We start from the raw sequence: 95,129 nt of genomic DNA, 5'->3' as shown, positions 1-95,129 counted from the left end.
CCCCGGAAGCTAACCCTCCCAGCGCCTATGTTACTGCACGAGAGGGGGTGGGGGAGGGTAGGACGCCCCAAACCGCAGCGTGCGGGAGGGGGGGGGGGTTTGGGACCGGGGGTGGTCCGGACCCCCGCTTCTTGCTGTCTGAGGCCGTTGAGCGACCGCGCCGACGAGGTGCCGGAACCGGCCAGATACAGTTGCGTGCTGGCCCCCGTGTGGGCCTATCCCACTTTCGAGGTCTCTGCTAGGAGGACAGGTGTCCGAGTTCGGTCGGCGCGATTCTGAGGACGACCGCGAGGGCGGTCGCCCGCGGCGGCGCGACTCGAGTCCCCGAGGCAAGCAACAGGGCGGCGGGCAAGCCGCCCGCGGCAACCGAACCGGCGGCTACCGCGCCGGCGGTACTGGCGGCCAGAAGAGCTTCAAGCCCCGCGAAGGCGGCAACAACTACAAACCCCGCGACGACCGCGGCGGCTTCAAGCCCCGTGAAGACCGCGGCGGTTTCAAACCCCGCGACGACCGCGGTGGTTACAAGCCGCGCGACGACCGCAGTGGCTTCAAGCCCCGCGATGACCGGGGTGGCTTCAAGCCCCGCGAGGACAGCGGTGGTTACAAGTCCCGAGAGGGCAGCAGCTACAAACCCCGCGACGACCGTGGCGGCTTCAAGTCGAGCGGTGACCGCGGTGGTTACAAGCCGCGCGAGGACCGCGGCGGTTTCAAACCCCGCGACGACCGCGGTGGTTACCAGTCTCGCGATGATCGCGGCGGCTTCAAGCCCCGTGACGACCGCAGTGGCTTCAAGCCTCGAGACGACCGCGGGAACTTCAAGTCCGGTGGCGACCGTGGCGGTTACCAGTCCCGGGACGATCGCGGCGGCTACAAGTCCGGTGGCGACCGTGGTGGCTACCAGTCCAGGGATGACCGGGGCGGGTTCAAGTCGCGGGACGATCGGGGTGGCTACAAGCCCCGTGAGGATCGCGGCGGCTTCAAGCCGCGTGATGACCGTGGCGGCTACCAGTCCCGCGATGACCGTGGTGGCTCGCGGGACTTCAAGCCCCGCCAAGGCAGCAGCGGCTACAAATCCCGCGAGGACCGCGGTGGTTACCAGTCCCGCGATGACCGCGGGGACTACAAGTCTCGCGACGACCGTGGTGGCTTCAAGCCTCGTGAGGACTCCAAGTCCCGTGAGGATCGCGGGGACTTCAAGCCCGGCGGCGACCGTGGCGGTCACCAGTCCCGGGACGATCGCGGCGGTTACAAGTCCGGCGACGACCGTGGTGGCTACAAGTCGGGCGGCGACCGTGGCGATTACAAGCCTCGTGAGGACCGGGGTGGCTTCAAGCCCCAGGACAAGTCCGACGACGACCGCGGGAGCTTCAAGTCGCGCGACGATCGCGAAGGGGATCGTGGTGGCTTCAAGCCGCGTAAGACGGGTGGGTTCAAGCCCCGTCAGGACCGGGCGCCCCGCGAGGTGGGCGACGCCGAGTTGGCCAAGGAACTGCTCGAAGCCCCCGAACTCCCCGAGGACATCGACTTCGCCGACCTCGACGAGGAAGCGCGTCGCGAGCTGAGGACCCTGCCGAAGGGGCTGGCCGAGACCGTCGGCAAGCACCTCGTCGCGGCGGGCGGGCTGATCGACACCGATCCCGACGCCGCCTTCGAGCACGCCAAGTACGCCAAGGCCAAGGCCGCGCGCGTGCCGATCGTGCGCGAGGCGCTCGGGCTGGTCGCCTACCACTCCGGCAAGTGGGCCGAGGCGCTCACCGAACTGCGTGCCGTCCGCCGGATGACGCGGACCGACACGCACATCGCGATCATCGCCGACTCCGAGCGGGCGCTGGGCCGCCCCGAGCGCGCGCTCGACCTGGCCAAGGAGGCCGACACCAGCCGGCTGCCGCGGGACGTGCAGGTCGAACTGAAGATCGTCGCCGCCGGGGCGCGCCGGGACCTCGGGCAGCTCGACGCCGCGGTCGTCTCCCTCCAGGGCGACGACCTCGACGCCCGCAAGCGCGAACCGTGGAGCGCGCGCCTGTTCTACGCCTACGCCGACAACCTCGCCGCCGCCGGACGGCGTGACGAGGCGGTCAGCTGGTTCCTCCACGCCGCCGAGGCCGACGAGGACGAGCAGACCGACGCCGCCGAGCGCGCGGCCGAACTGGGCCAGGCCGACGGTGAGTGACTCCCTGCTGGCGGCCTACGACTCCCTGCTGTTCGACCTCGACGGCACGGTCTACCACGGCGCACGGGTCATCCCCGGTGCGCCGGAGGTGGTCGGTGAGGCGCGGGCCGCCGGCACGGCGGTGCGGTTCGTCACGAACAACGCGTCCAAGGCCCCCGCCGCGGTCGCCGAGCACCTCAGCGGCATGGGCATCGACGCCCAGCCCGACGAGGTGCACACCAGCTCCCAGGCCGCCGCGAAGGTGCTCGCCGAGCGCCTGCCCGGCGGCGCCCACGTGCTCGTCGTCGGCGCGCAGGCGCTGTGCGACGAGGTCGAAGCGGTCGGGCTGCGGCCCGTTCGGGAGAACTCCGACGAGGTCGAAGCCGTCGTCCAGGGGCATTCGCCGGACACCGGGTGGGCCAACCTCGCCGAGGCGTGCCTGGCGATCCGCGGCGGGGCGCTGTGGGTGGCGAGCAACGTCGACAAGACCCTGCCCGCCGAGCGCGGGCTGCTGCCGGGCAACGGATCGATGGTCGCCGCGCTGCGCAGTGCCACCGGCAGCGAGCCGGTCGTCGCGGGCAAGCCGGAGGCGCCGCTGATGCGCACGGCCGCCGTGGGCCGGGCGCTCGTCGTCGGTGACCGCCTCGACACCGACATCGCCGGTGCGGTGGCGGCCGGACTGGACGCGCTGGTGGTGCTCACCGGCGTGGACACCCCCGCCACCCTCATCGCCGCCGTCCCCGCCGAGCGCGCGCGGTTCCTCGCCGCCGACATCACCGGCCTGCGCGACACCGCCGAACAGACGCTGATCGCCCCGAAGCCGGGCTGGGAAGTCACCGCCGACCAGGGCGAACTCACCGTTCGCAGCACCGGCGGCAGCGACTCCGCCGACTCCACCGACCTGCTGCGCGCACTGTGCGCCACCGCCTGGGACACCGGTGTGACCGGCGTCAAACCGCTCGACGACACCGCGAAGGCCGCGCTGAACGAACTGCGCCTCATCGGTTAGCGTTGTGGGGTGCAGCAGAACCACCCCGTTCCACGTCCGGTGCCAGGGCCGCCGGGACAGCAGTCGCAGCCGCCGGAGCTCGATCCGCGCGCCGGGATCGAAGAGGCGGTGTCGGGACTGGCCGGGCTGGACCGCGTCCCGCTCGCCGAGCACGTGGAGCGCTTCGACACCGTGCACACCGAGCTGACCGCCGCGCTCTCCAGCATCGACAAGGTCTGACGCCGATGGCCCGCAGGGCACGGCTCGACGCGGAACTGGTGCGCCGCGGCCTGGCCCGCTCCCGTGAGCAGGCGAGCTCGCTGATCGCGCAGGGCAAGGTGAGCGTCGGCGGCATGGTGGCGACCAAGCCGGCCACCGGGGTGGAGGCCGCCGCCGCGATCGTGGTGCGTGACGAGGACGACCCCGGCTGGGCGTCCCGCGGTGCGCACAAACTGCTCGGCGCACTGGAGGCGTTCGAATCGGCTGGTCTCACCGTCGAGGGCAAGCGCTGCCTGGACGCCGGTGCCTCCACCGGCGGGTTCACCGACGTGCTGCTGCGTGGTGGTGCGGCTCAGGTCGTCGCCGCCGACGTGGGCCGCGGGCTGCTCGACTGGCGCCTGCGCACCGACGAACGCGTGGTCGTGCTGGACAAGACGAACGTGCGCACCCTGACCCCCGAACTGATCGGCGGGCCGGTCGACCTGGTGGTGGCCGACCTCTCGTTCATCTCCCTGCGCCTGGTGCTGCCCGCGCTCGCGGACTGCGTGCACCCCGGCGCGGACCTGCTGCCGATGGTCAAACCGCAGTTCGAGGTGGGCAAGGACCGGCTCGGCAGCGGCGGGGTGGTGCGCGATCCCGAACTGCGCACCGAGGCGGTGCTCGCGGTGGCCGCCGAAGCGGACGCGCTCGGCCTGCGCCCCCACGGCGTGGTCGCCAGCCCGTTGCCCGGCCCGTCCGGCAACGTCGAGTACTTCATCTGGTTGCGGCGTGAAGCCGCCGAGTCGGCTGCGGAGGTGGACCAGCTGGTCCGCACCGCGGTTCAGGAGGGTCCTTCGTGACGCTTCGGCGTGAGGTTCTGCTTGTCGTGCACCCGGATCGCGACGCGACCGCCGGGGCGGCGCGCGAGGTGGCCGCGCAACTGGCCGCGGCCGGTGTCCGGTTGCGGGTGGCCGACGAGGAGGTCCGGCAGCTCATCCAGGCCAACGGCCACGACCCGCACTGCACGGTGATCGCGCCGGAGGACGATCCGGCGGCCGGTACCGAGCTGGTTTTTGTGCTGGGCGGTGACGGCACCCTGCTGCGGGCCGCCGAGCTGGCGCGGCCGGCCGGTGTGCCGGTGCTCGGGGTGAACCTGGGCCGGGTGGGCTTCCTCACCGAAGCCGATTCCGACGCGATCGCGGAGACCGTGCGCCGGGTGGTGGAGGGCCACTACCGCGTCGAGGAGCGGATGACCGTGGACGTCACGGTCGCCGTGGACGGCGAGATCGTGGCACGCACCTGGGCCCTCAACGAAGCCAGCGTGGAGCGCAGTTCGCGGGTGCGGATCCTGGACGCGCTGATCGAGGTCGACGGCCGCCCGGTGTCGTCCTTCGGCTGCGACGGTGTGCTGTGCGCGACACCGACCGGGTCCACCGCCTACGCCTTCTCCGCGGGCGGCCCGATCATGTGGCCGGACGTGGAGGCGCTGCTGGTGGTGCCGAGCAACGCGCACGCGATGTTCTCGCGCCCGCTGGTGGTCTCGCGGAACTCGGTGATCACCGTCGGCATCGATCCCGGCGGCTCGACCGCGGTGCTGACCTGCGACGGGCTGCGGCACATCGAACTGCCGCGCGGGGCCAGGGTGCGGGTGGTGGCCGGCCGGGTGCCGGTGCGGCTGGCGCGGTTGTGGGACGGCCCGTTCACCGACCGGCTGGTGCACAAGTTCGAACTGCCGGTCAAGGGCTGGCGCGAGCGCGACTCCTCCCGAGACCAACCACGCTGACGGCCCGTTCGCACCGGTTTTCACCGGCAACTTCGCCGTTGTTGCGAGTGCCGGGCGCGCGACGCCCGGAGGGGGCACTACGGTTGGAGGCGTGCTGGCCGAGATGCGCATCCAGGGCCTCGGGGTCATCGAGGACGCCCTGCTCGAGTTGCACCCGGGATTCACCGTGGTCACCGGGGAGACCGGTGCGGGCAAGACCATGGTGGTCACCGGGCTGCACCTGCTCTCCGGAGGACGTGCCGAGGTCTCGAAGGTCCGCGTCGGCGCCGGGAAGGCACTGGTCGAGGGCCGGTTCGAGGGGGTGACCGGCAAGGTCGCGCTGGACATCGTCGGTGACGCCGGGGCCGAGGTCGAGGACGGCGGCGGGGTGATCGCGCTGCGCTCGGTGGCCAGCGACGGCCGCTCGCGCGCCCACCTCGGCGGGCGGTCGGTGCCGGTCGGTGTGCTGGCCGACCTGTCCGAGCAGCTGCTGGCCGTGCACGGCCAGAACGACCAGCTCCGCCTGCTGCGCCCGGCCGAGCAGCGGGCGGTGATCGACCGGTTCGCCGGGGAGGCGGTGGCCGGGCCGCTGGAGCAGTACCGCGCCGTCCGCGAGGAGTGGCAGGCCGTGGTCACCGAGCTGACCGACCGCACCACCCGGTCGCGCGAGCTGGCCCAGCAGGCCGACATGCTGCGCCTCGGGCTCACCGAGATCACCGCGGTCGAGCCGACGCCGGGTGAGGACACCGAGCTGACCGAGCAGATCAAGCGGCTGTCCGCGATCGACGAGCTGCGGGCCGCGGCCACCGAAGCGCACCACGCGGTCTCCGGCGCGCAGGACGGCGACGTGGAGGCCCCCGGCGCGCTCGGCCTGGTCGGGGAGGCGCAGCGGCGGCTGGCCGGAGTCGAGGACCAGGTGCTGCGGGACATGGAACCGCGGCTGGCCGAAGCCGCCGTGCTGCTCGCCGACGTGGGCGCCGAGCTGGGCAGCTACCTCGAGTCGCTGGAGGCCGACCCGGCGCGCCTGGAGCAGGCGCTGGCCCGGCAGGCCGAGCTGAAGAAGCTGATCCGCAAGTACGCCGCCGACATCGACGGGGTGCTCGCCTGGGCCGAGGACGCCCGCAGCCGGTTGTCCACGATGGACACCTCCGAGGAGGCGCTGGCCGAACTGGCCGCGCGCCGCGACGAACTGGCCGGGCAGCTCGGCGAGCACGCCGCGCGGTTGTCCGCCGCCCGGCAGGTGGCCGCGGCGGAACTGGCCAGGGAGATCACCGCCGAACTGGCCGGGCTGGCGATGGGCCAGGCGCAGATCGAGGTGACCGTCGGGGTGCGCGAGGTCGACGAGTCCGATCCGCACGCGCTGGTGGTCGGCGGCCGCACGGTCCACGCCGGGCCGGACGGGGTGGACGAGGTCGAACTGCTGCTGCGCGCGCACAAGGGCGCGCCGCCGCTGCCGGTGCACAAGGCCGCGTCCGGCGGTGAGCTGTCCCGCGTGATGCTGGCCATCGAGGTGGTGCTGGCGCACGCCGACACCGTGCAGACGCTGGTCTTCGACGAGGTCGACGCCGGGGTCGGCGGCCGGGCCGCGGTGGAGATCGGGCGGCGGCTGGCACGGCTGGCGACCAGTCACCAGGTGCTGGTGGTGACCCACCTGCCGCAGGTGGCCGCGTTCGCCGACCGGCACCTGGTGGTGGACAAGGGCATGTCCGACGGCATCACCCGCAGCGGGGTGAAGGTGCTGCAGCAGTCCGAGCGGGTGCTCGAACTCGCCCGGATGCTCGCGGGCATGGACGACACCGAGACCGGCCGCGCGCACGCCGAGGAATTGCTCGCCGCCGCCGACGCCGACAAGTATTCGTTCACCCGGCTGCCACGCGACGGCCGCAAAGGTACGAAGAAAAAGCGCACGAAATAGTGATCGACCCCCGCAGTGGGGGATACGCAGCGTGAATCGTGCACCGATCGTCGGAATCTCGAATTACGGACCGGCGTGGCGGGCCGCTTCTGCCCTGGCCGTTTGTCACCATCGGTCGCATGAAGCTCACCGGCTTGCTCTCGCGGAACGACGAAACCCGTCCCGGCGTGACCGGGGTGGCACGGGTCGACCGGCGCACCAGGGAGTTGCTCCGCCGGATCTCCCCCGGTGACATCGCCGTGCTCGACCAGCTCGACCTGGACCGGGCCACCGCGGACGCGCTGGTGCGCGCCGAGGTCGCCGGTGTGGTCAACGCCTCGCCGTCGATTTCCGGCCGCTTCCCGAACCTCGGGCCGGAAATCCTGGTCGCCGCCGGCATTCCGCTGATCGACGCGGCCGGTGGCTCGGTGCTGCGCACCATCAAGGACGGCAGCAGGCTGCGCCTGCACGAGGACACCGTCTACCTCGGCGATCGCAAGGTCGCTTCCGGGGCCCGGCAGACGCGGGAAAGCGTGGCCGACCAGATGATCGAGGCCAAGGCCGGGATGTCCACCCAGCTCGAAGCCTTTTCGGCGAACACGATCGAATTCCTGCGCCGCGAGCGCACGCTGATCCTGGACGGGGTCGGCGTGCCGGAACTGCGGATGCCGCTGCGCGACCGGCACGTGCTGGTGGTCGCCGCGGGCAACGGGCACGCCGAGGACCTGAAGAAGCTGAAGAAGTACATCGCCGAGCACCGGCCGGTGCTGATCGGGGTGGACGGCGGCGCGGACACCCTGCTCGCGCAGGGGCACACGCCGGACGTGATCGTCGGCGACCCGCTGGGCATCGAGGCCGAGACGCTCAAGAGCGGCGGCGAGGTGGTGGTGCCCGCGCAGCCGGACGGGCACGCGCCCGGTGTCGCGCGCATCCAGGACCTCGGCATCGGCGCGGTCACCTTCCCGGCGTCGGGCAATGCCGAGGACCTGGCGCTGCTGCTGGCCGACGCGCACGAAGCGAGCCTGGTGGTCACCGTCGGGTTCCAGGCCACCCTGCGCGAATTCCTCGACCACGGGCGGTCGGGCTCGAACCCGTCGACCTTCCTGACCCGGCTCAAGCTGGGCACGAAGCTGGTCGACGGCAAGGCGGTGGCCGCGTTGCACCGCGGCCGGGTGTCCGGCGGCATGCTCGTCTTCCTGCTGCTGGCCGCGCTCGCGGTGGTGGCCGCCGCGCTGCTGGTCTCCGACGCCGGTGAGGTCTACCTCGATTGGATCGCCGACACCTGGCGGTCCCTGACGAACTGGGTCAAGGGGCTCTTCACGTGATCTCTCTGCGTTATCACATCGTTTCGCTGGCCGCGGCGTTCCTGGCGCTGGCCGTCGGCGTGGTGCTGGGTTCGACGGCGCTCAACGGGCCGTTGCTGTCCGGGCTGTCCGACGACAAGGCGGAGCTGGGGCGCAAGGTCGCCGATCTGGAGGCCGAGCGGAACGCGCTGACCGCGCGGCTCGGCGATTCGGACGCGTTCGCCGGTGCGGTCGGGCCGAAGGTCGTCGGCGGGCAGCTGGACCAGCGTTCGGTGGTGCTGGTCACCACCGAGGGCGCGAAACCGGCCGATCGGGACGCGTTGAAGGAGCTGATCGGGCAGTCGGGGGCGGTGGTGACCGGCGAGGTGCAGCTGACCGAGTCGTTCGCCGATCCGGCCAAGGCCGATCAGCTGCGGCAGGTGGTCACGCGCCTGCAACCGGCCGGGGCGAGCTTCCCGACCGCGGGTGATCCCGGCACCCTGGCCGGTGCGCTGCTGGGCTCGACCCTGTTGCTGAACAAGGATTCGGCGCAACCGCAGTCCACTCCGGACGAACTGGCGGCGGCGCTGGGCGGGCTGTCCGACGGTGGGTTCGTCAAGGCCGCGGGTGAGGTGAAGCCCGCGCAGGAGGCCGTCGTGCTGGTCGGTGGCAAGGCCACCGGGGACGGCGCCGGCGACCGGGCGGCGACGCTGGCCCGCTTCGCCACGCAGCTCGATCGCTCGGGCGCGGGCACCGTGCTCGCCGGGGACCTGGCTTCGGCCGAGGGCACCGGTGCGCTGGGCGTGGCGCGGGCGGACACCTCCGCCACGTCCATCCTGTCTACTGTGGACAATGTTGATACGGCGGCCGGGCGGGTGGTCACCGTGCTGGCGCTGCGGGAGCAGCTGGACGGCGTGGCGGGGCGGTACGGCATCGCGGGGAACGCGCAGGGGGCGGCGCCCGGGGTTGACGGGGAGGGTAGTTGAGGGTTGGTGGCCTTCCCGGTTTTTTAGTGTGACATCGCCACCCTCGCCGTGTTTTTGGCTGTGGACCGGGAAGGGGTGGGGCTGGGCGGCCTGGGTCCTTTGGGCGGTTGAGTTGCGGGAGTGGGGATGTGGGTTGGGCGCGAATTTGGGTGGCTATTGGAGGTGGGGTTCGGCCGTGCGAGTTTGTGACGCGTGGCTGTTGGAGTGTGAGATTCGGTTGCGCGAGTGTGAGTGGGCGCGCTAGTGGGGGCTGCTCGAGTGTGTGATTTCGCTGCGCGAGTGTGTGTGGGGGTTTGGTTGGGCGAGTGTGTGAGCTTGGGTGCGGCAGGTTGCGGCTGCTGGGTCGTGGGGTTCGGGTGCGCGAGCGTTGAGTGGATCTGCGCGAGTGTGGGGACTGGGCGTGGGTGAGCTTGGGTGCGCCAGTGGGATGTGGCTGCTGGGCGTGTGGGGGTTGGGGCGCGAGTGTTGAGTTGGCCTGCGCGAGCGTGAGGCTTGGCTGCGTAGCTGTGGGGTCGGCTGCCCGAGTGTGATCGGGGGCGTGGGGTGTGGGGACCGAGGCGAGGTGGGGTAGGAGCCGGTTGGGCGCGAACCGGGGGTGGGTTGGGCGCGTAACTGGGGCCGGTTGGGCGCGAACTGAGGCGCGGGCTGGCGGGGTCGGCTGCCCCGTGGGGAGGGGGCGCCGTGGGCGCCCCCTCCTGGGTGGGTCAGGGGGTGAGGAGGGTGGTCCAGGCCTCGACGAAGCCGGGGAAGGTTTTGCCGACGGTGGCTGGGTTTTCCACCTGGGTGCCCGGGACTCGCAGGGCGGCGACGGCGCCGGCCATGACCAGGCGGTGGTCGTCGTAGGTGTGGAAGACAGCGGGGTGCATGGCGGCCGGGGTGATCCGCAGGCCGTCGTCGGTTTCGGTGACGTCGGCGCCGAGGGCGGACAGCTCGGTGGCCAGTGCGGCCAGTCGGTCGGTCTCGTGGCCGCGCAGGTGGGCCACGCCGCTGATCACGGACGGGCCCTCGGCGAAGCAGAGCAGGGTGGCGACGACCGGGGTCAGCTCGCCGACCTCGTGCAGGTCGAACTGGCCGCCGCTGAAGGCGCCGCCGCTGGTCACGGTCAGGCCGGTCTGGTCGAGGGTGACCTCGGCGCCGAGCTCGCCGACCAGGCTGCGCAGCCAGTCGCCGGGCTGGGTGGTGTATTCGGGCCAGCCTTCGACCCGGACCGAGCCGCCGGTGAGCAGGGGGGCCACCACGAACGGGGCCGCGGTGGACAGGTCCGGCTCGACGGTGAAGTCCGGGCAGGACAGTGGCCCGTGCGGCACGAAGAACTCGGTGCCCGAGCGTTCCGGGGCGGCCCCGAATCGGCGCAGGATGTCCAGCGTCATCTCGATGTGCGGCTCGCTCGGCGGCGTGCCGGTCAGCCGGACGCGGACACCGTCGCCGAAGGCCGGGCCCGCCAGCAGCAGGGCGGACAGGAACTGGCTCGACGCCGACGAGTCCAGCTCGACCTCGCCGCCGGCCAGCCCGCCGCGGCCGGTGACGGTGAACGGCGGTGCACCGCGGCCGTCGTCGTCGATCTGGGCGCCGAGGGCGGACAGCGCGCCCAGCAGCGGCGCCAGCGGGCGGCGCCGGAGGGCCTCGTCGCCGTCGAAGTGCACGGTGCGCCCGCCGAGGGCGGCCAGTGCCGGGGTGAACCGCGCCACCGTGCCCGCGTTACCCATGGTGACCACGGCGTCGCCGGAACCCGGTTCGATCGGGCGGACCAGCGTGCCCTCGCCGGTTTCGGCGCAACCGCCGCCCAGCGCGGAAACCGCGCCCAGCATCAGCCGGGTGTCGCGGGACACCAGCGGCTCGCGCACCAGCGTCGGCCCGGTGGCGAGCGCGGCGAGCACGTAGGCCCGGTTGGTCAGCGACTTCGAACCCGGTACCCGGACGGTCGCGTCCAGTGGTCCCGAACTCCCCGGTGCGGTCCAGGTCTCGGCCTCGGCCATGTGTTCTACCCCTCGGCTTCCGTGCGCGGGTGTGGCAGCGGTGGCGCTCGCCGCCGCTCGTGTTAGCGTAAAAGCCCGTGGACGACACTCCCGCGCCGGGCGCGCCGCGCCGGTGGTCGAGTGGGCGTCCTGACCGGCAGACGGTGAGGACTTAGTTGAACACGGGAGTTCCCTTGGTGCACCAAGCACGCACGACCAAGCACGTATTCGTGACCGGAGGCGTCGCCTCCTCACTGGGCAAGGGACTCACCGCCTCGAGCCTCGGCCAGCTGCTCACCTCGCGCGGGTTGCGGGTGACCATGCAGAAGCTGGACCCGTACCTCAACGTCGACCCGGGCACGATGAACCCGTTCCAGCACGGCGAGGTCTTCGTCACCGAGGACGGCGCCGAGACCGATCTGGACATCGGCCACTACGAGCGCTTCCTCGACCGCGACCTCAACGGCTCGGCGAACGTGACCACCGGCCAGGTGTACTCGCAGGTGATCGCCAAGGAGCGGCGCGGTGAGTACCTCGGCGACACGGTCCAGGTGATCCCGCACATCACCGACGAGATCAAGTCGCGCATCCTGGCGATGGCCGAGCCGGACGCCGAGCAGCGCCGTCCCGACGTGGTGATCACCGAGGTCGGCGGCACGGTCGGTGACATCGAGTCGCTGCCGTTCCTGGAGGCGTGCCGCCAGGTCCGCCACGACGTCGGCCGCGACAACTGCTTCTTCCTGCACGTTTCGCTGGTGCCGTACCTGGCGCCGTCTGGCGAGCTGAAGACCAAGCCGACGCAGCACTCGGTGGCCGCGCTGCGCAACATCGGCATCCAGCCCGACGCGCTGGTGTGCCGGGCCGACCGGGACCTGCCGGAGGACCTCAAGCGCAAGATCGGCCTGATGTGCGATGTGGACACCGAGGCCGTCGTCGCCTGCCCGGACGCGCCGTCCATCTACGACATCCCGAAGGTGCTGCACCGCGAAGCGCTCGACGCGTACGTGGTGCGGCGGCTGGGCCTGCCGTTCCGCGACGTCGACTGGACGGTCTGGGGTGACCTGCTCGACCGCGTGCACAACCCCGCCGAAACCGTCCGCGTCGCGGTGGTGGGCAAGTACATCGACCTGCCGGACGCGTACCTCTCGGTGACCGAGGCGCTGCGCGCGGGCGGGTTCGCCAACCGCGCCAAGGTGGAGATCGTCTGGGTCGCCTCCGACGAGCTGACCACGCCGGCCGGTGCGGCCGCCTTGTTGTCTGATGTGGACGGTGTGCTGGTGCCGGGTGGCTTCGGCGTGCGCGGCATCGAGGGCAAGGTGGGCGCGATCACCTACGCCCGCACCCACGGGCTGCCGGTGCTCGGGCTGTGCCTCGGCCTGCAGTGCATGGTGATCGACGCCGCCCGCAACCTGGCGGGCATCACCGACGCGAACTCCGCGGAGTTCGACGAGCAGACCCGGCACCCGGTGATCTCCACCATGGCCGACCAGCGCGACGTGGTGGCCGGTGAGCGCGACATGGGCGGCACCATGCGCCTCGGCGCCTACCCGGCGAAGCTGAAGCCCGGTTCGCAGGTGGCCAAGGCCTACGGCAAGACGGAGGTCTCCGAGCGGCACCGGCACCGCTACGAGGTCAACAACAGCTACCGCAAGCAGCTCGGCGAAGCCGGGCTGGTGTTCTCCGGCACCTCGCCGGACGACCGGCTGGTGGAATTCGTCGAGCTGCCCGCCGACGTGCACCCGTTCTTCGTCGGCACGCAGGCGCACCCGGAGCTGAAGAGCCGCCCGACCCGCCCGCACCCGCTGTTCGACTCCTTCATCCGCGCCGTGGTCGCCTACCGCACCGCGGACCGGCTGCCGGTGAGCCTGCCCGAGTCGGCCGTCGGGGCGTCCTCGTGACCGCACCGGGCAGCCACGAGTTCACCGTCGAGTCCACTGAGGACATCCACATCGGACGGGTGGTCGGGCTGCGGGTGGACCGGGTGGTCATGCCGGGCGGCGAGAGCGCCCGGCGCGAGGTGGCCGAGCACCTCGGGGCGGTGGCGGTGGCCGCACTGGACGAGCACGGCGCGCTCACCCTGATCCACCAGTACCGGCACCCGCTGGGCCGCCGCCTCTGGGAACTGCCCGCCGGGCTGGTCGACAAGCCCGGCGAGGAGCCGGTGGCCGCGGCCGCGCGGGAGCTGGTCGAGGAGGCCGGGCTGCGGGCCGGGCGCTGGGAGACGCTGGTCGACGTGGCCGCTTCGCCGGGGTTCACCGACGAGGTGGTCCGGGTGTTCCTCGCCCGCGAACTGTCCGAAGTGGACCGTGAGGTGCTCGGCGAGGAGGAGGCGGACCTGGTGATCCGCAAGGTGCCGCTGGCCGAAGCGGTGCGGATGGCGCTGGGCGGGGAGCTGGTCAACGGGGCGACCGTGGCCGGGGTGCTGGCCGCGCACGCGGTGCTCACGGGCGCGGCCGAAGCCCGCGAACCGGACGCGCCGTGGCGGGACCGCCCGTACCGGTTCGCCGAGCGCCTCAGTCGATGAGGCGGCGGCCCTGCCCGTCGTAACCGCCGTTGGCCAGGATGATCACGCCGTCGACGATGGACCACAGGGCGCCGGCCCCGCAGGTGACCAGCACCACCAGCAGCTGGGCCAGGCCGATGCCCACGTGCCCGGCGTAGAGCCTGCCGATGCCGAACGGCAGCAGGATCTGCAGCAGGCCGGTGGTCAGCTTCGACTTGTCGGACGCGCCGCGGGCTGCCGGGGTGTAGCCGTAGACCGGCTGCGGGTACTGCCCGTGGGCGGGCACCGGCGGCACCACCGGCGGCCGCAGCACCGGCGGGTGCGGAGCGGGCAGGTCGGCGAACAACGGGACCAGGTCGGCCTTCGTCTGCGCGCCCAGCGCCGTGGTCACCCGCTCCTCGTATTCGGTGGTCTCGAGGCGTCCTTCGGCGAAGTGCACACCGAGGGCCTCGACGCACTGCTCACGCTCGAAGGTGCCGATGCGCACGGCGTCCGGATCTGGCGATGTGGTCACTTCACCGACGGTAATGGAAGCCGGTGGTGGTTGTGGCGGGTTTCGGCGGTGTCGAGTCGCGTTCGTTGCTCTAGAGTGGCGCGGTGCCCAGTGCGGTAGCCGGTGTGATCAAGGCGTACCTCAACCACCTCACCGTGGAACGGGGCACCGCCAAGAACACCCTGGACAGCTACGCCCGCGACCTGCGCCGGTACGCCGCGCACCTGGCGGCCGCGGGGGTCACCGACTTCACCGCGGTCAGCCCGGAGCACATCGCCGCGTTCGGCGTGGCGCTGCGCGAGGGTGACGAGGAGCACCAGCCGCTGGCGCCCTCGTCCGCGGCCAGGGCGCTGGTCGCGGTGCGCGGACTGCACCGGTTCGCGCACGCCGACGGCCTCACCGAGCAGGACCCGGCTCGGGAGGTGCGCCCGCCGGCCGCGGCGAAACGCCTGCCCAAGGCGTTGCCGGTGGAGCAGGTGCTCCGGCTGCTGGACACCCCGCCTGCCGAGGGCGACCGCCCGTTGCGCGACCGCGCGCTGCTGGAACTGCTCTACTCCACCGGCGCCCGCATCTCCGAGGCGGTCGGCCTCGACCTCGACGACATCGACGAGGCCGAGCGCACCGTCCGGCTCGACGGCAAGGGCGGCAAGCAGCGCCTGGTGCCGATCGGCCGCCCGGCGGTCGAGGCGCTCGACGCCTACCTCGTGCGCGCGCGGCCCGCGCTCGCCGCCCGCGGGCGGGGCAGCCCCGCGATCTTCCTCAACGCGCGGGGCGGGCGGCTGACGCGGCAGAGCGCGTGGCAGGTGCTGAAGACCAGTGCCGAGCGCGCGGGCATCCAGGCCGTGGTCTCGCCGCACACGCTGCGTCACTCCTTCGCCACGCACCTCCTCGAGGGTGGCGCGGACGTGCGCGTGGTGCAGGAACTGCTCGGCCACGCCTCGGTCACCACGACGCAGGTCTACACCCTGGTCACGGTCAACACGCTGCGGGAGATCTATGCCACCGCGCACCCCCGCGCCCTCGGCTGAGCGCCCGGCTACGCCGAATGGGCCTGGCACCCGGTCGGCTGACGGCGGTCAACTAGTGCGAACCCGTCCGGCGAGCCGCGTTGGCACGCCCGTGCTCCGCGCATAGGCTCCCGGCAGACCGCTGAGCAAGGAGCTTTCGAGGTATGTCGACATCGGAGCCGCCGGAGCGCGCGACGGAGTCCGCAGGTTCTGCCGCCGCGAGCCTCAGCAAGATGACCATCGCGATCGAAGGGGACACGCTCTCCGACGACGAACTGGACTCGGAGGCTCTCGTTCCACCGCTCAACGGCAAGAAGCGGGACCGCATCGGCCCCACCGGGCGGCCGTACCGCGAGATCGCGGAGCCGCCCCTGCTGGACAAGCACGGCCCCGCCACGATCCTGGCCATGTGCAACCAGAAGGGCGGGGTCGGCAAGACGACCTCGACCATCAACCTGGGTGCCGCGCTGGCCGAGTACGGCCGCCGGGTGCTGCTGGTCGACTTCGACCCGCAGGGCGCGCTGTCGGTCGGCCTCGGCATCCAGCCGCACGACCTCGAGTACACCGTCTACAACGTGATCATGGAACGGTCGGTGAACATCCTCGACGTGATCCGCCCGACCGGGGTGGAGAACGTCGACCTGCTGCCGAGCAACATCGACCTGTCCGCGGCCGAGGTGCAGCTGGTCGCCGAGGTCGGCCGCGAGCACACGCTGCTGAGGGTGCTGAGACCGGTCATGGACACCTACGACTATGTTCTGGTCGACTGCCAGCCCTCGCTCGGCCTGCTCACGGTGAACGCGCTGACCGCCGCGGACGGCGTGGTGATCCCGCTGGAGTGCGAGTTCTTCAGTCTGCGTGGCGTGGCGCTCCTGATCGACACCATCGAGAAGGTGCGTGAACGCCTCAACCCCAAGCTGGACATCACCGGGATTCTCGCGACCATGTTCGACCCGAGGACCCTGCATTCGAAGGAGGTCATGGCGCGAGTGGTGGAGGCATTCGGCGAGACCGTGTTCGACACGGTCATCAACCGCACCGTGCGGTTCCCGGAAACCACCGTGGCCGGGGAACCGATCACCACGTGGGCGCCCAAGTCGGCGGGCGCGATGGCCTACCGCGCGCTGGCCCGCGAGGTGATCGCCCGGTGAGCAGGAGAGCCCCCCTGCCCGGTGCGTCCGAACTGTTCCGCCTGACCAGCAACAACAACGCACTCGAACTGGCCGTGCCCGACGCCGAGCCCGAGCCGGAACCCGCCCCGCAGGCACCGCGGCGGCTGGTGCGCGGGGCCAAGGCCGCCCGGTCCAGCACGCCGCGGCAGAAGCACGACGCCAAGATCACCGTGTACGTCTCCGGTGACGAACTGCTCGCGATGGAGCACGCCCGGCTCACCCTGCGCGGCTCGCACGGCCTGGTGGTCGACCGCGGCAGGCTGGTCCGCGAGGCCGTCGCCGTGCTGCTGGCCGACTTCGACGAGTTCGGTGAGGATTCGGTGCTGGTGCGCCGCCTGCGTGCCGCCGGTTCGGACGACGCCGCCGAGAGCGGGGCCGGCGGCTGATGACCGGAACCGAACCGGCCGGCAGCCCCGAGCTCCGGCCGGAGTCGGTGGACGAGGGCGCGACCGGGCGGTTCAAGGTCCGGCTGGCCAACTTCGAGGGCCCGTTCGACCTGCTGCTCCAGCTGATCTCCCAGCACCAGCTGGACGTCACCGAGGTGGCGCTGCACCGGGTCACCGACGACTTCATCGCCTACACGCGGGCGCTGGGCGCGCAGTGGGACCTCGACGAGACCACCGAGTTCCTGGTGATCGCGGCGACCCTGCTCGACCTGAAGGCGGCCCGCCTGCTGCCCTCGGCCGAGGTCGAGGACGAGGACGACCTGGCCCTGCTGGAGGCCCGTGACCTGCTCTTCGCCAGGGTGCTGCAGTACCGGGCGTACAAGCAGGTGGCCGCGTTGTTCGCCGAGCTGGAGGCCGGGGCGCTGCGCCGGTACCCGCGCTCGGTGGCGCTGGAGGAGCGCTACCTCGGGCTGCTGCCGGAGGTGATGCTGGGCGTCGACCCGGCGAAGTTCGCCGAGATCGCGCTGGCGGTGTTCCGGCCGAAGCCGCCGCCCACGGTGTCGCTGGACCACCTGCACATGGGCAAGGTGTCGGTGCGCGAGCACGCCGCGCTGCTGCGGTTGCGGCTGGCCGAGAAGGGCACGGCCACCTTCACCGACCTGGTCGCCGACTGCGAGCACACCATCGAGGTGGTGGCCAGGTTCCTGGCGCTGCTGGAGCTGTACCGCGAGTCGACCGTGCAGTTCGAACAGCTCGAAGCGCTCGACGAACTGCACGTGCGCTGGACCGGCGGTTCGGTGGAGCAGGCGAGCGCGGCGGCCGAGCTGGATCGCGCCAGGAGTGAGGACGAGGAGTACGGGTGAACCCCGAAGAGATGCTGGACGTGGACGCGCCGGACCCGGAGGAGGAACTGGTCGCGGTCCGCGGCGGGTCGGCTTCGCCAGACCTGGCCGACGACGCGGTGCTGGAGGCGGCGCTCGAATCGCTGCTGCTGGTGGTCGACTCGCCGGTGAGCGAGGAGGCGCTGGCGGGGGCGCTGGAGCAGCCGGTCGAGCGGGTCACCGAAAAGCTCGGCGCGATGTCCACCGCGCTGACCGAACGCGGCAGCGGCATCGACCTGCGGCGCGTCGGCGAGGGGTGGCGGTACTTCACCAGGGACACCTACGCGCCGTACGTGGAGAAGCTGCTGCTGGACGGGCAGCGCGCGAAGCTGACCCGTGCCGCGTTGGAGACGCTCGCGGTCATCGCCTATCGTCAGCCGGTCACCCGGGCCCGGGTCGCCGCGGTCCGCGGCGTGAACGTGGACGGGGTGATCCGGACGCTGCTCGCCCGCGGCCTGGTCGAGGAGACCGGCACCGACGCGGAGACGGGTGGCAACCTGTACGTGACGACGGAGCTGTTCCTGGAGCGGCTGGGGCTCTCGTCGTTGACCGACCTCCCGCCCATCGCTCCGTTGCTGCCTGAAGTGGATTCCATCGATGACATCGGCTGACGAAGGTGTGCGCCTGCAGAAGGTGCTGGCGAAGGCCGGGGTCGCCTCCCGGCGGGCCGCCGAGGACCTGATCGCCCAGGGGCGGGTCAGCGTGAACGGCGAGACCGTGCGCGAGTTCGGCCGCCGGGTCGACCCGGACAGCGCGGTGATCCGGGTGGACGGCACCCGGGTGGTGCTCGACGAAACGCTGGTCTACCTGGCGCTGAACAAGCCGCGCGGCATGCACACCACGATGACCGACGACCAGGGCCGCCCGTGCGTGGGCGACCTGGTGCGCGACCGGGCCGAGCGGCTGTTCCACGTGGGCAGGCTGGACGCGGACACCGAGGGCCTGCTGCTGCTGACCAACGACGGCGACCTCGCGCACCGGCTGATGCACCCGTCGTTCCTGGTGCTCAAGACCTACCTGGCCGAGGTCGACGGCGCGGTGGCCCGCGGGCTGGGCAAGCGCTTGCGCGCCGGTATCGAACTGGAGGACGGCCCGGCCCGTGCCGACGAGTTCCGGGTCAAGGACACGCAGGCCGGGCGCACGCTGGTGGAGATCGTGCTGCACGAGGGCCGCAAGCACATCGTCCGGCGGATGCTCGCCGAAGTGGGGCACCCGGTGCGGAAACTGGTGCGCACCTCGATCGGTGACATCCACCTGGGCAACCTGCGCTCGGGGCACCTGCGGGCGCTGAACCGCAAGGAAGTCGGCTCCCTGCACACCTCGGTGGGGATGTGACCCCTCAGCCGGTGCTGACGGCGGTTTCCGTGCCGGTCTTCCGCTGCAGGGCCCGGGCGATCGGCTCGACGACGCGGGCGGCCGTCGGGCCGAGCACGGCCATCAGCAGCACGTAGGCGGTGGCCAGGGCGGCCAGTTCCCCGGTGACCGCGCCCGCCGAGACGGCGAGGCCGGCGATCACGATGGAGAACTCCCCGCGTGCCACCAGCGCGGCCCCGGCTCGGGCGCGGCCCATCCGGCCGACGCCCTGGCGCCTGGCCGCCCACCAGCCGGTGGCCACCTTGGTCAGCGTGGTCACCACGGCCAGCGCGACCGCCCAGCCCAGCACCGGCGGGATCGACGCCGGATTGGTGTTCAGGCCGAACACCACGAAGAACACCGCGGCGAACAGGTCGCGCAGCGGCTCGAGCAGGCGCGTGGCGTTCTCCGCGGTGGACCCCGAGATCGCGATGCCGAGCAGGAACGCGCCGACCGCCGCCGAGACCTGCATCGCCGAGGCGATCCCGGCCACCAGCAGCGCCGCGCCGAGCACCTTGAGCAGGAACACCTCGCGGTCCGGGCTGTCCACCACGGCCGAGACGTACCGGCCGAACTTCAGCGCGATCAGCAGCACCACGGTGATCACCAGCAGCGAGATGCCCACCGCCTTGGCCCCGCCGAGCAGGCTCACCCCGCCCAGCACCGCGGTCAGGATCGGCAGGTACAGCGCCATCACCAGGTCCTCGAAGACCAGGATGGACAGCACCACCGGGGTTTCGCGGTTGCCGAGGCGGCCGAGGTCGCCGAGCACCTTCGCCACGATGCCGGAGGAGGAGATGTAGGTGACCCCGGCCATCACCAGCGCGCCGACCGGCCCCCAGCCGAGCAGCAGCGCCACCGCCGCACCGGGCGCGGCGTTCAGCACGATGTCCAGCAGCCCGGCCATCCACGAGCGCTTGAGCCCGGTGAACAGTTCCGCCGCCGAGTACTCCAGGCCCAGCAGCAACAGCAGCAGGACCACACCGATCTCACTGGCCAGGTGGGTGAACTCGTCGATGTCCCCGAGCGGGATGAGCCCGCCCTGGCCGAAGCAGAGGCCGCCGATCAGGTACAGGGGGATGGGCGACATGCCGATCCTGCCGGCCAGCCTGCCGAGCGCGCCGAGGACGAAGAACACGCCGCCGAGCTCGATCAGGGCCAGTGCGGTGTGGTCCACGTTCTCCAGCCTCTGTAATTCACGTACAACGTCAGGTGGGTGACCCTCAGCCGTTCTTGAGGATCTTGTAGGCCGCCTGCAGCCCTTCGGAGGTGCCGACGGTGACCATCAGGTCGCCGCCGGTCAGGGTGAAGTCCGGGGTGGGGGAGGGGTGCACCTGCCCGGCCCGCATCACCGCGACCACCGACACGCCGGTGCGCGAGCGCAGCGCGGTGTCGCCGAGGGTGCGGCCGTCGAACGGCGACCCGGTGGCCACCGGCAGCTGCTTGGTGTTGATGCCGGGCAGATCGGCGTGCTCTTCCTTGAGCTGGGCGACCAGCTGCGGAGCGCCGAGCAGGTTCGACAGCGCGGCGGCTTCGTCGATGGTCAGCGGCAGCGCGGCGAGACAGGCGTCGGGGTCGTCGGACTTGGACACGATGAGCTCGATCTGCCCGTCCCGGTGGTTCACCACACCCACCCGTCGCCCGCTGCGGAGCGCGAAGTCCTTGCGCACTCCGATTCCGGGGAGGGGAGTCACTTCCACGTTCACCCTCCCACGGTAACCCATGGTGCCGGTGACCAGGCGCTAGCCGTCCCGGCGGTGATCACCCGGGTGCGACCGGGCAGAATGGTCGCCGGGAAGTGACGGGCCGACGAACGGGGAGCGGTAGTGGCAGGCGTGCTGCGGGGCGTGATCGCGCTGGACGGCCCGTCCGGGACCGGCAAGACCACGGCCGCCCGCGGACTGGCGAACCGGCTGGGTTCCGGTTACCTGGACACCGGGGCGATGTACCGGGTGGTCGCGCTGGCCGTGCTGCGCGCGGGTGCCGATCCGGCCGACCCGGCCGCGGTGCTCGAGGTGGCCCGGCGCACCGAGCTGACCGTCGGCACCGATCCGGTGGGGGTGCGGGTGCTGCTGGACGGCGAGGACGTGGCCGTGGCCATCCGCGGTGGTGACGTCGACCACGCGGTGTCCCCGGTCTCCGCGGTGCCCGAGGTGCGCGAACTGCTGGTGGCCGAGCAGCGGCGGATCATCGCCGCGGTGCTCGCCGAGCACGGCGGCGTCGTGGTGGACGGCCGCGACATCGGCACCGTGGTGGTGCCCGACGCCCCGCTCAAGGTGTTCCTCACCGCCTCGGCCGAGGCCCGCGCCGCCCGGCGCAGCGCCGAGCACAGCGCCACCGGGGTCGAATCCACGGTGGAATCGGTGCGCGCCGCGGTGGACCGCCGCGACCGGCTCGACTCCACCCGCGCCGCGTCGCCGCTGCGGGCCGCCGAGGACGCGGTCGCGCTGGACACCAGCGACCTGGACCGCGAGCAGGTCATCACCACCCTGACCGGACTGGCCCGCGAGCGCGGCCTGCTGGACCAGGTGGGTGCCGAGGCGCTGAGGTGAGTTCGGGGGCGCTGCCGGGGGGCGCGGTCCCCTGGCTGCACGACTTCGGCAAGCTGATCGGCCGCTACGGCTTCACCCCGGCGTTCCGGGTGCACGCGCACGGTGTGGACCGGGTGCCGAGGACCGGGCCGCTGGTGGTGATCGCCAACCACAGCTCGATGCTGGAACCGCAGCTGATCTACGGAATGCTGCCGCGCCGGTGCGCGTTCCTGGTCAAGCAGGAGCTGTTCACCGGGGCCGCGGGCTGGGGTCTGCGCCGGCTCGGCCAGATCCCGGTCCGCCGCGGGGAACCCGACCGCGCACCGCTGCTGACCGCGGTGTCGGTGCTGCGCGACGGCGGGGCGATCGGGGTGTTCCCCGAGGGCACCCGTGGCGCGGGGGACGTGGACAATGCCGAGCGGGGGGCCGCCTGGCTGGTCCGCGCCACCGGGGCGACGGTGATCAGCGTGGCGACCAGGGGGACCCGCAAGCCGGACCACGGCGGGCGCCGGTTCCGGCCGCGGGTGGACGTGCTGGTGGGGCAGCCGTTCACGGTGGCGGTCGGCAAGGGCCGCGCCGGCCTGGAAACGGCGACGGAACAGCTTCGCGGCGACCTCGCCGCGGTGGTACGAGCGCTGGACGACTGGCGCGAAGCGCACGGAATCGGTGCGCAGGGACGGAAAGAGCAGTGATGACCGGGGTTAACGGGGTAGACGGCACGTGGTCCGACGAGTCGGAGTTCACGCTGATCGACGAAGACGTCGACGGCGGCGACTCCGGTGAGGGAGCGGGTCAGGCGCAGCCGGTGCTCGCCGTGGTCGGCAGGCCGAACGTGGGCAAGTCCACCCTGGTCAACCGCATCCTCGGCCGCCGCGAAGCGGTGGTGCAGGACACGCCGGGCGTGACCAGGGACCGGATCGCCTACGACGCGATGTGGGCCGGGCGCCGGTTCACCGTGGTGGACACCGGCGGCTGGGAACCCAAGGCCAGCGGGTTGCAGGCTTCGGTGGCCGCGCAGGCCGAGATCGCGATGAACACCGCCGACGCCGTGCTGGTCGTGGTGGACGCCTCGGTCGGGGCCACCGCCACCGACGAGGCGGTGGCCAAGGTGCTGCGCCGCTCGGAGCGGCCGGTGCTGCTGGCCGCGAACAAGGTCGACGACGAGCGGCTGCTCGCCGAGACGGCGTCGCTGTGGTCGCTCGGCCTCGGGGAACCGCACCCGGTCAGCGCGCTGCACGGCCGCAGCTCCGGCGACCTGCTCGACGCGATCGTCGAGGCGCTGCCGGAGGCCCCGCGGGACGCCGACCGCCCGGCCGGGCCGCGCCGCGTGGCGCTGGTCGGCAAGCCGAACGTGGGCAAGTCCAGCCTGCTGAACAAGCTCACCGGCGAGGAGCGCTCGGTGGTCGACTCGGTGGCGGGCACCACCGTCGACCCGGTCGACTCGCTGGTCGAGCTGGACGGGGAGCCGTGGCGGTTCGTCGACACGGCCGGTCTCCGCAAGCGGGTGCAGACCGCCAGCGGCACCGAGTACTACGCCTCGCTGCGCACCAAGACCGCGATCGACGCGGCCGAGGTGGTCATCGTGCTGCTGGACGCCAGCGAGCCGATCAGCGAGCAGGACCTGCGGGTGCTGACCATGGTGGTCGAGGCGGGCCGCGCCTGCGTGCTGGCGATGAACAAGTGGGACCTGGTCGACGAGGACCGCAGGCACCAGCTCGAACGCGAGCTGGAACGCGGCCTGGTGCGGGTGCCGTGGGCGGAGCGGGTCAACATCTCCGCGCTGACCGGGCGCTCGGTGCGCAAGCTGGCCCCGGCCCTGCGCACCGCGCTGGCCTCGTGGGACCAGCGGGTCTCCACCGGGCAGCTCAACGGCTGGCTCTCCGACCTCATCGCGGCCACCCCGCCGCCGGTGCGCGGGGGAAAGCAGCCGAAGGTGCTTTTCGCCACCCAGGCCGGAATTCGCCCGCCCACGCTGGTGCTGTTCACCACCGGTTTCCTGGAGGCCGGTTATCGCCGGTTCATCGAGCGGAAATTCCGGGAGCGCTTCGGTTTCACCGGCAGTCCGGTGCGCATCAACGTGCGAGTTCGGGAGAAAAAACCCAAGACGGGTGGCAAGAAGCCGGTGAAGCGTTCCTGACCGGGTGATCTCCGACATAATCCCGAGACCCAGCGGATACCTGGCGTTCACCTGACGTATTCTGGTCGGCCTGGACAACGGGCGCCTCATTCGGGAGAGCTTGCCCGAATGACACTCGTCGGAAAGGTGAGTGACGGGCTTCAGTGACCCTGACCGCTGACCACCGCCCCTTTGCCTGTGTTGCCGAGGTGACCGTGCCGCCCTCGGCCGCGCCCGCCATCGACCGCGCGCTGTACTGGTCCGGCCTGGCCGCCGGTGAGCGCACCCTGACCGACGTCTTCGGCGCCACCGTCGCGCGCCACGGTGGCGCGCCCGCGCTCGACGACGGCCGCACGGTGCTGACCTATCGACGGCTCGCGGAGGAGATCGACGCCCTCCGCGCCAAGCTGGCGGCTCTCGGCGTCGGCGCGGGTGACCGGGTCGGCGTGCGGATCTCCTCGGGTACCGCCGAGCTGTACATCGCGGTGCTGGCGGTGCTGTTCTCGGGGGCCGCCTACGTGCCGGTCGACGCCGACGACCCGGACGAGCGCGCCGAGCTGGTGTTCGGCGAGGCCGGGGTGTGCGTGGTGCTCGGCGACGGCGGCTCGATCACCGAACTGGGCCGCCCGGTGGGCCGCCCCGGTGCGCCGTCCCCGTCCGACGACGCGTGGATCATCTTCACCTCCGGTTCGACCGGGAAGCCCAAGGGCGTGGCGGTCAGCCACTCCTCCGCCGCGGCCTTCGTCGACGCCGAAGCCGGGCTGTTCCTCACCGACGAACCGCTCGGTCCCGGCGACCGCGTGCTCGCCGGGTTGTCGGTGGCCTTCGACGCCTCGTGCGAGGAGATGTGGCTGGCCTGGCGCCACGGCGCCTGCCTGGTGCCCGCGCCGCGTTCGCTGGTGCGCACCGGGGTCGACCTCGGCCCGTGGCTGGTGGCGCAGCGCATCACCGTGGTGTCCACCGTGCCGACGCTGGCCGCGCTGTGGCCTGCCGACGCGCTGGAGGACGTCCGGCTGCTCATCTTCGGCGGCGAGGCGTGCCCGCCGGAACTGGCCGAGCGGGTGGCCGTCGAAGGCCGCGAGGTGTGGAACACCTACGGCCCCACCGAGGCCACCGTGGTCGCCTGCGCCGCGCAGCTGACCGGCGAGGGCCCGGTCCGGATCGGCCTGCCGCTGGCCGGCTGGCAGCTCGCCGTGGTCGACGAGCGCGGTGAGCTGGTCGGCATGGGGCAGACCGGGGAGCTGGTGATCGGCGGGGCGGGCCTGGCCCGCTACCTCGACGAGGCCAAGGACGCGGAGAAGTTCGCGCCGCTGCCCGCGCTCGGCTGGCGCCGCGCCTACCGCAGCGGTGACGTGGTGCGCGCCGAGCCGGAGGGCCTGCTCTTCCTCGGCCGCGCCGACGAGCAGATCAAGCTCGGTGGCCGCCGCATCGAACTCGGCGAGGTCGACGCGGCGCTGCAGGCGCTGCCGGACGTGGCCGGGGCCGCCGCGGCCATCCGCAAGACCAAGGCGGGCAACCAGGTCCTGGTCGGTTACGTGGTGCCCCGCGAGGGTGCCGAGTTCGACGCCGACGCCGCCTCGGCCAAGCTGCGCGGGAGCCTGCCCGCCGCGCTGGTGCCGTTGCTGGCGCTGGTCACCGAACTGCCCACGCGCACGTCGGGCAAGGTCGACCGCGACGCGCTGCCCTGGCCGCTGCCGTCCGTGCCCGGCCAGTCCGCTCCGGGCAGCGGCGGGCTCACCCCGACCGAGGCGTGGCTGGCCGAGGGCTGGGCGGAGATCCTCGGGGTCACCGTGCGCAGCGGCAAGGCCGACTTCTTCAGCAACGGCGGCGGCAGCCTGACCGCCGCGCAGCTGATCGCCCGCATCCGGACCCGGCACCCGTCGGTTTCGGTCAACGACATCTACCAGCACCCGAAGCTGGGCTCGCTGGCCGCGATGCTGGACGAGCTGAGCACCGCCGAGACCAAGCGGCGGGAGATCGCGCCGACCCCGCGTCGCGCGGGCGTCGTCCAGAGCCTGCTGATGCTGCCGCTGATGGCGTTGCCCGGCCTGCGCTGGACCACCGTCGCCGCGGCGTTGTCCACCGCGCTGGCCGAGTTCGGCGGGCTGGGCTGGGCGCCCGCGGTGTCCTGGTGGCTGCTCGGCGCGGCCTGGCTGCTGCTGTTCACCCCGGCCGGGCGCATCGCCATCTCCGCCGGTGGCGCGCGGTTGCTGCTGCGCGGGGTCCGCCCCGGCAGCTACCCGCGTGGCGGGGGTGTCCACCTGCGACTGTGGACCGCGGAGAAGCTGGCCGAGTACAGCGGGGCCGCCGAGGTGGCGGGCGCGTCCTGGATGACCCACTACGCGCGGGCGCTGGGCGCCAGGGTGGGCAAGGACGCCGACCTGCACTCGCCGCCGCCGGTGACCGGCCTGCTCAAGCTCGGCCGCGGTGCCGCCGTCGAGCCGGAGACCGATCTCTCGGGTTACTGGGTCGACGGCGACCTGGTGCACATCGGCAAGATCCGGATCGGCGCGGACGCGCGGATCGGTGCCCGCAGCACGCTGTTCCCCGGCACGCGGATCGGCAAGGGCGCGGAGATCGCCGCGGGTTCCACCGTGCGCGGCGCCGTTCCGGCCGGGCAGCGCTGGGCCGGTTCCCCGGCCGGGCGCAGCGGCAAGGACGCGCTCAAGTGGCCGTCGAGCCGCCCGCCGCGGTCGCGCCGCTGGTCGGCGGTCTACGGCCTGACCTCGCTGCTGCTGGGCCTGCTGCCCGCGGTCGCCGCGGTGCCCGCGCTGGCGCTGCTGGCCGGTGGCGTGCTCGGCGCGCCTAGCCCGGGCGCGGCCCTCGGCGGTGCGCTGACCTGGGTGCCGCTGGCCACCGTGGCCTACTTCGCCGCGTACGCGCTGCTGGTGCTCGTCGGCGTGCGGGCGCTGGGCATCGGCATGGTCGAGGGTTACCACCCGGTGCACGGCCGGGTCGCCTGGCGGGTGTGGACCACCGAGCGGCTGATGGGCATGGCGCGGACCGGGCTGTTCCCGTTGTACGCCAGCCTGTTCACCCCGGTGTGGCTGCGGCTGCTCGGGGCGAAGGTGGGCCGCGGTGCCGAGGTGTCCACCGTGCTCGCGCTGCCGAAGATGACCCAGGTCGACGACGGCGCCTTCCTCGCCGACGACACCATGGTCGCCACCTACGAACTCGGCCACGGCTGGCTGCACGTCGCACCCGCCCGGATCGGCAAGCAGGCCTTCCTCGGCAACTCCGGGATCACCGCCCCCGGGCACTCGGTGCCCAAGCGCGGACTGGTCGGTGTGCTGTCGTCGGCCCCGCTGAAGGCGAAGAAGGGCTCGTCGTACCTGGGCATGCCGCCGATGCCGCTGCGGCGTTCGGTGGAGAGCGGCGACGCCGGCCGGACCTACGCCCCGCCGCTGCGGCTGAAGGTGGCACGCGGGCTGATCGAACTGTGCCGGATCGTGCCGGTGATGTGCGCGGCGGCGCTGTCGGTGCTGACGCTGGCCGCGTTGCTGGCCCTGACCACCGCCGTCGGCCTCGGCTGGACGCTGCTGCTGGCCGGGCCGGTGCTCTTCGCCGCCGGCGTGGCCGCCGCTGCCACCGCCACGGTGGTGAAGTGGGCGCTGGTCGGCCGGTTCCGCGCGGTCGAGCACCCGCTGTGGAGCTCGTTCGTCTGGCGCAACGAACTCGCCGACACCTTCGTCGAGGTGCTCGCCGTGCCGTGGTTCGTCGGCGGGGTCAGCGGCACGCCGCTGCTGCCGCTGTGGCTGCGCACCATGGGCGCGAAGATCGGCCGCGGGGTGTGGCTGGAGTCGTACTGGCTGCCCGAGGCCGATCTGGTCACCCTCGGCGACGGCGCCACGGTGAACCGGGGGTGCGTGGTCCAGACGCACCTGTTCCACGATCGAATCATGCGCATGGACGGGGTGAGCCTGCACGAGGGTGCCACGCTCGGGCCGCACGGCATCGTGCTGCCGGGCGCGAGCATCGGCGCCCGCACCACGGTCGGCCCCGGTTCGCTGGTCACCCGCGGCGACGAGGTGCCCGCCGACACCCGCTGGCTGGGCAACCCGATCGCCGCGTGGTCGAAAGGGGCGCGCCGCGGGTGAGTGCGAAGTCGATGCAGCCCGCGCCCGGCGCGGACACCTCACCGGATTCGTACCTCCCCGCGCACGGCAACGGCGGTTACCGGGTCACCCGCTACACCCTGGACCTGGACTACAAGGTCGGCCCGAACCGGCTGGCCGGGCACGCGGTGATCGAGGGCGTGGCCACCCAGCCGCTGTCGCGGTTCAGCCTGGACCTGGCGGGGTTCCGGATCGGCCGGGTCCAGGTCAACGGGCAGAGCGCCAAGTACAGCCAGCGCGCGGGCAAGCTGCACGTCAAACCGCAGCGCGCGCTGCCGGCGGGCGCGCCGTTCATGGCCGAGGTCCGCTACACCGGCAATCCGCGCCCGATCGCCTCGGCGGCCTGGGGCGACATCGGCTGGGACGAGCTGACCGACGGCTCGCTGGTGGCCAGCCAGCCGGTCGGCGCACCGTCCTGGTTCCCCTGCAACGACCACCCGTCGGACAAGGCCGCCTACCGGGTCTCGGTGACCACTTCGTCGGCGTACACCGTGCTGGTCACCGGGAACCTGCTGGCCAAGCGGTCGGGGGCGAGCACGACGACCTGGGTGTTCGAGCGGCCGGAGCCGACCGCCACCTATCTGATGGGTGTCCAAATAGGACGGTATGAGCAGCTGGCGCTGGCCGCCGCGCCGGTGCCGCAGGTCGCGGCCGTGCCACCGCGCCTGCGCGGGCTGTTCGACCGGGACTTCCGCCGCCAGCCCGACATGGTGGCCGCGCTGGAGGGCTTCTTCGGGCCCTACCCGTTCGGCGAGTACGCCGTGGTGGTGACCGACGACGCGCTGGACGAGCCGATCGAGGCGCAGGGCATGTCGGTGTTCGGCGCCAACCTGCTCGACGGCCGCGGCACGCACGAACGGCTGATCGTGCACGAGCTGGCCCACCAGTGGTTCGGCAACAGCCTGACCGTGGCGCGGTGGCAGCACATCTGGCTGAACGAGGGCTTCGCCACCTACGCGGAATGGCTGTGGTCGGCCGAATCCGGTGGCCTGTCCGCGGACGTGCACGCCCGCCGGTGGCACGCGGCGCTGGCCGGGCGCCCGGCGGAGCTGCGCATCGGCGACCCCGGCGTGGACAACCTGTTCGACGAGCGCGTCTACAAGCGGGGTGCGCTGACCCTGCACGCCCTGCGGAAACTGCTGGGCGACCCGGTTTTCTTCGCGTTGCTCAGGGACTGGGCGCAGCGCTACCGGCACGCCACGGTGACCACCGCGCAGTTCACCGCGCTGGCCGAGGAGCACGCCGGCCGCTCGCTCGCGGAGTTCTTCCACGCGTGGCTGTTCACTCCGGAGCTGCCGCCGTTCCCGGGGTGATGATCACGGCCTTGGCCATCCGGATGATCTCGGCGATCACGTCGTCGAGCGGGGTGTGGTAGCCGTCGGTGGACCAGTGGAAGACCAGTTCGTTGACCGCGCCGATCAACGCCACCGCACCGAGGCCGAACTCGCGCTCCTCGGCCTCGCCCCTGGCCACCGCGCGCTTGGCCTCGGCCACCAGCATCTGCACCCAGCGGGTGCGCCAGGCCAGCCGGTGCGCCTCCACCGCCGGGCTCACCCCGATGACCTCCACATAGGACAGTTTGGCCCGGCGGGGGTCCTCGGCGGTCCGGGTGATGTAGGCCCGCACCGCCCGCTCGATCCGCACGGTCACCGGCTGGTCGTCGGTTTCGGCGAAGGCGGTGGCGACTGCCGCCACCGCCGATTCGATCACCTGGTTGTGGATGGCCATCAGCAGCGCTTCGCGGCTGCTGAACTCCTCGTAGAAGTTGCGCGTGGACACCGATGCCGCGGCGCACAGCTTCTCGATCGAGCTGGCCGCGTAGCCCTCGGTGCCGAACAGCTCGAGACCGGCTTCGAGCAGCCGGCCACGTCGTTCGGCACGGCGATCGGCCGCCGTTCGGCCGCCGTAGACCCGGCGGGGTGACGGTTCTTTCGCAGGCACCCTTGTCACCCTAGGGCACGGGCACGCTCCTGTGACCAGTTCTGACCGGAAGGCGTAGCAGGCCGCGGATGCCCACGCTCGGCCGCCGCCGCTGGGTGCCGTCGAGCGTCAGCCCGGGCAGCCGTTCGGCCAGTGCGCGCAGGGCGATTCCGGCTTGGTCGCCACCCAGAAACCGAGTTTGCTGCGGTACAACGTGTTCCGCTCACGCAGCCGGGCGTCCCCGGCGGCACGCAGCAGCCGGGCGCCGGTCCGTTCGACGGCGATGCGGGCGGACAACCGGGCGCCGGACGGGATGATCACGGGCGGGCTCCTCGTTCGGTGCGGGGCCCGGGAACGCCCAGGCCGGTGCGTGCGGTTCCCAGTGCGAGCTTCGGGGCGTCGCGCGGCGCGCGCCTGCCCTGCACGACGCCCTCCCACGCGGCGGAGGCGACGGAGTTGAGCGAGGCGGCGACCCACCAGGCGGGCAGGTCGGCTCGCAGCAACCCGTCCCGCTGGGCGCGGCCGATGAACTCGCCGACCGCGGCCTGGATCTCCTTGACCGGATCCAGCGACGGCTGCCGGTAGAGGAAGGCGACCCGGGAACTGAGCTCGACGGAAGCTTCGACGAAGGCCCGCAGCTGTTCGCCGATCGCGGGCCCGTCCGCGGTGACGCCGGTTTCGTCGAGCGCCTGCTCGATCTGCTCGATCGAATCGCGGGCCCCGGCCAGCAGGAGGTCCTGGCGCTTCGGGTAGCGCTTGTGCAGGGTCGTCCGGCCGCCTCGGCGATGGCCGACAGCGGGGCCGCCGGATCGAGGGCGCTCAGCGGGGGATTTCCGCCAGTGCCGGCCGTCCCGCCGGGGAGCCGGTGTCGATCCAGTGCGCCAGCCGTTCCGGGGCGAACAGCTCGTCGATCACCATGAACGCGGCCCCCACCAGGCCCGCCTCGTTGCCCAGCGTGGACCGGGTGATCCGCAGCTCCCGGGTGGCCAGCGGCAGCGAGCGCCGGTACACCGTCTCCCGCAGCGTCGCGAGCAGCAGGTCGCCCGCGCCGGACACCCCGCCGCCGATGATCACCAGCGCCGGGTTGTAGAAGCTGACCAGCGTGGCCAGCAGGCTGCCGACCAGCCGGCCTGCCTGGGTGAGCAGTTCCACCGAGGTGCGGTCGCCGCTCTGGGCCGCGGTCGAGACGTCCGCCGCGGTGAGCGTGCCGCGCTCGGCGAGCCGGGCGGCCAGGATCTCGCTGCGGCCCTCCTTCGCCGCGGTGCTGCCGTCCCTGGCCAGCGCGGCCCCACCGGCGAACGCCTCCAGGCAGCCGGTGTTGCCGCAGCGGCAGACCACCACCGGGTCGTCCATGACCGCGGCGTGCCCGATGTCGCCGGCGCAGCCCTGGCTGCCGCGGTGCAGCCGGCCGCCGGAGACCAGCCCGGCACCGATGCCGGTGCCGATCTTGATGTGGATGATGTCCTGCTGCCCGCGGGCCGCGCCCGCCCGCAACTCGCCCAGGGCCATCACGTTGACCTCGTTGTCCACCCACACCGGCGCGGCGTGGCGCGCGGCCAGCCGGTCTCGCACGGGGTAGCGGTCCCAGCCGGGCATGATCGGCGGCGCGCTGGGCCGCCCGGTGGCGAATTCGACCGGCCCGGGCAGGCCGACGCCGATGCCCCAGACCGGCGGCCGTTCGCCGAGTTCACCGAGCAGCTGCTCGAACAGCTCCTCCACCCGGTCCAGCACCACCTCCGGGCCGAGCGCCACCTCACCCGGCTCCTCCCGCCTGGCCAGCACCCGGCCGGTCAGGTCGGTGGCGGCGGTGGCGATGCTGGTGGCGCCGAGTTCGGCGGCGAGCACCACCCCGGCCTCGGCGCGGAACCGCAGCTCACGCGGGGCCCGGCCACCGCTGGACGGGCCGAGCCTGCCCTCCTCCAGCAGCCCGCAGCCGGTCAGCTGGCTCAGCCGCTGGGTGACCACGGTGCGGCCGAGGCCGGACAGCCTGCTCAGCTCCGGGCGCGTGCGGGCGGCACCGGTGCGCACCAGGTCGAGCACGGTGGCGAGGCCGTCGAGGTGGTCGGACGGGACCGGACTGGCCGGTGGGGAGGGCTCCACCCGCCCATTTTCGCCCATTCGGCGCCCTCGACGGCGCAGGCGGCGGTAATCCCGTTGGCCGTGTCCCGGCACCCGGCTATGCTGCCGGCATGGCTTACCAGTTCTACCTCTGATTTCGCCGGCCCGGCGCCTTTCGCGGCGCGGGCTCTTCCGCCGTCATCTGACCGGAACTTTCCCGGTGGCTTCCGCGCGTCCGCGTGCCCCGGGCCCGAAATCGGAGTGGAACCTTGTCACGCACCCGAAAATCCGCGCACCTCCAAGCCGAGCACCTCGGCAAGTCCTTCGCCGCGCAGCCCGTGCTCACCGACGTCTCCCTGGTGGTCAGCGCCGGGCAGTGCCTCGGTGTGGTGGGGGAGAACGGCAGCGGCAAGACCACGCTGCTGCACCTGCTGGCCGGCGACCTGCTACCCGACACCGGCACGGTGTCGCGGCACGGCTCGGTGGCCACGGCTGCCCAGGAGCTGCCGTTCACCGAACACGACACCGTTGGCACGCTGCTGGACCTGGCGCTCGCCGGCGCCCGTGCGGCGCTGACCGAGCTGGACGCCGCGTCGGCCGCACTGGCCGAGCAGGCACCCGGGGCGGACGACCGGTTCGCCGCCGCGCTCGCCCGCGCCGAGGAACTGGACGCGTGGGACGCCGAGCGGCGTGCCGACCTGGCGCTGGCTGGGCTGGGTGCCCCCGCCGAGCGGGACCGGCGGCTGGCCGAGCTGTCGGTCGGGCAGCGCTACCGCGTCCGGCTGGCCTGCCTGCTCGCCGAGGGCGTCGACATCCTGCTGCTCGACGAGCCGACCAACCACCTCGACGCCGCCGCACTCGGTTACCTGACCGGCCGGATCCGCGAGCACCCCGGTGCCGTGGTCCTGGTCAGCCACGACCGGATGCTGCTCGACGAGGTGTGCGGCTCGCTGCTCGACCTGGACCCCACCGCGGACGGTGGGCCGAAGGTCCACGGCGGTGGGTACACCGAGTACAAGCGGGAGAAGGCGGCCGAGCGGGCGCGCTGGGAACAGCGGTACGCGCTGGAAACCGGTGAGGCCGAGCGGCTCGAACACGACGCGAAGGCGGCGGCGAACCGGCTGGTTTCGTCGTGGCGCCCGGACAAGGGCACGAACAAGCACCAGCGGGCCACCCGCGCGCCCGGTCAGCTGCACAACGTCCAGCGCCGCATCGAAGCGCTGGCCGGGCGCCGGGTCCCGCCACCGCCGGAACGGCTGCGCTTCGCCTGCCCCGACCTGACCGGGACGGGCCAGGGCGTGGTGCTCACCGCGTCCGGGGTGGCGGTGCCCGGCAGGCTGTCGCTGCCCGAGGCCATCGCCCTGTCCACCGGGGACCGGCTGCTGGTCTCCGGTGCGAACGGGGCCGGGAAGTCGACCCTGCTCAACGTGCTGGCCGGACGGCTGGCACCGGCTTCGGGCGCGGTCTGGCGGGCGGGCTCGGCGCGGGTCGGGCTGCTTTCGCAGGAGTCCGACTTCCCGGACACCACGATCGGCGCCGCCGCGTTGTACGACCGGCGGGCGGCGAAACTGGTCTCCCGCGGTCAGCTGGCCGCCGGTGCCGTGGTGCCGTTGCGGCGCTTGGGCCTGTTCTCCGCGGCGGACGCCGATCGCCCGGTGAACCGGCTGTCCACCGGGCAGCGGCGGCGGCTCGCGCTGGCGCTGCTGCTGTTGCACGCCCCGCACGTGCTGCTGCTGGACGAGCCGACGAACCACCTGTCGGTGACCCTGGTCGACGAGCTGACCGAGGCGATCCAGCGCACGCCGGTGGCGGTGGTGGTGGCCAGCCACGACCGGCAGCTGCGGGCCGATCTGGCGGACTGGCCGTCGCTGGAACTGACCGCCTGAGCCCGGGCGGGCCGGGTATGTTCGACCGGGTGAGGCGACCGCTTGATCCCGACATGTTCGACCCGGCCTGCCCGAGCAGCGTCACGCCGATCCGCATCGGCGACAAGTGGGCGGGCATGGTGCTGATCTGCCTGGAGGACGGGCCGCGCCGGTTTTCCGAGCTGCGCGTGCCGATGCACCGGGTGACGCCGAAGGTGCTCACCGAAACCCTGCGGGCGCTGGAACGCGACGGCATGATCGTGCGGACGGTGTACCCGGAGGTGCCGCCGCGGGTCGAATACGAGCTGACCCCGCTGGGCCGCACGTTGTTCGGCCCGATCGCGGCCTGCCGGGAATGGGCGGCCAAGCACCTGCCGGAACTGGTGGCGGCGCGGGAAGCGTATGAACGGCGGGAAGCCGTCGTAGACTGAGGCATGGGCGTCGTGCTGCTCTACCTGCTCGTGGCGATCGCGCCGACGCTGCTGTTCTGGGTGGTGCTGCGGGTGCCGCGGATTCTTCGCTTCGCCAGGGAACGGTTCTTCCCGCCCGCGGTGGTTCCCGCCCATCCGCCGGTGCAGGTGCTGGCGGCCGATCTTCGCCGGGTGCACCGGTTGCTGGCGGCCTATGGGCCGGGGACTCCGGCTGCCAGGAGGGTGGGGGCCCGGCAGGCTTATGACGCCCTGCTGGTGGAAGCCTGTGCCGCGGTGGGGGTTTCGCAGCGGCTCGATTCGATCCCGGAAGGGATGGATCGGGAAATCGAGCGGCTGCGCCTGGAAGAAGCCCTGCGCCAAGCCGGTCTCGCCATTCCCTGACCGTGGCGCGAATGGTTCCTCAACGGCGCACCCGATAACGCAGGTGGAGCACCCGGTTGCCCTGGATCACCACGTCGGGGTCCTCCAGCAGGTGCTGCGCGTGGACCGGCCCGAAGTAGCGCTTCCCGGATCCGAGCACGACCGGTACGACGTCCATGCGCACCTCGTCGACCAGGCCCGCGGCCAGCGCCTGGCCACCGACGTCGCCGGCGGCGATCTCGACCAGGCGGTCACCCGCGAGTTCCTGGGCCTTGGCCACGGCTGCTTCGACGCCGTCGACGAAGTGGAACGGCGCCTCGGGGTCCCAGCCCTCGGGCGCCGGCCGGTGCGTCACGACGACGACGTGGTCGATCCCGCCCGGGGGCTTGCCGTCCCAGCCGTCCGTGAGGTCGAAGACGTGGCGGCCGGCGATCGTCACCCCGATCTGGTCCCAGTACGGCCGGGTGTAGTCGTAGGAGGTCTGCGACACCTTCACTTCGCCGCTCTCGTCCAACGGGACGTCTCCGCTGGACAACCAGTCGAACAGCGGTCCTGGCTGGTCGTTCTCGTCCGCGACGAAACCGTCCACCGACACCGAGCTGTACATGACCACCTTGCCCACGGGGCCCTCCTCTGCTTGGGGTGCCCCGAAAACTAGCGGGTCGTGCGCGGTCGCTCTTGTAAGAAATCAATCGGCGGGCAGCGGCCAGCTGTCCAGCACGTGGCCGGGGTGTTCACGCCGGAACCGCCGCCGGACTTCGAGGTACCGGGTCGGTGTGAGCCCGGTGAACGCCCGGAACTCGTGGCCGAAGTGGGCCTGGTCGAAGTAGCCCGCGCCACCGGCGAGCTCGCCCCAGTCGACCGGCCCGGCGGGGTCGATCGCGAACACGGTGGTGGCGAAGCGGTGGGTGCGGGCCAGCCGCTTCGGCGTGACGCCGACGAGCTCCTTGAACCGCTGTGCCAGATGGGTGCTGCTGACCCCGGCTGCGATGCTCAGGTCGCCGATCGCCACCGTCCCGCCGGTCGCCGCGATGACGCCGCTCGTGTGGCGGACCAGTCCCAGGCCCGGCGTTTCGCGCAGCCGCCGCCTGAGCTCCTCCTCGAGCAGCGTCAGCATTTCGTGCGGCCCGTCCGCCGTGGCCAGCCGGTCCCGCAGCTCGGCGGTGGCGGCCCGGCCCCACACCTGCTCCACCGTCACCGGCCGGTCGCACAGCTCGGCCGCGGGCATCGGCAGGAACGGCGCCGTCCCCCACGGTTTGAAGTGCACGCCGACGGACCGGGTCCCGGGTGGGTAGCCGAACTCCCACGCACGGGTGGGCGTGGTGACCACGCAGCCGTCGGCGTACTCGGCCGTCCCGGTACCGGCGCGGATGCGGAACGGCGCCCCGAGGTTGACGATGAGCAACGCCCCGGGCACCGGCGGCAGCACCAGCCGGGCGTACGGCGGCGCACCTCCCAGGTAGTAGAGGTCGTCGATCAGCCCGTCCAGCGGCGGTCGCGGCACTCTGGACACGTACTCCACGCCCACAGCATCGCCGATACGCACGAAGGTGGCCTCACCGCGGGGGTGAAGCCACCTTCGTGAGGTGTGCCTGTGTGACTTAGTCGAGGTAGTCGCGCAGTACGTTGCGCTGTAGCGCTGTGCAGACCTGCGAAAACGCAGGTTGCGGCGAAGCGAGCGCATTGCAATACCTTGCACTGATCGTGGTGAGTTGGGGCCTGGACGGCCCGCCAGGGGAGTGGCTTCCCCGAGCGGGCCTCGACGGGAGGACTCCCCGCCGTGCCCGATCTTCGCACTCAACCCGCTCTCGCCCGCCTGCGGCGCGGCGACTTGACCAGCACCGACCTCGAAGCGCTCGCCGCTCTGCTGGCCGCCGCCGTGCGCGGCGTGGACACCGGCAGCCCACTGCCCACCTACCTGCACGCCGCGACCGAGCAGGCCCTGGCCGCCTTGGGCGGTGCGCGATGACCGCCGCCCTGATCACCGCCGGAGCCGTGCTCGCCGCCGCCGGGTGGCCGCTGGGCCGCGCTCTGGCCGACCGGGCCCGTCACCGCGCTGGCCGCCGCGTCCGGCAGGTGCGGCCATGAGCCGCCGCGACGAGCAGCGCGCGATCGTGTCGACGCTGATGACACCGAAGCGGGTCGCCGAGATCGAGGGCAGCCGCACGCCGGACCGCCCCGGCTGGGCCGACCGGACCGAGAAGGCCGGTGCGGGCTGGCTCCACCTCGCCGAGGTCGGCGAGGTGGAGCTGACCGCCGACGACTCCGACCGGCTCACGGTGATCGTTGCCCAGCGCGTGTTCCCCGGCCTCGGGCAGCGGATCACCGCCCCGGCGCACGTTGCCGTGCGGCGCACCGAGCCGACCCCGGAGCCCGGCGGCATGACTCCGGTGGCCGCCCGCGAGCTGGCCGTGCTGCTGGAGCTGGCCGCCGAGGCGGCCGAGCAGGTGGAGGTCGCCGGGCCGGTGGACCTGTCCTATGTGGAGCCGGACGGCTGGACCTCCCGGCCGCAGCACTGCGCCAGCCGCGGCGAGGCGGAGCGGCTGCGCGACGCCACGAACAAGCTGTCCGGACGCAACGCCGCGACGCGGCGCACCTGGCGGATCCGGCCGTGCACCTGCCGGGAAGGGGGCTCGCGGTGAGCACCAGTCGTAGCCGCCCGGGGGCGGTGACCTGGCTCGGTCTGGGCACCGTCGCGGTCGCGGCGGCCGTGATGTCCTTCGCGGCGCTGGCCGACCTGGGCGTGCGGATCGGGATGACGCCCGAACTGGCGGCGCTGCTGCCGCTCGCGGTCGATGCCGCCGCCGTGGTCGCCACGGCGGCGTGGCTGTCGGCGCACTCGGCGCCCGGTACCCGCCGCTATGCCCGCGCCCTGGCGCTGGTGGCCGTGGCGCTGTCGGTGGTGGGCAACGCCGGTGAGCACGCCATGGCGGCGTACGACCTGGCGACGCCATGGTGGGTGATCGTGCTGGTGTCCGCCGTGCCGCCGGTGATGCTCGCCGCAACCGTCCACCTGGCGGCGTTGATGGTGGCTGGCGAGCCTGGCGACCAGGCTGGCGTGCCAGCCGGTGACCAGGGTGGCGAACCCGGCGACCAGGCGCCCGCCAGCCTGGGCGGACCTGGCGGAACCAGCCCGGCCAGTCAGGTGGCCCCGGCTGGTGACCAGCCTGGCGGGCTGGTTCGCCAGGTGCCCGCCAGCCAGGTAGATGACCAGGTGGAAACCCTGGCTGATCAGCAGGAAACCAGGCTGGCGGCGCCTGGTGACCAGGCTGGCGAGCCGGGTGCGCGCCGGGTGACGCCAGCGCGGCGGGTCCGGCGGTCACCGGCTGGCGGCGACCTGGTGGACCGGGCGGCCGACCTGGTGACCGCTGGTGAGGCCGAGGGCCGCCAGGTGGGTCGCACCAGGCTGGCGAGGGAACTCGGCATCAGCGAAAGCCAGGCACGCCAGGTATTGCGCCAGGTGGCCTCCCGGGGGCGCCCGGCACTGCACGCCGTGGGGAGCGAGGACCGGTGAGCGAACCGACTCGAACCGACCGGGCAGTGAGCGCGGTCGCGTACTGGACACCGGAGCTGGCGCTGGCGTCGCTGGCGGCCCTGACCGGCTGGCTGGTGTGGAGCCCGGCGTGGCTGGCGGCACTGCTGGCGCTGGCGCGGATCGCGGCGGACCGCCCGCTGCGCTGGCTGGTCACCCGCCGCCAAGCCGGGCAGGCCACGGCACGACCGGAGCGTGACGCCGACGAGCACCGCGACCAGAAGACGAGGGGGACGGCGTGAGCGAGAAAGAGGAGGACGGCGGCACGGTCGTGCCGTTCCGCCGAGGCGAGGTGGTCGACGCCGAGCTGGTGGACACCGAGCCCCGGCCCACCTTCGGCACCCGGCTGGTGCGCGGTCCGTCGGACGAAGCGCGCGAGCGCATGGCGGCGCGGGCGGTCCAGTTGTCGCACCAGGCCGGGGCGCTGGCCCGCCACGAGCGCACCAAGGCGGCCGGGCGGGCGGTGCTGCGCAACGCGCTGTTCGTCCCAGCCGGGTTGCTGGTGATCGGGCAGCGCGTCTGGGAGGCCAAGACGAATTCCCGGTACGAGCGGCAGATGCGCGCGGCCGAGGCGTCCGGGGACCGGGAGGCGCTGCTGGAATGGGAATCGCGTGCCGAGCAGGCCCGCGAGCGGCGCCACCGACGGCACATGGATTGGTTGCGTGCGCCGTGGCAGCTGGCGAAGGCGCTGGCGGCGGTGGCGGTGACGCTGGTCGGCGTGCTCGCCGTCGTCGGCGTGGTGCTGGCGGTGGCCAACGAATCCGCCGGCGACTTCCTGGCCCCGTTCACCGCCGCGATGGAGGTGGTGCGCTGGCTGGTCGTGGCGGTGACGGTGGTGTGGGGGCCGCTGGTGCTGGCCGCGCCCTGGCTGGCGGTGCTGTGGTGCTGGCACGAGGGCCGCCGGGCGGGGAAGGCCCCGGCCTGGTTGCAGGCCGCCGGGCAGGCGCCGGGCACGGTGGTGATCGACGAGAAGGCGATCGCCCACGCGCTGGCCAACCTCGGCATCGGCCCGCTGGCGAAATACTTCCGCGACGGCGGCGTGCTCGCCTACACCGCGATTCCCGCGCGGGACGGGCTCGGCGTGGCCGCCGGGGTCCGGCTGCCGCTGGGGGTCTCGGCGGCGGATGTGATCGGGCGCAAGACGAAGCTGGCCGCCAACCTCGGCCGCGCCGGGGTGGAGGTGTGGCCCTCCACCGGTGAGGACGAGGGGCTGCTGGCGCTGTGGGTCGCCGACCGGGGCGCCCTGGACACCGGGGGCGGGACCTGGCCGCTGCTGGAGTCCGAGGAACCGGTGGACGCCTACCGGGGTGTGCCGGTCGGCGTCACGTTGCGCGGGGAGCAGGTGATCCCGCCGCTGGACGGCACCAGCTGGCTGATCGGCGGGCGGCCGGGCCAGGGCAAGACCAGCTTCGCCCGGCTGCTGGTCATGGGCGCCGCCCTGGACCCGCGCGCCGAGATCTGGGTGCACGTGCTGGCCGACAACCCGGACTTCGACCCGCTGGCGCAGCGGTTCGCCCGGTTCCATGTCGGCATCGGCCACGACGTGGCCGCCCGCGCCCTGGCGGCGTTCGAGGACCTGATGGTCGAGATCGAGCGCCGGGGCAAGGTGATGCGCGAACGCGGTGCGGCCACCGCCGCCGAGGCCGGGTTCCACCCCCTGGTCGCCCTGTTCGACGAGATCCACCGGCTGTTCCAGCACCGTGAGTACGGCGACGATGCCGCGCTGGTCGCCGAGGACGTGATCAAGCAGGCCCGCAAGTACGGGGTGATCGTCATCCTGGTCACCCAGTCCCCGACCGCGACCAGCATCCCGAAGCCGGTCACGCGGGAAACGATCTGCCGGGTGGCGTATTCGGTGGTCGACCAGGTGGCCAACGACGCGCTGCTGGGCGATGGGCACTACCGGCGCGGGGTGCGGGCCACCGAACTGCGGCCCGGCTCGAAGCACGCCCCCGGCGACCGGGGCAAGGCCCTGACCGTGGGCGTGGTGCCCGAAGTGGACTGGTCGATGCTGCTCGGCTACCACGTGGACCTGGACGGGGTGACGCTGGTCGCCGAGCGCGCCGAGCGGCTGCTGGCGCAGAACCAGCGGACCGTGACGCGGCAAGCCGAGGCCGAGCCGCGCGACTTGCTTGCCGAGCTCGCTGCCGCGCTCGGTGACGAACCGGTCCCGGCCGCCGACGTGCCCGCGCTGCTGGCACGCGCCTTCCCCGGCTGGCCGCCGTACCGCCGGTTGACCGGCAAGGCCGTGCGCGAGCGCCTGGACGCCGACCACGGCGTCAAGGTGCCTTCCACCGGCAACCGCTGGCCGGTCGACCCGGCCGCGATCCGCGACGCCCTGGGCCGCCGCGTCGAGCCCGGCGGCTGACGGACCGAGTTAGGTCGCCCGGCCCCCTCCCAGAGCCCGTTTCGGGCCTCCTGGCGGGCAGGCCGCGGCGATCTAACTCGGTGAACTCGACCTAACTTCCCGCAGCTCAGCGCCCGATTCGGCCGGGCTAACTCCGCGAGTTAGGAACCTAACTCGCTTCCGCCGACCTCACTCCGGACCTAACCCGTTGCGCACCCCTTGGGAGAGCCCGTGTACCCCGTAATCGTGCTCGTTCTCGCCGCCGCCGTGGCCTACGCCGTGGCCTGCGCGGTGTGGCCGATGGCCGCCTGCCGCCGCTGCGACGGCGCCGGGAAACTGCTCAGCCCGTCCGGCAGATCGTGGCGGCTGTGCCGACGCTGCGGCGGCACCGGCGGGCGGCGGCGGGTCGGCCGCTGGCTGTGGGACGTGGTGACCGGCGGCCGGTCGTAACGCCTGCCCTCTCCCGGCGATGGTGAGTCAAGCAATCTCGACGAGACAAGGAGTCGGGCATCGTGGCCCAGCCGCCCCCTCCGGAACTTCCGGACATCATCGTCAACCCGCAAGCGCCCGACGTGGTGGTCAACCCACCGGCGACGCTCCCAGCGTGGATCACCCTGTTAGTGCCTGTCCTGGCGGCCATCCTGGCGGCGTACCTCACGCACTGGTGGGCCAGCAGCCGGACAAAAAACGATCGGGCCGAAGCCAACAGGAAGGAGCAACTCGAAGCTGTTGCCCCCGTGCTGGCCACCTGTGCTCCCTGGGGTCTTGCGATGGGGCGCTACCTCAATCACTGGAAAGAGGCACCTCTCGACGAAGAATGGCGAAGCGCGAAAGATCGGCTCACTGAACGACTCAACGAGGCGTTCCGGGAATTCCGGCTAGCGCTCACAGTCGCCGACCTGACCGTCACCGAGCCCGGTGTGAGACCACATCTCGACGCGTTTCGAGCAAGCTTCGACAGTTTCGAGGTGCATTTGCAGGCCCAGAACGAGGAACGTCCCCATGCCAAGCGTCGCAACGATCTTGGGGCCGCTCAGAAAGAACTCGGACGATTTCAGAAAGAATTTGAGGTTGCCCTCGTAGACGCGGTGCAGAAACACCTTGCTCCCGGCGCGGCGACGCCCCATCGTGACCGGGACATGGCGACAGGGGGCCGGTCGCGGTAGTGCTACGCCTTCCGCCGGAAGATCCGGCGCCACCACCCTGCTGGTTCCGGCGGCGTCACCGTGCCCACCTTCACCGCGTGAGGCACATTCGTGGCCTGGAACGACCACACGGGCGGAAAGTCGGGTCCAGCGCCGGTGTTCACGTGCTCGGCGAAGGTGAAGGTCTTCTGCCATTCGATCAGGCCACGTTCGTCGCGGTAACGCACGATCACCTGAACGTCGGGTGCGGCTACGCGGTCTCCGTGCTCCGGCGGCGCGGACATCGGCGGCCAACTGTCCAGCGGTGACCGGTGCTCGACCGGTTGGTACGGGCTGGGAGCACCATCGAGCCGTCGCGGCGCTGACGCCTCGACTGGCTTCGCCGCGCCCGGCCACAGGATGCTCGCGGTGATGTCGGTGACGGCTTCCGGTCCGTCGTTCCGGAAGAGCAAGCCGAATACAAGCGGCTCATCATCGGACACTCGGCCCAGGCGGAGCATGAACCCGTCCGGACGCAGCACCCGCCCCAGAGCTTCGATCGCGTCCTCGGCGGCAGCGATCGACCGGGCTGCGGTCTTCTTCGCTGCGTTGGACGAGCGAATACTCCCGAACGCCGAGCCAATTGCGGCGAGTGCCGAGACGATGCCAGCGCCAGCGATGATCTGCTGGAGGCGGGTTGGGTTACCGAACCACTCGGCCAGGAATGAGAACACGCGGTACAGCTTGCCGCATATAGCGCCAGCCAAGGGCTGGGGTAACCGGCAGAAGGTGCCGGGCTACCTGAGCCCCGTCCACCGCCGCAGCGCTTCGAGGTCAGCAGCCGAGCCCACCTCGAACTCGGTGTCCGGCAGTCCGACCGACCACCGGAACCGCGACGCCCGCAGCAGCGGCTCGATCCGGCTGGCGAGGTCGGCCATCTCGGCCGCGGTGATGTCGTCGCCGTCGAGTTCGATCACGATCCGCTGCACGTCACAGCCCTCTCTCGCTGGTGGAGGCAGCCAACTCGGTGTCGGCCAGGCGGTGCTCAGCCCACCGCCGTGCCGCCGCTGTGAGCCCGGCCCGCATCGGGAGTGGGTCGGTGTGCTGCAAGTACGTCCACATGCCCAGCAGCGCCACCGAGAACGCGGTCAGCGCTTCGGCTGAGGCGGCAGGCCAGGCGGCTGTTGTGGCCGCCCAGCGCTCCGCGGCGTCCGGGGTGTGGCCCTCGTCGATGAGACGGACCACCAGGTTAGCCGGGTCGATCCAGGCGGCGCCGGTTCGGGACCACGCCCAGTCGATGATCCACGCCCGGCCGTCGCCGATGAGGATGTTGAGCGGGTGCAGGTCGGTGTGCAGCAGGCTGGCCCCGGCTGCCGCGTCGATGCCTCTGGCCTCCCAGTCCACGAGCAGGTCCAGGCGGTCGCGGCTCCACTGGTCCAGCTCGGCGGGCGGCTGGTGACGCAGCCGCCGCCAGCCCGACATCCACGCCATCTTCTCGGTCAGCGCCGGAACGCCGGGTGCGGGGCAACTGGCCAGTTCACCGGCCATGGTGGACACGGCGTCGGCGATCAGCGGCAGATCCGGTGAGCCCGGTGAGAGGTCGGCGTGGTGGCCGGTGATGTGCTCGAAGCCCAGCAGCAGCCAGTCCTCGGCGTCGGCGCGCCACAGCAGCCGGGGCGCGATCGCCGGGGGCAGGTGCGGGTTGATGTCCGCCTCGTGGCGGTGCATCGTCCCGCGCTTGCCCCCGGCGTCGGCGATGCCCTTGCAGAAGACCAGGCCGCGGTCCGTGTACAGGGTGGCGGCGAAGTCGGAGTTGCGCCCGGCCGCCGGTGTTTCGGCGTGGGTGACCGGCCCGGTCTCGGCTTCGATCGCGGCGCGCACGGTGGTGGGGAGGTCGTCCCAGGTGTGCAGCATGCGTCCTCAGCTGACGGGCGGCGGGTCGTCAGAGCAGCCGTTCTTGCACTGCGAGCAGTTCACGTTGCACTTGCCGTTCACAGCGGGCCACAGCGCGGGATCGACAGCGTATCCGGCGCGCTCGATCGCGGCGACCGTGCGCACCAGCGTGGCGTGAGCGGCCTCGCCGGTCGATGCCGGATCACCGTCCTCGGTGGGCACGTGGTGCAGGAACCGGCCCGCGATCTGGTCGCAGAAGTCGGCGTACTCGCGGGTGTAGAGGATGAAGGTGTGCCAGCCGATGTCCACCAGCTCGCTGGGCGCCAGCGCAGCGCCGGTGTTGCGGGCGCAGGCGGCGAGGAAGGCCAGCGCCTGTTCCACGATGCGCTCGGCCAGCTCGCGCGGCAGCTGCTCCTCGGCGACGATCCGGCCGGTGAGCCGGGCGAACAGGGCTGGCGAGATCAGCCTGCGGCCAGTGGCGGTTGGGGTCAGGACAGCGGTCACGGGTTCTCCTCGGTTGGCTGAACAGGTGATCACCGCGCTGGTCGCGCGGAGTTCTGGGGTGTCCACAACCGCGGCGCGGCGGCACTCACGAGTCGCGGCGCGCCGGGTGCACCCGGCGGTGGGAGGGTGAGCAGGCCGTCCACGACCTCGGCCAGGCCGCCGTCGCGCTGCCACACCAGCCCGCCGTCGTGGTCGGTGCGCAGCGCGGCGGCATCGGTGGTGTAACGGACCATCAGCGCGTCGGCGGTACCGGTGCCCGGCCAGGCACGCACGCCACGGACTTCGACCAGCGTGCCGTCGCGGTCGTGCACCGGCAGGAACATCCACCCGGCGTTGAGCAGGTCAGCCAGGCGCCGCAGCTCGGGGAAGGCCGCCAGCGCACACTCGCGGTCGCTGGTCACGAGACGATCCGTAGATGGGGCCCGGCTGGCACGGGGTCGGGGTCACCCGTGCCAGCCGGGAGTCGTGGGGCTTCGGCGAGCCGGGGAGCTGGCACCGGGGTATCCCGCCTGGGTGGGAGGCCGAAGTGCCGACGGAACTCGGCGTCGCAGCCCAGGCAGCCGCTGCTCTTGCGCGGCTTCGCCGCCTCGGTGACCTGGTACAGCTCGCCGCACAGCAGCCGCACGATCGTCCCGGCGGGCGGGCGGCGCTTGTGCCAGGTCAGGTGCTCGACACCGCCGATGACCGGCTGGTACGCCGTGACGTTCTCCATCGAGCCGGTGGTGAAGGTCATCGGCGTCGCCTGCTGAGTGCGTCAGCTGAGTCTGGCCGAGAGGGCCGCCGTGTCGTTGCCACCTTCCCAGCGTCGACATAGTTGACCAGCGAAAACACAGCCCCTGAGCATGTGTTCCCGGCGGTCTCCGGGCGTTCTCTGCCTTTCGAGCAGGGAAAGTGGTAATCCGCTGGGGGCGGTAGCCTGCGACACCGTGGACCTCCTCCCCTTCAGTGAGTACGCGGCTTCGCTCAACCGGAAGCGCACGGCCGCTGGCGTGCTGCTGCGCGACGACCGGTCGCGCGTGCTGCTGGTGGAGACCACGTACAAGCCCGAATGGGAGATCCCGGGCGGCGCGGTCGAAGCGGAAGAGGCCCCGTGGGTCACAGCGGCCCGCGAGCTTTACGAGGAGCTGGGCATCACCCGGCCCCTGGGCACGCTGCTGGTCATCGATCACATCCGCACCCAGGGCGTGATGCCGGAAGGACTGGCGTTCGTGTTCGACGGCGGCCTCATCACCGACGACGAGGTGCGCGGCATCCAGTCCACCGACCCGGAGATCCAGTCCGTGGGGCTGTACACGCTGGGCGAAGCTGAGACGCTGGTGAAGCCCACCCTTCACGCCCGGATCAGCACGGCCTTGCGCGCGGCCGACAACGGCGCGACCGTGTTCTGCGAAGCCGGTCACCCTGCGACGACCGTCCGGAACTAGCGCACGCCGAGGGGGGAAAGTGTCCAGCTCGCTGGCGGAGAACCTGGCGCGCTTCCGCAAGGCGCGCAACCTCTCGCAAGAGGAGCTGGCGGCGGCTGCGGCGGTCGGGGTGGACACCGTGGGGCGCATCGAGCGCGGGGAACGCCGGACCACGCGCCCCGCCACCGTGGCGAAGCTGGCGCAGGTGCTGGCGGTCACCCCGGACGCACTGCTCGGCCTGCTGCCTGCCGCCCACGCCGTGCGGGACGCCGAGGTCGCCCGGCTGCGGCAGGCGATCACCGCCAGCGCCGAGGTGCCTGGGTTGGACGACCTCGCCGATATCGACGACATCAGCGACCCGACCCACCTGACCAAAGCCAGCCACGCGACCTGGCGAGCCTACGTGGACGGACGCCACGGCGAGCTGCTGCACGCCCTGCCGGTCCTGCTCACCGACGCTCGGCGCCTAGTCCACGCGACCACCGGTGACGCGAACGCCGCCGCGCAGCAGCTGCTGTCCACGGCCTACCGGCTCGGAGCCGGGATCGCCGGACGGCTCGATATGGACGATCTGGCGTGGACCGCCGCCGAGCGCGCCCTGGCCGCCGCCCGTAAGTCCGGCAACCCGGAGATCGACTCGGCGATCTCGCTGCGCTACCTCGTGTGGACCCTGATCAAGCAGGGCCGCACCGAGGACGCCGAGCGCGTCGCGGTGAAGGCCGCGGAGCAGATCGAGCCCCGGATGCTCGACCGGGACATCACCCGGGCGGGCGTGTTCGGCAACCTGCTGTTCAACGCCGCCAACGCCGCGCTGCGCTCCGGCAGCGGTGACCGCGCCAACGACCTGCTGGCCATCGCCCAGTCAGCCGCGCTCCGGGCCGGACGGGACAACGCGACCGAGGCCGCGATTTTCGGTCCACGGGTGGCGGCCTTCCAGGCCGTGGACCACGCTGTCCGGCTCGGCGACCCGGAGACCGCGCTCCGGCTTGCCGACCGCATCGCCGAACCGCAGGGCCCGGTGCCGGCCTTCTGGGAAGCCGGTCACCGGCTGCACTTGGCCCACGCCGCCGCCCAGCTGCGGCGCGATCAGCTGGCCGTGGACCTGTTGAGCCAGGCCCGGGATCTCGCGCCGGACTGGGCGCAGCGCCAGCCGCTGGGGACTACGGTCATGCGCGGGCTGGTGGACCGGGCAACCCGCAGGCGAGGCCGCCGCTTCGCCGAACTCGCGGCGCACTACGGCGTCCTCTGACCGCAGGCCGCGCAGTGGACCAGCTCAACGCTCGTCGTTCAGCGCGTCCAGTCGCTCCAGCACACGGGGAGCCAGCTCTGCGGGTTCCAGGCGGTACTTCCGCCAGCGGTCCTGGCTGTCCGGCTTGAGCGACGCGGAGAACCGCAACCGGCCCCGGCTGTTCGATGCCCCGGCCATGGAGGCGAAGGCCACGCTGGGGATTAGCCACGCCGTCAGTAGCCGGGCCTCGGTCACCTCCACGTGAACGAACAGCAGGTCCAGGTCGCGGCGCGGCCGGAACGTTTGCGAGCGCACAAACGCCAGGAACGAACCCGCCTGCACGCGCTTGCTGTCCGACATGCGTGCCTTGACCTGCACGGCCAGCGTCGCCGAGCTGGCACGCCGGTTGAACACGAGGTCCACTCCCTCGTCGTCCACTAGCGAGGTGGCGGCGTTCAGCTCGCCGCGTGACGCCAGGATGCAGGCCGACGCCACCAGGTACTCGACCGCCTTGCCCATGCGTCCGGCTGAGGGGGACTTGTCCAAGTACTTTTCGGGCTCCTCAGAGTCAGGGGGCGGGTCACTCACATTGGCTCCCCGCCATGAGGCCGAAAGCACCAGGATTGCACTGGCAGTTCTAACGCGTGGAAGATCTGTCCGACCGAACATGTTCGGCGCATTCTGCGCAACGCTCATCTGGCGCAGCTGATCCCCAAGGCAGATTGTTCGGAACAGGCGTCCACCGACCCTCGAAGTGACAGACGATCCGATCCTGCCCGCCCTCCTCGTCCACCGCCAGCGCGTGCACCCGGCCGAGCTTCGCTGGCTTCTCGCCATGAGGGCTCAGGACCTCACGGGCCATGAGATAGGGCTTCATGTCGTCCCCTTCGCTGTCGTCGCATCCATAGTCGTTCGGTAGGCCGAACTTGTTACTAGACTCGCGTGGGGAGCTACTGGGACGCCCTGGAAAAGTCACGTTCTGGCGCACTGTTGCCACGTCGAGTCCACCGGAACCCATTGCTATCTATGAAGCAGAATGTGGGAATAAAAGTTCCCGCATCCTCCATGATCGCAGGCATTCCATCGGCGTCCACCATCTGGCCCGATATCGAGAATCGCCCCCCGTTGCCAGGTAACACTTCCTTGAAAGGTGCCACGCCCTGGGCGGGATTGCCGTTCTTCCAGTCAAGATCTGGTTTTTCTAGCCAGTCCACTGTCAATATGGCTACCTTGAATACAGGAGTCGGGCTGTAATTCGTGATCGACAATCCAATACTCCACGGGGATCCCTCCCCAATCACGAACTCAATGACTACAGTGCGGGCTTGAGCAGCCTCGCGGTCGACGCGCTCCAGCTCTCGTTCACGCTCGTGAAGGCGCGCTAGACGGCCGTCCCTAACTGCAATCCCCAGTGCTACTACGACGGCCGCAACGGTGCCGATTGCCCCAGCCCACTGGCCTGCGGCAGCCCACCACTCTGCCTTGCGTGGGAGCATGATCCACTCGCCAGCATCGAGGAGAAGTGGGCCGATTGTCAGGACGACTGTGCAGACGCCAAGGGCGAGAAAAGCCAGACGACGCACCCTGTTGCCGGTCTTGCTGATAGGTCGGGAGAGGAACCTGACCAGCTTGCTGTCTGTGTCGATCTTCAGTGCTCCCTCGTTCTGGCGGCCTCGTGACTAGAGGCCGACACCGTGCATCGCGTTGTCTTTCCAGCGGTCGACTGCGCGAACGTAGCCGAACACCACCGGTGAACCCTCGGCCCACCGCCCGTGGGCGGCGATGACCGAGACCGGCACCCCGGCCTTCGCCGCCGAGGTCGCGCCCCCGGCGCGCAGGCTGTGCGCCGAGTATTCCTCGGCGTTCGCGAGCCCGGCGGCCACCGCCCGGTCGCGCACCACGTCGTCGACCGCATCGGTCGACATGCTCGCCGACGGAGTGCCATGTCGGTTGATCGCACGCAGCAGGCGCCCGCTGGTGATGCCGAGTTCGGCGAGCGCGGCTACCCAGGCCCGCACCACTCGCACCGGGCAGGTCCCTGGGCGCTGGCCGTACGGAATCGCGACCACGACGCCCTCGGCGTCCTGGTCGGTCTTGCTGGCTCGGATCAGAACCTCGATGCCCTCTTCGGTCTCGCGCACGTCGCCGATGTCCAGGTCAACCAGCTCGGAGCGTCGGCCCATCATCGCCACGCCGAGCACCAGCACCACCCGATCGCGCAGACCGCGCAACGTGGCGGTGTCGCAGGTGCCCACCATCGCCCGCAGCGCCTCAATGACGATCGGCGGCGCCTTCTTCACCCGCTTCCCGGCGGCAGCTCGTTCCCGGCGGTGGGATCGCAGGACCAGCCGGGCAGAGCGGGTGTCCGGCTGCCGGAGGTGCCCAGCTGAACGGTGGGCGGTCCGGATCGCGGCCAGCGCCTGCTCGATGGTGGCCGGCGACTTGTCGGCGTCGGCCAGCTCGGCGATGTACTCGGCCAGCGTCTCGGCTGTTGCCGGGAGGGCCGCCCTGCCCGACTTCATGCACCAGGCACAGAAGGTCGCCCACTGGCGCCCGTATGCGCGCTGGGTGTTCGCGGCCACGCCGTCGAGCATGCGCTGCCGGGTGCGCTCGGAGACGGAGGTGTCCAGCTCGGACAGCTGTGTCGCGGCGGGCTCGACCACCACCGGGGAGGTGTCCATGGTCCGATTCTAACTCCTGATAAGGCATGTTTATCGGGAGTCAGATGGATTCTTGTCGCGAAATCAGGGACGAGCTAGGGATGCATGGTGCCGGTTAGCTGTTGGCACCTCGCGGTGGAGAGGCCGAGGTAAGCTTCAGGATCTCGGTCCTGTGTTCGTCGTCGCGGAGGAAAGCCAGCATCCGCTGCAAGTCGCTCAAAGTGCAGTTCTCGCGCCAAGGAAACCCTTGGTCGAGAACCAGCCACAAGGAAATCGTTCTGGCATCGCATGCGGCGTCGGCGGCTAACGCTTCGATGACACGTTGAACCTCGGTGCGGTGTGCGTAGTACTGCTCGTGTTCGCTGAAGCGTCCCGCAAGCGCATGCAGGTGATGTGCCCGATCGTATTCCTCGCTGGCAGCCTCGTAGTCGCGCTCGCGGGCTTCGTCGCCACCGGGATAGTCGGCAACCTCGAAGCGAGGATCGTCATACGGGTCCACCAGCGGCGGTAGGTCATCGTGCACAGCCGAATTATGCCCAGATCGGGCCATCAGCTGAACCCGAACCAGAACGACTGGTTCGCCTTCGACCAGCCCGCCGCGCCCAAGTCCAAACTCGCCGGGAGCGGGTAACTCTGCCCGGACTTGTAGAGCGAGAGCGGCACGGTCGCCGAGTTGATCAGCTGGTCGAAGTTTGCTCCCGTCGGTACGGAGCTGAACTTGGGCGCGGTGGTCCAGGCGGTGCCCACGGCCGCGAAGGCGACCCACTCACCCGCCGCGACCGTGAACGGGGCGGCGATCGACAACTCCTTGACGCCGAGGGAGTTGACCAGCGAGGCGCCGAACCAGGAGGTCACGAAGACCAGCGAGCCGGTGCTCGTGCCCCGGTACATGCCGAGGTCGAAGGTGCCTGACGCCCCAGCAGCCGCGCCCACCACGCACATCCGCAACTTGCTGAGCAGCGCGGCCTTTGGCGCCCTGAGCGCGCCGACCGTCAGGAAGCCGTTCGACATCGACTCGGGCCACGGACAGCTCGCCCGGGGGTGCGAGCTGATCACGTCGCCGTACATGAACGCGTCCGTCGGGCTCGGCAGGATCTCCGCCTTTGCCGCCAGCGCGGTGGCCTGCGCGGTGCTCACCGGCTTGGCCGCGTCGGCGGTGTTGTCCACGCTGCCCAAACCGACGTCCGCCTTCGCCAGCGTGACCACGCCGGTCTTGCCCGCCACCGAGAGCACGCCGCTGGCTGGGGCGGGCAGCTGAATCCAGTTTGCGAGCACCGACGCGGGCTCGGCGCCGAGGATGAAGGTCGCGTTCACGTCGCCGCGCACGGCCACATCGCCGCGCTGCGCCGCCAGGCCGAGCATCGCGGCCTCGTCGGCCACCACGGTCACGTCCGAGATCGCGATCGCCGGGATCTGGGAAGCAGGCACCACGCCGTCGCCGTCCAGCGCGGCCACGCCGCCCGGGGCGCCCACCTCGGCCGCGGTGACGTACCCGGTCAGCGCGTCCGGCTGGCCAGGGGCGTGCTGGTCAGCGTGCGCCGGCGGGTGGTCCTCCAGCACGACGGTCCGCCCGGCCAGGGCATCGAGTGCGGCCTGCGAGGCGAAACCGGCCCCGGCGGCGGCCAGATCGTCGGCGGTCAGCGGGACGTTGCCGTCCAGTCCGGCCGGGACGCCGGAGACGGTGCGTACCTGGAACTGGCTCTCGCGCACCGGCTCAACCTTCGTCAGGTTCCGCAGCACCACCTCGGGCACGGCGGCGGGCAGCGAGATCGAATAGCGGTCCCGCGCCCAGCTGTCCACGCCCAGCGCGCCGTTCGAGCCGGGCAGGCCCAGCGAGGTCTCCACGGCGTACGTCCAGCCCGACGGCACGACGTTGGCGGCGTTGGTGGCCACCAGCGTCACGTCCAGCACGCCGCCGACCACCTTGGCGACGATCGGCGACCGAACCAGCGTCGCGGCCGGTGTCTTCGCCACCGTGCTCGGCGTGAACGTCACCCGGCCTTCCATCGGGGTGCCGTCAGCTGCCAAGAATGTGTCGATGACCCGAACGTGCTCCGGGGTGAAAGGGACAGGCATCAGCCAGACACCTCCAGTGCAGCGCTGAGCGCACAGCGCGGACAGCGGCCGTCCACGTCCAGCCCGAAACCGGCCCAGTCGCTCGGCGCGCTCCAACCGCAGGCACAGCGCGGCGGCTTAGTCAGCGAGCCGTCGGGCTCCAGATGGGGCTCGAAATCACGGTCCAGTGCCTCGGCCAGTTGCTGCTCGGCGCTGGCGCGCATCGCCGCTGCTTTCCACTGCGGCAGCGGCAACTCTTCGGTGCCCACGCAGGCGATGCAGCGGCGCTGACCGTACCGGGCGAACGCGGCCGGGTGGCGGTGGCACCGGGCGCACAGCGGTCCCGGGCTGGATGCGGAGGCAGCTGCCTTGGTTTCGTACCCCGGCGGCCGAGTCGCCTTCGCCTCCAGCGCCACGCAGCGCCCGCACGTCCACGACTTCGCCTCAGCCGCCGTGGGGCCGCGCAACCCGTCCGCGCTCAGATCGTCCCAACCTGCCCAGCGGGCGCGCTGGCACGTCCGGCACAACGCCGTGCGCCACACCCTCATGAGATCCACCGCCCCCTGCCGCAGGCTCGGCAGACCAGGCGCGGCGTCGGCCTGCTCGCCGAACAGCTCCACCGGCTCACCAACGTCCGCGTGGTCCAGCGTGACCGGATGTTCCCACCGCAAAGTGCCGCCCACCTCGACCGGGTGCACCGGCTCGGCGCCCAGCCAGCGCACCGGCGGCAGCGAACCGCCCGGGACCTCATCGTTCGCCACGGCGAACCTCCCTTTCGGCGTCCAGCTCGACCATCGCGCCGGACAGGATCAGATCCGCGGCCTGCTGCTCGCGGTCGCGCCGTCGCCGTTGCCGGGCGGCCTTCAGCAGCTGCTTGCCTGCCTGCTCTGCCAGCGCGCGTTCGGCCAGTGGGCCGTCGGCGTGCGGATCGGCGCTCACGGCCTCACCGCCGGACGCCGCCGAGCCCGGATGGTCTGCTCGTGCTCGGTGTCCACCGAGTCGAACAACTCGTCGAGCCACACCTGGGCCGACTCGGCCTCGGCGCGGTCGGCCTCGGCCAGCAGTCGCGCCGCCTCGGCGTAAAGCTGCTCCGTGCGCTTGCGGGGCGGACGGCGCCGCTTCCACGGGCGCAGGCTCGGCCCAGCCGCGCGCTGGAGCCGCAGATCCAGCAGCGCGGCCTCCACCGGCGGGCAGCCTTCGCGCAGCGCGCGGGCCACCCGGCGGGTTAAGTCGTCGGAGGGACGGACGTGCCCGGCCTCCAAGGCGCGAACGTGGCGTTCGGACACCCCGGCCCGTGAGGCGAGCAGCGCCTGCGGCCAGCCGCGGGCAGCGCGTTCACGCCACAGCAGGGCGCCGAAGGTGCGCGCCAGGCGCTCGCGCTCGGCAGGGCCCACGCGGCCGTCTCGTCGCGCGCGCGACGGGACCGCCTCGGCGGGCGGGGTGCAGGCAGCGCGCGGGCGCGTCGCTTCCGGTGCGGTCATGCGGTCCATCGTGCGCGCGACCGGTCCGGATTCGGTGCTGCCGCGCCGATTTGTCGACAAAATGTGTCCGAAGTGGACTTCCCGAGTCGAGCTAACTCGACTCACGCTCAAGGACTACTCTGCCCGGCCGGACTTCGCCGCTCGCTCTCGCCTGCGCCACTCGGCTTGCCGCACGCGGGCCTTCTCGCTCAACTGCACGTCCAAGGTCATCAGGAGCCTGCGAGCGGTGTGACGCAACTCCTCCCAGCGGGGATGGTCCTTGTCGCACATGTCCACCGCACGAGCAGCCCACACGCAACTGACTGGCAGCGTCCAAAGCCACACGTGCCTGTTCGGAAGCGGTTGTGGAGATTGCCGGAGGGTGATCCCGCCATCGTCCTTAAAGTTCACGCAGTACTGGTCCAAGAAAGTAGGGCCGGGATGGACGAATGCGGACATCACTCGATACGTGGCGTAAGCGGATCGCCCGCCAGGCGCCAAGTCCGTGCACAACTGATCGAAGTGTCGAGCTGACGCGGCAGCCGAAGAGGCCTCCGGAGTTGGGCCGTCCAGGAGCGCGGCGACGTCGCCGGACTTCTCCCACCAGCCGATCCCCACCATCTCCATAGCGCTGTTCCTGGAATTCCTCTGCCCCTCGTCGATCAACGCCTTGGCCGCCTCCTCCCCGTAGTGGAACACCCACTGGCAGGTCAGCGCGTGCTCGAAGGTCGAACGGACCACGGGCATCGCCTCCAGCGACATACCGGCGTCCATCAGGGTGAGCGCCGCTTCGGCGGATCGATGGACATGCGCCGCGAGGGAGAGAACGGTGCCCAGGTGGTGCACGCCCATCGAACGGCCGCGACCAATTGAAGCGGGGCCGCTCCGCTGGCGCCAGGTGGTCAGCAGGCCGTGCAGCTCCTCTCGCAGCTCCTCTTCGGAGGGCACTTCAGCGCGCATGTGTCCTCCATCGGTCCAGGTCACCATCGAAGTCTGTGGCGCATATGCGTCCGGTGGGCGTGAGCCGGACTCGGTTCGGCAACTCGGCGCCGGCACTCTCACTGACCGTGCCCTCGATCAGCCCGTAATCCAGAACCTGGAGTACTGCACGGCTCAGTTCGGCTTCGGTTACAGGTTCCCCATCCACGGACGGGTTGTCTTCGAGGAACTTCTCCGGATAGGGCTCGCTGTCGTAGTTCAGGAGCCAGGCCAAGAAGGCGCGACTCACGTCGTTGTGTCGTGTCATGCATCGAAGTCGCCGAAGGCGGCGGCTGGGTTACACCAGCCAGGTGGCAGTGCCAGGACCTGAAAGAGAACTGATACAAACCGTGGGATGTAACTCTCTGATGAATGATGATTACGTGCGCGTTATAAGGCGCCGTAGCCCAAGCCGTACACCCGTAGCCCACGGTTTGTAGCAGTTTCGGCTACAGACAGCAGAAAGCCCCGCACTCACCGTGGCAGGTGCGGGGTTTCTGGGTTGCTGCTCAGTCCGAAACTCGCTGGGTGCCGTTGAACACCTGGCGGATCTCCTCACCGGCCTCGCCGTCCAGTACCCACCGCCGCCAGCCACTCGCCTCCCGGTCGTGTGGCGCGATCTCGCCGGTCGCCGACACGCTCAGGGCGCCGCCCAGTTCGTCGTCTTCCCGGCCGCCATGGCCGCGCACTACGCCGACCGCTTCCATGTCTTCCAGGGCCCATCGGGCTACATTGCGATCCACGGTGGCCTTCTTGGCGATGGCACCAGCGGTATCCGGCGAGTCGAGCCCAGCCAGCACGCCGAGAACCTTGCGCCGCTTCGCGGGCATCGAGTCGAGCGCAACGCGACGGCAGAGCGCCAGCGTGTCCGCATCGGACAGTCCGAGGGCGAGCAGGCCGCGCGCGAGCGTTCCTAGCTGCTGCACGATGCGGCCGATGCCTTCCACGGTCGCGGTGTCGGTGATGGCTCGGTCCCCGTGCGTCGCACGGGGCACGCTGGCCCGGCCCCACGCGGCCACTTGGGCCACCAAATCGATCTCGTCCAGTAGTTCGTCCGAGCACTCAGTGTCGGCGTACCTCGCTTGTGCGGCGAGGACGAGCTGGGCGGCCAGCTCGACGCTGCGGCGCCGGTCTTCCGGGTCGCGCCGCCGCGCCCGCTTCGCGGCGGCGCGCTGTTCTTCCCGGCTCGGCTCGGCGACACGGCAGTACACCCACCGCTCACCGAGGGACTGCGCGAAGGCCAGCGCTCGGTCGATGTCGCTGGTAACAGCGGATACCACGGTAAGCCGCCCCTGCCACCGAAGCGAACCTGTCGCGGTCTTTGCCTGGGCGGCCACGTCGCGCGCGTACTCCCCGTCGTAAATGCGCCGCAGCGCACTGAATACCTTGTCCCGCCCGCCGCGATCCGAACCGGCGAGCAAGGTACTGAAGTCGCCGAAGGTGATCAGGCCGAACCGCACCCGCGACAGCACACCGGTGGGCCGGGCCTCTTTACCCTTGGACCAGCTCAACAGGCCCGCCTCGGTCACGTCGTCGAGGTTGTCGGCTCGAATCTCACGCAGCAGATGCACCGCCTCGGTTTTGCCCGAGCTGCTGGCGCCAACAAGCTGAAGCCAGACCGGTTGCACGTCAGGGTTTTGCTCAACGGCGGTCACGGCCGTGCCCAGTGCGACGAGCACCGGAGCGGCGTCCGGAACATGCATCCACTGGCGCAGGCTTCGCATCAGCTCTCCTCGAAGGTCGCCGACGGGCCGGGGCGGTACGTCGGAAAGCGGGACGGTCGAGCAATCCGGGCGCACGCCGAGTTCGGCGCGGGCGTCCTCGATCGACATGCCATCGGCCTTGGCCAGCCGCCGCGCGTCCTCCTCGGTGTAAACCGCGGGGCCCCTGTCGGGTGGAGGCCATGGCGTCAGCGGCCGGGCCATGCCGCTGCTGAGCCCGGACTCCACCGTGCCGCGCGCCTCGGCTTCACCGTCGGTGTCGACGTAGCCGTTCGCCGCAGCCGCCTCCAGCAGCATCGTGCGGGCGGCGTCCTCGGTGATGCCGCTGTCGGCGTGCGCGACGATCCCGCCGAGCGTGTGCGCGGCCCTGTTCAGCGCGTCGTTGCGGTAACTGGTGGTGCTGCGCAACTCGCGCAGGACTTTCGCTGCGATGTTGTGTGCGGCGTCGCGCACCCGGTCACCGGTCACCTGCGGCACCGGATGGTCACCGCTTGAAGCCAGGGCCAGCGCTGGCCGTTCCGGGGCGTCCAGGCGCTCCAGCGCCCACTCGGGAACCGGAGCGAGCGCGGTTGCCAGCTCGATCCGGTACGCGCCTTTCCTGGAACCGCTGGGCGGCATCACGAGATATCCGCCCCGGCTGCGCACGTCCACGCCTTCGGCAATCTTGTGCAGGTTCTCGCCACCCACCCCATTGCCCCAGGGTTTTCCGTCGCGGCGCGACCGGTCTGGGTAGGCGAACAAGTAGTGGGGGCCGTCCGAACCGGACAGGTTCGTCCAGGTGGCCGGCCACTCACCACCGTTCTCGGCGATGGCGGCGGCGAGTGCTTCGCGGCCGTCGACCACCCGCGTCACAGTCCCGGTCTTGTCCTTGAAGGCGTGCGCCACGTCCGCCTCGATGGCGAGAATTCCAGCGTCCGGCCCCATCGCGCCGCCGATGTTGGCGCGCGGGAACCCGTCCCACCAGTTCGCGATCGTGGCCACATCGGTGGTAGCCCCGAGCACCCCGTGGCACAGCGCGTGCCCACACTCGGCAAGGCACTGGGCCGGGCGCACGGACTTGCCCTTGGCACGGCAGTCCGTGCACTTGCGTCGCGGGCGCTTGCTCCAGTCGACCTGACCAGCAGGCAGGCGACCAGGGGGCACCCGGTCGTTGAGCGGGAACACTGGCACGCCCAATTCGGCCGCCCACCAGATCGCCCACTCACCCAGGTCCGCGTCCGGCGGTGGCGGAACGAGCTCGTAGCTGGTGTCCACGGCCGCGCTCATCGGGCACCGCCCTCGGTCAGCAGGTCCAGCACCCGCTCGCCGGGCACGCGGGTCGCCCACAGGCGCCGGTGTCCTCGCACCAGCGTTCGCCGGACGTCCCCGCTGGGTAGCAGCTCGACCACGAATCGAAGGTCCTGCGGTCGTCGCGCGGTCAGCGCGCCCTCGCTGAGCGCGTCGAGCGCGGCCAGCTCGGCGTCGGACAGGTCGCGGGTCGTCGGGGTGATCCCACGCACGGCCGCCACGTCGAGATCCCAGCGCAGCAGCTCCAGCCAGTCCGCTGCGCGGTCGCACCGGTGCAGCAGATCGGGCACGGTGCGGGCTTCGCGCGCCTCGATTTGGCACGCTTCGCACGTTTCGTTCGACCCGCGCGGACGCGGGAAGTTGTCGATCATCTCGGGGTCCTCTCGGGACTCCCGGGCGCTTTTCTCGCCGAGCCTGCTCGGCTAAACTGACCCCGGAGTCCTTTTGTAGGTGACACGGCAGGCCCCGGAAGCGCCCCCGCTCGGGGCCTGCCGTGTGTCTGGGGTCGGGTCAGCGGAACCAGCGGCGGCGGGCGTCCGGCGCGTGCTGGGTGTCCGGTGTGGACGGTTCCGGCTCCAGCTCGGCCAGTTCGCGCAGCAGTGCGGCCCGCCGGGTGGCTGTCTCGCTGGCCTCGGCGAACTGCTGCCGCTCGCGAATCCCCTGCCGCGCAACGGATTCTCGCCGCGCGCACTCCCGCGTGACGAGGGCCTGACGCACCCGCGCGGCCACGGTGGCGAACGTCTCGGCGCTGGGACTCCGGCCCCACTGCGGGGCGACGCCGCTCCGCCTGAACCAGTCCGCGACGGCCGCGCCGTCCAGCTGGCCGCGCACGGTGCCGTCCTCGGCGAGGTCGGCCGCGAGCAGCGTGCCGTGGTCGGCGAAGCGGGCGCGGGCGACTGCCAGGACGCCGGGGGTCAGCGCGTCGGCGTCGGTCGCCACCGAGGCCGTGCCGATCTGCTGGCGCAGCTCGGCCGCGAATCCCTCGAATTGCAGATTCTCGCGGCGGCGGACGACGGTCCGTTCGGCGGCGGTCATGCGGCACCGTCCAGCTTCCGTGCGGCGGCTGCGCGCTGCGCGGCCTGATGCTCGTCGCGCCGTTGGCGGCGCATCTTGGCCGATTTCAGCGCCATTCGCTGGAAGTGGGCCTTCCGGGCGCGCTCAGCGCGGCGCCCCCGTTCGGCTGGATCCAGAACCTGATCGGGGTCGACCTGCTTTTCGAAGCTGTCCAAGAATGCGCGGCGAGCGGGCGCGGTGGCCTGCGCTCCGTCCTCGGTCGACCATCTCGTATTCGCGGCGACCGAGGCCGCCAGGCTCCGCTCGCGCGCAGTTCGCTTGCTCATGGATTTCTCCCGACGCGGGAAATTGAATGGGAAACGCCGAGAGAAACGTGAAGCAGCACTCCTCGACAGCCGGAACGCTATGCGGCGCGCGGTTTCGCCGTCAAGGCGCACAGCGGTCAGGGCAATTGTTTAGTCGAGTTAGCGCGATCTGGCTTGATTAGTCGGGTTAATTCGACTCAAAAAAATAAGCGCAGGTCGGGGTGGTTTCACACGTCTCCGAGGTTGAGGCGCCGGGCCTCGTCGGCGGCTCGTTCGCTCGCTGTGGCCCTTGTATAACGATCCAGCATATCCCGCCGAGACCACCCTGCGATGGCCATCAGACCGCCCTCGGAGCCGCCAGCCGCAAGCCAGCGCATCGCGGCGGTATGCCGCATGCGGTGGGGGTGGAAGCCGGTGAGACCAGCCAGCTCGGCGCGGTACTTGAGTGCGCTGTGCATCCCGAAATACGTGAATCCCTTGCCTCGATCGCCCAGCCAGAGCGCGTCGGTTCCGGCGAGTCGGTGCGTGCGGCGCAACCGCAGGTACCGGTCGATGGCCCGGCCGCACTGTGCGGAGAACGGCACGGTGCGGCCCTTGCCGCCCTTGCCGCGCCGGATCACAGTCGAGCCGTTGCGGAGGTCGGTGTCCGAGATGGTTAGCTCCACCGTCTCTGTCGCTCGTGCGCCGGTCTCCAGCATCAGGCGCACGATCGCCTCGTCGCGGCGGTCGCGGAACTCCCTGCCCGAGCACGCCGCGATCAGCGCGGCCAGTTCGTCGGGGGAGAGGGGTTCGATGACTTTCTGATCCAGCTTTGGGGGCTTGAGGTTGACCAGCTCGTCCCGGGCGATCTCGTCTTCGTCCTCCAGCCAGGCGGAGAATCGACGCAGGCTGAGTTGCCGTGATCGGGCGGTAGATGCCTCCGCGCCGCCGTCGAGCAGTTCGGCGACGAAGGCGTTGACCGTAGGTTTGTCCAGCTCCGGGGGAGTACCGGTGCGCTGACACCAGTCGAGAAACAGCCGCACGCCGGTGGTGTAGGACTTGAGCGTTTCGCGACTCTTGCGTTCGGCGCGCAGGTGCAGGGTCCAGGACTCCAGCAGGTGCGAGAGGTCGTCCGGCGACATGGCCGATATCTTGACTGAGAGCGTTGTGCCTGTCTAGCATGAGGGCCGTTGACCCACATATTCGCAGGTCAACGGCCCTTCAGCTCGAAACCGTCAGTCCAGGTAGTCGCGCAGCACCTGCGAGCGCGACGGGTGACGCAGTTTCGACATGGTCTTCGACTCGATCTGCCGGATGCGTTCCCGGGTGACCCCGTACACCTGCCCGATCTCGTCTAAAGTCCGCGGCTGGCCGTCGGTCAGGCCGAAGCGCAGGCGCACCACGCCCGCCTCGCGCTCGGACAGGGTTTGCAGCACCGACTGCAGCTGGTCCTGCAGCAGCGTGAACGACACCGCGTCCACCGCGACCACGGCTTCGCTGTCCTCGATGAAGTCACCGAGCTGCGAGTCACCCTCGTCACCGATGGTCTGGTCCAGCGAGATCGGCTCCCTGGCGTACTGCTGGATCTCCAGCACCTTCTCCGGGGAGATGTCCATCTCCTTGGCCAGCTCCTCCGGCGTCGGCTCGCGGCCGAGGTCCTGGAGCAGCTCGCGCTGGATGCGGCCCAGCTTGTTGATCACCTCGACCATGTGCACCGGGATGCGGATGGTGCGGGCCTGGTCGGCCATCGCGCGGGTGATCGCCTGCCGGATCCACCAGGTCGCGTAGGTGGAGAACTTGAAGCCCTTGGTGTAGTCGAACTTCTCCACCGCGCGGATCAGGCCCAGGTTGCCCTCCTGGATCAGGTCCAGGAACGCCATGCCACGACCGGTGTAGCGCTTGGCCAGCGAGACCACCAGGCGGAGGTTCGCCTCGAGCAGGTGGTACTTCGCCCGTTCCCCGTCCCGCACGATCCACTTCAGGTCGCGGCGCATCTGGGTGGTGAGCTTCTCGCCCTCCTCCTCGGCGGTGCGCACGCGCTCGGCGGCGTAGAGCCCGGCCTCGATCCGCTTGGCCAGCTCCACCTCCTCCTCGGCGTTGAGCAGCGCGACCTTGCCGATCTGCTTGAGGTAGGCGCGGACGGAGTCGGCCGAGGCGGTGAGTTCGGCGTCCTTGCGGGCCTGCCGCAGCACCTCCGACTCCTCCTCGTCCCAGACGAAGTCGGGGTCGTTGGCGTTCTTGCTGCCCTTGGCCGCGGTGCGCTCGCCGCGGGTGGTGGCGGCCGGGCCTTCGACTTCTTCGGCCTCGGCCTCGTCCTCCTCACCCTCTTCGCTCACCGTGGCATCGACGACGTCGATCTCGACACCTTCGAGATCGGCCAGGTCGGCGTCCAGCGCGGCTTCGTCGATCTCCTCGCCGACGCCTTCGCCTTCGGCACCCTTGGTTTCGTCGGCCTTGGCCGCGGCCTTCTTGGTGCGGGCACCCTTGGCGGGGGCCTTCTTGGCACCGGCCTTGGCGCCGGTCTTGCGGGCGGCGGGCTTCGCCGCCCCCGAGGTGCCTTCGGCCTGGGTCTCGGAATCCACGTCCTTGCCTTCCGGCGAGGTCTTGGCGGCGCTGGTTGTCTTCGTCCCGCCTCGGGTTGCGGTTCTTGCGGCTGCCACGTACGCCCTTTCGCAGCGGTCGATCATGGCGAGCCGAGACACTCCGGCCTCAGCTGCCTCAGATTCGGGGAACACCCCTCGGCCTGCGGTTTTGCCCGCCGTGGCCGTGGGCCGTGTTCCATTGTAACGACGTCGCCCACCAGCGTCGCGAAGCGATCATCCCCGGGCATGGCGAGGGGGGTGCCCGCGACGCCGGGATCAGTGCTCGATACCCTCCACGGCCGCCGCGGCCGCGCCCACGATGCCGGCGTTGTTCTGCAGGGAGGCGACCACGATCGGGGTGCGGAGGTCGAGCAGCGGCACCCACTTCTCCGACTTCTTGCTCACCCCGCCGCCGACGATGAACAGGTCCGGCCAGATCAGGTTCTCCAGCACGGAGAGGTACCGGTCGACCCGTTTCGACCACTCCGGGTACGACAGGCCCTCGTTGTCCTTGACCGAGGCCGCCGCCTTCTTCTCCGCGTCGTGCCCGTCCACCTCCAGGTGGCCCAGTTCGGTGTTGGGCACCAGCCGCCCGTCGAGGAAGACGGCGCTGCCGATGCCGGTGCCGAAGGTCAGCAGCGCGGTCACGCCCTTGCGCGCGACCGGGTCGCCGAAGCGGATCTCGGCCATGCCCGCCGCGTCCGCGTCGTTGAGCATGGCGATCTCGTCCACCGAGCGGCCCAGCCGCTTGGCGAACAGCGCGTCGGCGTCGGTGCCGATCCAGCTCGGGTCGATGTTCGCCGCGGTCATCGCGACGCCCTTCTTGATCACCGCGGGCAGGGTGATGCCCACCGGGCCGGCCCAGCCGAACTGCCCGACGATCTCGGCGACCACGTCCGCCACGGCGTCCGGGGTGGCCGGGCGCGGGGTGTCGATCCGGAGCCGGTCTCCGATGAGCTTGCCGTTCTCCAGGTCGACCAGGGCACCCTTGATCCCGCTGCCGCCGATGTCGATGCCGAACCCACGGGTCGCCGTCATGGACGTGATCCCTTCATTCTCGATTCAGAAAGTCGTTCGGGTGACTGTAACGGCACCGGTTCGCATGATGTGGTGGGAGCTATGGAGTCGATATCGACACAACTGGCGGCGACCGCCGAGCGGGTCGCCGCCGAAGCGGGCGAACTGGTGCTCAACGCGCGTGACCGGGCGCTCGCCGGTGAGTTCGTGCAGGTGGACACGAAGTCCAGTGAAACCGATGTGGTCACCGCGGTCGACCGCGAGTCGGAGCGATTCGTCCGCGCCAGGCTGGCCGAGCTGCGGCCGGGCGAGCCGGTGCTGGGCGAGGAGCACGGCGGCGCGCTCGAGCCCGGCCGGGTCAACTGGGTGGTCGACCCGATCGACGGCACGGTGAACTTCCTCTACGGCTTCCCCTGGTTCGCCGTCTCGCTGGCCGCGCAGGTGGACGGCGTGTCGGTGGCGGGCGCGGTGGTCGAACCGGTCAGCGGGCGCCGCTGGACGGCCACCAGGGGCGGCGGGGCCTACTTGGACGGACGGCCGTTGCGGGTGTCCGCGCCGGAGCGGCTGGAGCTGGCGCTGGTGGGCACCGGGTTCAACTACGACCGGGACCGCCGGGTGCGGCAGGCGGAGCTGGTGGCGTCGCTGCTGGGGCGCGTGCGGGACATCCGGCGGGCGGGGGCGGCTTCGCTGGACCTGTGCGCGGTGGCGGCCGGGTGGCTCGACGGGTACTTCGAGCACGGCCTGAACCGCTGGGACTGGGCCGCGGGCGCGCTGGTGGCCGCGGAGGCCGGTGCGGTGGTCGGGTTGCCGGGGGAGGAACCGGGGCTGGGGGAGGACCTCACGCTGGCGGTGGCACCTTCGGTCGCGGACGCCCTGCGCAAGGCACTGGCCGACTGCGGTTGCGCCGGGGTTTGAGGCAGGGGTGGTGGGGCGGCTCGGACCGCGGCTGTCGGGTGGCTTCGAGCTGGCTTCGGGTGCGGGCGGCGGGTGGCTTTGGGTTGCCTGCTGGGTGCGGGGGCGGGTGGTGTGGATTGTCCGGTGGCTTTGAGGGGTGGGTGTGGGTTGTCCGGTGGCTCTGAGGGGGCGGGTGGGTGTGGGTTGTCCGGTGGCTTTGAGGGGTGGGTGGTTTCGGGGTGTCCGGTGGCTCTGAGAGGTGGGTGGTTTGGGGTGTCCGGTGGCTTTGAGGGGTGGTTGGTTGTGGGTTGTCCGGTTGGCTTTGAGTGGCGGGTGGCTTTGGGTGTGGATGTGGGGTGGCCTTGAGCTGCCGGGTGGTTTGGCGCGGGGTCGGGTGCTCGGGGTTGTCCGATGGCTTCGAGCTGCTGGGCGGCTTTGACCGCGTCTTCGGGTGATCCGGAGCTGCCGATGGCTTGGGCGCGGTGGGGTGGTTTCGAGCTGTTTGGTGGTTCTGGGCGCGGGGCGGGATGGCTCTGGCTGTGGGACGGCTTTGGGCGCGGTGACCCGGGTGACGTTGAGCTGGCGGGTGGTTTGGGTGCGGTGTTGGCCCTGGCTGTCTGTGGTTCTGGGCGCGGTGGCGGAGATGGCTCTGGGCTGTCCGGTGGCTTCGAGTGGCGGTGGGTGGCTTGGGACGGTGGGTGGCTTGGGGGCGCGGTGGTCGGGTGCCCGGCGGCCCTGGCGTGGCTGTCGGGTGGCGTTGAGTGGCCGGTTGCGCGGGTGGTGCCGCAGTGGGCTCACGCGCCCCGGTTTTCCGTGTTTTTGGCGGTGGACCGGGGCGGGCTGGGCGGCTGCTCCTGTTTGTGCGCCCGGCTGGCGGTTGGCTCATCGGGAGCCTCGGTGCCGGAGTACCGGGGGAGCTGAGGAGGCGGCGGCGCCGAAAAGCTGAGGCGGGATCAGCAGTAGCCGGTGCGGGCGGCGATCAGGCGTTCCTGTTCGATGGTCGGGGCGGCCTGACCGGTGGACTGCTCGTTGCCCCCGGAATCCGACTCCTGGTGCTGGCTGGACCAGGTGTTCAGCTCCTCGAGGATGTCCAGCCCGGCCTGGTTGGGCCGCGGCTCGGAGAACCGCGTCCCGATGCTCAGGTCGACGCTGGCGTCCTCCCGGTTGTCCTCGACCAGCTCCACGCACGGGTCGACCAGGCTCAGCGTGCGCGCGGCGGCCTTGCCGTTCTCGCCGTAGCGGAGTTGGCCGCGGCAGTTGGCTTCGGTGCCTTCGTAGGCCGGGTCGTTCTCCGGGTCGGCGGCTTCGGTGAACCCGAGTTCGCGCAGGGTCTCGGTGGTGATCGCGCCCTGGCCGCGGGTGCCGCCGGCGTTGAGCACCTTCAGCGAGATCTTGGCGGGCGGGATCGGCGCGGTGTCGTCGAGCGCGTCGTGCCCGACCGGGGTGTAGGTGACGCCCGGCGGGGCCACCGGCGCCGGTTCGCAGCGGATCGCGTCGTTGATGTCGTCCTTGCCCAGCAGCGCGTTGACCCACACGCCCATGGCGACCACGCCGAGCACCCCGATCACGATCAGCGCCGGCCACGGCCGCCGCTTGCGGTACAGCCGTGACCTGCCGTTCCCCGACGACCCCGAAGCCACTGACCCGCCCCTTCCCAGAGCGCAGATACACGCGCGCGATGCGCCACCCGCCGTTGTGCCGTTCAGCCTAGGCGTTACGTCTTGTGGACGCCGGAAGCGCCGCCGGGGTTGCCCGCACAACCCGCCGAACCGAATCGCACCACGACGGACCACGCTGGGCAAGGAGGCACTGCGCCGGGTGACCGACTGCCACCGGAGCAGCCTAGTCAAACCGGTCCCGGCTCCTCCTGACGGGTGACTTCGGAACGGACAGGGGTGACGGGTTTCGGTGCGGGGTATGCCATGAGCTACCCTCTGCGGGCTCCGGCCACCCAGCGTGCGCGAGAAAGAGATCTGGCTCACGGGAAACGCCGGGCACAAACAGGGGCGCTGGAACGTTAACCAGCGGCACGGAGGACCACGGGTGCGTCCCGGGGTCCGGCCACTGACATTTCGAAGCTGATCGCAGGGGTGAGGGACAATGGCGACCGACTACGACGCTCCGCGCCGCAGCGAGGCCGACGAGCTGGCCGAAGACTCGTTGGAGGAGCTGAAGGCGCGCCGGAACGAGAACCAGTCCGGCGTCGTCGACGTGGACGAAGACGCGACGGCCGAGAACTTCGAGCTGCCCGGGGCGGATCTCTCCGGGCTCTCGGGGGAGGACCTGACCGTCAAGGTGGTGCCGAAGCAGGCGGACGAGTTCACCTGCTCGGTCTGCTTCCTGGTGCACCACCGCAGCAGGCTCGCGGAGGAGAGCGGCGGGCAGATGATCTGCCGCGACTGCGCGTGAGGCAGCACCACCAGGGGATTCTCGGGGCGTTTCGGTGAACGGGGCGTTATCGGCTGGGGAAGCCGGTAACGCCCCGTTCCGCACCTCATGCGGGACGGGCGCCGGCCAGCAGCTCCGCCAGCGCCTCCGGTTTGCGCGTGCTGACCAGCCAGTACGGCGTGGGGTCCTGGGAGTCCTCGACCCAGATGCGCACGGCGGGGCCGACCCAGCCCCGGTGGACCACGAAGGCCGCCGGATCGGCGTCGCGGCCCAGCGCGCGGCGCTTGTCGGCCTTGGGGATGACCTCGACCTCACCCATGAACCGGGTGGGCAGGTGGGCGTCACCCACCCAGAGCTCGGTCTCGCCGTCGCTTTCGAGCACCCGGACCTTCGTCCGGCCCATGCTCACCAGCAGCGCCACCACCAGCGGCAGCACCACCGCGTACGGCAGCCAGGCCCGCACGCCCGGGTAGCCCATGTGGATCTCGGCGGCCAGCAGCCCGCCGCCGACCAGCGGCAGCGGCCACAGCCACCACGGGACGTAGAGGCGTTCGGCGTGCCGCACGGTCGCGGCCCCCGCGTTGGTCTTGCCCGCCCGTTCGCGGGCGGCGTTCGCGCTCTCGGTCACGGCTTCAGGGTAGTCTCGCGGCCCGTGTCCAGCGTGCAGGTACTCCTCTCCCGGGTCGATCCCGGTGTTCCGCTGCCCGGTTACGCCCGGCCGGGTGATGCCGGTGCCGATCTCGTCACCACCGAGGACGTGGTGCTCGCTCCCGGGGAGCGGGTGGTGGTCGGCACCGGGGTCGCGATCGCGCTCCCCGAGGGCTTCGCGGGCTTCGTGCACCCGCGCTCGGGCCTGGCCGCCAGGGCCGGGCTGTCGGTGGTGAACACCCCCGGCACGATCGACTCCGGCTACCGCGGCGAGATCAGGGTCTGCCTGATCAACCACGACCCGCGGGAGCCGCTGGAACTGGCTCGCGGGGACCGGATCGCGCAACTGGTGGTGCAGCGCGTCGAGCACGCGCGGTTCGTCGAGGTGGCGGAGTTGCCGGAGACCGAACGCGGTGGTGGCGGTTACGGGTCGACCGGCGGCCACGCGGTGTTGAGCGAGGAAACGGAGAAGTAGTGGGGATTTTCGGACGTAAGCGGCGTGCGGAGGCCGAGGACGAGCGGCCGAGGGGCCGGCACGCGGCCCCCGATGACGGGGAGGACGGCGACTTCGACGAGTCCCACCTCGAACCCGAGGTCACCACGGGTCCCTACGACGTCGGTGACGCCGAGGAGGACGGCATCCCGCGCATCGACCTGGGGTCGGTGCGGGTGCCGGTGCCCGAGGGCGCGCAGGTTCAGGTCGAGATGGACCAGGCCAGCGGCGGGGTGCGCGCGGTGCACGTGGTGACGCCGGTCGGCCAGGTCACCGTGAGCGCCTACGCGGCGCCGAAGTCCGGCGGGCTGTGGACCGAGGTCTGCGGTGAGCTGACCGAGCAGCTGCGCACCGACGGCGCCAAGGTGCAGCCGGGCCGCGGTGAGTGGGGCATGGAGCTGTCGGCCATCGTGGGTGAGGTGGCGCTGCGGTTCATCGGCGTGGACGGGCCGCGCTGGATGCTGCGCGGGGTGATCGCGGGACCGCAGTCGCAGGCGGCCCAGGCGCCGGAGGTGCTGCGGGAGATCGTGCGGCACACCATCGTCGTGCGCGGTGACTCGCCGATGCCGGTGCGCACCCCGCTGACCATCGAGCTGCCGGAAGCCGTGCAGCAGCACATCGCCGCCCAGCAGCAACAGGGCGGCTGACCCGATCGGGAGGAGTGGGGCATTTCGGGCAGAAGTGCCCCGTTCCCCCGCGGTCAGGCGAGGGCGTGCTGCCAGGCGGTGAGGGCGGCGCGGCCCAGTGACGCGCGGTCGGCGCCCAGTGCGGCCAGGGTGGTTTCCCGGACGCGGGCCCGCGGCAGGGCGTCCGCCCAGGCGTGCGCGACGGCGGCGGGGTGCACGGGGTCGTCCGTGCACGCGGCGATCCCCACCGGCATTCGCAGGTGCGCCAAGGCATCGAGCGTCGGCGCGGGGTGGGTGGAGGCGGCGCGCAGGCCGGCCGCCAGCGCCCCGCCGTGCCGCGGCCACGCCCGCCGCAGTTCCGCCGCCAGCCACGGGTCGACGCCGTCGGTGGCCACCGCCAGCGCCGCGGCCAAACCGTCCCGTTCCACCACCTCCGCCGAGATCCGGGCCGCCAGCGAGGCCGGGGCGCCGTCCGGCACGCCGTTCCACGCGGGCAGCGCCAGCAGCAGGCCCGCGCACCGGTCCGGGTTCGCCAGTGCCCATTCCGCCGCCAGGTGCGCCCCCAGGGAAACTCCGCCGACCAGCAGTCTTCCGTCGTGGGCCACCGCGGCCGCGGTGAAGGCGGCGAGGTAGCCGCCGATCAGCGCGGTGCCGTCGGACGGCGGTGCGGGCGCGATGAGCGTGATCCCGGTCGCGTGCAGGGGCCCGCCGAACACCGAGCGGACGAAGACCTCGTCGGATCCGGTGCCCGGCAACAGAACGGCGGTGCGCGGCATTGTGCAGGTCACGTTGCGATCCTGACGGGGAATCGGTTTTCCTGGCCCGGAAAAGCTACGCTGGTGGAGCACGGGCCGTTCAAGTCGGGGGCCCCGGAGCACAGGAGCACCGCATATGCCCGCCAAAGACGGCGGCTACTTCAGCCGGTTGGTTCGCAAGCTGACCACTGACGTCGACGAACTCGACGCCGACGACCTCTCCCAGGAGTCCGAAAAGTCCGGTGCACGCCGCGCCTGCGACTGCCGATCGGGTGAAGAGGTGACGGTGCTCGGGCGGCTCAGGAGCGTCGAACTGTGCCCCTCCAGCGAAGTGGCCACCCTGGAAGCCGAGCTGTTCGACGGCACCGACGGGGTCACGCTGGTCTGGCTCGGCCGCCGCCGCATCCCCGGAATCGAACCTGGGCGGACGGTGAAGGCACGTGGCAGGATGGCGGACCGCGACGGCCGCAAGGTGCTCTACAACCCGTACTACGAGTTGCAGACCACTTCCTGACGGCGCGCTTGTCCGTGCACCTCGAGCAGAGTGGTAACTCACCGTGAGCGAAGACCCGCGTACCGATCGCCAGGACAGCGACGGCGACGGCCAGCAGCCCGACCGCAAGATGCCCACGGTCTGGGAGGACATGGGCGGCGCGATCGGGTTGTTCTACTCCTCCTTCCCGGTCATGGTGTTCGTGCTGGTGAACGCGTTCGCCGGGCTGACGGCGGGCATCTGGAGCGCGGTCGGCGTCGGGGTGTTCTTCGTGGTGTTCCGCGCCATCCGCAAGGAGCCGCTCAAGCCGGCCATCTCGGGGTTCATCGGCATCGCCATCTCCTCCTTCATCGCCTACCGCACCGGCTCGGCGAAGGGCTTCTTCCTGGTCGGGATCTGGTTCAGCCTGGCCTGCTTCGTCCTGGTCGCGTTCACCATCGTCATCCGGTACCCGCTGGTCGGCGTGCTGTGGAGCGTGATGAACCGCGTGCCGATGAAGTGGAAGAAGGACAAGTCCTCGGTCTACGGCTACGACCTGGCCACCGCCGCGCTGGCCGCGGTCTTCGGTGCCCGCTTCGTCGTGCAGCGCTGGCTCTACGAGGAGGACTACACCGGCTGGCTGGCCTTCGCCAAGATCGCCATGGGCTATCCGCTGTGGGGCCTGGCGCTGATCGTGGTGGTGTGGGCCATCCGGCGCGCGGACAAGCGCATCAAGGCCAGGGAGGCCGAGGAAGAGCCCGAGGAGACCGACGAGCAGGCCGAGGCCCGGCTGCGGGAGAAGTACGCCAAGGCCCCGGAACAGCCCTCATAGCCCCGGTTCGTGGCGGAGCCCGCGCAGCGCGGTGAGCAGTTCGGTGCGGCGGTCGTGCGAGAGCGGCCGGAAGGCGCGGGCGGCGATCCGGTCGGTCAGCGCGTCGATCCGGACCCGCTCCGGCGAACCGGCGGCGAGCCGCCGGACCGAGCGCACCGTGTGCCCTTCGGCCTGCCACGCCACCGCGTGCGCGTCCGCCCGGTGGTGACGCAGCGCGTTCAGCCGGTGGAACAGATCACCCGCCACCCCGGGGTCCGGGTTGTGCTCGGCGAGCCCGGCGACGGCGTCGAACACCGGTCCGCCGGAGGTGCCCGCGGCGCCCGAGACGACCTCCTCGGCTAGTGACTTCCCTAGAACCGGTTCGCCCCAAAGGGTGCGGGCCATTTGCGCCTGGGCCACCGCCAACTGGCGCAGCAGCGCGCGCCCGCGTGAGCTGACCACGACCGTTTTGGCCGTTTTGAGCAGCCAGCCGGTGGCGACCAGCGCGTCGAGCCGGGCCTCCAGCCCGGTGACGTAGCGGTGCAGCCCGCGCACCACCTCCAGCGGCACCGGTTTCGACACCCCGAGCAGGCCGAGTTCGACCAGCGTGCCCGCGTGCGGCGGCAGCCCGTGCCGGTCGAAGATGGCCGGTGCCAGCCGGGTCGCGGTGAGCTGGTGCACCGCGGGCACCAGCCGGTCCAGTTCGGCGCCCACCCCGGCCGCGGTGACCGCCGCGTCGGCGGCGTCCAGCGCCACCCTGGTGGCCTCGATCAGCTCCTCGTCGCCGCCGTAGAGCCGCAGGCGCATCGCGGTGGCGAACCGCTCCCGCGCGAGCACCCAGTCCCCGGCGTCGTAGGCGCACTTCCCGGCGTGCTGGTAGACCACGTGCACCTGGTCCCCGGCCAGGTGCGCGTCGCGCAGGCAGTGCCGGAACTCCGATTCGGCCAGGGTGAACCGGCCCTGCCACTGGTGCACGTGGGCCAGCCGGACCCTGGCCAGCACCGCGTCCCGCGGCCTGCTCGCCAGCTCGACCGCGCGCGCCAGCTGGGTTTCGGCCTCGTCGAGCCGTTCCAGCAGGCGCGCGGCGACGCCGATGGCGGTGCGGTGGGCGCGTTCGTCCTCGGGATCCGCCGGTACCGGCCGGGCCAGTGCGGCGTCGAGCCACAGGGTGAGTTCGGCCGGGTTCTCGATGGTCTCCCGCAGGCTTTCCGGGTCGAGGCGGTAACGCGCCGGCCAGACTGGTTGAGCCATGTCAGCCGATCAGTACCCCAGCGCCGCGCGGATCTCCGGTTCCACATCGGACTGCGAGACGAACAGCAGCTCGTCGCCCGCCTCCAGCGGGTCCTCCGGCTGCGGCACGATGACCCGCTCGCCGCGCAGGATGGTCACCAGCGCGGCGTCGCGCGGCAGCGCCAGGTCGCGCACCGGGCGCCCGGCCAGCGGGGTCTCCTCCGGCAGGGTGATCTCCACCAGGTTCGCCTGGCTCTGCCGGAAGGTCATCAGCCGCACCAGGTCGCCGACGCTGACCGCCTCCTCCACCATCGCCGCCAGCATGCGCGGGGTGGACACCGCCACGTCCACCCCCCAGGCGTCGTTGAACAACCACTCGTTGGCCGGGTTGTTCACCCTGGCCACCACCCGCCGCACCGCGAACTCGGTCTTCGCCAGCAGCGACACCACCAGGTTCACCTTGTCGTCGCCGGTGGCCGCGATCACCACGTCGCACAGCTCGATGTCGGACTCTTCCAGGGTGGAGACCTCGCAGGCGTCCCCGAGCACCCAGTCGGCCTGCTCCACGGTCTCCGGCATGAACTGGTCGGCCTGGCGCTCGATGAGCATCACCTGGTGCCCGGCGTCGACCAGTTCGGCGGCGATGGACCGGCCCACCGCACCGGCTCCGGCAATGGCGACCCGCATCAGCTCTCCTCCTCCGGGGCGCGCGAGGCGACGCTGGTCACATCGCTCACCGTGCCCGAGTGCGCGGCCACGTACACCACGTCCCCGGACTGCAGCACGGCCTTCGAATCGGGCAGCACGCCGGTGCCGAAGCGCATGATGAACGCCACCCGCGCGCCGGTCTCCTGCTGCAGCTGGGCCACGCTGCGGCCGATCCAGTCCTCGTGCAGCGGCAGCTGCAGCAGGGCGACCGTGCCGGAGGGGTCCCGCCAGGCCGAGGCCACCCCGTCGGGCAGCAGGGTGCGCAGGAAGCGGTCGGTGGTCCACGGCACGGTGGCCACCGTCGGGATGCCGAGCCGCTCGTAGACCGCGGCGCGCTTGTGGTCGTAGATGCGCGCCACCACGTGCTCGACGCCGAAGTTCTCCCTGGCCACCCTGGCCGAGATGATGTTCGAGTTGTCCCCGCTGGACACCGCCGCGAACGCCCCGGCGCGCTCGATGCCCGCCTCGATCAGCACCCGCCGGTCGAACCCGACCCCGACCACCTGCTGGCCGTGGAAGTCGCTGCCCAGCCGGCGGAACGACTGCTGGTTGCGGTCGATCACCGCCACCTCGTGCCCGAGCCGTCCGAGTGCGGCGGCCAGCGATGCGCCGACCCGGCCGCACCCCATGATCACCACGTGCACCGTTGCGCCTCCCTAATCTCACACACCAGCCGTGAACCTACCGGCAGCACCGGGTGCGGGGGAGGGCGCCTTACCGCGCGGCGCTCGGCTGGACGGGTGAGCACTGGATTACCCTTCCGCCGTGTCCAAGTTCGCCACCGCGGTCAAGCGGCTGGTCCTGGGGCGGCCGTTCCGCAGCGACCGCCTGGCCCACAACCTGCTGCCCAAGCGCATCGCCCTGCCGGTCTTCGCGTCCGACGCGCTGTCCAGCGTGGCCTACGCGCCGCAGGAGATCTTCCTGACGCTCAGCGTGGCCGGCCTGGCCGCGTTCACCATGTCGCCGTGGATCGGGCTGGTCGTGGTGGTGGTCATGCTGGCCGTGGTGGCCAGCTACCGGCAGAACGTGCACGCCTATCCCAGCGGCGGCGGGGACTACGAGGTCGCCACGGTGAACATCGGCCCGAAGGCGGGGCTGACCGTGGCCAGCGCGCTGCTGGTCGACTACGTGCTCACGGTCGCGGTGTCCATCTCCTCGGCGGCGGCGAACATCGGCGCGCTGGTGCCGTTCGTGGCCGAGCACAAGGTGCTCTTCTGCGTCGGGGCGATCCTGCTGCTGTCGGGGATGAACCTGCGCGGCATCCGCGAGTCCGGCAGCACCTTCGCGGTGCCCACCTACGCCTTCATGGTCGGCATCTTCCTGATGATCGGCACCGGGCTCTACCGCACCCTGGTGGCCGGTGAGGAACTGCGGGCGGACAGCGCCGGGCTGCAGCTGGCCGAGGACAACGAGCACCTGGCCGGGCTGGCGATGGTGTTCCTGGTGCTGCGTGCGTTCACCCAGGGCTGCGCGGCGCTGACCGGGGTGGAGGCGATCAGCAACGGCGTGCCCGCCTTCCGCAAGCCCAAGTCCCGCAACGCCGCGACCACCCTGCTGATGCTCGGCCTGATCGCGGTGACCATGTTCATGGGCATCATCGTGCTGGCCCGCGAGACCGGGGTGGTGCTGGCCGAGGACCCGGCGCGGCAGCTGCTCAACGCCCCGCCGGGCTACGCCCAGGACACGCTGATCGTGCAGCTGGCGCACACGGTGTTCTCCGGGTTCGGCTTCGGTTACTTCTTCGTCATCGTGGTCACCGGGCTGATCCTGGTGCTGGCCGCGAACACCGCGTTCAACGGCTTCCCGGTGCTCGGCTCGATCCTGGCGCAGGACCGGTTCCTGCCGCGCCAGCTGCACACCCGCGGTGACCGGCTGGCCTTCTCCAACGGCATCCTGTTCCTGGCCGGGTTCGCCATCGTGCTGGTGGTCGCCTTCGAAGCCGAGGTGACCCGGCTGATCCCGCTCTACACCGTCGGGGTGTTCGTCTCGTTCACGCTGAGCCAGATCGGCATGCTGCGGCACTGGAACCGGTTGCTGGGCCGGACCGGGAACCCGCCGGAACCGGCGGAACGGCGCCGGATGCGGCAGTCCCAGGCGATCAACACCTTCGGCCTGGTGATGACCGGTTCGGTGCTGGTCATCGTGCTGATCACCAAGTTCCTCGCCGGGGCCTGGATCGCCATCGTCGCGATGGTGCTGATCTTCCTGCTGATGAGCGCGATCCGGAAGCACTACGACCGGGTCGCCGAGGAACTGCGCAAGGAGGACGAAAAGCCCGCCGTGCTGCCCTCCCGCAACCACGCCGTGGTGCTGGTGTCCCAGCTGCACCGGCCGACGCTGCGGGCGCTGGCCTACGCCAAGGCGACCCGGCCGGACGTGCTCGAAGCGGTCACCGTCAACGTGGACGACACCGACACCCGCAAACTGGTTTCGGCCTGGAGCAAGCACGACTTCAAGGTGCCGCTGAAGGTGGTCGAGTCGCCCTACCGCGAGATCACCAAGCCGGTGCTGGACTACGTCAAGCGCATCCGCGGCGACAACCCGCGTCACGTGGTCACGGTGTTCATCCCGGAGTACGTGGTGGGGCACTGGTGGGAGCAGGTGCTGCACAACCAGAGCGCGCTGCGGCTCAAGGGCAGGCTGCTGTTCCAGCCGGGCGTCATGGTGACCAGCGTGCCGTGGCAGCTGAAGTCCTCGGTGAAGGCGCACGACCGCGCCGACCGGGAGCGCCCGGCCGCCGGTGACGTGCGCCGCGGCCTGCTGGGCAGCACGCGGTCTACTTCGGAGCACGGCAAATGAGCGTGGACTGGACCGGCAGGCGGGTCGAACTGGAGATCACCGCGGTGGCGCACGGCGGGCACTGCGTCGGCCGGGCCGAGAACCGGGTGGTCTTCGTCCGCCACGCCCTGCCGGGGGAGCGGGTGGTGGCCGAGGTCACCGAGGACAAGGGCGGCTCGTTCTGCCGGGCCGACGCGGTCGAGGTGCTCACCGCGTCGCCGGATCGGGTGGCACCGCCGTGCCCGCTGGCCGGTCCCGGGTTGTGCGGTGGCTGCGACTGGCAGCACGCCTCCCCGGCGGCGCAACGGGAGCTGAAGGGCGCGGTGGTCGCCGAGCAGCTGCGGCGGCTGGCCGGGATCGAGCGGGCGGTCGAGGTCGAGGAGCTGCCCGGCGGCCCGCTCGGCTGGCGGACGCGGGTGCGGCTGGTGGCCGGCCGGGACGGGCGCGCGGGCCTGCGGGCGCACCGGAGCCACCGGGTGGTCCCGTTGGGGGACAACGGTTGCCCGATCACCGTGCCCGGCGCGCTCGACGACGTGCTGGCGCGGACCTGGCGGCCGGGCACGGAGATCGAGGTCACCGCGGACGGTGACGGTCAGGTGCACGTGGACAGTGGCGGCGTCGCCGTGCAGCACGCCGCGGGCCGCGACTGGCGGCTGGCCGCCCACGGGTTCTGGCAGGTGCACCCGGCCGCGGCGGACACCTTCGCCGCGGTGGTCGGCGACTGGGCGCGTGCGCCGTTGACCGGGCGGGTGTGGGACCTGTACGCGGGGGTCGGCCTGTTCGCCTCGGTGCTGGCCGAGCAGGTGGGGCCGCGGGGGAACGTGCTGGCGGTCGAATCGGGCCACCGCGCGGTGGTCGACGGCACGGCGAACCTGGTGGACCTGCCGCAGGTGCACTGGCGCTCCGGCCGGGTCGAGCAGGTGCTGGCCTCGCTCGACCCGGACGACGAGCGCCCGGACGTGGTGGTGCTGGACCCGCCGCGCAAGGGTGCCGGCAAGGCCGTGGTCGACGCGATCGCCGAGGGGTCACCGGAGCGCGTGGTCTACGTGGCCTGCGATCCGGCGGCGCTGGCCCGGGACCTGGCCACGTTCGGGGAGCACGGGTACGAACTGGCGGGGTTGCGGGCTTTTGACGCGTTCCCGATGACGCATCACGTGGAGTGCGTGGCTTTGCTGCACTGAGGGTGATGGGGCGGGGGGTGTGGTGGGCGCTCGCGTTTTGTTCCCGGCTCACCTTGGGGGTTGGCTTGGGGTGTCTTGGGGCGCGTCGGCTTGGTCAGGGGGCGGGCGCGTCACCGGGCGTCTTCGGCCATCATGTCGGCGCACTTCTCGCCGATGGCCATGGTGGTGATGCACGGGTTCACCGCGACCAGGAAGGGCATCGCCGAGCCGTCGCAGACGCGCAACCCCTCGACGCCCCGGACCCGCAGGCGTTCGTCCAGCACGGCCAGCGGGTCGTCTTCGGCGCCCATCTTCACCGTGCAGGACGGGTGGTAGACGGTGTTGTGCGTCTTGCGCAGGTAATCGGCGATCTCGTCGTCGCTCCGGGCTTCGGGGCCCGGGGCGAGTTCGGCACCGGCGTGCGCGGCCATCGCGGGCTGGGCGACGATCTCCCTGGCCAGCCGCACGCCGCGGGTCATCACGCGCATGTCGTGCGGATCGGTGAAGTACCGCGGATCCACCTTCGGCCGGTCGCGGAAGTCCATGGTGCGCAGGCGGACCGTGCCGGTCGACCGGCTGCGGGTGACGTTCGGCGTCAGGCAGAAGCCGTTCTCCGTGGTCGGGTAGCCGTGCCGCCGGGTGTTCAGGTCGAACGGCACCGAACCGTAGTGGAACATCAGGTCCGGCCGGTCCAGGCCGGGCTCGGTGGTGGTGAAGATGCCGATCTCCCACCACTGCGTGGATTCGGTGACCATCGGCTGCCTGGCCTCCCACTGGACCAGGCCCTCGGGGTGGTCCTGCAGGTTCTCACCGACGCCCGGCGCGTCCACCAGCACCTCGACGCCGACCTCGCGCAGGTGCCCGGCGGGCCCGATGCCCGAGAGCATCAGCAGCTTCGGCGAGTCGATCGCGCCGGCGCTGAGCACCACCTCGCGGCGGGCCAGGATCTCCCGGCTGTGCAGCAGGTCCGGCGCCTGGTACTCGACCCCGGTGCAGCGCTTGCCGTCGAAGAGCAGCCTCTTCGCCCGCAGCCCGGTCCGGACCTCCAGGTTCTTCCGCTGCCCGATGATCGGGTGCAGGTAGGACACCGACGCCGAGGAGCGGGTGCCGTCCTCACGGGCGTTGATCTGGAACCAGTTCGCGCCGTGCGTCACGGTTTTGCCGGAGTTGAACTCCGTGCGCGGAATGCCGGCTTGCTCGCACGCCTCCAGCAGGGCCACACCGACCGGGTCGCGCGGCGGCACCGAGCGGATGGTCACCGGACCGGACCGGCCGTGGTGCTCACCCGGCCCGTCGTTGGTCTCGAGTTCCCGGTACAGCGGGAAGATGTCGGCCGCCGACCAGCCGGGCAGGCCGAGCGAGGCCCACTCGTCGAGGTCCTCGGCCGGGGCCCAGAAGGCGATGCACGAGTTGTGCGAGGAGCAGCCGCCGAGCACCTTCGCCCTGGCGTGGCGCAGGAACGAGTTGCCCGACCCCTGCGGCTCGACCGGGTAGTCCCAGTCGTACGCCGATTCCAGCAGGCCCATCCACCGGTCCAGCCGCAGGATCGCGTCGTCGTCCACATCGGACGGTCCGGCTTCGAGCAGGCACACGGTGACCGAGGGGTCCTCCGACAACCGGGCGGCCAGCACCGAACCCGCCGTGCCCCCGCCCACGATGACGTAGTCGAACTCCTCGCTCACGCAGTCTCCTCTGCCTGCTCGCGCGCCGCTTCGGCGCGGTGGTCGTCGAGAACGCCGGTGCGGTGGCGCAACCGGAACCAGTAGTAGGCGAAGCCCAGCGCGGCCACCGCGCCGACGAAGAGCACCGCGCCCCACCGCAGGTACCAGTGGTGGGGCTCGGTGGCGTTGTAGACCTCCCGGCGCGGCCACGCCAGGTTCACGATCATGCCCAGGCCCCACAGCACACCCAGGACGTTCACCGGCAGGCCCAGCCTGCCGAGGGAGAAGTACTTCCTCCCCGGCACCTCCGGCGGCGGCCACTGCCCCCGCAGCCGCTTGACCAGCATCGGCACCGTCACCAGCAGGTAGGCGAAGTAGATCATGATGATGCCGATGCTGGTGATCACCGTGAAGATCTGCGGCTGGTTGATGTTGACCACCAGGATGACCACCGCGATCACCCCGGCCACCACCGCGGGCACCACCGGCGTCTTCGTCTTCGGCGAAATCCGTGCCAGCTTCGACCCGGCGGGCAGCGCGTTGTCGCGCGCCATCGCGAACATCATCCGGATCGCCGCCGACTGCACCGCCAGGATGCACACGGTGATCGCGATGACCACGGTGATCAGCAGGATCTTGCCGACCGTGCTGCCCAGCACGTCCAGCACGATGAACTGCAGCCCGCCGGTGGCGATCTCGGGACTGCCGATGTCGCCGACCGCCATCAGCGCGAACAGCAGGATCAGCCCGCCGAGCAGGAAGGAGGCGATCAGCGCGCGCAGGATGGCCTTCGGCGCGTTGCGGCGCGGGTCGTGCGACTCCTCACCGAGCGAGCTGGCCGTGTCGAAGCCGTACATCACGTAGGTGGAGGCGAGCGAGGCCACCAGGAACGCGCCGAGGTAACCGCCTGCCTGCCCGGCTCCGGCGCCGTGGGTTTCCAGCACCACCCCCGGCCCGCGGGTGGTGTTCGCCGCCAGCAGCACGACCAGCAGCACCGCGGCGATCAGCTCGATGAACACCCCGGCGCTGTTGATCCGCGCCATCAGCTGCACACCCCAGGCGTTGACCACGGTGGTGAACACGATGAACACCGTGCCGAGGAGCACCGCGTTCACCGCGGGGTTCTCCACGAACTGGAAGAAGCCGAGGATCTGCGGCAGCGTGATCTGGTAGGCCAGCGCCACCGAAGCGATCGAGACGATCGACGCGGTCAGCATCATCCAGCCGGCCAGCCAGGCCACGTGCGGGCTGCCGAGCCGCTTCGACCAGTTGTAGATCGAACCCGCCACCGGGTAGTGCGCGGCCAGTTCGGCGAAGGACAGCGCGACCATCAGCTGCCCGGCGAACACCAGCGGCCACGACCACCAGTAGGCCGGTCCGCCGAAGCCGAACCCGAAGTAGAACAGCTGGAACGTGCCGGTGAGGATGGAGATGTAGGAGATACCGGCGGCGAAGGTGTGGAAGTTGCCGAGGGTCCGCTCCAGTTCCTGCTTGTAGCCGAACCCGGCCAGGCCGTCGTCGGTCTGACTCATCGCACGCCCCTCCCGGCCGTCAGCGCCGCTCGCCGGAGAACCAGTGCTGCGGGCCCGGCCGCGTGTTCTGGTAGATGTGCTTGGCCTCCTGGTACTCGGCCAGCCCGGTCGGGCCCAGTTCGCGGCCGAAGCCGGACTGCTTGAACCCGCCCCACTCGGCCTGCGGCAGGTACGGGTGGTAGTCGTTGATCCAGACCGTGCCGTGCCGCAGCCGGTTCGCCACCCGCTGCGCCTTGGACACGTCGCCGGTGAACACCGCACCGGCCAGGCCGTAGTGCGTGTCGTTGGCGATGCGCACCGCGTCGTCCTCGTCGGTGAAGGTCTCCACGGTGAGCACCGGGCCGAAGGACTCCTCGGTGACCGCGTGACTGCCCTGCGCCACGCCGTCCAGCACGGTCGGCAGGTAGTAGTGGCCACCGGCGTACTTCTCGCCCTCCGGCCGCTTCCCGCCGGTGCGCAGCACCGCGCCCTCGGCGACCGCGGTGGCCACGTAGTGCTCCACCTTCTCCAGGTGCGCCGCGGAGATCAGCGGCCCGGTCTCGGCGTCGGGGTCGAACGGCCCGCCGATGCGGATCAGCTCGGCCCGCCGCACGATCTCGTCGACCAGCCGGTCGTGCAGCTCCTCCTGCACGATCAGCCGGGCGCCTGCCGAGCAGACCTGGCCGGAGTGCAGGAAGACCGCGGTCAGCGCGTGGTCCACCGCGGTGTCGAAGTCGGCGTCGGCGAAGACCACGTTCGGGTTCTTGCCGCCCAGTTCCAGCGCCACCTTCTTGACCGTGGCCGCGGCGGCCGCGGCCACCACCCGGCCGGTGGCCAGCCCGCCGGTGAACGAGACCAGGTCGACGTCCGGGTGCTCGGCCAGCGGCGCCCCCGCCACCGGCCCCGCGCCCAGCACCAGGTTGGCCACCCCGTCCGGCACACCCGCCTCCATCAGCAGGCGCATCAGCATGATCGAGGTGTGCGGGGTCAGCTCGCTCGGCTTGAGCACGAAGGTGCAACCGGCGGCCAGCGCCGGGGCCACCTTCCAGGCGGTCTGCAGCAGCGGGTAGTTCCACGGCGTGATCAGCCCGCAGACGCCGGCCGGTTCGTAGGTGATCCGGCTGATCGCGTCCGGGTTGCCGGTGTCCACCACCCGGCCGCCGGCCTGCCCGGCGAGCTTGCCGAAGTAGCGGAAGCAGGCGGCGATGTCGGCCATGTCGTACTCGCTCTCCACCAGCCGCTTGCCGGTGTCCAGCGATTCGGCCCTGGCGAAGCTCGCCTTGTCGCGCTCCAGCAGCTGGGCCACCCGGAGCAGCACGTCCCCGCGTTCCCAGCTGGGGGTGGTCGGCCACGGCCCGTTGTCGAAGGCGTCGCGGGCGGCGGCGATGGCCGCCTCGGTGTCCTCCCTGGTGCCTTCGGCGACCTCGGCGACCAGCGAGCCGTTGGCCGGGCACCGGATCTCCCTGGTGCCCCCCGCCCGCGGAGCCACCCACTGTCCACCGATGAAGAAGTCCGCCATCTGCCCTCTTTCGACCTGAGTCCGTTTCGCGCGCGTGCGAGGGGGGATCCTACGCCGTTCGGGCGTGCTCGCCATCCCGATCGGCCGGTGATCGGCTTCACAGGTCACCGGCACGGGCGGTGGTTTTCCCACCGCGGGCGACCGGGTGACGGTGCCGCTCTACTGCTGGTCAGCCCGGGGATCACCCGGACGTGACGTGATGCCAGCCGCGTGGCGGATCCGGCCGCGGCGGGCCTCCGTAGACTGGGCGGTCGACGACGGTTGTCGAGCAGGCGAGGTGGAGCGTGACGTTGCTGGAATCCGTGCACGGACCGGCGGACCTGAAGCGGATGGGGCACGACGAGCTGGAGCTGCTCGCCGGGCAGATCCGGGACTTCCTGGTCGAGAAGGTGTGCCGGACCGGCGGTCACCTCGGGCCCAACCTCGGGGTGGTGGAGCTGACCCTGGCCCTGCACCGGGTGTTCGACTCGCCGTCGGACGCGATCGTCTGGGACGTCGGGCACCAGAGCTACGTGCACAAGATCGTCACCGGCAGGCACCCCGGCTTCGACGGGCTGCGCCAGCAGGGCGGGCTCACCGGTTACCCCTCGCGCGCCGAGAGCGAGCACGACCTGGTGGAGAACAGCCACGCCTCGGCCGCCTTGTCCTATGTGGACGGCCTGGCGAAGGCGTTCGAGCTGACCGGCGGCGGCAGGCACGCGGTCGCCGTGGTCGGCGACGGCGCGCTGACCGGCGGCATGTGCTGGGAGGCGCTGAACAACATCGCCGCCGCCCCGCACCGGCCGGTGGTGATCGTGGTCAACGACAACGGCCGGTCCTACTCGCCGACCATCGGCGGGCTCGCCGAGCACCTGGCTTCGCTGCGCCTGCGGCCGGGTTACGAGCGCCTGCTCGACGGCGGCCGTGAACTGCTCCGCCGCACCCCGGTCGTGGGCAAGCCGGTCTACGCCGCGCTGCACGCGGCCAAGGCCGGGCTCAAGGACGCGGTCAGCCCGCAGCGCATGTTCGCCGACCTCGGGCTCAAGTACGTCGGCCCGGTCGACGGCCACGACCTGCCCGCGCTGGAGAAGGCGCTGCACAGCGCCAAGGCCTTCGGCGGCCCGGTGATCGTGCACGCGGTGACCGAGAAGGGGCACGGCTACGAGCCCGCGGTCAACCACGTGCACGACCAGATGCACCAGACCGATCCGCTGGACCCGGAGACCGGCCTGCCGCCGGTCAAGGGCCCGAGCTGGACCGGGGTGTTCGGCGACGAACTGGCCGCCATCGGCGCGGAACGCGAGGACGTGGTGGCGATCACCGCGGCCATGCTGCGCTCCACCGGGCTGCACAAGTTCGCCGAGGCCCACCCCGACCGCTGGTACGACGTCGGCATCGCCGAGCAGCACGCGGTGGCCTCGGCCGCCGGGCTGGCCATGGGCGGCATGCACCCGGTGGTGGCCATCTACGCCACCTTCCTCAACCGCGCCTTCGACCAGGTGCTGATGGACGTGGCGCTGCACCGCCAGGCGGTCACCTTCGTGCTCGACCGGGCGGGCATCACCGGGCCGGACGGGGCCAGCCACCACGGCATGTGGGACCTGTCGCTGCTCGGCCTGGTGCCCGGGATGCGGGTGGCCGCGCCCCGCGACGCGGTGACCCTGCGCGAGGAGCTGCGGGAGGCGGTGGCCGTCTCCGACGGGCCGACCGCGCTCCGGTTCTCCCGCGGCGGGGTGATCGAGTCGGTGCCCGCGGTGGACCGGCTCGGCGTGGTCGACGTGCTGCGCCGCCCGGCCGACGGCGCCGGGACCGACGTGCTGCTGGTCGCCGTCGGTGCCTTCGCCAAGCTGGGCCTGGCCGCCGCGGACCGGCTGGCCGACCAGGGCATCGGCGTCACCGTGGTGGACCCGCGGTGGGTGCTGCCGGTGCCCGGTGAGCTGACCGCGCTCGCCGAGGCGCACCGCCTGGTGGTCACCGTGGAGGACAACGGGCGCCACGGCGGTTTCGGCTCCCTGCTGGCCGCCGCCCTCCGCGACGCCGACTGCGCGGTGCCGGTGCGGGACCTGGCCGTGCCGCAGCGCTTCCTCGACCACGGCACCCGCGACGAGGTGCTCGCCGGGATCGGCCTGACCGCCCAGGACGTCGCCCGCAAGGTCACCGAGTGGACCGCTGTGACGCTGCCGCGCCTCCGGCACGGCGGCGAGGCCGCTTTGAGCCAATCTCTGGAGTGACACCGGGAGCCAGGCGGGAGCGCCCGGTCAAGGCACGGCAGGACTGACGGCCGGTTCCTCCGGCCGCGCGTAGACCTCGGGTGGCTCGGGGAAGACCTTGAGCAGCACCGGGTAGAGCACGGCGGCGGTGAGCAGGGTGGCGGGCAGGCTGATGTCCACGCCACCCGCCACCGCCCGCAGCGGACCGGCGATCATCGGGGTGTTCGCGGTGAGCAGGCCGAGCGCGGTGGCGGGCAGCCAGGCGGCCATCGCCCGCCAGTTCACCCCGCGGGTGAACCAGTACCGCCCGCCGCGGCGGCCCTGGTTGAACACCTGCAGGTCCGCCGGGTCGTAGCACCCGCGCCGCACCAGGTAACCGATCATCATGATCACCATCCACGGCGAGGTGCACAGCACGATCAGCGTGGCGAAGGCGTTGATGCTGGAGACCACGTCCAGCGCGAAGTTGCCGACGAAGATGAACACCACCGACAGCGTGCCGATCAGCAGCGTCGCCCGGATCCGGCTCAACCGCACGAAGATCGAGGAGAAGTCGAGCCCGGTGCCGTACAACGCGGTGGTACCGGTGGACAAGCCGCCGATCAGCGCCACCGCGATGAGCGGAATGGCGTACCACAGCGGGGAAATCGCGGTCAGCCCGGTGATGTAGTCGCCGGCGTCGGTGACCAGGGTGGCCGTGGCGATGCCGAAGCCGAACGGCAGCAGCGTGGCCACCTGCGCCAGGAACGGGGCCGCCAGCAGGGAACGGCGGCTGTGCGTGGCCGGGATGTAACGCGACCAGTCGCCGAGGAAGGCGCCGAAGGAGATCGGGTTCGCCATCACGGTCAGCGCGGCCAGGATCCACGTCGGCCAGAACGAACCGAGCGCGTGGTCACCGGTGCCGGGGAACGCCGGGTCGAATTTCCCACCATATGCGAAAACCCCGAGCAGCATGATGACCGTGCCCAGCACCACCGCGATCCGGTTGATCAGCAGCATGAACCGGTAGCCGTAGAGGCAGACCACCAGCGTGGCGAGCGCGATCACCCCGTAGGCGAGGCCGCGCAGCAGCTCGCCGCCGTCGAAGCCGAACAACCGTTGTGCCGCACCGGCGACCGCGTCCCCGCTGACCCACACCGAGATGGCGAAGAAGGTGATCGCGGTGAGCAGGGACAGGAACGAGCCGACGCACCGGCCGACCACACCGAAGTGCGCCCCGGAGGAAACCGCGTTGTTCGTCCTGGTCACCGGCCCGAACAGGGCCATCGGCGCGAGCACGCAGGCACCGGCCAGCACGCCGGTGACCGTCGCCGCGGCGGCCGCGGGGAAGCTGAGCCCGTAGGCGATCGGCAGCGTGCCGAGGATGATGGTGGCGAAGGTGTTCGCACCGCCGAAGGCGAGCCGGAACAGGTCTCGCGGGCGGGAAGTCTGCTCCGCCACCGGGATCGGCGCGATGCCGTGGTGCTCCACACTGGTGATCTTGGGCATGTCGAAACCGTCTTTCGTTGTCTTCGCGTTATCCGCCGGTGTCACAGTGGTGGGTGATGACCCGACAGCTGACGGTCGCCGCACCGTCCCGCACGGTGGTCGCGCTCGGCGTGGCCGGTGCGGGGCTGGGTACCGCCGTGTCCTGGCTCGACCTGTACCTGCTGTCCTCGGCGCGGGACGAGTGCCTGGTCGGGGTGTCCGCCGTGGAGAACTCCGGCACGCTGGTGTTCTCCGTGCAGCCGGTGCTGTGGGCGGTCAACTTCCTCGCGTTCACCCTGCTCTACGCCGGGCTGTTCCCGTTGTTCCTGGACGGCGACAGCTCCGGGGCGCGGTTCGCCGGGGTGCTGGCCTGCCTGCTGCTGACCGCGGTGCTGGTGGTCGCCTCGGTCTGGGGCAGCATGGCGGTGTGGGCGCCGGAGCCGGTGGCCCCCGGTTGTGCCGGGGGCCACCCGCCGTGGTGGCCGTCGTGGGCCGTGCTGTGAGCTGGTTCCGGGTTATTCGTAACGCGTCATCACGTGCTTGACCCGGGTGTACTCGGCGAACGCATACGCCGAAAGGTCCTTGCCGTGGCCCGAATGGCCGAAACCGCCGTGCGGCATCTCGGCGGCCAGCGGGCCGTGCGTGTTGATCCACACGCAGCCGAAGTCGAGTTCCCCGGAGACCCGCACCGCCCGCGAATGGTCATTGGTCCAGACCGAGGACGCCAGTCCGTACGGCACGTCGTTGGCCAGTTCCACGGCCTCGGCTTCCCCGCTGAACCGCTGCACGGTGATCACCGGCCCGAAGACCTCCTCCTGCACGATCTCGTCGTCCTGCGCCAGCCCGGAAACCACGGTGGGCTCGAAGTAGAACCCGGCGCCGGCCGGGCTGGTGCCGCCGGTGCGCACGGTGGCGTGCGCGGGCAGCCGCTCGATCAGCCCGCGCACCCGGTCCAGTTGCGCGGCGCTGTTCAGCGGCCCGAAGTCGATGCCGGGGCGGTTCGCCGCGGCGGCCTTGGCCAGCACCGCCACGAACTCGTCGTGGATGCGCTCGTGCACCAGCACCCGGCTGCCCGCGGTGCAGTCCTGGCCGGCGTTGTAGAACGCGGCCCCGACGATGCCCGCGGCGGCTTCCTCCGGGTTCACGTCGTCGAACACCAGCAGTGGCGCGTTGCCGCCGAGTTCGAGGTGCGTGCGCTTGAGGTCGGCCGCGGCGACGGTGGCCACGTCGATCCCGGCCCTGGTCGACCCGGTGATCGAAACCAGCTCGGGGACCGGGTGCCGGACGAGCGCGCGCCCGGTGTCACGATCACCGCAGATCACGTTGAACGCCCCCACCGGCAGGAACTCCGCGGCCAGCTTCGCCAGCAGCACCGCGCTGCCCGGCGTGGTCTCGGCCGGTTTGAGCACCACGGTGTTGCCCGCCGCCAGCGCCGGCGCGATCTTCCACACGCCCATCATCAGCGGGTAGTTCCACGGCGCGATCTGCGCGCACACGCCGATCGGTTCCCGCCGGACGGCCGAGGTGTGCCCCGGCAGGTACTCGGCGGACGCGGTGCCTTCGAGCTGCCGGGCGGCCCCGGCGAAGAACCGCAGCGCGCTCACGCTCTCCGGGATCTCCTCTTCGAGCACCACCCGGCGGATCTTGCCGGTCTGGCGGACCTCCACGTCCGCGAACTCCCCGGCCCGCGCCTCCAGCGCGTCGGCGATCTTCAGCAGGGCCAGCTGCCGCCGCGCCGGGGTGCTGCGCCGCCACGCGCGGAACGCCAGCCGCGCCGACTCCAGTGCGGCGTCCACATCGGACTCACCGGACAGCGCGCTGGTGCCGGACACCTCGCCGGTGGCGGGATCGACCAGCTCCAGTACCCGCCCGTCCGCGGCGGGTGCTTCCCCGCCGCCGATGAAGTTGCCGAAGTCCATGCGTTGCCTCACTTGTCGAGGTGGGTGGGTTCGAACATGCGCAGCACCGCGGGCAGCACCACCACGCCGGGCCCCGGCGTGGCCAGCGCGCTCGCCAGGTCGGCCCGCAGTGTGTCCACAGTGGACAGACGAGCTGGGACGCCGAACGCCCTCGCCAGTGCGGTGAAGTCCGGCCGGGCCAGCTCGGTGGCGTGCGGCTGCCCGAACGCGCCGGTCATGTACTCGCGGAGGATGCCGTACCCGCCATCATCGACGATGAGCCAGGTGACGTCCAGGCCGTGCTGCACCGCGGTGGCCAGTTCGGCGATGCCGTACATCGCGCCGCCGTCCCCGGAAACGGCCAGCACCGGGCCCCGGCCCGCCGCGGCCGCCCCCAGCGCCCCCGGCAGGCCGTAGCCCAGCCCGCCCGCTCCCTGCGCGGTGTGGATCGGGGCACCGCCGGCGTCCCAGGCCGACCAGGCCCAGTAACCGAGCACGGTCATGTCCCAGAAGCTCTGCGTGCCTTCCGGCAGCGCCGCGCGGACTTCGGCGAGCACCCGCTGCTCGGCCTCCAGCGGCTGCTTGCCGATCCGCTCGCGGATCCTGCGCAGCAGGCAGGCGACCGCGGCCTCGGCCCGGCCGTCGGCCGCCCGCGACGGCGTCGCCGCCAGCAGCGCGGCCAGGGCGAGCCGGACGTCGGCGTGGATGCCCAGCGCCGGGTGGTTGGCTTCGAGCTTTCCGGCGTCCGCCTCGATCTGGATCACCCGGCCGCGCGGGCGGAACCGGTGGTAGTTGCCGGTCAGCTCGCCGAGGCCGGAACCGAGCACGAGCAGCACGTCGGCGTCGGCGAGGAATTCGGTGGAATGCCAGTCCTCCAGCCAGGACTGGCCGGAGAGCGGGTGGTCCTGGTCGAAGGAACCCTTGCCGCCGAAGGAGGACAGCACCGGCGCCCGGACGAGTTCGGCCAGCGCCCGCAGTTCCGCCTGCGCGCCCGAGCGGACCACGCCACCGCCCGCCAGGATGACCGGGTTCCGCGCCGCGCCCAGCAGCCGGGCCGCTTCGGCGACCAGTTCCGGCAGCGGCGGCAGCGGTCGCGGATCGGCGCTGACCGAGGTGATCGGCGGCAGCGTGGCCGGGGCGAGCAGCACGTCCTGCGGGATCTCCACCCACACCGGCCCGTACGGCACGGTCGCCGCCGATTCCCACGCCTCGCGCAGGGCCGTCGGGATCTGGCTGGCGGTGCGCACCACGTGCGTCGACTTGACCACGTCGCGGAAGCTCGCCCGCTGGTCGGGCAGCTCGTGCAGGTAACCGTGCCGCCCGCCGCCCAGCCCGGCCACCGGGACCTGGCTGGAGATGCCGAGCACCGGCACCGAGGACGCGCGGGATTCCTGCAGCGACGCCAGGGTCAGCAGCGCACCCGGACCGGTGGAGACGATCATCGGGGTCACCGGGACCGGCCCGGGCGGGGCCGCCGCCAGCCGCGCGCGGGCGTGCCCGTCGGCCGCGAACGCCAGGTTGTTCTCCACCCGCGCGCCGACCAGCCGCAGTTCCGGCGTGCGCCGCAGGGCTTCGAACAGGCCGAGCGCGTGCTGGCCGGGCAGGCCGAACACGGTGTCCGCGCCGAGCGCGCGCAGCGTCTCGACGACCAGGTCACCGCCGATCCTCATGCGGACTTCCCGAGCGCGAGCAGGCTGACCAGGTCGTAGGCCACGTGCGAGGCGGCGATGGCGGTGATCTCGGCGTGGTCGTAGGCCGGGGCCAGTTCCACCACGTCCCCGCCGACCAGGTTCAGCCCGCGCAGCCCGCGCACGATCTCCAGCAGCTCGCGGCTGGTCAGGCCGCCCGCCTCCGGGGTGCCGGTGCCGGGGGCGTGCGCCGGGTCGAGCACGTCGATGTCGATGGAGACGTACAGCGGCCGGTCGCCGATGCGCCGGCGCAGCGCGTCGACCGTTTCGGCCACCCCGCGGCGGAGCACGTCGCCGGAGGTGACGATGCCGAAGCCGAGCCGGCGGTCCTCTTCGAGGTCCCGCTTGCCGTACAGCGGCCCGCGCGTGCCCACGTGCGACAGCGCGCTGGTGTCGAGGATGCCCTCCTCGGACGCTCGCCGGAACGGGGTGCCGTGCGTGTACGGCTCACCGAAGTAGGTGTCCCAGGTGTCCAGGTGCGCGTCGAAGTGCAGCAGCGCCACCGGCCCGTGCTGCTTCGCCGCCGCACGCAGCAGCGGCAGCGCGATGGTGTGGTCACCGCCGACGGTGACCAGCTTCGTGCCGTCCGCGGTGAGCGCTTCCGCCTCGTGCTGCAGGGTTTCGATCGCCTCGCCGATGTTGAACGGGTTGATCGCGATGTCCCCGGCGTCGACCACCTGCGCGGTGTCGAACGGCGAGACGTCCAGCTCGGGGTGGTACGGCCGGAGCAGGCGGCTGGCCTCGCGCACCGCGGCCGGGCCGAAGCGGGCGCCGGGCCGGTAGGACACCCCGGCGTCGAATGGCACCCCCACCACGGCGACATCGGCGCGCTCGACCTGGTCCGCCCGCGGCAGCCGGGCGAAGGTGGCGAAACCGGCGAACCTCGGCACCTTCGACGAGTCGACCGGCCCGATCGGGGACTGCTGCGTCACTGCGTGAACTCCTTCTCTGCTTCGACGGTCTCGCGGCCGGAGAGCCGTTCGCTCCACTGGGCCAGGACGGTGGCGGAAGTCGGCGGTGTGCTGAGGCTGACCACGACGTAGACCAGCAGGCTGCTGCCGAGGCCCCAGTAGATCGGCGAGTTCGCCGCCATGCCGTCGGCGATCATCAGCGCGATCGCGGCCAGCGCGCCGACCGCCATCGAGGCGACCGCGCCCTGGCGGGTGCCGCGCTTCCAGAACAGCCCGCCGAGGATCGCCACCAGCAGGCCGCCGACGAGGATGTTGTAGGCGATGGTCAGCGCGGCGACCACGTCGGTGACCACCATCGCGATGCCGATCGCGACCAGGCCGAGCACCAGCGTGGTCACCCGGTTCCGGCTGACCTCCGCGTCCTCGCCCGAGGGCGCCGCCCGGCCGCGCAGCTTGGCCATCAGGTCCGTGGTGCTCACCGTGGAGCAGGCGATCAGCGCACCGCTGGCGGTGGACATCATCGCCGAGAGCGCCGCTGCCAGCACCAGCCCCCGGACCCCGGCGGGCAGCAGGTCCTCGACGATGGTGGCGAAGGCGTCCTGCGCACTGGCGAGCGCCGGGTAGAGCACCTTCGCCGCGGCCCCGATCAACGCGCCCGCCAGACCGTAGACCAGGCAGTAGACCCCGGAGCCGATGCCGCCGGCGGTGGCCACGCGCGGGGTGCGGGCGGTGAACACGCGCTGCCAGATGTCCTGGCCGATCAGCAGGCCGAAGCCGTAGGTCAGCACGTAGGTGATGATCGAGCCGGTGCCGATGCCGGTGAAGTCGAAGAAACTGGCGTCGAGCCGGTCGGCCATGCCGCCGAACCCGCCCGCCGCGCCGACCGAGACCGGCAGCAGCACCAGCAGGATGCCGATGGTCTTGATGACGAACTGCGCGATGTCGGTCAGCGTGATCGACCACATGCCGCCGAGCACCGAGTAGAGCACCACGATGCCGCCGCCGATGGCGATGCCGGTCCACTCCGGGATGTCCAGCAGCACCTTGAACACGGTGGCGAAGGCCAGCGTGGAGGTGACCGTGAGCATCAGCGTGTACGCCCACATCACGACGCCGGAGATGGCCGAGGTGGACCGGCCGCCGTAGCGCAGGTCGAGCATCTCGCTGACGGTGTAGACCCTCAGCTTGACCAGCCGCCGGGCGAACAGCGCGTGCAGCACCAGGATGCCGAGGCCGATCGAGACCACCAGCCAGGCACCGGAGATGCCCCAGGTGTAGCCGAGCTTCACCCCGCCGACGGTGGACGCGCCGCCGAGCACCACCGCCGACATGGTGCCCGAGTACATGAACCAGCCGAGCCTGCGGCCGGCCACCAGGTAGTCGCTCTTGGTCCGCGCCAGCCGGAGGCCGTACCAGCCGATGCCGAGCATGCCGGCGATGTAGAGCGCGATCACCACGTAGTCCGCGACCACGGGTACCTCCTTGGATCCGGGCGTGTCCGGGAAACCGTAGGACCGGATTCCGATCGCCTGAATGGGATGATCCATCCCGATCTGGAGTACCCTCTGGTTGTTGTGTCCAGGAATTCGGAAATCATCGGCACTCCGGTGAACATCCCGTTACGCGCGGTCGTCGGCAATCCCGAGCTGGCCGTGGAAGCGGTCCGCGAGACGCTGCGGCCGGGGGCGCTGGACCGGCCGGTCCGCTGGGCGCACGTGTGCGAGCTGCGTGACCCGTCGCCGTACCTGCTGGGCGAGGAGCTGCTGCTCACCGCCGGGGTGAACCTGCCGTCCGGGCAGTCCGAAGTGGACCGGTACGTGCGCGGGCTGCGGTCGTCGGGCATCACCGCGCTGGGTTTCGGCATCACCCCGCCGCTGCACGAGGAGCTGCCGGAGGTGCTGCGCCGCGCCTGCGCCCGCGCGGGCCTGCCGCTGCTGGTGATCGGCGTGCGCACCCCGTTCATCGCGGTGAACCGCGTGGTCGCGGTGGCGCTCGCCGAGGCCGCGCAGCGCGAGCAGCGGCGCATCACCCAGGCGCGGGAGGCGCTGACCAGGGCCGCCGCCGATGGGCTCGCCGAACTGGCCCGCGAGCTGGCCAAGCACGTCTCCGGCTGGGTGGCGCTGGTCGGGCAGCAGGACGCGCTGGCCGCCGAACACGGGGTGCCGGTGCCGTTCCCGCCGGAACTGGGTGAGCTGTTCACCCGGCTGCGCGGGGGTTCCGGGATCCGCAGCGCCACCACCGAACTGGCCGACGGCACCTTCGTCGTGGCGCAGCCGGTCTACCCGCAGGCCACCGCGTCGCACCTGGTGGTGGTCGGCAGGCGGGCGCGGTTCGACGGCACCGACCGGGCGATCGTGGCGGTCGGCGCGGCGTTGTTCGGGCTGGCCAGCCGCGCCGGTTCGGACACCGCCGGGCTCGGGGGCGCGGTCACCGCGCTGGTGCTGGCCGAGCGCCCGGCCGCGGCACCGCTGGCCGAGCTGCTCGGCGACGGCGCGTACCGGGTGGTGGCCGGCACGGCGCACGGGCCGGGGCCGAGCGACGTCGCCGCCGGGTACGACTGGCTGCGCACCCGCCTCGACACCCCGCTGGTGGAGCTGAAACCGGGCCCGCGCTTCACCGCGGTGGTGCGGGACCCGCCGGACGCCAGGGCCCGCGCGGAACTGTTCGACGCGGGCTGGCTGGTCGTGGTGAGCGCGGCGCACCCCGCCGAGCGCCTGCCCGGCACCGCCGCCGAGCTGGCCGCGCTGGAGCAGCGCGCCCTGGTGCTCGGCCGCCCGGTGCTGGCCGAGGGCAGCGGCCTGGCCGCGCTCGTGCCGCCGGGGCACGCCGCCGACTACGCCGAGCGCACGCTGGCCCCGTTGCGCGCGCTCGGTGACGAAAGCCTGCTGGACACCCTGCGCACCTGGCTGGCGCACCACGGCGGCTGGGACCGGACCGCCTCGGCCCTGGGGGTGCACCGCAACAGCGTCCGGCACCGGATCGGCCGGGTGGAGCGGGTGCTCGGCGTCGATCTGGCCGATCCGGAAACCCGGATGGAGCTGTGGTTCGCGCTGCGGTGGGCGGAGCCGTGATCGCACCGTGTCCGATCAGGTCACTCTCAGGAACGTGTGGGATTGTTAAACCGTGCGGATTCTGGTAGTCGAAGACGAAGAACCCCTGGCCGAGGCCATCGCCAGGGGGCTGCGGCGCGAGGGCATGGCGGTGGACGTCGCCTTCACCGGCGACGAGGGCCACGAGAAGGCCAGCGTCACCCGGTACGACGTGGTGCTGCTCGACCGCGACCTGCCCGGCATGCCGGGCGACGAGCTGTGCAAGGAGATCGTCGAGTCCGGTGAGCTGACCCGGGTGCTGATGCTGACCGCCAGCGGCACGGTCGAGGACCGGGTGGCCGGGCTGTCCATCGGTGCCGACGACTACCTCGCCAAGCCGTTCGCCTTCCCCGAGCTGGTGGCCAGGGTCCGGGCGCTGGGCCGCCGCGCCACCCCGGCCGCACCCCCGCTGCTGACCGCGGGCGACGTCCGGCTCGACCCGGCCAAGCGCACGGTCAGCCGCGCGGGCGGGCCGGTGGAGCTGACCCGCAAGGAGTTCGGCGTGCTGGAGGTGCTGCTCGCCGCCGGTGGTTCGGTGGTCAGCAGCGAGGAACTGCTGGAGCGGGTCTGGGACGAGAACGCCGACCCGTTCACCACCACCGTGCGGGTCACCGTGATGACCCTGCGCAAGAAGCTCGGTGAACCCGGGATCATCGAGACCGTGGTGGGCTCGGGCTACCGGGTACCCGGTGCCGGTCACGGGTGAACCGGCTGATCCCGGCCAGGAGCCTGCGCGCCCGGATCACGCTGCTCTCGACGGTGATGGCGGCGGGCGTCAGCCTGGTCCTGCTGTACCTGGCCTGGTCGCTGGTGGGGGATTCGGTGGCCGCCGTGCCGCAGCTGCCGCCGGGGACCAAGGTCCGGGTCGACGGTGTCGACGTCGACGCCTCGGTGCTGGCCGCGCACCTGCGTGAGCACGCCCGGGACAAGGTGCTCATCGCCGGTGCGGTGGCGTTCTGCTGCGTGGTCGCGGCCACGGCCGTGTTGTCGTGGACGCTGACCTCGCGGGTGCTGCGCCCGCTGCGGGAGATGACCAGCACGGCGCGGCGGCTGTCGGTGGAGTCGCTGGGGGAGCGGATCGGCGTCCGCGGGGCCCGTGACGAACTCGGTGAACTCGGCGCCACGCTGGACGCGATGCTCGACCGGCTGCAGGCCGCCTTCGACACGCAGCGCCGGTTCGTCGCCAACGCCAGCCACGAACTGCGGACCCCGCTGGCGGTCATCCGCACCGAGCTGGACGTCACGCTCGCCGACGAGCAGGCCGACGAGGCCGAGCTGCGCCGGATGGCCGGGGTGGTCCGCGACGCCACCGAACGCGCCGAGCAGCTGGTGAGTTCGCTGCTGCTGCTCGCCCGCACCGACGGCGCCGGCGTCGGCCCGACCGAGGTGGTGGACCTCGCCGCGGTGGTGGGCAGCGCGTGGAACGCGGTGTGGCGGGAGGCCGAGCGGAGGCACCTGCGCACCGACTTCCGGCTGACGCCGTGCCGGTCGGTGGGGGATCCGGCGTTGCTGGAGCGGATCGCCGGGAACCTGCTGGAGAACGCCGTCCGGCACAACGTCGAAGGCGGCTGGATCGAGGCGATCACCCAGCCGGGGCAGCAGTGGACCACGCTGCGCGTGCGGTCCTCCGGTGGCCTGGTCGACCCGGCCACGGTGACCGAGTTGTTCGAGCCGTTCCGCCGCGAGGGGGTCGCCCGCACGGCCCGCACCGGTGCCGGGCTGGGGTTGTCGATCGTGCGGGCGGCGGTGCAGGCACACGGCGGGGTGGTGTCGGCGGAACCCGTGGTGGGTGGCGGGCTCGCGGTGACGGTGCACCTGCCCGCGCTGCGCCGGACCGGCGTGACGGGGTGAGCGAGGTGCTGCTGGCGCGGGCCCACGCGCAGGGGCTGGCCGGTGCGCGTGCCGGGAGTGTGGTGGAGGTCGTGCGCAAGGTGGTCGCCCTGCAGGCGCAGGACACCCGGGCGAACCGCCTGGGCGTGCGCGCCCGGTCCGCCGGGCTGACCGCCGCCGAGGTGGCTGCCGCCTGCGCCGCCGGCGCGGTGGTGCGCACCTGGGCCATGCGCGGCACGCTGCACATGCTGACCGCCGAGGACGCGGGCTGGATCGTCGGGCTGCTCGGCCCGCGGTTCGCCGCGGCGAACCGGTCGCGGCGGCGGCAACTCGGCCTCGACGAGGAGACCACCGCGCGGGGCGTGGCCGCGCTGGAGACCATCCTGGCCGGAAAATCGTTGCCACGCGGGGAGATCGTCGCCGCGCTCGCCGACCACGGTGTGGTGCTGGACCCGAAGTCGCAGGCACCCGCGCACCTCATCGGCTTCGCCGCGATGACCGGGGTGGTCTGCCGTGGCGCCGATCTCGGCGACGAGCCGACGTACGCGTTGTTCACGGACTGGGTCGGTCCACTTCGGACGCTTCCGGAAGAGGAGGCGCTGGCGCGGCTGGCGTCTCGTTATCTGTCCGCGTACGCACCGGCCACCGCCGAGGATTTCGCCGCCTGGTCCGGACTGGCGCTCCGGCAGGCGCGGGCCGGATTCGCCGCCGTTGATCTTCCGGCGGCGGCGGTACCGGACACCGGCGAATTGTCGGTGCGGTTGCTCGGTCATTTCGACACGTATCTGCTCGGTTACCGGAGTCGTGAACCGGCCGTCGCGCCGGAGTTCGACCGGCGCATCCAGACGGGCGGCGGGTTCCTCATGCCCGCCGTGCTGGTGAACGGCCGCGTCGTCGGAACCTGGCGCCAGGCAAGGAAAAACGGCCGGATCGAGGTGTCGGTCCACCCCTTCGGCGAACTGCCCGGCGGAGTGCTGCCCGCGTTGCACGCGGAAGTCGCCGACCTCGGCCGCTTCCTCGGCGGGCCCGCGGTCTTCCATTCAGTGGCCTGACCGCTCAGCCGGTGGTGGTACCGTCGAAGTCATCGGCATTGGGGAGATGCCGGATTTCGAATCCGAGGGGGATTCAGCATATGCACAGGCATTCTCGTGAAAGCTATTACGTGGTGGGCGAAGGTGATCTTTCCTTCGACGCCGAGCGCAATCCGACGAGCAGCCGCCCGTCCGCGCGCTCGGAACTGCGGCGGTTCCGGTTCTCCCGGCTCGGCCCGGTGGGGGAGCCGGTGGATCCCGCGCTGCACCAGGAACTGGCCGCGGCGATGACGGTGGAGCAGGACACCGCCGGCCCGGCCGCCACCGAACCGGTGCCCGCCGGGTTCACCTACCTCGGCCAGTTCGCCGACCACGACCTCACCCTCGACCGCACCGCGCTGGACTTCGGCGAGGACGTCTCGCTGGAGGACCTGATCGCCGGGCGCTCACCCGCGCTCGACCTGGACGCGCTGTACGGCCGCGGCCCCGAGTGCGACGCGCACTTCTACACCGACGGCGTGCACCTCAAGGTCGGCACCACCGCGGCGGTTCCGCTGGACGGCGCGAACAACAACCGCACCGGGTTCGACCTGCCGCGCAAGGGCACCGGCGAGACGAAGGCGGAGGAACGCGCGGCGGTCATCCCGGACGCGCGCAACGACGAGAACCTGGCCGTGGCGCAGACGCACCTGGCGTTCGTCCACTTCCACAACCGGGTGGCCGACACGCTGGCCGCCGAGGGCGTGCCCGCGGCGCAGTTGTTCGAGCGGACCAGGGCCGAGGTGGTGCGGCACTACCAGTGGCTGCTGCGCACCGACTACCTGCCGCGCATCGCCGACCCGGCCGTGGTGGAAGAGGTGTTCACCGGCGGGCGCGAGTTCTTCGAACCGGCCCCGGACGCGCACGACGCGCCCACCATGCCGATCGAGTTCTCCGTGGCGGCCTTCCGCCTCGGGCACAGCATGGCGCGGGCCACCTACCAGTGGAACCGGTTCTTCCGGACCGGCGCACCCGCCGGCATCGCCACCATGCTGCAGCTGTTCATCTTCAGCGGTACCTCCGGCACGCTGTCGCCGACCGGCAACCCGGCCGACCTCGACGACCCCAACGCGGGCACCTTCCTGCGGCTGCCGACCAACTGGATCGTCGACTGGCGGCGCCTGCACGACTTCCCCGGTGCCGGGCGGCCGGACCTCGGTGTGCCCGAGAGCGAGGGCAACCTCGCGCGGCGCATCGACACGCTGCTCACCAATCCGCTCGCCACCCTGCCCGCCGGTACCTTCGGCGGGCGCGGCGCCGGCCTGCCCCCGGACGACATCCAGCGGAACCTGGCCTACCGCAACCTGATCCGGGCGAACATGGTCAGGCTGGCGTCGGGGCAGCAGCTGGCGGCGTTCTTCGGGGTCAAGGAACTGACCCGGGACGAACTGCTGACCGGGGACGGGCAGGGCGCGAACCTGGCGGCGCTGAGCGAGGAGCACCGGGAGGCGCTGGCCGCCCGCACCCCGCTGTGGTTCTACACCCTGCGCGAGGCCGAGGTGAACGGCGGCAAACTCGGTGCGGTCGGCGCCAGGATCGTGGCCGAGGTGTTCAGCCGGTGCATGGACGCCGCGCGCCACTCGATCCTGCGGGAGCCGGAGTGGCGTCCCAGGTTCGGCACCGCGGAAGGCCGCTTCGGCATGGCGGACCTGCTGCTGTTCGCCTTCGACGGCGATCCCGCCCGGTTGAACCCCCTCGGCGACTGATCCACGCCGTGGTGGGGGGGGGGGGGGGGGGGAAAAAAAAAAAAAAGGAAAAAAACAAGGAGGAGAAAGAGGGGGAAAGAGGGAAGGAGCGGGCACAGGGCAACAAAAAAACAAACCGCAAGCCGACGGTGA

95 protein-coding genes are annotated in these 95,129 nt (G+C 71.6%); 49 read left to right on the top strand and 46 right to left on the bottom strand.

Annotated features, from left to right (window positions below; translation table 11 throughout):
- Nucleotides 1–238: 238 nt before the first annotated feature.
- The gene (locus tag AC07EG_RS16425) at nucleotides 239–1,222 is read right to left on the bottom strand and encodes a hypothetical protein (RefSeq protein WP_478253918.1); all 984 of its coding nucleotides are present in this window, start codon (nucleotides 1,220–1,222) and stop codon (nucleotides 239–241) included.
- Between the two features lie 255 nt (nucleotides 1,223–1,477).
- Between AC07EG_RS16425 and AC07EG_RS16420 the strand changes: the two genes are divergently transcribed.
- The 8 genes from AC07EG_RS16420 to AC07EG_RS16385 all read left to right on the top strand — a co-directional run bounded on the left by AC07EG_RS16420 (nucleotide 1,478) and on the right by AC07EG_RS16385 (nucleotide 9,260).
- Nucleotides 1,478–2,170, top strand: coding sequence for a hypothetical protein (locus AC07EG_RS16420; protein WP_478253917.1), 693 nt, complete (start codon nucleotides 1,478–1,480; stop codon nucleotides 2,168–2,170).
- On the top strand, nucleotides 2,163–3,158 hold the full coding sequence (locus AC07EG_RS16415; protein ID WP_478253916.1) for an HAD-IIA family hydrolase: 996 nt from the start codon (nucleotides 2,163–2,165) through the stop codon (nucleotides 3,156–3,158). Before AC07EG_RS16420 ends, AC07EG_RS16415 begins: the two co-directional genes overlap by 8 nt.
- 9 nt (nucleotides 3,159–3,167) lie before the next feature.
- Entirely contained in the window at nucleotides 3,168–3,377 is a 210-nt protein-coding gene (locus tag AC07EG_RS16410; RefSeq protein WP_478253915.1) for a hypothetical protein, read from the top strand.
- Between the two features lie 5 nt (nucleotides 3,378–3,382).
- The gene (locus AC07EG_RS16405; protein WP_478253914.1) at nucleotides 3,383–4,195 is read left to right on the top strand and encodes a TlyA family RNA methyltransferase; all 813 of its coding nucleotides are present in this window, start codon (nucleotides 3,383–3,385) and stop codon (nucleotides 4,193–4,195) included.
- Nucleotides 4,192–5,118, top strand: coding sequence for an NAD kinase (locus tag AC07EG_RS16400; RefSeq protein ID WP_478253913.1), 927 nt, complete (start codon nucleotides 4,192–4,194; stop codon nucleotides 5,116–5,118). The genes AC07EG_RS16405 and AC07EG_RS16400 overlap by 4 nt, the downstream gene beginning before the upstream one ends.
- Nucleotides 5,119–5,209: 91 nt before the next feature.
- Nucleotides 5,210–7,012, top strand: coding sequence for a DNA repair protein RecN (recN, locus tag AC07EG_RS16395; RefSeq protein WP_478253912.1), 1,803 nt, complete (start codon nucleotides 5,210–5,212; stop codon nucleotides 7,010–7,012).
- 119 nt (nucleotides 7,013–7,131) lie between these two features.
- Nucleotides 7,132–8,316, top strand: a complete 1,185-nt coding sequence (gene steA, locus AC07EG_RS16390) for a putative cytokinetic ring protein SteA (RefSeq protein ID WP_478253911.1) — start codon at nucleotides 7,132–7,134, stop codon at nucleotides 8,314–8,316.
- Nucleotides 8,313–9,260: a copper transporter gene (locus AC07EG_RS16385; protein ID WP_478253910.1), complete on the top strand. Its 948-nt coding sequence runs from the start codon at nucleotides 8,313–8,315 to the stop codon at nucleotides 9,258–9,260. The genes steA and AC07EG_RS16385 overlap by 4 nt, the downstream gene beginning before the upstream one ends.
- Nucleotides 9,261–9,964: 704 nt before the next feature.
- On the opposite strand, the gene aroA is transcribed toward AC07EG_RS16385, so the two are convergent.
- Entirely contained in the window at nucleotides 9,965–11,236 is a 1,272-nt protein-coding gene (gene aroA, locus AC07EG_RS16380) for a 3-phosphoshikimate 1-carboxyvinyltransferase (RefSeq protein WP_478253909.1), read from the bottom strand.
- Between the two features lie 176 nt (nucleotides 11,237–11,412).
- On the opposite strand from aroA, the gene AC07EG_RS16375 reads away from it, so the two are divergent.
- Entirely contained in the window at nucleotides 11,413–13,113 is a 1,701-nt protein-coding gene (locus tag AC07EG_RS16375; RefSeq protein ID WP_478253908.1) for a CTP synthase, read from the top strand.
- Nucleotides 13,110–13,739, top strand: coding sequence for an NUDIX domain-containing protein (locus AC07EG_RS16370; protein WP_478253907.1), 630 nt, complete (start codon nucleotides 13,110–13,112; stop codon nucleotides 13,737–13,739). Before AC07EG_RS16375 ends, AC07EG_RS16370 begins: the two co-directional genes overlap by 4 nt.
- Here the strand turns inward: AC07EG_RS16370 and AC07EG_RS16365 are convergent.
- Nucleotides 13,729–14,232 carry a DUF1707 domain-containing protein gene (locus tag AC07EG_RS16365; protein WP_478253906.1) on the bottom strand — a complete coding sequence of 168 codons (504 nt, stop codon included), beginning with the start codon at nucleotides 14,230–14,232 and terminating at the stop codon, nucleotides 13,729–13,731. The two genes, AC07EG_RS16370 and AC07EG_RS16365, sit on opposite strands and share 11 nt — an antisense overlap.
- Nucleotides 14,233–14,336: 104 nt before the next feature.
- Here AC07EG_RS16365 and xerD point away from each other — a divergent pair, with 104 nt between their 5' ends.
- From xerD to AC07EG_RS16335, 6 genes are all read left to right on the top strand, one after another.
- Nucleotides 14,337–15,239 (top strand): site-specific tyrosine recombinase XerD, encoded by a 903-nt coding sequence (gene xerD, locus AC07EG_RS16360; RefSeq protein ID WP_478253939.1) that lies wholly within the window; start codon nucleotides 14,337–14,339, stop codon nucleotides 15,237–15,239.
- A 143-nt stretch (nucleotides 15,240–15,382) separates the two neighbouring features.
- Nucleotides 15,383–16,369 carry a ParA family protein gene (locus AC07EG_RS16355; RefSeq protein WP_478253905.1) on the top strand — a complete coding sequence of 329 codons (987 nt, stop codon included), beginning with the start codon at nucleotides 15,383–15,385 and terminating at the stop codon, nucleotides 16,367–16,369.
- Nucleotides 16,366–16,776, top strand: coding sequence for a cobyrinic acid a,c-diamide synthase (locus tag AC07EG_RS16350; RefSeq protein WP_478253904.1), 411 nt, complete (start codon nucleotides 16,366–16,368; stop codon nucleotides 16,774–16,776). The genes AC07EG_RS16355 and AC07EG_RS16350 overlap by 4 nt, the downstream gene beginning before the upstream one ends.
- Nucleotides 16,776–17,639, top strand: coding sequence for a segregation and condensation protein A (locus AC07EG_RS16345; protein WP_478253903.1), 864 nt, complete (start codon nucleotides 16,776–16,778; stop codon nucleotides 17,637–17,639). The genes AC07EG_RS16350 and AC07EG_RS16345 overlap by 1 nt, the downstream gene beginning before the upstream one ends.
- A gap of 11 nt (nucleotides 17,640–17,650) precedes the next feature.
- Nucleotides 17,651–18,268, top strand: a complete 618-nt coding sequence (gene scpB / locus AC07EG_RS16340) for an SMC-Scp complex subunit ScpB (protein WP_478253938.1) — start codon at nucleotides 17,651–17,653, stop codon at nucleotides 18,266–18,268.
- Entirely contained in the window at nucleotides 18,255–18,992 is a 738-nt protein-coding gene (locus tag AC07EG_RS16335) for a pseudouridine synthase (protein WP_478253902.1), read from the top strand. Before scpB ends, AC07EG_RS16335 begins: the two co-directional genes overlap by 14 nt.
- 4 nt (nucleotides 18,993–18,996) lie before the next feature.
- Here the strand turns inward: AC07EG_RS16335 and AC07EG_RS16330 are convergent, their stop codons facing one another.
- Nucleotides 18,997–20,187 carry a cation:proton antiporter gene (locus tag AC07EG_RS16330; protein WP_478253901.1) on the bottom strand — a complete coding sequence of 397 codons (1,191 nt, stop codon included), beginning with the start codon at nucleotides 20,185–20,187 and terminating at the stop codon, nucleotides 18,997–18,999.
- 46 nt (nucleotides 20,188–20,233) lie between these two features.
- On the bottom strand, nucleotides 20,234–20,716 hold the full coding sequence (locus AC07EG_RS16325) for a cation:proton antiporter regulatory subunit (RefSeq protein WP_194239804.1): 483 nt from the start codon (nucleotides 20,714–20,716) through the stop codon (nucleotides 20,234–20,236).
- Between the two features lie 120 nt (nucleotides 20,717–20,836).
- Here AC07EG_RS16325 and cmk point away from each other — a divergent pair, with 120 nt between their 5' ends.
- The 5 genes from cmk (at nucleotide 20,837) to AC07EG_RS16300 (ending at nucleotide 29,085) form a co-directional block, all read left to right on the top strand.
- Complete coding sequence (cmk, locus tag AC07EG_RS16320) at nucleotides 20,837–21,562, top strand: (d)CMP kinase (RefSeq protein ID WP_478253900.1); 726 nt, start codon at nucleotides 20,837–20,839, stop codon at nucleotides 21,560–21,562.
- Nucleotides 21,559–22,233: a lysophospholipid acyltransferase family protein gene (locus AC07EG_RS16315; protein WP_478253899.1), complete on the top strand. Its 675-nt coding sequence runs from the start codon at nucleotides 21,559–21,561 to the stop codon at nucleotides 22,231–22,233. The genes cmk and AC07EG_RS16315 overlap by 4 nt, the downstream gene beginning before the upstream one ends.
- On the top strand, nucleotides 22,233–23,678 hold the full coding sequence (der, locus tag AC07EG_RS16310; RefSeq protein WP_478253898.1) for a ribosome biogenesis GTPase Der: 1,446 nt from the start codon (nucleotides 22,233–22,235) through the stop codon (nucleotides 23,676–23,678). The genes AC07EG_RS16315 and der overlap by 1 nt, the downstream gene beginning before the upstream one ends.
- Nucleotides 23,679–23,866: 188 nt before the next feature.
- Nucleotides 23,867–27,754 (top strand): Pls/PosA family non-ribosomal peptide synthetase, encoded by a 3,888-nt coding sequence (locus AC07EG_RS16305; protein ID WP_478253897.1) that lies wholly within the window; start codon nucleotides 23,867–23,869, stop codon nucleotides 27,752–27,754.
- Between the two features lie 11 nt (nucleotides 27,755–27,765).
- A complete protein-coding gene (locus AC07EG_RS16300; protein WP_478253937.1) occupies nucleotides 27,766–29,085 on the top strand; it encodes a M1 family metallopeptidase in 1,320 nt (439 codons plus the stop codon).
- Here the strand turns inward: AC07EG_RS16300 and AC07EG_RS16295 are convergent.
- From AC07EG_RS16295 to AC07EG_RS16285, 3 genes are all read right to left on the bottom strand, one after another.
- Nucleotides 29,054–29,713 carry a TetR/AcrR family transcriptional regulator gene (locus AC07EG_RS16295; RefSeq protein ID WP_478253896.1) on the bottom strand — a complete coding sequence of 220 codons (660 nt, stop codon included), beginning with the start codon at nucleotides 29,711–29,713 and terminating at the stop codon, nucleotides 29,054–29,056. The two genes, AC07EG_RS16300 and AC07EG_RS16295, sit on opposite strands and share 32 nt — an antisense overlap.
- A 108-nt stretch (nucleotides 29,714–29,821) precedes the next feature.
- Nucleotides 29,822–30,013, bottom strand: coding sequence for a hypothetical protein (locus tag AC07EG_RS16290; protein ID WP_478253895.1), 192 nt, complete (start codon nucleotides 30,011–30,013; stop codon nucleotides 29,822–29,824).
- Nucleotides 30,014–30,511: 498 nt separating this feature from the next.
- Nucleotides 30,512–31,810: an ROK family protein gene (locus AC07EG_RS16285; RefSeq protein WP_478253894.1), complete on the bottom strand. Its 1,299-nt coding sequence runs from the start codon at nucleotides 31,808–31,810 to the stop codon at nucleotides 30,512–30,514.
- A gap of 209 nt (nucleotides 31,811–32,019) precedes the next feature.
- Here AC07EG_RS16285 and AC07EG_RS16280 point away from each other — a divergent pair, with 209 nt between their 5' ends.
- From AC07EG_RS16280 to AC07EG_RS16270, 3 genes are read left to right on the top strand one after another with little or no spacing between them, the layout of a single operon-like run.
- On the top strand, nucleotides 32,020–33,636 hold the full coding sequence (locus AC07EG_RS16280) for an ATP-binding cassette domain-containing protein (protein ID WP_478253893.1): 1,617 nt from the start codon (nucleotides 32,020–32,022) through the stop codon (nucleotides 33,634–33,636).
- A 53-nt stretch (nucleotides 33,637–33,689) separates the two neighbouring features.
- Nucleotides 33,690–34,046 (top strand): winged helix-turn-helix transcriptional regulator, encoded by a 357-nt coding sequence (locus tag AC07EG_RS16275; RefSeq protein WP_478253936.1) that lies wholly within the window; start codon nucleotides 33,690–33,692, stop codon nucleotides 34,044–34,046.
- Between the two features lie 3 nt (nucleotides 34,047–34,049).
- Complete coding sequence (locus AC07EG_RS16270; RefSeq protein ID WP_478253892.1) at nucleotides 34,050–34,427, top strand: hypothetical protein; 378 nt, start codon at nucleotides 34,050–34,052, stop codon at nucleotides 34,425–34,427.
- A 19-nt stretch (nucleotides 34,428–34,446) separates the two neighbouring features.
- Here the strand turns inward: AC07EG_RS16270 and AC07EG_RS16265 are convergent, their stop codons facing one another.
- Nucleotides 34,447–35,028: a dihydrofolate reductase family protein gene (locus AC07EG_RS16265; protein WP_478253891.1), complete on the bottom strand. Its 582-nt coding sequence runs from the start codon at nucleotides 35,026–35,028 to the stop codon at nucleotides 34,447–34,449.
- A gap of 66 nt (nucleotides 35,029–35,094) precedes the next feature.
- A complete protein-coding gene (locus AC07EG_RS16260; RefSeq protein WP_478253935.1) occupies nucleotides 35,095–35,910 on the bottom strand; it encodes an AraC family transcriptional regulator in 816 nt (271 codons plus the stop codon).
- A 327-nt stretch (nucleotides 35,911–36,237) separates the two neighbouring features.
- On the opposite strand from AC07EG_RS16260, the gene AC07EG_RS16255 reads away from it, so the two are divergent.
- The 8 genes from AC07EG_RS16255 to AC07EG_RS16220 all read left to right on the top strand — a co-directional run bounded on the left by AC07EG_RS16255 (nucleotide 36,238) and on the right by AC07EG_RS16220 (nucleotide 41,451).
- On the top strand, nucleotides 36,238–36,375 hold the full coding sequence (locus AC07EG_RS16255; protein WP_478253890.1) for a hypothetical protein: 138 nt from the start codon (nucleotides 36,238–36,240) through the stop codon (nucleotides 36,373–36,375).
- Entirely contained in the window at nucleotides 36,372–36,494 is a 123-nt protein-coding gene (locus AC07EG_RS16250) for a hypothetical protein (protein WP_478253889.1), read from the top strand. The genes AC07EG_RS16255 and AC07EG_RS16250 overlap by 4 nt, the downstream gene beginning before the upstream one ends.
- Nucleotides 36,491–37,048: a hypothetical protein gene (locus AC07EG_RS16245; protein ID WP_478253888.1), complete on the top strand. Its 558-nt coding sequence runs from the start codon at nucleotides 36,491–36,493 to the stop codon at nucleotides 37,046–37,048. The genes AC07EG_RS16250 and AC07EG_RS16245 overlap by 4 nt, the downstream gene beginning before the upstream one ends.
- Nucleotides 37,045–37,920, top strand: coding sequence for a DUF2637 domain-containing protein (locus tag AC07EG_RS16240; RefSeq protein ID WP_478253887.1), 876 nt, complete (start codon nucleotides 37,045–37,047; stop codon nucleotides 37,918–37,920). The genes AC07EG_RS16245 and AC07EG_RS16240 overlap by 4 nt, the downstream gene beginning before the upstream one ends.
- A 26-nt stretch (nucleotides 37,921–37,946) precedes the next feature.
- Complete coding sequence (locus tag AC07EG_RS16235) at nucleotides 37,947–38,180, top strand: hypothetical protein (protein ID WP_478253886.1); 234 nt, start codon at nucleotides 37,947–37,949, stop codon at nucleotides 38,178–38,180.
- Complete coding sequence (locus AC07EG_RS16230; protein WP_478253885.1) at nucleotides 38,177–40,306, top strand: ATP-binding protein; 2,130 nt, start codon at nucleotides 38,177–38,179, stop codon at nucleotides 40,304–40,306. The genes AC07EG_RS16235 and AC07EG_RS16230 overlap by 4 nt, the downstream gene beginning before the upstream one ends.
- Before the next feature lie 225 nt (nucleotides 40,307–40,531).
- Entirely contained in the window at nucleotides 40,532–40,735 is a 204-nt protein-coding gene (locus tag AC07EG_RS16225; protein WP_478253884.1) for a hypothetical protein, read from the top strand.
- A gap of 62 nt (nucleotides 40,736–40,797) precedes the next feature.
- Nucleotides 40,798–41,451: a hypothetical protein gene (locus AC07EG_RS16220; protein ID WP_478253883.1), complete on the top strand. Its 654-nt coding sequence runs from the start codon at nucleotides 40,798–40,800 to the stop codon at nucleotides 41,449–41,451.
- Nucleotides 41,452–41,453: 2 nt separating this feature from the next.
- Here AC07EG_RS16220 and AC07EG_RS16215 read toward each other — a convergent pair whose 3' ends face one another.
- The 6 genes from AC07EG_RS16215 to AC07EG_RS16190 all read right to left on the bottom strand — a co-directional run bounded on the left by AC07EG_RS16215 (nucleotide 41,454) and on the right by AC07EG_RS16190 (nucleotide 44,539).
- Nucleotides 41,454–42,143, bottom strand: coding sequence for a hypothetical protein (locus AC07EG_RS16215; protein ID WP_478253882.1), 690 nt, complete (start codon nucleotides 42,141–42,143; stop codon nucleotides 41,454–41,456).
- 63 nt (nucleotides 42,144–42,206) lie between these two features.
- Nucleotides 42,207–42,398 carry a hypothetical protein gene (locus tag AC07EG_RS16210; RefSeq protein WP_478253881.1) on the bottom strand — a complete coding sequence of 64 codons (192 nt, stop codon included), beginning with the start codon at nucleotides 42,396–42,398 and terminating at the stop codon, nucleotides 42,207–42,209.
- A gap of 1 nt (nucleotide 42,399) precedes the next feature.
- Nucleotides 42,400–43,323, bottom strand: a complete 924-nt coding sequence (locus tag AC07EG_RS16205) for a phosphotransferase (RefSeq protein WP_478253880.1) — start codon at nucleotides 43,321–43,323, stop codon at nucleotides 42,400–42,402.
- Nucleotides 43,324–43,329: 6 nt separating this feature from the next.
- A complete protein-coding gene (locus tag AC07EG_RS16200; protein WP_478253879.1) occupies nucleotides 43,330–43,806 on the bottom strand; it encodes a glycine-rich domain-containing protein in 477 nt (158 codons plus the stop codon).
- Nucleotides 43,807–43,835: 29 nt separating this feature from the next.
- Nucleotides 43,836–44,207, bottom strand: coding sequence for a hypothetical protein (locus AC07EG_RS16195; protein ID WP_478253878.1), 372 nt, complete (start codon nucleotides 44,205–44,207; stop codon nucleotides 43,836–43,838).
- Nucleotides 44,204–44,539 carry a hypothetical protein gene (locus AC07EG_RS16190; protein WP_478253877.1) on the bottom strand — a complete coding sequence of 112 codons (336 nt, stop codon included), beginning with the start codon at nucleotides 44,537–44,539 and terminating at the stop codon, nucleotides 44,204–44,206. The genes AC07EG_RS16195 and AC07EG_RS16190 overlap by 4 nt, the downstream gene beginning before the upstream one ends.
- 193 nt (nucleotides 44,540–44,732) lie before the next feature.
- Between AC07EG_RS16190 and AC07EG_RS16185 the strand changes: the two genes are divergently transcribed.
- Nucleotides 44,733–45,230 carry an NUDIX domain-containing protein gene (locus tag AC07EG_RS16185; RefSeq protein WP_478253876.1) on the top strand — a complete coding sequence of 166 codons (498 nt, stop codon included), beginning with the start codon at nucleotides 44,733–44,735 and terminating at the stop codon, nucleotides 45,228–45,230.
- Between the two features lie 19 nt (nucleotides 45,231–45,249).
- Entirely contained in the window at nucleotides 45,250–46,458 is a 1,209-nt protein-coding gene (locus tag AC07EG_RS16180; protein WP_478253875.1) for a helix-turn-helix domain-containing protein, read from the top strand.
- A 24-nt stretch (nucleotides 46,459–46,482) separates the two neighbouring features.
- Here the strand turns inward: AC07EG_RS16180 and AC07EG_RS16175 are convergent, their stop codons facing one another.
- The 16 genes from AC07EG_RS16175 to ppgK form a co-directional block, all read right to left on the bottom strand.
- The gene (locus AC07EG_RS16175; protein WP_478253874.1) at nucleotides 46,483–46,956 is read right to left on the bottom strand and encodes a hypothetical protein; all 474 of its coding nucleotides are present in this window, start codon (nucleotides 46,954–46,956) and stop codon (nucleotides 46,483–46,485) included.
- 1,160 nt (nucleotides 46,957–48,116) lie between these two features.
- Nucleotides 48,117–49,118, bottom strand: a complete 1,002-nt coding sequence (locus AC07EG_RS16170; protein WP_478253873.1) for a tyrosine-type recombinase/integrase — start codon at nucleotides 49,116–49,118, stop codon at nucleotides 48,117–48,119.
- A 94-nt stretch (nucleotides 49,119–49,212) separates the two neighbouring features.
- Nucleotides 49,213–49,620, bottom strand: coding sequence for a hypothetical protein (locus AC07EG_RS16165; protein WP_478253872.1), 408 nt, complete (start codon nucleotides 49,618–49,620; stop codon nucleotides 49,213–49,215).
- A gap of 26 nt (nucleotides 49,621–49,646) precedes the next feature.
- Entirely contained in the window at nucleotides 49,647–51,092 is a 1,446-nt protein-coding gene (locus AC07EG_RS16160) for a hypothetical protein (RefSeq protein WP_478253871.1), read from the bottom strand.
- Nucleotides 51,093–51,172: 80 nt separating this feature from the next.
- Nucleotides 51,173–51,913 carry a hypothetical protein gene (locus AC07EG_RS16155; RefSeq protein ID WP_478253870.1) on the bottom strand — a complete coding sequence of 247 codons (741 nt, stop codon included), beginning with the start codon at nucleotides 51,911–51,913 and terminating at the stop codon, nucleotides 51,173–51,175.
- Nucleotides 51,900–52,091 (bottom strand): hypothetical protein, encoded by a 192-nt coding sequence (locus AC07EG_RS16150; RefSeq protein ID WP_478253869.1) that lies wholly within the window; start codon nucleotides 52,089–52,091, stop codon nucleotides 51,900–51,902. The genes AC07EG_RS16155 and AC07EG_RS16150 overlap by 14 nt, the downstream gene beginning before the upstream one ends.
- A complete protein-coding gene (locus tag AC07EG_RS16145; protein ID WP_478253868.1) occupies nucleotides 52,088–52,633 on the bottom strand; it encodes a helix-turn-helix domain-containing protein in 546 nt (181 codons plus the stop codon). The genes AC07EG_RS16150 and AC07EG_RS16145 overlap by 4 nt, the downstream gene beginning before the upstream one ends.
- 114 nt (nucleotides 52,634–52,747) lie before the next feature.
- Nucleotides 52,748–53,572, bottom strand: a complete 825-nt coding sequence (locus tag AC07EG_RS16140) for a DUF5677 domain-containing protein (protein ID WP_478253867.1) — start codon at nucleotides 53,570–53,572, stop codon at nucleotides 52,748–52,750.
- Nucleotides 53,562–53,858, bottom strand: a complete 297-nt coding sequence (locus tag AC07EG_RS16135; RefSeq protein WP_478253866.1) for a hypothetical protein — start codon at nucleotides 53,856–53,858, stop codon at nucleotides 53,562–53,564. Before AC07EG_RS16135 ends, AC07EG_RS16140 begins: the two co-directional genes overlap by 11 nt.
- 241 nt (nucleotides 53,859–54,099) lie before the next feature.
- Nucleotides 54,100–56,565: a bifunctional DNA primase/polymerase gene (locus tag AC07EG_RS16130; RefSeq protein WP_478253865.1), complete on the bottom strand. Its 2,466-nt coding sequence runs from the start codon at nucleotides 56,563–56,565 to the stop codon at nucleotides 54,100–54,102.
- An 8-nt stretch (nucleotides 56,566–56,573) separates the two neighbouring features.
- Nucleotides 56,574–56,969 (bottom strand): hypothetical protein, encoded by a 396-nt coding sequence (locus tag AC07EG_RS16125; protein WP_478253864.1) that lies wholly within the window; start codon nucleotides 56,967–56,969, stop codon nucleotides 56,574–56,576.
- Between the two features lie 139 nt (nucleotides 56,970–57,108).
- Nucleotides 57,109–57,633 carry a hypothetical protein gene (locus AC07EG_RS16120; protein WP_478253863.1) on the bottom strand — a complete coding sequence of 175 codons (525 nt, stop codon included), beginning with the start codon at nucleotides 57,631–57,633 and terminating at the stop codon, nucleotides 57,109–57,111.
- A complete protein-coding gene (locus tag AC07EG_RS16115) occupies nucleotides 57,630–57,938 on the bottom strand; it encodes a hypothetical protein (RefSeq protein ID WP_478253862.1) in 309 nt (102 codons plus the stop codon). Before AC07EG_RS16115 ends, AC07EG_RS16120 begins: the two co-directional genes overlap by 4 nt.
- Before the next feature lie 206 nt (nucleotides 57,939–58,144).
- Nucleotides 58,145–59,038: a tyrosine-type recombinase/integrase gene (locus tag AC07EG_RS16110; RefSeq protein ID WP_478253861.1), complete on the bottom strand. Its 894-nt coding sequence runs from the start codon at nucleotides 59,036–59,038 to the stop codon at nucleotides 58,145–58,147.
- A 93-nt stretch (nucleotides 59,039–59,131) separates the two neighbouring features.
- On the bottom strand, nucleotides 59,132–60,583 hold the full coding sequence (locus tag AC07EG_RS16105; RefSeq protein ID WP_478253934.1) for an RNA polymerase sigma factor: 1,452 nt from the start codon (nucleotides 60,581–60,583) through the stop codon (nucleotides 59,132–59,134).
- Between the two features lie 171 nt (nucleotides 60,584–60,754).
- Nucleotides 60,755–61,516 (bottom strand): polyphosphate--glucose phosphotransferase, encoded by a 762-nt coding sequence (gene ppgK, locus AC07EG_RS16100; protein WP_478253860.1) that lies wholly within the window; start codon nucleotides 61,514–61,516, stop codon nucleotides 60,755–60,757.
- An 81-nt stretch (nucleotides 61,517–61,597) separates the two neighbouring features.
- Here ppgK and AC07EG_RS16095 point away from each other — a divergent pair, with 81 nt between their 5' ends.
- The gene (locus AC07EG_RS16095; RefSeq protein WP_478253859.1) at nucleotides 61,598–62,410 is read left to right on the top strand and encodes an inositol monophosphatase family protein; all 813 of its coding nucleotides are present in this window, start codon (nucleotides 61,598–61,600) and stop codon (nucleotides 62,408–62,410) included.
- A 932-nt stretch (nucleotides 62,411–63,342) separates the two neighbouring features.
- Here AC07EG_RS16095 and cei read toward each other — a convergent pair.
- Nucleotides 63,343–64,029, bottom strand: coding sequence for an envelope integrity protein Cei (gene cei, locus AC07EG_RS16090; protein ID WP_478253858.1), 687 nt, complete (start codon nucleotides 64,027–64,029; stop codon nucleotides 63,343–63,345).
- A gap of 460 nt (nucleotides 64,030–64,489) precedes the next feature.
- Between cei and AC07EG_RS16085 the strand changes: the two genes are divergently transcribed.
- Nucleotides 64,490–64,798: a DUF4193 domain-containing protein gene (locus AC07EG_RS16085; protein WP_325701515.1), complete on the top strand. Its 309-nt coding sequence runs from the start codon at nucleotides 64,490–64,492 to the stop codon at nucleotides 64,796–64,798.
- Nucleotides 64,799–64,883: 85 nt separating this feature from the next.
- Here AC07EG_RS16085 and AC07EG_RS16080 read toward each other — a convergent pair whose 3' ends face one another.
- Nucleotides 64,884–65,405, bottom strand: coding sequence for a DUF3093 domain-containing protein (locus AC07EG_RS16080; protein ID WP_478253857.1), 522 nt, complete (start codon nucleotides 65,403–65,405; stop codon nucleotides 64,884–64,886).
- Nucleotides 65,406–65,429: 24 nt separating this feature from the next.
- Here AC07EG_RS16080 and dut point away from each other — a divergent pair, with 24 nt between their 5' ends.
- Nucleotides 65,430–65,900: a dUTP diphosphatase gene (gene dut, locus AC07EG_RS16075; RefSeq protein WP_478253856.1), complete on the top strand. Its 471-nt coding sequence runs from the start codon at nucleotides 65,430–65,432 to the stop codon at nucleotides 65,898–65,900.
- A complete protein-coding gene (locus AC07EG_RS16070) occupies nucleotides 65,900–66,565 on the top strand; it encodes a DUF3710 domain-containing protein (protein ID WP_478253855.1) in 666 nt (221 codons plus the stop codon). The genes dut and AC07EG_RS16070 overlap by 1 nt, the downstream gene beginning before the upstream one ends.
- Before the next feature lie 53 nt (nucleotides 66,566–66,618).
- On the opposite strand, the gene AC07EG_RS16065 is transcribed toward AC07EG_RS16070, so the two are convergent.
- Entirely contained in the window at nucleotides 66,619–67,332 is a 714-nt protein-coding gene (locus tag AC07EG_RS16065; RefSeq protein WP_478253854.1) for an alpha/beta fold hydrolase, read from the bottom strand.
- Between the two features lie 103 nt (nucleotides 67,333–67,435).
- Here AC07EG_RS16065 and AC07EG_RS16060 point away from each other — a divergent pair, with 103 nt between their 5' ends.
- Together AC07EG_RS16060 and AC07EG_RS16055 are read left to right on the top strand one after the other, a co-directional pair.
- Nucleotides 67,436–67,813 (top strand): OB-fold nucleic acid binding domain-containing protein, encoded by a 378-nt coding sequence (locus AC07EG_RS16060; protein WP_478253853.1) that lies wholly within the window; start codon nucleotides 67,436–67,438, stop codon nucleotides 67,811–67,813.
- Between the two features lie 109 nt (nucleotides 67,814–67,922).
- Entirely contained in the window at nucleotides 67,923–68,603 is a 681-nt protein-coding gene (locus AC07EG_RS16055) for a DUF3159 domain-containing protein (RefSeq protein WP_478253933.1), read from the top strand.
- Here the strand turns inward: AC07EG_RS16055 and AC07EG_RS16050 are convergent.
- The 3 genes from AC07EG_RS16050 to AC07EG_RS16040 are packed head-to-tail and all read right to left on the bottom strand — an operon-like array spanning nucleotide 68,598 to nucleotide 71,164.
- Nucleotides 68,598–69,833: a hypothetical protein gene (locus AC07EG_RS16050; RefSeq protein ID WP_478253852.1), complete on the bottom strand. Its 1,236-nt coding sequence runs from the start codon at nucleotides 69,831–69,833 to the stop codon at nucleotides 68,598–68,600. The two genes, AC07EG_RS16055 and AC07EG_RS16050, sit on opposite strands and share 6 nt — an antisense overlap.
- A gap of 9 nt (nucleotides 69,834–69,842) precedes the next feature.
- Entirely contained in the window at nucleotides 69,843–70,499 is a 657-nt protein-coding gene (locus AC07EG_RS16045) for a potassium channel family protein (protein ID WP_209665733.1), read from the bottom strand.
- Nucleotides 70,499–71,164, bottom strand: a complete 666-nt coding sequence (locus tag AC07EG_RS16040; RefSeq protein WP_478253851.1) for a potassium channel family protein — start codon at nucleotides 71,162–71,164, stop codon at nucleotides 70,499–70,501. The genes AC07EG_RS16045 and AC07EG_RS16040 overlap by 1 nt, the downstream gene beginning before the upstream one ends.
- 121 nt (nucleotides 71,165–71,285) lie before the next feature.
- Between AC07EG_RS16040 and AC07EG_RS16035 the strand changes: the two genes are divergently transcribed.
- Nucleotides 71,286–73,319, top strand: a complete 2,034-nt coding sequence (locus AC07EG_RS16035; protein WP_478253850.1) for an APC family permease — start codon at nucleotides 71,286–71,288, stop codon at nucleotides 73,317–73,319.
- On the top strand, nucleotides 73,316–74,479 hold the full coding sequence (locus tag AC07EG_RS16030) for a class I SAM-dependent RNA methyltransferase (RefSeq protein ID WP_478253849.1): 1,164 nt from the start codon (nucleotides 73,316–73,318) through the stop codon (nucleotides 74,477–74,479). The genes AC07EG_RS16035 and AC07EG_RS16030 overlap by 4 nt, the downstream gene beginning before the upstream one ends.
- Before the next feature lie 110 nt (nucleotides 74,480–74,589).
- On the opposite strand, the gene AC07EG_RS16025 is transcribed toward AC07EG_RS16030, so the two are convergent.
- Genes AC07EG_RS16025 through AC07EG_RS16015 form a run of 3 tightly spaced genes read right to left on the bottom strand, consistent with a single transcriptional unit; the run spans nucleotide 74,590 to nucleotide 79,149 of the window.
- Complete coding sequence (locus tag AC07EG_RS16025; protein ID WP_478253848.1) at nucleotides 74,590–76,140, bottom strand: GMC family oxidoreductase; 1,551 nt, start codon at nucleotides 76,138–76,140, stop codon at nucleotides 74,590–74,592.
- Complete coding sequence (locus AC07EG_RS16020; RefSeq protein ID WP_478253847.1) at nucleotides 76,137–77,651, bottom strand: APC family permease; 1,515 nt, start codon at nucleotides 77,649–77,651, stop codon at nucleotides 76,137–76,139. Before AC07EG_RS16020 ends, AC07EG_RS16025 begins: the two co-directional genes overlap by 4 nt.
- Nucleotides 77,652–77,670: 19 nt before the next feature.
- Nucleotides 77,671–79,149, bottom strand: a complete 1,479-nt coding sequence (locus tag AC07EG_RS16015; protein WP_478253846.1) for an aldehyde dehydrogenase family protein — start codon at nucleotides 79,147–79,149, stop codon at nucleotides 77,671–77,673.
- A 284-nt stretch (nucleotides 79,150–79,433) separates the two neighbouring features.
- On the opposite strand from AC07EG_RS16015, the gene dxs reads away from it, so the two are divergent.
- On the top strand, nucleotides 79,434–81,359 hold the full coding sequence (gene dxs, locus AC07EG_RS16010) for a 1-deoxy-D-xylulose-5-phosphate synthase (RefSeq protein WP_478253845.1): 1,926 nt from the start codon (nucleotides 79,434–79,436) through the stop codon (nucleotides 81,357–81,359).
- A 27-nt stretch (nucleotides 81,360–81,386) separates the two neighbouring features.
- Here the strand turns inward: dxs and AC07EG_RS16005 are convergent, their stop codons facing one another.
- On the bottom strand, nucleotides 81,387–82,826 hold the full coding sequence (locus AC07EG_RS16005) for a purine-cytosine permease family protein (RefSeq protein ID WP_478253844.1): 1,440 nt from the start codon (nucleotides 82,824–82,826) through the stop codon (nucleotides 81,387–81,389).
- 56 nt (nucleotides 82,827–82,882) lie between these two features.
- On the opposite strand from AC07EG_RS16005, the gene AC07EG_RS16000 reads away from it, so the two are divergent.
- On the top strand, nucleotides 82,883–83,308 hold the full coding sequence (locus tag AC07EG_RS16000; RefSeq protein ID WP_478253843.1) for a hypothetical protein: 426 nt from the start codon (nucleotides 82,883–82,885) through the stop codon (nucleotides 83,306–83,308).
- 12 nt (nucleotides 83,309–83,320) lie between these two features.
- On the opposite strand, the gene AC07EG_RS15995 is transcribed toward AC07EG_RS16000, so the two are convergent.
- Genes AC07EG_RS15995 through AC07EG_RS15980 form a run of 4 tightly spaced genes read right to left on the bottom strand, consistent with a single transcriptional unit; the run spans nucleotide 83,321 to nucleotide 88,774 of the window.
- Entirely contained in the window at nucleotides 83,321–84,724 is a 1,404-nt protein-coding gene (locus tag AC07EG_RS15995; protein WP_478253842.1) for an aminobutyraldehyde dehydrogenase, read from the bottom strand.
- Nucleotides 84,725–84,732: 8 nt separating this feature from the next.
- On the bottom strand, nucleotides 84,733–86,373 hold the full coding sequence (locus AC07EG_RS15990) for a thiamine pyrophosphate-binding protein (RefSeq protein WP_478253841.1): 1,641 nt from the start codon (nucleotides 86,371–86,373) through the stop codon (nucleotides 84,733–84,735).
- Nucleotides 86,370–87,323 (bottom strand): agmatinase, encoded by a 954-nt coding sequence (gene speB / locus AC07EG_RS15985; protein WP_478253840.1) that lies wholly within the window; start codon nucleotides 87,321–87,323, stop codon nucleotides 86,370–86,372. Before speB ends, AC07EG_RS15990 begins: the two co-directional genes overlap by 4 nt.
- Nucleotides 87,320–88,774: a sodium:solute symporter family protein gene (locus AC07EG_RS15980; protein ID WP_478253839.1), complete on the bottom strand. Its 1,455-nt coding sequence runs from the start codon at nucleotides 88,772–88,774 to the stop codon at nucleotides 87,320–87,322. The genes speB and AC07EG_RS15980 overlap by 4 nt, the downstream gene beginning before the upstream one ends.
- Before the next feature lie 102 nt (nucleotides 88,775–88,876).
- On the opposite strand from AC07EG_RS15980, the gene AC07EG_RS15975 reads away from it, so the two are divergent.
- The 5 genes from AC07EG_RS15975 (at nucleotide 88,877) to AC07EG_RS15955 (ending at nucleotide 94,997) form a co-directional block, all read left to right on the top strand.
- Entirely contained in the window at nucleotides 88,877–90,373 is a 1,497-nt protein-coding gene (locus AC07EG_RS15975) for a PucR family transcriptional regulator ligand-binding domain-containing protein (RefSeq protein ID WP_478253838.1), read from the top strand.
- Nucleotides 90,374–90,425: 52 nt separating this feature from the next.
- Nucleotides 90,426–91,097: a response regulator transcription factor gene (locus AC07EG_RS15970; RefSeq protein WP_478253837.1), complete on the top strand. Its 672-nt coding sequence runs from the start codon at nucleotides 90,426–90,428 to the stop codon at nucleotides 91,095–91,097.
- Between the two features lie 56 nt (nucleotides 91,098–91,153).
- A complete protein-coding gene (locus tag AC07EG_RS15965) occupies nucleotides 91,154–92,242 on the top strand; it encodes a sensor histidine kinase (protein ID WP_478253932.1) in 1,089 nt (362 codons plus the stop codon).
- Complete coding sequence (locus tag AC07EG_RS15960; RefSeq protein ID WP_478253836.1) at nucleotides 92,239–93,273, top strand: winged helix DNA-binding domain-containing protein; 1,035 nt, start codon at nucleotides 92,239–92,241, stop codon at nucleotides 93,271–93,273. Before AC07EG_RS15965 ends, AC07EG_RS15960 begins: the two co-directional genes overlap by 4 nt.
- A gap of 113 nt (nucleotides 93,274–93,386) precedes the next feature.
- Nucleotides 93,387–94,997: a peroxidase family protein gene (locus AC07EG_RS15955; protein WP_478253835.1), complete on the top strand. Its 1,611-nt coding sequence runs from the start codon at nucleotides 93,387–93,389 to the stop codon at nucleotides 94,995–94,997.
- Nucleotides 94,998–95,129: the final 132 nt, after the last annotated feature.

It is taken from the genome of Amycolatopsis sp. NPDC045836, assembly GCF_056431745.1.
Note: the sequence above shows the minus strand (reverse complement) of the source record. Positions and strands in the feature narration are given on the sequence as shown.

Coding starts and splice junctions, on each gene's coding strand:
- AC07EG_RS16405 (WP_478253914.1), top strand. CDS start 3,383: ATGGCCCGCAGGGCACGGCTCGACGCGGAACTGGTGCGCCGCGGCCTG.
- steA (WP_478253911.1), top strand. CDS start 7,132: ATGAAGCTCACCGGCTTGCTCTCGCGGAACGACGAAACCCGTCCCGGC.
- aroA (WP_478253909.1), bottom strand. CDS start 11,236: ATGGCCGAGGCCGAGACCTGGACCGCACCGGGGAGTTCGGGACCACTG.
- AC07EG_RS16355 (WP_478253905.1), top strand. CDS start 15,383: ATGTCGACATCGGAGCCGCCGGAGCGCGCGACGGAGTCCGCAGGTTCT.
- AC07EG_RS16345 (WP_478253903.1), top strand. CDS start 16,776: ATGACCGGAACCGAACCGGCCGGCAGCCCCGAGCTCCGGCCGGAGTCG.
- scpB (WP_478253938.1), top strand. CDS start 17,651: ATGCTGGACGTGGACGCGCCGGACCCGGAGGAGGAACTGGTCGCGGTC.
- AC07EG_RS16335 (WP_478253902.1), top strand. CDS start 18,255: ATGACATCGGCTGACGAAGGTGTGCGCCTGCAGAAGGTGCTGGCGAAG.
- der (WP_478253898.1), top strand. CDS start 22,233: ATGACCGGGGTTAACGGGGTAGACGGCACGTGGTCCGACGAGTCGGAG.
- AC07EG_RS16300 (WP_478253937.1), top strand. CDS start 27,766: ATGCAGCCCGCGCCCGGCGCGGACACCTCACCGGATTCGTACCTCCCC.
- AC07EG_RS16285 (WP_478253894.1), bottom strand. CDS start 31,810: ATGGGCGAAAATGGGCGGGTGGAGCCCTCCCCACCGGCCAGTCCGGTC.
- AC07EG_RS16275 (WP_478253936.1), top strand. CDS start 33,690: ATGTTCGACCCGGCCTGCCCGAGCAGCGTCACGCCGATCCGCATCGGC.
- AC07EG_RS16270 (WP_478253892.1), top strand. CDS start 34,050: ATGGGCGTCGTGCTGCTCTACCTGCTCGTGGCGATCGCGCCGACGCTG.
- AC07EG_RS16250 (WP_478253889.1), top strand. CDS start 36,372: ATGACCGCCGCCCTGATCACCGCCGGAGCCGTGCTCGCCGCCGCCGGG.
- AC07EG_RS16245 (WP_478253888.1), top strand. CDS start 36,491: ATGAGCCGCCGCGACGAGCAGCGCGCGATCGTGTCGACGCTGATGACA.
- AC07EG_RS16205 (WP_478253880.1), bottom strand. CDS start 43,323: ATGCTGCACACCTGGGACGACCTCCCCACCACCGTGCGCGCCGCGATC.
- AC07EG_RS16190 (WP_478253877.1), bottom strand. CDS start 44,539: ATGACCTTCACCACCGGCTCGATGGAGAACGTCACGGCGTACCAGCCG.
- AC07EG_RS16175 (WP_478253874.1), bottom strand. CDS start 46,956: ATGGGCAAGGCGGTCGAGTACCTGGTGGCGTCGGCCTGCATCCTGGCG.
- AC07EG_RS16170 (WP_478253873.1), bottom strand. CDS start 49,118: ATGGACACCTCCCCGGTGGTGGTCGAGCCCGCCGCGACACAGCTGTCC.
- AC07EG_RS16145 (WP_478253868.1), bottom strand. CDS start 52,633: ATGACCGCACCGGAAGCGACGCGCCCGCGCGCTGCCTGCACCCCGCCC.
- AC07EG_RS16140 (WP_478253867.1), bottom strand. CDS start 53,572: ATGCGCGCTGAAGTGCCCTCCGAAGAGGAGCTGCGAGAGGAGCTGCAC.
- AC07EG_RS16135 (WP_478253866.1), bottom strand. CDS start 53,858: ATGACACGACACAACGACGTGAGTCGCGCCTTCTTGGCCTGGCTCCTG.
- AC07EG_RS16125 (WP_478253864.1), bottom strand. CDS start 56,969: ATGATCGACAACTTCCCGCGTCCGCGCGGGTCGAACGAAACGTGCGAA.
- AC07EG_RS16120 (WP_478253863.1), bottom strand. CDS start 57,633: ATGACCGCCGCCGAACGGACCGTCGTCCGCCGCCGCGAGAATCTGCAA.
- AC07EG_RS16115 (WP_478253862.1), bottom strand. CDS start 57,938: ATGAGCAAGCGAACTGCGCGCGAGCGGAGCCTGGCGGCCTCGGTCGCC.
- AC07EG_RS16110 (WP_478253861.1), bottom strand. CDS start 59,038: ATGTCGCCGGACGACCTCTCGCACCTGCTGGAGTCCTGGACCCTGCAC.
- AC07EG_RS16105 (WP_478253934.1), bottom strand. CDS start 60,583: ATGATCGACCGCTGCGAAAGGGCGTACGTGGCAGCCGCAAGAACCGCA.
- ppgK (WP_478253860.1), bottom strand. CDS start 61,516: ATGACGGCGACCCGTGGGTTCGGCATCGACATCGGCGGCAGCGGGATC.
- AC07EG_RS16095 (WP_478253859.1), top strand. CDS start 61,598: ATGGAGTCGATATCGACACAACTGGCGGCGACCGCCGAGCGGGTCGCC.
- AC07EG_RS16085 (WP_325701515.1), top strand. CDS start 64,490: ATGGCGACCGACTACGACGCTCCGCGCCGCAGCGAGGCCGACGAGCTG.
- AC07EG_RS16060 (WP_478253853.1), top strand. CDS start 67,436: ATGCCCGCCAAAGACGGCGGCTACTTCAGCCGGTTGGTTCGCAAGCTG.
- AC07EG_RS16055 (WP_478253933.1), top strand. CDS start 67,923: ATGCCCACGGTCTGGGAGGACATGGGCGGCGCGATCGGGTTGTTCTAC.
- AC07EG_RS16050 (WP_478253852.1), bottom strand. CDS start 69,833: ATGGCTCAACCAGTCTGGCCGGCGCGTTACCGCCTCGACCCGGAAAGC.
- AC07EG_RS16045 (WP_209665733.1), bottom strand. CDS start 70,499: ATGCGGGTCGCCATTGCCGGAGCCGGTGCGGTGGGCCGGTCCATCGCC.
- AC07EG_RS16030 (WP_478253849.1), top strand. CDS start 73,316: ATGAGCGTGGACTGGACCGGCAGGCGGGTCGAACTGGAGATCACCGCG.
- AC07EG_RS16020 (WP_478253847.1), bottom strand. CDS start 77,651: ATGAGTCAGACCGACGACGGCCTGGCCGGGTTCGGCTACAAGCAGGAA.
- AC07EG_RS16015 (WP_478253846.1), bottom strand. CDS start 79,149: ATGGCGGACTTCTTCATCGGTGGACAGTGGGTGGCTCCGCGGGCGGGG.
- AC07EG_RS16005 (WP_478253844.1), bottom strand. CDS start 82,826: ATGCCCAAGATCACCAGTGTGGAGCACCACGGCATCGCGCCGATCCCG.
- AC07EG_RS16000 (WP_478253843.1), top strand. CDS start 82,883: ATGACCCGACAGCTGACGGTCGCCGCACCGTCCCGCACGGTGGTCGCG.
- AC07EG_RS15995 (WP_478253842.1), bottom strand. CDS start 84,724: ATGGACTTCGGCAACTTCATCGGCGGCGGGGAAGCACCCGCCGCGGAC.
- AC07EG_RS15990 (WP_478253841.1), bottom strand. CDS start 86,373: ATGAGGATCGGCGGTGACCTGGTCGTCGAGACGCTGCGCGCGCTCGGC.
- AC07EG_RS15965 (WP_478253932.1), top strand. CDS start 91,154: ATGGCGGCGGGCGTCAGCCTGGTCCTGCTGTACCTGGCCTGGTCGCTG.